The 111702-nt window shown below is 65.8% G+C and carries 109 protein-coding genes, 1 tRNA gene and 3 rRNA genes (2 of these 113 running past the window's edge); 57 read left to right on the top strand and 56 right to left on the bottom strand.

What is annotated here, in order from left to right; translation table 11 throughout:
• Positions 1 to 244, bottom strand: the 5' portion of a protein-coding gene (locus HTZ84_RS07065; protein ID WP_174680026.1) for a BolA family protein. The gene continues 11 nt to the left of window position 1, outside the view; the window shows 244 of its 255 coding nt (coding positions 1-244); the start codon lies at positions 242 to 244; the stop codon falls past the left edge of the window.
• A gap of 132 nt (positions 245 to 376) precedes the next feature.
• Between HTZ84_RS07065 and HTZ84_RS07060 the strand changes: the two genes are divergently transcribed.
• The 3 genes from HTZ84_RS07060 (at position 377) to HTZ84_RS07050 (ending at position 3397) form a co-directional block, all read left to right on the top strand.
• Positions 377 to 943 carry a DUF7523 family protein gene (locus HTZ84_RS07060; protein WP_174680025.1) on the top strand — a complete coding sequence of 189 codons (567 nt, stop codon included), beginning with the start codon at positions 377 to 379 and terminating at the stop codon, positions 941 to 943.
• Positions 944 to 1072: 129 nt separating this feature from the next.
• Entirely contained in the window at positions 1073 to 2566 is a 1494-nt protein-coding gene (gene cysS, locus HTZ84_RS07055) for a cysteine--tRNA ligase (protein WP_174680024.1), read from the top strand.
• A 129-nt stretch (positions 2567 to 2695) separates the two neighbouring features.
• The gene (locus HTZ84_RS07050) at positions 2696 to 3397 is read left to right on the top strand and encodes a DUF6517 family protein (protein WP_174680023.1); all 702 of its coding nucleotides are present in this window, start codon (positions 2696 to 2698) and stop codon (positions 3395 to 3397) included.
• Between the two features lie 99 nt (positions 3398 to 3496).
• Here HTZ84_RS07050 and HTZ84_RS07045 read toward each other — a convergent pair whose 3' ends face one another.
• The 4 genes from HTZ84_RS07045 to HTZ84_RS07030 all read right to left on the bottom strand — a co-directional run bounded on the left by HTZ84_RS07045 (position 3497) and on the right by HTZ84_RS07030 (position 6366).
• Positions 3497 to 4585: a presenilin family intramembrane aspartyl protease PSH gene (locus HTZ84_RS07045; RefSeq protein WP_174680022.1), complete on the bottom strand. Its 1089-nt coding sequence runs from the start codon at positions 4583 to 4585 to the stop codon at positions 3497 to 3499.
• A 94-nt stretch (positions 4586 to 4679) separates the two neighbouring features.
• Positions 4680 to 4934 carry an H/ACA ribonucleoprotein complex subunit GAR1 gene (locus HTZ84_RS07040; protein ID WP_174680021.1) on the bottom strand — a complete coding sequence of 85 codons (255 nt, stop codon included), beginning with the start codon at positions 4932 to 4934 and terminating at the stop codon, positions 4680 to 4682.
• A 1-nt stretch (position 4935) separates the two neighbouring features.
• A complete protein-coding gene (srp19, locus tag HTZ84_RS07035) occupies positions 4936 to 5217 on the bottom strand; it encodes a signal recognition particle subunit SRP19 (RefSeq protein WP_174680020.1) in 282 nt (93 codons plus the stop codon).
• A gap of 75 nt (positions 5218 to 5292) precedes the next feature.
• Positions 5293 to 6366: a PGF-CTERM-anchored ABC transporter substrate-binding protein gene (locus tag HTZ84_RS07030; RefSeq protein WP_174680019.1), complete on the bottom strand. Its 1074-nt coding sequence runs from the start codon at positions 6364 to 6366 to the stop codon at positions 5293 to 5295.
• A 60-nt stretch (positions 6367 to 6426) separates the two neighbouring features.
• On the opposite strand from HTZ84_RS07030, the gene btuC reads away from it, so the two are divergent.
• The gene (btuC, locus tag HTZ84_RS07025; RefSeq protein WP_174680018.1) at positions 6427 to 7557 is read left to right on the top strand and encodes a vitamin B12 ABC transporter permease BtuC; all 1131 of its coding nucleotides are present in this window, start codon (positions 6427 to 6429) and stop codon (positions 7555 to 7557) included.
• A complete protein-coding gene (locus HTZ84_RS07020; protein ID WP_174680017.1) occupies positions 7554 to 9020 on the top strand; it encodes a heme ABC transporter ATP-binding protein in 1467 nt (488 codons plus the stop codon). The genes btuC and HTZ84_RS07020 overlap by 4 nt, the downstream gene beginning before the upstream one ends.
• 36 nt (positions 9021 to 9056) lie before the next feature.
• Here HTZ84_RS07020 and HTZ84_RS07015 read toward each other — a convergent pair whose 3' ends face one another.
• On the bottom strand, positions 9057 to 10172 hold the full coding sequence (locus HTZ84_RS07015) for an acyltransferase (RefSeq protein ID WP_174680016.1): 1116 nt from the start codon (positions 10170 to 10172) through the stop codon (positions 9057 to 9059).
• Between the two features lie 454 nt (positions 10173 to 10626).
• On the opposite strand from HTZ84_RS07015, the gene HTZ84_RS07010 reads away from it, so the two are divergent.
• Positions 10627 to 11178 (top strand): plastocyanin/azurin family copper-binding protein, encoded by a 552-nt coding sequence (locus HTZ84_RS07010; RefSeq protein ID WP_174680015.1) that lies wholly within the window; start codon positions 10627 to 10629, stop codon positions 11176 to 11178.
• Between the two features lie 99 nt (positions 11179 to 11277).
• Here HTZ84_RS07010 and HTZ84_RS07005 read toward each other — a convergent pair whose 3' ends face one another.
• Together HTZ84_RS07005 and HTZ84_RS07000 are read right to left on the bottom strand one after the other, a co-directional pair.
• A complete protein-coding gene (locus HTZ84_RS07005) occupies positions 11278 to 11424 on the bottom strand; it encodes a hypothetical protein (RefSeq protein WP_174680014.1) in 147 nt (48 codons plus the stop codon).
• A gap of 63 nt (positions 11425 to 11487) precedes the next feature.
• The gene (locus HTZ84_RS07000; protein ID WP_174680013.1) at positions 11488 to 12300 is read right to left on the bottom strand and encodes a hypothetical protein; all 813 of its coding nucleotides are present in this window, start codon (positions 12298 to 12300) and stop codon (positions 11488 to 11490) included.
• Between the two features lie 172 nt (positions 12301 to 12472).
• On the opposite strand from HTZ84_RS07000, the gene gatE reads away from it, so the two are divergent.
• On the top strand, positions 12473 to 14341 hold the full coding sequence (gatE, locus tag HTZ84_RS06995; protein WP_174680012.1) for a Glu-tRNA(Gln) amidotransferase subunit GatE: 1869 nt from the start codon (positions 12473 to 12475) through the stop codon (positions 14339 to 14341).
• A gap of 43 nt (positions 14342 to 14384) precedes the next feature.
• On the opposite strand, the gene HTZ84_RS06990 is transcribed toward gatE, so the two are convergent.
• Positions 14385 to 14867: an Lrp/AsnC family transcriptional regulator gene (locus tag HTZ84_RS06990; protein WP_174682545.1), complete on the bottom strand. Its 483-nt coding sequence runs from the start codon at positions 14865 to 14867 to the stop codon at positions 14385 to 14387.
• 186 nt (positions 14868 to 15053) lie between these two features.
• Between HTZ84_RS06990 and HTZ84_RS06985 the strand changes: the two genes are divergently transcribed.
• Positions 15054 to 16007 carry a DMT family transporter gene (locus HTZ84_RS06985; protein WP_174680011.1) on the top strand — a complete coding sequence of 318 codons (954 nt, stop codon included), beginning with the start codon at positions 15054 to 15056 and terminating at the stop codon, positions 16005 to 16007.
• A 153-nt stretch (positions 16008 to 16160) separates the two neighbouring features.
• Positions 16161 to 16820 (top strand): HTH domain-containing protein, encoded by a 660-nt coding sequence (locus HTZ84_RS06980; RefSeq protein WP_174680010.1) that lies wholly within the window; start codon positions 16161 to 16163, stop codon positions 16818 to 16820.
• Between the two features lie 68 nt (positions 16821 to 16888).
• Here the strand turns inward: HTZ84_RS06980 and HTZ84_RS06975 are convergent, their stop codons facing one another.
• The gene (locus tag HTZ84_RS06975) at positions 16889 to 17668 is read right to left on the bottom strand and encodes an RNA methyltransferase (protein ID WP_174680009.1); all 780 of its coding nucleotides are present in this window, start codon (positions 17666 to 17668) and stop codon (positions 16889 to 16891) included.
• 1023 nt (positions 17669 to 18691) lie between these two features.
• Here HTZ84_RS06975 and HTZ84_RS06970 point away from each other — a divergent pair.
• The 3 genes from HTZ84_RS06970 (at position 18692) to HTZ84_RS06960 (ending at position 22116) form a co-directional block, all read left to right on the top strand.
• Entirely contained in the window at positions 18692 to 19933 is a 1242-nt protein-coding gene (locus tag HTZ84_RS06970; RefSeq protein WP_174680008.1) for a Cdc6/Cdc18 family protein, read from the top strand.
• Positions 19934 to 20021: 88 nt separating this feature from the next.
• Complete coding sequence (gene folP / locus HTZ84_RS06965) at positions 20022 to 21212, top strand: dihydropteroate synthase (RefSeq protein WP_174680007.1); 1191 nt, start codon at positions 20022 to 20024, stop codon at positions 21210 to 21212.
• 205 nt (positions 21213 to 21417) lie between these two features.
• Complete coding sequence (locus HTZ84_RS06960; protein WP_174680006.1) at positions 21418 to 22116, top strand: 6-hydroxymethylpterin diphosphokinase MptE-like protein; 699 nt, start codon at positions 21418 to 21420, stop codon at positions 22114 to 22116.
• 104 nt (positions 22117 to 22220) lie between these two features.
• On the opposite strand, the gene HTZ84_RS06955 is transcribed toward HTZ84_RS06960, so the two are convergent.
• Complete coding sequence (locus HTZ84_RS06955; RefSeq protein WP_254612588.1) at positions 22221 to 22376, bottom strand: hypothetical protein; 156 nt, start codon at positions 22374 to 22376, stop codon at positions 22221 to 22223.
• A 327-nt stretch (positions 22377 to 22703) separates the two neighbouring features.
• Between HTZ84_RS06955 and HTZ84_RS06950 the strand changes: the two genes are divergently transcribed.
• Complete coding sequence (locus HTZ84_RS06950; RefSeq protein ID WP_174680004.1) at positions 22704 to 23141, top strand: hypothetical protein; 438 nt, start codon at positions 22704 to 22706, stop codon at positions 23139 to 23141.
• 171 nt (positions 23142 to 23312) lie between these two features.
• Positions 23313 to 23615 carry a HalOD1 output domain-containing protein gene (locus HTZ84_RS06945; protein ID WP_174680003.1) on the top strand — a complete coding sequence of 101 codons (303 nt, stop codon included), beginning with the start codon at positions 23313 to 23315 and terminating at the stop codon, positions 23613 to 23615.
• A 30-nt stretch (positions 23616 to 23645) separates the two neighbouring features.
• Here HTZ84_RS06945 and HTZ84_RS06940 read toward each other — a convergent pair whose 3' ends face one another.
• The 8 genes from HTZ84_RS06940 to trmB form a co-directional block, all read right to left on the bottom strand.
• On the bottom strand, positions 23646 to 24614 hold the full coding sequence (locus tag HTZ84_RS06940) for a sugar phosphate isomerase/epimerase family protein (RefSeq protein WP_174680002.1): 969 nt from the start codon (positions 24612 to 24614) through the stop codon (positions 23646 to 23648).
• Between the two features lie 160 nt (positions 24615 to 24774).
• Entirely contained in the window at positions 24775 to 25092 is a 318-nt protein-coding gene (locus HTZ84_RS06935) for a carboxypeptidase regulatory-like domain-containing protein (protein ID WP_174680001.1), read from the bottom strand.
• A 71-nt stretch (positions 25093 to 25163) separates the two neighbouring features.
• Positions 25164 to 26243: a Gfo/Idh/MocA family protein gene (locus tag HTZ84_RS06930; protein ID WP_394353296.1), complete on the bottom strand. Its 1080-nt coding sequence runs from the start codon at positions 26241 to 26243 to the stop codon at positions 25164 to 25166.
• A 146-nt stretch (positions 26244 to 26389) separates the two neighbouring features.
• Complete coding sequence (locus HTZ84_RS06925; protein ID WP_174679999.1) at positions 26390 to 27577, bottom strand: ABC transporter ATP-binding protein; 1188 nt, start codon at positions 27575 to 27577, stop codon at positions 26390 to 26392.
• 4 nt (positions 27578 to 27581) lie between these two features.
• The gene (locus tag HTZ84_RS06920) at positions 27582 to 28619 is read right to left on the bottom strand and encodes a carbohydrate ABC transporter permease (RefSeq protein ID WP_174679998.1); all 1038 of its coding nucleotides are present in this window, start codon (positions 28617 to 28619) and stop codon (positions 27582 to 27584) included.
• Entirely contained in the window at positions 28619 to 29647 is a 1029-nt protein-coding gene (locus HTZ84_RS06915; RefSeq protein ID WP_174679997.1) for a carbohydrate ABC transporter permease, read from the bottom strand. The genes HTZ84_RS06920 and HTZ84_RS06915 overlap by 1 nt, the downstream gene beginning before the upstream one ends.
• Positions 29637 to 31109, bottom strand: coding sequence for an extracellular solute-binding protein (locus HTZ84_RS06910; protein WP_174679996.1), 1473 nt, complete (start codon positions 31107 to 31109; stop codon positions 29637 to 29639). The genes HTZ84_RS06915 and HTZ84_RS06910 overlap by 11 nt, the downstream gene beginning before the upstream one ends.
• 337 nt (positions 31110 to 31446) lie before the next feature.
• The gene (gene trmB / locus HTZ84_RS06905) at positions 31447 to 32511 is read right to left on the bottom strand and encodes an HTH-type sugar sensing transcriptional regulator TrmB (RefSeq protein WP_174679995.1); all 1065 of its coding nucleotides are present in this window, start codon (positions 32509 to 32511) and stop codon (positions 31447 to 31449) included.
• A 158-nt stretch (positions 32512 to 32669) separates the two neighbouring features.
• Here trmB and HTZ84_RS06900 point away from each other — a divergent pair, with 158 nt between their 5' ends.
• Positions 32670 to 33707 carry a mechanosensitive ion channel family protein gene (locus tag HTZ84_RS06900; protein WP_174679994.1) on the top strand — a complete coding sequence of 346 codons (1038 nt, stop codon included), beginning with the start codon at positions 32670 to 32672 and terminating at the stop codon, positions 33705 to 33707.
• Positions 33708 to 33819: 112 nt separating this feature from the next.
• Positions 33820 to 34263, top strand: a complete 444-nt coding sequence (locus HTZ84_RS06895) for a universal stress protein (RefSeq protein WP_174679993.1) — start codon at positions 33820 to 33822, stop codon at positions 34261 to 34263.
• Positions 34264 to 34334: 71 nt separating this feature from the next.
• On the opposite strand, the gene HTZ84_RS06890 is transcribed toward HTZ84_RS06895, so the two are convergent.
• On the bottom strand, positions 34335 to 34745 hold the full coding sequence (locus HTZ84_RS06890; RefSeq protein ID WP_008895261.1) for a universal stress protein: 411 nt from the start codon (positions 34743 to 34745) through the stop codon (positions 34335 to 34337).
• A 154-nt stretch (positions 34746 to 34899) separates the two neighbouring features.
• On the opposite strand from HTZ84_RS06890, the gene HTZ84_RS06885 reads away from it, so the two are divergent.
• Together HTZ84_RS06885 and HTZ84_RS06880 are read left to right on the top strand one after the other, a co-directional pair.
• The gene (locus HTZ84_RS06885) at positions 34900 to 35139 is read left to right on the top strand and encodes a DUF5816 domain-containing protein (RefSeq protein WP_174679992.1); all 240 of its coding nucleotides are present in this window, start codon (positions 34900 to 34902) and stop codon (positions 35137 to 35139) included.
• Between the two features lie 278 nt (positions 35140 to 35417).
• The gene (locus HTZ84_RS06880; protein ID WP_174682544.1) at positions 35418 to 35723 is read left to right on the top strand and encodes a DUF7116 family protein; all 306 of its coding nucleotides are present in this window, start codon (positions 35418 to 35420) and stop codon (positions 35721 to 35723) included.
• Between the two features lie 36 nt (positions 35724 to 35759).
• Here the strand turns inward: HTZ84_RS06880 and HTZ84_RS06875 are convergent, their stop codons facing one another.
• Positions 35760 to 36965, bottom strand: coding sequence for a pyridoxal-phosphate-dependent aminotransferase family protein (locus HTZ84_RS06875; protein WP_174679991.1), 1206 nt, complete (start codon positions 36963 to 36965; stop codon positions 35760 to 35762).
• A 193-nt stretch (positions 36966 to 37158) separates the two neighbouring features.
• Between HTZ84_RS06875 and HTZ84_RS06870 the strand changes: the two genes are divergently transcribed.
• The 4 genes from HTZ84_RS06870 (at position 37159) to HTZ84_RS06855 (ending at position 39787) form a co-directional block, all read left to right on the top strand.
• On the top strand, positions 37159 to 38151 hold the full coding sequence (locus HTZ84_RS06870; RefSeq protein ID WP_174679990.1) for a metal-dependent hydrolase: 993 nt from the start codon (positions 37159 to 37161) through the stop codon (positions 38149 to 38151).
• An 81-nt stretch (positions 38152 to 38232) separates the two neighbouring features.
• Complete coding sequence (locus HTZ84_RS06865; RefSeq protein WP_174679989.1) at positions 38233 to 38850, top strand: hypothetical protein; 618 nt, start codon at positions 38233 to 38235, stop codon at positions 38848 to 38850.
• Positions 38843 to 39502 (top strand): hypothetical protein, encoded by a 660-nt coding sequence (locus HTZ84_RS06860; RefSeq protein WP_174679988.1) that lies wholly within the window; start codon positions 38843 to 38845, stop codon positions 39500 to 39502. The genes HTZ84_RS06865 and HTZ84_RS06860 overlap by 8 nt, the downstream gene beginning before the upstream one ends.
• A gap of 84 nt (positions 39503 to 39586) precedes the next feature.
• On the top strand, positions 39587 to 39787 hold the full coding sequence (locus HTZ84_RS06855; RefSeq protein WP_174679987.1) for a dodecin: 201 nt from the start codon (positions 39587 to 39589) through the stop codon (positions 39785 to 39787).
• A 210-nt stretch (positions 39788 to 39997) separates the two neighbouring features.
• On the opposite strand, the gene HTZ84_RS06850 is transcribed toward HTZ84_RS06855, so the two are convergent.
• From HTZ84_RS06850 to HTZ84_RS06835, 4 genes are all read right to left on the bottom strand, one after another.
• Positions 39998 to 40372, bottom strand: coding sequence for a HesB/IscA family protein (locus HTZ84_RS06850; RefSeq protein WP_008895253.1), 375 nt, complete (start codon positions 40370 to 40372; stop codon positions 39998 to 40000).
• A 139-nt stretch (positions 40373 to 40511) separates the two neighbouring features.
• Positions 40512 to 40766: a hypothetical protein gene (locus tag HTZ84_RS06845; RefSeq protein WP_049914559.1), complete on the bottom strand. Its 255-nt coding sequence runs from the start codon at positions 40764 to 40766 to the stop codon at positions 40512 to 40514.
• Positions 40767 to 40847: 81 nt separating this feature from the next.
• Positions 40848 to 42146, bottom strand: a complete 1299-nt coding sequence (hisD, locus tag HTZ84_RS06840) for a histidinol dehydrogenase (RefSeq protein WP_174679986.1) — start codon at positions 42144 to 42146, stop codon at positions 40848 to 40850.
• 48 nt (positions 42147 to 42194) lie between these two features.
• A complete protein-coding gene (locus HTZ84_RS06835; protein WP_174679985.1) occupies positions 42195 to 42416 on the bottom strand; it encodes a hypothetical protein in 222 nt (73 codons plus the stop codon).
• 281 nt (positions 42417 to 42697) lie between these two features.
• Here HTZ84_RS06835 and HTZ84_RS06830 point away from each other — a divergent pair, with 281 nt between their 5' ends.
• The 6 genes from HTZ84_RS06830 (at position 42698) to HTZ84_RS06805 (ending at position 49654) form a co-directional block, all read left to right on the top strand.
• Complete coding sequence (locus tag HTZ84_RS06830) at positions 42698 to 43324, top strand: metal-dependent hydrolase (RefSeq protein WP_174679984.1); 627 nt, start codon at positions 42698 to 42700, stop codon at positions 43322 to 43324.
• A gap of 689 nt (positions 43325 to 44013) precedes the next feature.
• Positions 44014 to 45488: ribosomal RNA gene (locus tag HTZ84_RS06825) — 16S ribosomal RNA — on the top strand.
• Positions 45489 to 45622: 134 nt separating this feature from the next.
• Positions 45623 to 45694 (top strand) — tRNA-Ala (locus HTZ84_RS06820).
• A gap of 220 nt (positions 45695 to 45914) precedes the next feature.
• Positions 45915 to 48834, top strand: a 23S ribosomal RNA gene (locus HTZ84_RS06815).
• Positions 48835 to 48950: 116 nt separating this feature from the next.
• Positions 48951 to 49072: ribosomal RNA gene (rrf, locus tag HTZ84_RS06810) — 5S ribosomal RNA — on the top strand.
• Together the 16S, 23S and 5S rRNA genes with 1 tRNA gene alongside form the textbook arrangement of a ribosomal RNA operon.
• A 174-nt stretch (positions 49073 to 49246) precedes the next feature.
• Positions 49247 to 49654: a DUF7344 domain-containing protein gene (locus tag HTZ84_RS06805; RefSeq protein WP_174679983.1), complete on the top strand. Its 408-nt coding sequence runs from the start codon at positions 49247 to 49249 to the stop codon at positions 49652 to 49654.
• A gap of 436 nt (positions 49655 to 50090) precedes the next feature.
• Here HTZ84_RS06805 and coxB read toward each other — a convergent pair whose 3' ends face one another.
• A complete protein-coding gene (coxB, locus tag HTZ84_RS06800; protein ID WP_174679982.1) occupies positions 50091 to 50864 on the bottom strand; it encodes a cytochrome c oxidase subunit II in 774 nt (257 codons plus the stop codon).
• Positions 50865 to 51079: 215 nt separating this feature from the next.
• Here coxB and HTZ84_RS06795 point away from each other — a divergent pair, with 215 nt between their 5' ends.
• Complete coding sequence (locus tag HTZ84_RS06795) at positions 51080 to 53359, top strand: DUF6789 family protein (RefSeq protein WP_174679981.1); 2280 nt, start codon at positions 51080 to 51082, stop codon at positions 53357 to 53359.
• Positions 53356 to 53928 carry a hypothetical protein gene (locus tag HTZ84_RS06790; RefSeq protein ID WP_174679980.1) on the top strand — a complete coding sequence of 191 codons (573 nt, stop codon included), beginning with the start codon at positions 53356 to 53358 and terminating at the stop codon, positions 53926 to 53928. Before HTZ84_RS06795 ends, HTZ84_RS06790 begins: the two co-directional genes overlap by 4 nt.
• A gap of 81 nt (positions 53929 to 54009) precedes the next feature.
• Here the strand turns inward: HTZ84_RS06790 and HTZ84_RS06785 are convergent, their stop codons facing one another.
• Positions 54010 to 54921, bottom strand: a complete 912-nt coding sequence (locus tag HTZ84_RS06785; protein WP_174679979.1) for a manganese catalase family protein — start codon at positions 54919 to 54921, stop codon at positions 54010 to 54012.
• Between the two features lie 115 nt (positions 54922 to 55036).
• Here HTZ84_RS06785 and HTZ84_RS06780 point away from each other — a divergent pair, with 115 nt between their 5' ends.
• A complete protein-coding gene (locus HTZ84_RS06780; RefSeq protein WP_174679978.1) occupies positions 55037 to 55522 on the top strand; it encodes a hypothetical protein in 486 nt (161 codons plus the stop codon).
• A gap of 99 nt (positions 55523 to 55621) precedes the next feature.
• Complete coding sequence (locus HTZ84_RS06775; protein ID WP_174679977.1) at positions 55622 to 55807, top strand: hypothetical protein; 186 nt, start codon at positions 55622 to 55624, stop codon at positions 55805 to 55807.
• 81 nt (positions 55808 to 55888) lie between these two features.
• Here HTZ84_RS06775 and HTZ84_RS06770 read toward each other — a convergent pair whose 3' ends face one another.
• The 8 genes from HTZ84_RS06770 to HTZ84_RS06735 all read right to left on the bottom strand — a co-directional run bounded on the left by HTZ84_RS06770 (position 55889) and on the right by HTZ84_RS06735 (position 65957).
• Positions 55889 to 56842 carry a cytochrome c oxidase subunit 3 gene (locus tag HTZ84_RS06770; protein ID WP_174679976.1) on the bottom strand — a complete coding sequence of 318 codons (954 nt, stop codon included), beginning with the start codon at positions 56840 to 56842 and terminating at the stop codon, positions 55889 to 55891.
• 506 nt (positions 56843 to 57348) lie between these two features.
• Positions 57349 to 58737, bottom strand: coding sequence for an NAD(P)/FAD-dependent oxidoreductase (locus HTZ84_RS06765; protein WP_174679975.1), 1389 nt, complete (start codon positions 58735 to 58737; stop codon positions 57349 to 57351).
• Between the two features lie 95 nt (positions 58738 to 58832).
• Entirely contained in the window at positions 58833 to 60533 is a 1701-nt protein-coding gene (locus HTZ84_RS06760; RefSeq protein ID WP_174679974.1) for a type II/IV secretion system ATPase subunit, read from the bottom strand.
• 136 nt (positions 60534 to 60669) lie between these two features.
• Complete coding sequence (locus HTZ84_RS06755; RefSeq protein ID WP_174679973.1) at positions 60670 to 61455, bottom strand: chemotaxis protein CheD; 786 nt, start codon at positions 61453 to 61455, stop codon at positions 60670 to 60672.
• Entirely contained in the window at positions 61452 to 62561 is a 1110-nt protein-coding gene (locus HTZ84_RS06750) for a chemotaxis protein CheC (RefSeq protein ID WP_254611720.1), read from the bottom strand. The genes HTZ84_RS06755 and HTZ84_RS06750 overlap by 4 nt, the downstream gene beginning before the upstream one ends.
• A gap of 2 nt (positions 62562 to 62563) precedes the next feature.
• Positions 62564 to 64564, bottom strand: coding sequence for a chemotaxis protein CheA (gene cheA, locus HTZ84_RS06745; protein WP_174679972.1), 2001 nt, complete (start codon positions 64562 to 64564; stop codon positions 62564 to 62566).
• On the bottom strand, positions 64552 to 65598 hold the full coding sequence (gene cheB / locus HTZ84_RS06740; protein WP_174679971.1) for a chemotaxis-specific protein-glutamate methyltransferase CheB: 1047 nt from the start codon (positions 65596 to 65598) through the stop codon (positions 64552 to 64554). Before cheB ends, cheA begins: the two co-directional genes overlap by 13 nt.
• The gene (locus HTZ84_RS06735) at positions 65598 to 65957 is read right to left on the bottom strand and encodes a response regulator (RefSeq protein ID WP_174679970.1); all 360 of its coding nucleotides are present in this window, start codon (positions 65955 to 65957) and stop codon (positions 65598 to 65600) included. Before HTZ84_RS06735 ends, cheB begins: the two co-directional genes overlap by 1 nt.
• A gap of 202 nt (positions 65958 to 66159) precedes the next feature.
• Here HTZ84_RS06735 and HTZ84_RS06730 point away from each other — a divergent pair, with 202 nt between their 5' ends.
• The 6 genes from HTZ84_RS06730 to HTZ84_RS06705 all read left to right on the top strand — a co-directional run bounded on the left by HTZ84_RS06730 (position 66160) and on the right by HTZ84_RS06705 (position 71418).
• Positions 66160 to 66948 (top strand): ParA family protein, encoded by a 789-nt coding sequence (locus HTZ84_RS06730; RefSeq protein WP_174679969.1) that lies wholly within the window; start codon positions 66160 to 66162, stop codon positions 66946 to 66948.
• Positions 66945 to 68096, top strand: a complete 1152-nt coding sequence (locus tag HTZ84_RS06725; RefSeq protein WP_174679968.1) for a chemotaxis protein CheW — start codon at positions 66945 to 66947, stop codon at positions 68094 to 68096. Before HTZ84_RS06730 ends, HTZ84_RS06725 begins: the two co-directional genes overlap by 4 nt.
• 306 nt (positions 68097 to 68402) lie before the next feature.
• Positions 68403 to 68834: a chemotaxis protein CheW gene (locus HTZ84_RS06720; RefSeq protein WP_008895231.1), complete on the top strand. Its 432-nt coding sequence runs from the start codon at positions 68403 to 68405 to the stop codon at positions 68832 to 68834.
• A 49-nt stretch (positions 68835 to 68883) separates the two neighbouring features.
• Complete coding sequence (locus HTZ84_RS06715; RefSeq protein ID WP_174679967.1) at positions 68884 to 69714, top strand: CheR family methyltransferase; 831 nt, start codon at positions 68884 to 68886, stop codon at positions 69712 to 69714.
• Positions 69715 to 69811: 97 nt separating this feature from the next.
• Positions 69812 to 70777, top strand: coding sequence for a D-2-hydroxyacid dehydrogenase (locus HTZ84_RS06710; protein ID WP_254611719.1), 966 nt, complete (start codon positions 69812 to 69814; stop codon positions 70775 to 70777).
• 197 nt (positions 70778 to 70974) lie between these two features.
• The gene (locus tag HTZ84_RS06705; RefSeq protein ID WP_174679965.1) at positions 70975 to 71418 is read left to right on the top strand and encodes a universal stress protein; all 444 of its coding nucleotides are present in this window, start codon (positions 70975 to 70977) and stop codon (positions 71416 to 71418) included.
• 87 nt (positions 71419 to 71505) lie between these two features.
• Here the strand turns inward: HTZ84_RS06705 and HTZ84_RS06700 are convergent, their stop codons facing one another.
• Positions 71506 to 71970 (bottom strand): DUF7344 domain-containing protein, encoded by a 465-nt coding sequence (locus HTZ84_RS06700; RefSeq protein ID WP_174679964.1) that lies wholly within the window; start codon positions 71968 to 71970, stop codon positions 71506 to 71508.
• Positions 71971 to 72080: 110 nt separating this feature from the next.
• Complete coding sequence (gene asd / locus HTZ84_RS06695; protein ID WP_174679963.1) at positions 72081 to 73115, bottom strand: aspartate-semialdehyde dehydrogenase; 1035 nt, start codon at positions 73113 to 73115, stop codon at positions 72081 to 72083.
• A gap of 163 nt (positions 73116 to 73278) precedes the next feature.
• Here asd and HTZ84_RS06690 point away from each other — a divergent pair, with 163 nt between their 5' ends.
• Positions 73279 to 73536 (top strand): hypothetical protein, encoded by a 258-nt coding sequence (locus HTZ84_RS06690; RefSeq protein WP_174679962.1) that lies wholly within the window; start codon positions 73279 to 73281, stop codon positions 73534 to 73536.
• A gap of 145 nt (positions 73537 to 73681) precedes the next feature.
• On the opposite strand, the gene HTZ84_RS06685 is transcribed toward HTZ84_RS06690, so the two are convergent.
• Positions 73682 to 73876, bottom strand: a complete 195-nt coding sequence (locus tag HTZ84_RS06685; protein ID WP_008895224.1) for a 30S ribosomal protein S17e — start codon at positions 73874 to 73876, stop codon at positions 73682 to 73684.
• Between the two features lie 182 nt (positions 73877 to 74058).
• Between HTZ84_RS06685 and HTZ84_RS06680 the strand changes: the two genes are divergently transcribed.
• Entirely contained in the window at positions 74059 to 75060 is a 1002-nt protein-coding gene (locus tag HTZ84_RS06680; RefSeq protein WP_174679961.1) for a hypothetical protein, read from the top strand.
• Positions 75061 to 75099: 39 nt separating this feature from the next.
• On the opposite strand, the gene HTZ84_RS06675 is transcribed toward HTZ84_RS06680, so the two are convergent.
• Both HTZ84_RS06675 and HTZ84_RS06670 read right to left on the bottom strand, forming a co-directional pair.
• Complete coding sequence (locus HTZ84_RS06675) at positions 75100 to 75774, bottom strand: DUF447 domain-containing protein (RefSeq protein WP_174679960.1); 675 nt, start codon at positions 75772 to 75774, stop codon at positions 75100 to 75102.
• Entirely contained in the window at positions 75771 to 76628 is an 858-nt protein-coding gene (locus HTZ84_RS06670) for a triphosphoribosyl-dephospho-CoA synthase (RefSeq protein WP_174679959.1), read from the bottom strand. The genes HTZ84_RS06675 and HTZ84_RS06670 overlap by 4 nt, the downstream gene beginning before the upstream one ends.
• A 202-nt stretch (positions 76629 to 76830) precedes the next feature.
• On the opposite strand from HTZ84_RS06670, the gene HTZ84_RS06665 reads away from it, so the two are divergent.
• Positions 76831 to 77463 (top strand): DUF7344 domain-containing protein, encoded by a 633-nt coding sequence (locus HTZ84_RS06665; protein WP_174679958.1) that lies wholly within the window; start codon positions 76831 to 76833, stop codon positions 77461 to 77463.
• A 302-nt stretch (positions 77464 to 77765) separates the two neighbouring features.
• On the opposite strand, the gene HTZ84_RS23190 is transcribed toward HTZ84_RS06665, so the two are convergent.
• From HTZ84_RS23190 to HTZ84_RS06645, 4 genes are all read right to left on the bottom strand, one after another.
• On the bottom strand, positions 77766 to 78038 hold the full coding sequence (locus HTZ84_RS23190) for a UPF0058 family protein (RefSeq protein WP_394353295.1): 273 nt from the start codon (positions 78036 to 78038) through the stop codon (positions 77766 to 77768).
• A gap of 80 nt (positions 78039 to 78118) precedes the next feature.
• Positions 78119 to 80563 (bottom strand): MEDS domain-containing protein, encoded by a 2445-nt coding sequence (locus HTZ84_RS06655; RefSeq protein ID WP_174679956.1) that lies wholly within the window; start codon positions 80561 to 80563, stop codon positions 78119 to 78121.
• Positions 80564 to 80898: 335 nt separating this feature from the next.
• Positions 80899 to 81180: a HalOD1 output domain-containing protein gene (locus HTZ84_RS06650; protein WP_174679955.1), complete on the bottom strand. Its 282-nt coding sequence runs from the start codon at positions 81178 to 81180 to the stop codon at positions 80899 to 80901.
• Between the two features lie 313 nt (positions 81181 to 81493).
• Entirely contained in the window at positions 81494 to 82507 is a 1014-nt protein-coding gene (locus HTZ84_RS06645) for a transcription initiation factor IIB (RefSeq protein ID WP_174679954.1), read from the bottom strand.
• A gap of 906 nt (positions 82508 to 83413) precedes the next feature.
• Here HTZ84_RS06645 and HTZ84_RS06640 point away from each other — a divergent pair.
• Together HTZ84_RS06640 and HTZ84_RS06635 are read left to right on the top strand one after the other, a co-directional pair.
• Positions 83414 to 84550 carry an MEDS domain-containing protein gene (locus HTZ84_RS06640; protein WP_174679953.1) on the top strand — a complete coding sequence of 379 codons (1137 nt, stop codon included), beginning with the start codon at positions 83414 to 83416 and terminating at the stop codon, positions 84548 to 84550.
• The gene (locus tag HTZ84_RS06635) at positions 84543 to 84761 is read left to right on the top strand and encodes a helix-turn-helix domain-containing protein (protein ID WP_174679952.1); all 219 of its coding nucleotides are present in this window, start codon (positions 84543 to 84545) and stop codon (positions 84759 to 84761) included. The genes HTZ84_RS06640 and HTZ84_RS06635 overlap by 8 nt, the downstream gene beginning before the upstream one ends.
• 147 nt (positions 84762 to 84908) lie before the next feature.
• Here the strand turns inward: HTZ84_RS06635 and HTZ84_RS06630 are convergent, their stop codons facing one another.
• The 6 genes from HTZ84_RS06630 to HTZ84_RS06605 form a co-directional block, all read right to left on the bottom strand.
• A complete protein-coding gene (locus tag HTZ84_RS06630) occupies positions 84909 to 85130 on the bottom strand; it encodes a hypothetical protein (RefSeq protein ID WP_174679951.1) in 222 nt (73 codons plus the stop codon).
• Positions 85131 to 85241: 111 nt separating this feature from the next.
• Positions 85242 to 85994: a tRNA-dihydrouridine synthase gene (locus tag HTZ84_RS06625; RefSeq protein WP_174679950.1), complete on the bottom strand. Its 753-nt coding sequence runs from the start codon at positions 85992 to 85994 to the stop codon at positions 85242 to 85244.
• A 93-nt stretch (positions 85995 to 86087) separates the two neighbouring features.
• Positions 86088 to 87080, bottom strand: a complete 993-nt coding sequence (cofD, locus tag HTZ84_RS06620) for a 2-phospho-L-lactate transferase (protein ID WP_174679949.1) — start codon at positions 87078 to 87080, stop codon at positions 86088 to 86090.
• Positions 87081 to 87176: 96 nt separating this feature from the next.
• Positions 87177 to 88673 carry an MATE family efflux transporter gene (locus tag HTZ84_RS06615; RefSeq protein WP_174679948.1) on the bottom strand — a complete coding sequence of 499 codons (1497 nt, stop codon included), beginning with the start codon at positions 88671 to 88673 and terminating at the stop codon, positions 87177 to 87179.
• The gene (locus tag HTZ84_RS06610; RefSeq protein WP_174679947.1) at positions 88670 to 89284 is read right to left on the bottom strand and encodes a TetR/AcrR family transcriptional regulator; all 615 of its coding nucleotides are present in this window, start codon (positions 89282 to 89284) and stop codon (positions 88670 to 88672) included. Before HTZ84_RS06610 ends, HTZ84_RS06615 begins: the two co-directional genes overlap by 4 nt.
• 308 nt (positions 89285 to 89592) lie before the next feature.
• A complete protein-coding gene (locus tag HTZ84_RS06605; RefSeq protein ID WP_174679946.1) occupies positions 89593 to 91146 on the bottom strand; it encodes a hypothetical protein in 1554 nt (517 codons plus the stop codon).
• Positions 91147 to 91268: 122 nt separating this feature from the next.
• On the opposite strand from HTZ84_RS06605, the gene ligA reads away from it, so the two are divergent.
• The 9 genes from ligA to HTZ84_RS06560 all read left to right on the top strand — a co-directional run bounded on the left by ligA (position 91269) and on the right by HTZ84_RS06560 (position 99569).
• Entirely contained in the window at positions 91269 to 93032 is a 1764-nt protein-coding gene (gene ligA, locus HTZ84_RS06600) for an ATP-dependent DNA ligase LigA (protein ID WP_174679945.1), read from the top strand.
• A gap of 99 nt (positions 93033 to 93131) precedes the next feature.
• Positions 93132 to 94289, top strand: a complete 1158-nt coding sequence (locus HTZ84_RS06595) for an MFS transporter (protein ID WP_174679944.1) — start codon at positions 93132 to 93134, stop codon at positions 94287 to 94289.
• 98 nt (positions 94290 to 94387) lie between these two features.
• Positions 94388 to 95569, top strand: coding sequence for a histidinol-phosphate transaminase (gene hisC, locus HTZ84_RS06590; RefSeq protein WP_174679943.1), 1182 nt, complete (start codon positions 94388 to 94390; stop codon positions 95567 to 95569).
• Positions 95566 to 96102 carry an adenylate kinase family protein gene (locus HTZ84_RS06585; protein ID WP_174679942.1) on the top strand — a complete coding sequence of 179 codons (537 nt, stop codon included), beginning with the start codon at positions 95566 to 95568 and terminating at the stop codon, positions 96100 to 96102. Before hisC ends, HTZ84_RS06585 begins: the two co-directional genes overlap by 4 nt.
• A complete protein-coding gene (locus tag HTZ84_RS06580) occupies positions 96099 to 96713 on the top strand; it encodes a CDP-alcohol phosphatidyltransferase family protein (protein WP_008895209.1) in 615 nt (204 codons plus the stop codon). The genes HTZ84_RS06585 and HTZ84_RS06580 overlap by 4 nt, the downstream gene beginning before the upstream one ends.
• A gap of 270 nt (positions 96714 to 96983) precedes the next feature.
• Entirely contained in the window at positions 96984 to 97532 is a 549-nt protein-coding gene (locus tag HTZ84_RS06575; protein ID WP_174679941.1) for a multiprotein bridging factor aMBF1, read from the top strand.
• Between the two features lie 81 nt (positions 97533 to 97613).
• Positions 97614 to 98258, top strand: a complete 645-nt coding sequence (tpiA, locus tag HTZ84_RS06570) for a triose-phosphate isomerase (protein WP_174679940.1) — start codon at positions 97614 to 97616, stop codon at positions 98256 to 98258.
• 95 nt (positions 98259 to 98353) lie between these two features.
• Positions 98354 to 98791 (top strand): hypothetical protein, encoded by a 438-nt coding sequence (locus HTZ84_RS06565; protein WP_174679939.1) that lies wholly within the window; start codon positions 98354 to 98356, stop codon positions 98789 to 98791.
• Between the two features lie 166 nt (positions 98792 to 98957).
• Positions 98958 to 99569 carry a TIR domain-containing protein gene (locus tag HTZ84_RS06560; protein WP_174679938.1) on the top strand — a complete coding sequence of 204 codons (612 nt, stop codon included), beginning with the start codon at positions 98958 to 98960 and terminating at the stop codon, positions 99567 to 99569.
• 26 nt (positions 99570 to 99595) lie between these two features.
• Here the strand turns inward: HTZ84_RS06560 and HTZ84_RS06555 are convergent, their stop codons facing one another.
• Positions 99596 to 100495, bottom strand: a complete 900-nt coding sequence (locus tag HTZ84_RS06555) for a haloalkane dehalogenase (protein ID WP_174679937.1) — start codon at positions 100493 to 100495, stop codon at positions 99596 to 99598.
• 214 nt (positions 100496 to 100709) lie between these two features.
• On the opposite strand from HTZ84_RS06555, the gene bioB reads away from it, so the two are divergent.
• The 4 genes from bioB (at position 100710) to bioD (ending at position 104937) form a co-directional block, all read left to right on the top strand.
• The gene (gene bioB, locus HTZ84_RS06550) at positions 100710 to 101816 is read left to right on the top strand and encodes a biotin synthase BioB (RefSeq protein ID WP_174679936.1); all 1107 of its coding nucleotides are present in this window, start codon (positions 100710 to 100712) and stop codon (positions 101814 to 101816) included.
• 24 nt (positions 101817 to 101840) lie between these two features.
• Positions 101841 to 102902: a transcriptional regulator gene (locus tag HTZ84_RS06545; RefSeq protein WP_174679935.1), complete on the top strand. Its 1062-nt coding sequence runs from the start codon at positions 101841 to 101843 to the stop codon at positions 102900 to 102902.
• Between the two features lie 139 nt (positions 102903 to 103041).
• Entirely contained in the window at positions 103042 to 104250 is a 1209-nt protein-coding gene (locus HTZ84_RS06540) for an aminotransferase class I/II-fold pyridoxal phosphate-dependent enzyme (RefSeq protein ID WP_174679934.1), read from the top strand.
• Between the two features lie 3 nt (positions 104251 to 104253).
• Positions 104254 to 104937, top strand: coding sequence for a dethiobiotin synthase (gene bioD, locus HTZ84_RS06535; RefSeq protein ID WP_174679933.1), 684 nt, complete (start codon positions 104254 to 104256; stop codon positions 104935 to 104937).
• A 69-nt stretch (positions 104938 to 105006) separates the two neighbouring features.
• On the opposite strand, the gene HTZ84_RS06530 is transcribed toward bioD, so the two are convergent.
• The 5 genes from HTZ84_RS06530 to HTZ84_RS06510 all read right to left on the bottom strand — a co-directional run bounded on the left by HTZ84_RS06530 (position 105007) and on the right by HTZ84_RS06510 (position 110714).
• On the bottom strand, positions 105007 to 105207 hold the full coding sequence (locus tag HTZ84_RS06530) for a hypothetical protein (protein ID WP_174679932.1): 201 nt from the start codon (positions 105205 to 105207) through the stop codon (positions 105007 to 105009).
• Between the two features lie 125 nt (positions 105208 to 105332).
• On the bottom strand, positions 105333 to 106850 hold the full coding sequence (locus HTZ84_RS06525; protein ID WP_174679931.1) for a replication factor C large subunit: 1518 nt from the start codon (positions 106848 to 106850) through the stop codon (positions 105333 to 105335).
• Positions 106851 to 106892: 42 nt separating this feature from the next.
• The gene (locus HTZ84_RS06520; RefSeq protein ID WP_174679930.1) at positions 106893 to 107267 is read right to left on the bottom strand and encodes a type II toxin-antitoxin system VapC family toxin; all 375 of its coding nucleotides are present in this window, start codon (positions 107265 to 107267) and stop codon (positions 106893 to 106895) included.
• Positions 107268 to 107498, bottom strand: coding sequence for an AbrB/MazE/SpoVT family DNA-binding domain-containing protein (locus tag HTZ84_RS06515; RefSeq protein WP_174679929.1), 231 nt, complete (start codon positions 107496 to 107498; stop codon positions 107268 to 107270).
• A 294-nt stretch (positions 107499 to 107792) separates the two neighbouring features.
• The gene (locus tag HTZ84_RS06510) at positions 107793 to 110714 is read right to left on the bottom strand and encodes an MEDS domain-containing protein (protein WP_174679928.1); all 2922 of its coding nucleotides are present in this window, start codon (positions 110712 to 110714) and stop codon (positions 107793 to 107795) included.
• 315 nt (positions 110715 to 111029) lie between these two features.
• Between HTZ84_RS06510 and HTZ84_RS06505 the strand changes: the two genes are divergently transcribed.
• Positions 111030 to 111702, top strand: the 5' portion of a protein-coding gene (locus HTZ84_RS06505) for a hypothetical protein (RefSeq protein ID WP_254611718.1). Its footprint extends 101 nt past the window's final position; 673 of the gene's 774 nt are visible here — the first part of the coding sequence; the start codon lies at positions 111030 to 111032; its stop codon lies beyond the right edge, outside the window.

Here is a 111702-nt window from a genome sequence, read left to right as displayed (position 1 = left end):
ACTCCTCGTATTCCTCGGGTGTGTAGGTCGACAGCTCGAGGGCGTGGATGTCCGTCGTCATGTGGCCGTCGAGGGCGTCGTAGACCTGCTGGTGTTGCTGGACCAGCGGCTGGCCCTCGAACGCGGGCGAAACGACCGTCGCCGCGAGGTGGTCGTCGTCGTGTTCGTCTCGCGCGTGCGTGACCTCCGCCTCCGCGTCCTCGAGGTTCGATTCGATGAGTTCCTCGACGTCTGCCGGTTGCATGGTCGAAACGACGGGCGCTCGAGGCAAAAACACGGCGGTCCGCGCTCGTCCCCGACGGGAACGGACGCCCGCGGCGCTTCGAACGGGCGTGTGACCCCCTGTTTTATACCCGCTCCACCCGCTGTCGGTGGTATGTCACTGGCAGCCGAGACGCGCCGGGCGGTCGATCGACGGCCGTTCCTCCGGGCCGCGTTACGGGCAGGCGTCGTCAACTACACCGCCGCCGCCCGGTATCTGGACGTCGACGAGGGGACCGACGCGGTGGCGACGGCGCTGCGCCGCTACGCCGAGGAGTTGCCGGCGTACGACACGGGCTCAAGGGACGCCAGAGTTCGGATGCAGAGCGGAATCGCCGCTCTCGACGACGGGAGCGGGCGCGGCGAACGGGGCGACGGCGAAGCGACTGGGACGGACGACGGCGACTCCGAACCGGGGCTGCTGACGGTCGGCGGCACGACGTTCGGTCCGCGGAACGGAGACGGGAGTCTGACCGCAATCGTCGCGACGGGGGCCGTCGACTCGCGGGCCCTCGCGACGGCGCTCCAAGCGCTCTCGATCGATGACACCGAACCCGTCGCGGCCGCCGTCGGCGACGGCTCGCTGGTCGTCGTCGTCGACCGCCGTGACGGCGCGATGGCGCTGCGAACGATCGAGGACGCCCTCGAGCGCGTTCCGGCGGCGGCCTCGAGCGAACGGTAGTCCGGTGATCGATCGGCCGGGAGGGTAGTCGGCTTCGAGGGTGGACGCGAGGCAGACCCCGCGTCGCGGCCCTAGCTCCGCCGTGTGTAGATGACACGGTTTAACTTCCGGCCGGGGGAAGTGTCGCTAATGACCCTGCACGTGACGAACACGTTGACGGGCGAGAAGGAGCCGTTCGAGCCACGGGATCCCGAGAGCGTCCTGCTGTACTACTGTGGCCTGACGGTCTCCGACCCGCCCCACCTGGGCCACGCGCGGTCGTGGGTCCACGTCGACGTCATGCACCGCTGGCTCGAGTACCTCGGCTACGACGTGCGTCACGTCGAGAACTTCACCGACATCAACGAGAAGATCGTCGCCCGCGTCGGCGAGGACGAGCTGGGCGAGGACGAACTCGGCGTCGCCGAGACCTACATCGAGCGCACCCTCGCGGACATGCGATCGCTGAACCTCCTGCGGGCCGAGGTCTACCCCCGCGTCTCCGAGCACATTCCCGAGATCATCGACCTCGTCGAGACCTTGGTCGAGGAGGGCTACGCCTACGAGTCCAACGGCTCGGTCTACTTCGACGTGACGAGCTTCGAGGAGTACGGCAAGCTCTCGAACCAGGAACTCGACGAGATCGAGTCCCAGGGCGATCCGGACGAGCGCTCGGAGAAGCGCCACCCGGCGGACTTCGCGCTCTGGAAGGCCGGCGCCGTCGACGAGAGCGCGGTCGAAGAACACCGCCACGAGGGCGTCGAGCACGGCGCCGACCCGCCCGCGGGCGAGACCTGGGAGTCGCCGTGGGGCGAGGGCCGACCCGGCTGGCACATCGAGTGCTCGGCGATGAGCATGACCCACTTAGACGAGACGCTGGACATCCACGTCGGGGGACGGGACCTCGTCTTCCCCCACCACGAGAACGAGGTCGCCCAGTCCGAGGCCGCGACCGGCCAGGCGTTCGCGAACTACTGGCTCCACTGCGAGCTGTTCCAGATGGACGACGAGAAGATGTCCTCGAGTCTGGGGAACTTCGTCACCGTCGACGACGCGGTCGACCGGTGGGGAACGAACGTCCTGCGGACGTTCCTGACCGCGGGCTCGTACAACAGCAAACAGCTCTACTCCGACGAGACGATCGCCGAGGCCGAGGAACGCTGGGACCGCCTCGAGCGCGCCTACGAGGCCGCGGTCGAGGCGGTCGACTCCCCCGACGCGCGGACGAAAGTCGAGGACGCGTCGTTCCGCGAGGAGATCGAGACGGCCCGCGACGCGTTCGTCGCGGCGATGAACGACGACTTCAACACGCGCGAGGCCCAGTCCGCGTTGCTCGAGATCGCGACGGCGATCAACGCCCACCTCGAGGACCGCGCGGAGTACGACTATCGGGGCCTCCGGGACGCCGTCGACGCCCTCGAGGAACTCGGCGACGTGCTCGGGCTTTCCTTCGCCGGCGAGACGACCGGGACGGCCGACCTCGCGGGCGACGTCGTCGACCTCGTCCTCGAGGTCCGCGAGCGCGAACGCGAGGCGGGCAACTACGAGCGCGCCGACGACCTGCGCGACGAACTGCAGGCGCTTGGTATCGAGGTCCAGGACACCGACGACGGCGCGACCTATCGGCTCCCCTCCGGCGAGTAACGGTCGGCCGGACACCCTGCGAACCGTCGATGCCGACGCCGGCGTCCGTCGTTCCCGTTCCCGTTCCCGTTCCACGACGTGACGAAGACCACGAAATTTATGCTTCAGAGTACGGTCGACCAGAATAGTATGAATCGACGACGATTCGTTGCCGCGGCCGCCGCCGGCGCCGTCGGCGTCTCAGCGGGCTGTCTCAGCGATCTCATCGACGACGCCACGACGTTCGAAGCCTCGCCGATCCGCGTCAGCGAGGACGCGGCCGGGGAGGCCGGCTACGAGTACCAGGGAACCGAGGAACTCGTCGAAGAGCGCGAGTTCGCCGGCGAGTCGGTCGAAGTCACGAACTACATCACCGAGTACACGCGGACGATCGAACTGCCCCTTGACGCCTTCGGCTCCGACACGAAAGCGGGCGTCTTCGCGCTCGTCTCGACGCCGCAGGTCTCCGTCGCCGGCGAGGAGTTCAATCCCGTCGGGGAGATGTCCAAGGCCGAACTCGTCGACTACCTGCAGGGACAGTACGAGGGCCTCGAGGTCGGCGACAATATCGGCGGCCGGGCCATCACCAAAGACGAGATCGACGGCCTCGACGCGGCGGTGCGGTTCGACACGTGGGAGGGGGCGGCGACGCTGCAGGGCGAAACCGAAGTCGACGTCTACGTCGACGTCGCCCGGGCCGAACACGGCGGCGATCACGTCGTCGTCGTCGCCGTCTATCCCGACGACGAGAACGTTCCGATGGAGTCCGAGCAGGATCGCGCCGATACCATGACCGCCGGGATCCAGCACGGCGACGACGTGGACGTCGAACTCGAGGACGGCGACGAGTAACTCGAGCGGACCACGTAATCGATCCGCGACGATGCGATTCAGCGCGATTCGTTTTTCCGCGGAATAGAAGCCTCGTGACCGGCGCTCCCGTCGACGCGATCAGAGTCCCAGCGCCGCCGCCAGCGAGAGCCCGCTCGCGAGCGCGCCGACGAGGTAGCCGGCGATCGCACCGCCGTTGAGCAGCGGCAGTCCCGCGTGGGGTCGGCCCTTGAGGACCATGTACATGAGCACGAGCAGGCCGGCGATCGTGCCGAGCAGCGCGCCCAGCGCCGGAACGTTCAACGCGATTACGGGGACGTCGAGCGTCCCGACCTCGAGGAAGTACGCCGCGCTCGCGACGAGGACCGTCGGAATGACGGCGTCGCCGAGCCCGATGAAGAGGGCGTCGCGCTCGAGGGCGTCGTCCCCGTCGGCCGCCGGGTCGGCGTCGGTCTCGTCCGCCGCCGCTGTGTCGTCCGGACGCGGCCCGCCGTCGGTGCTCGAGGCGGCGGTCGGACTCGAGTCGTCGACGCTGCTCGGGTCGCCGGTATCACTTCCAGCGTCGGTCTCTTCGTGGCCGTCGACGACGCCCTCGGTGCTCTCGGGGTCGAGGTAGGAAAAGGAGAGCGTCGTCGGGACGACGAGGACGACGGGGATCTTGAGCGCCATCACGCCCTCGGCGAGGTCCAGCATGTGCTCGGTGCCGTAGACGCTGATCGCGTCGTAGACCGCGAGGACGGTCAGCAACAGCAGCGCGGGCAGGAGCCCGAAGCTGATGCCGAACAGGGCGGCCGCGCCGGCGCCCATCACGACGCCCGTGATGTCGATGACGTACCACTCGGGATAGAGCAGGAGGGCGCCGCCGACGGCCACGGCGGCGGCCGCGGCGACGACGTTGACCGAGCCCACGGTGACCACGGACGGGACGAGTTCGGCGAAGACGTACCACGAGATCATCACGCTGACGCCGATGATCATGGCCTTGATGAGCCACTCGACGTCGTACTTGATGGTGACGAGCATGAGCGCGGTCGCGACGAGAATGATACCGAAGTAGACGAGACTGTTGGTCGGATCGTCGGGGTTCTCGACGGACTGGTGGCCGCCCTCGTAGAAGGGTTCGACCAGCGCCAGCGCGCCGAGTTGGACGCTCAGAAAGAGCGCGACCGTCAATCCGACGGCGAGAAGGACTCGCGTCCGATCGTTCATAGCCCGCGGTTCGCACCCGCCTCCTATGGGTGTTTTCCTCTCCCCTCGAGGCGGCTCGAAGAATCGACGGCTCGGGGCCGAGACGGGGGTAGCGTTACCGCGCGTACAGCGTCGACCCGACGAGCGACGGCAGGTGGACGTCGTCGTCCGGCGTCACCGCGAGATACGGGCGGTCGACCGGACCGAAGACGTCGACGACGCGACCGACCGACTCGAGGGAGTCGTCGAGAACCGACGTTCCGATCTCGTCGCGGAAGCGATCGCCGTCGTTCGATCCGTCGTCGGTGTCCTCCGCCCGCAGGACGGCCAGTCCCTGTGCGGTGCGGACGACGGAGCCGATCCGGCGCACGTCAGTCGCGCATCGCGACGACGTACGCCGCGACGGCTTGAACGAGGTCGTTTTTCGTCGAGTCGTCGGCGCCGCGGACGACGACCCGGCCGCGGTCGGCCCAGTGCTCTCGAGAGTAGGCCTTGTCCCGCTCGATCGTGGCGTCGTAGCCGATCTGCTGGACGGCTTTCGCGATTTCGTCGACCGACGGCTCTTCGACCGCGAGGTCCTGCGAGACGCGCCGTCCCTCCGAGCGGGTTCGGTTCGCGTCGAGATAGGCGGGCCAGATGACGTTTTCGACCATACACTCATCTCGGCAGTCCGACGGGTAAATGCTTTTCAAAACGGGGCGCCGGGGACGGCGGTTGCGGTTCGGCGGTTATCGACGACGCGCGAGGATGCCGACGCCGGCGAGCGCCGCGGCGACCGCGACGGGAGCCCCGAAGCCGGGGATCGTGTCCTCCTCACCGTCAGCGCTCGTCTCGTCCTCCTCTTCTGCCGCCTGTTCTTCGGCGGCCTGCGCGAGGGTTTCGACCGTCTCGACGATCATCGGCCCGGGCTGGTTCATGAAGTTGTCGTTGACCGCGACGGTGTTCCCGTTCTGATACGCCGTCGTCGACTCGACGGCGTCGGGAACGGGCGGTTCGTCCTGGTAGTCCGGGTAGACGATTAGATCCGGATCCGCGTCGACGACCGACTCGGGATCGATCTCGCCCCAGCCCTCGACGCCGGCCTCCTCGGCGATGTTCTCGAGTCCGGCGGCTTCCAGCACGTCGTGGTTGAACGTTCCCGGACCGGCCGTGGTCCCGTCGTCGCCCATCGCGTAGTACGCGGTCGGCGACTCGTCGGCGTCCGGCTCGACATCGTCGAGGCGCTCCGCCATCTCCTCGATCGTGTCGTTCGCACCCTCACATTCGCCGGCGAGCTGTCCGGTCACGGCGACGTTGTCGTAGACGTCGTCGATCGACGTCGCCTCGTCGACGACGTAGACGGTCAGGCCCGCTTCGTCGCGGAGCTGCTCGATCAGACCCTCCTGATACAGCGCCGTGTTGGCCGCGATCACCACGTCCGGCTCGAGGTCGATCACTTGCTCGGTGTCGACGCTCGATCCGTCGTCTTCGCTGATATCGGTCGCGTGGTCCTCGACCTCGAGGTAGTCCGTGTACTGGCTGATCGGCATCCCGACGACCTTGTCTTCGGCGCCGATCGCGTAGGTCGTCTGGGCGTCGCTGGGCTGTAACGCGACGATCTCTTCGGGCGGTTCGTCTATCGTGACTGTTTCGCCGGTCGCGTCGGTGAGTTCGATCGGGTACTCACAGTCGAGGTCGGCGTCCTGTTGTGCCGACGTACCGTCCGTGCCGACGGCGGTGGCGCTGCTCCCGGCAACTGCGGCCGGGGCGAACGCTGCAGTAGCAACGAGCATCACAACGAAAACGGATAATACAGTTCGCATACCTCGAGTTCTGGGGGTACTTCAACAAATATTTGCCTAAACCAACCGTGGTTGAGACCCATGTACCAGCGAGGCCGCGTCGTCGCGTGGTCGACCGGCTTGATCGCGCTGCTGGCGACCGTCGTCGTCGCCAGCGCCGCGCTCGGTTCGGTCCGGATCGAGCCGACGACGGTCGCGATGGCCGTCCTCAACGCGATCGCCGTTCCCGTCGGACTCGCGGTCGAGAGCGCGACGATCCCCGGACTCGGCATCGGGGTTCCGGTCCCCGGCCTCGAGTACGCGCCGCTCTTCTCGTTCGACGTGCGGTCGTCCCACCAGATCATCGTCGCGGACATTCGGCTGCCTCGAATCGTCCTCGCCGCCACGGTCGGGATCTCGCTTTCGACCGCGGGAACGGTGATGCAGGGCTTTTTCAGAAATCCGCTGGCCGATCCGTCGATCATCGGCGTCTCGTCGGGGGCCGCGGCGGGCGCGGTCGCGGCGATCGCGTTCCCGGCGCTGGTCCCGTTCGGGAGCCTCCACCTCTCGGCGTTCGTCGGCGCGCTGGGGACGGCGTTTCTCGTCTACGCGATCGCGACCGAGGGCGGCCGGACGCCGGTCGCGACGCTCCTGTTGGCCGGCGTCGCCGTCCAGGCGTTTCTCGGCGCGATGATCTCGTACATGCTCGTCCACAGCGGCGACGACCTCCGCCAGGCCGTCGTCTGGATGATGGGACACCTCAGCAACAGCACGTGGGGCGACGTGAAGTTCGCGCTCCCGGTGACGGTCGTCGGCGTGACGATCTTGCTGGCCTACGCCCGGGACCTGAACGTCCTCCTGCTGGGCGAGGAGGACGCTCACCACCTCGGCGTCGACGTCGAGCGGACCAAACTCCTCCTGCTCGCGCTCGCGAGTCTCGTCACCGCGGCCGGCGTCGCCGTCGCCGGCGTCATCGGCTTCGTCGGCCTCGTCGTGCCCCACATCATGCGGCTGCTCGTCGGTCCCGACCACCGGATTCTGTTGCCCACCAGCGCCCTCGCCGGCGCGTCGTTTCTGGTCGCGACCGACACGATCGCGCGGCTCGGAACGCTTCCGCTGCCCGTCGGCCCCGCGATCGACACGCCGATCGTTCCCGTGGGCATCATCACGGCCGCGCTCGGCGCGCCCTTCTTCCTGTTCCTGCTGACCCGCCGGGAGGTGCATTCGGTGTGAGGGGCTTCGAAAACGGCGAGCGCGGCGACGGCACCAATCGGGACCCACCCGTCGATCCCGATCCCGATCCCGAACCCGAATCGTCCGTCGAGTCGGCGTCGATCGCCGTCGACGGCGTCTCGCGTTCCTTCGGCGACCTCACGGTGCTCGAGGACGTCTCGCTGACCGTCGATCCCGGCGAGTTCGTCGGCTTCGTCGGTCCCAACGGCGCCGGGAAGACGACCCTCCTGCGGCTACTCAGCGGCGCGCTCGAGCCGGATTCGGGAACGGTCACCGTCGACGGCGTCGACGTCCACGACGTCCCCTCGAAGCGCTCGAGTCAGTTGGTCTCGGTCGTCCCGCAGGACACGACGCTGTCGTTTTCCTTCCCCGTTCGCGACGTCGTCGAGATGGGGCGACACCCCCACCGCTCGCGGTTCTCGGGACCGACGCCCGAGGATCGCGCGGTAGTCGAACGGGCCCTCGAGCGCACCCGCACCGCCGAGTTGGCGGACCGACCGATCGACGAGGTCAGCGGGGGCCAGCGCCAGCGGGTCGTGCTCGCGCGGGCCATCGCGCAGGCGACGCCGGTCATGCTGCTCGACGAACCGACGGCGAGCCTCGACGTCAACCACCAGCTCGAGACCCTCGAGTTGGTCCGCGAGCTGGTCGCGGAGGGCCGGACCGTCTGCGCGGCGATCCACGACCTCGAGCTGGCCGCGCGCTACTGCGACCGGCTGGTGATGCTCGCCGACGGCGAGGTCTATCGGAACGGACTGCCGGCGGACGTCCTCACCGGCGAGTCGCTTTCGGACGTCTTCGACGCGACCGCAGCAGTGACGCGGAATCCGATCACGGGGACGGAGACGGTGACGGCGTTCCCGAACGACGCCGGAGTCGAGGTCCGCAGCGAGGACGGACCCGACCGTCGCGTTCGCGTCCACGTCCTCGGGACCGGACAGGCCGCCGCGGGCGTCGTCGCCCGACTCGCGACGGCGGGAGCGGAGTTCGACGTTTCCGTCGGCCCCGTCACGAGCGGCGATACGGCGGCCGAAACCGCTCGCTCGCTCGAGATCGATCGCCTCGAGGTGGCGCCGTTCGAGTCGCTCTCGCCGGCCGATCTGACGGCGTTCGAGGATCGCGTTCGGAACGCCGACGCGACGGTCGTGACCGAGAGCGTGTTCGAATCCGACGGCGCGGGGACGCGGCGGCTCCTCGAGTCGGTCGAGGCGGCGGCCGACGCGGTCGTCATCGCGACGCGGGCGGAAGACGATTCGTCTCGAGCGGGACCGACTGCGTCTCCGGAACGGAAGCGGGGGCTCGTGGCGACCCCGGAGACGATCCTCGAGGCGATCCGGAGCGCGCTCGAAAGCGGATCGGAATCGGCGCGCTCGGTCGTCGATTTCGACTCGTCGGAGACCGACTCGAGTTCGTCGGACGGCGACTCGAGTGCGGGCGTGTCGGCCGAGTCCTCGAACGACTGAACCGGCCGGTGAGGCCGACCGCGACGACGTCGACGCCTACTGGCGCTGCACGTACTTCCCGATCGATCGGACGCTCGGGAGGTGGGAGCCGCCGATCTCGATCGCGCCGACGCGGTGTGCTGTGACGTAGACGAGCAAGGCTCCGAAGAAGGTCGCCGGCGTCAACGCGAAGTGCCACAGGAGCGTGGTTTGAACCTCGTACCCCAGTCCCTCGAGCACCTCGGCCGCGGTCTCGAGCGCGAACAGAACGGCGGGATGTGCGACGTAAACGCCGACGGCGTACTTCCCCCACGCGGGGAGCGGCGTCCGCGCGCCGAGCGTCGGACGCGACAGGAGAAACAGGAACAGCGAGAGCGTGACCAGCGCCGTCGCGATCGTGTAACTCGACGTGTAGACGCCGTGACCCAACGTCTCGTCCGTCACGACGTATCCCAGAACGTATCGTTCGCCCAGGTGGAGCGCGCCGAAGAGGACGGTCGCGCCGAGAAAGAGCGCGCTTCGATCGGCACTCGGTCGCCACTCGCTCGAGTGGAGCGCGTACCCCAGGCTGGTGTAAAAGAATCCGAAGAACAGCGCGTCTCTGACTTCGAACGGAACGTCCACGAACATCGTGTAGCTCGATCCGAGGAGGCCGACGACGTGGAGGCCGAGCGAAATCGGAACCAGGTATTTCGTGGCGCCGAAGACGACGAACGAACAGATGATCGCGAGCGAGAAGAGCAGCGCCGGAAGGAACCAGAGGATCTCGCTCACCGAATTGCCGTAGTACAGGAGCGCGAGCGGCGAGACGAACTCGGTCAGTTTGAGCACGACGGTGCTCGCGATGTCTCGGTTCTCGAGACCGGCGCGGACGACCCACCCCGCGAGGAACACCGGCGCAGAGAGCAACAGTCCGAACGCGTAGATCGACGAAATCGTCGCCGCTCGCTCGGCGAAATACTCGACCGGATCGCGGCGAGCGATCTTGCGGGCGAACAAGTATCCGGACGTTACGAAAAAGAACGGCACCGCGAACCGCGCCGACGAATCTATAACGAAGTTGAGGATATTGCCGTGCGCACCGATCCCTCTGAACGGGTCTGTGTGTATTGTGATAATAAACGCCATCGCAATGATGCGCATTGCATCTATGCTGTAGATGCGATCGGACATTGTCCGGGCAAATTTCACCCTTATATATTGCTTTTGGGCCTCAATTAGAAGATATTCAGACTCGGGAACGTATTTAGTGGGACGGCCCTCCCTACTACCTAATTCACTTGACTAGAGTTCGGTGTGAAGCCGAACCGTTCGATACTCTCGCCAATATCGTCCATTATTTGATTTGGTGTTGACATTAGTTTCGGACGGAAGACCGAGCGATCGGTAACTCGCAGTCGGCCCGAAGGCGATCACGGGGAGACGCCGAACGATCCCGCAGTCGGCCGAGGGTGCCCTCGAGGCTTGAAACGCGCACGCGCTCGAGCGGAAATCGCGGCCGTTTCTCCGAGCTAGAGATAGTTTAGCACAGTTTCGCGCGCAAACCGCGCTCTAACCGGACGCAGAACGTCGTTTCTCGAGAGACGGGTGCGTGGCTTTTTCTCCGGCCGCGGGATCTCGCAACCACATGAGCGATTACGATCCGACCCGACGGACGGCGCTGCGGCTCATCGGTGCGACGGCCGCCGCGAGCGGACTGGCGACTGCGGCGACCGCCCAAGAGAACGAGAGTAACGAGAGCGACGGGGACGCTCACGAGGGCACGGGTGACGACGCCGACCGGAGACCGATCATCCTCGCCGGCCGGAGCGAGTACTGGTACGGCATCGCGCCCGAGGAGATCGAAGGCGAGGAGAACCCGACGCTGGACCTCGCGGCGGGGACGGAGTACGAATTGGTTTGGATCAACGTCGACGGCGCCGAACACGAACTGATCATCGAGACCGAGGACGGCGAGGAACTCGAGGAGTCCGATTCCTCGGAGGAAGCGGGCGAGGCGGTGTCGATGACGTTCGAAGCGAGCGAGGACGCCGCGGAGTACTACTGCGAGTACCATCCCGAGGCGATGCGCGGCGACGTCGAACTGGGCCAGGGATTCGACTTGGCGCCCCACGAACACGAGGGACACGAACACGGAACGGAGGGCAACGAGTCGGCGGACGAGAACTCAAGCGAGTGATCGAACGAGCGGAGTCGCGGTCTGGTCTCCGCTCGTTCGGCGTGATCACCCTCGAGTGTCGAGTGCGAACGTTTCAGCAGGATCCTCGAGCGACTGCGCTCAGTGTCCGAGGACGCGGAGGATGATTCCGATCACGATCCCCGAGATCCCGACGACGATGCCGACGCCGGGGATGACGGGGATCGGGATGAGACCGATACCGAGGACGATCGCGAGCAGGATCACGATCGTGGAGAGTCTGACCATACTCGAGTGAGCGGACAGCGGGGCGTAGCCGTTGGGCTTGCTCGTGCGACTGCACCGCGGCGGTCAGCCGACGATCTCCCCCTCGAGGCGGAGCGCTCGTTCCGTCCGTCTCGCTTCCGGCCCCGCTTCGACGAGCGTCGGCTCGTCGATCGGTTCCGAGAAGCGATCGGGATCGGGCTCGACGCGCTCGAGCATCGCGGAGAATTCCGATCCGCGCCGACCGCCCGCGGAGACGATACCGCCGTACTTGCGCTCCTCGAAGCCCGTTTCGTCGGGGTTGGGAAACGCTTCGCGGATGAGCGCCGCCGTTTCCCTGAGGTACTCCGCCGCGCACTGTTGCGTGTAGACGCTCTCCCTGTAGTAGGTCTCCGCGTGATCGTCGGTCAACGCTTCCGACGAGTGCTCCGGCGACTCGTAGCGGATCGATTTCGGCGTGGTGTAGCTGCCGGCGAATCGGATATTCGTCGTGAAGCTATCGGGGTAGCGAAGGATGAGCGGCGAGAACAACATGTCCGTCACGGTCGTCCGCTGTTGGATGCGCCACAGCCCCTCGACGTAATAGGCGGCGATCGCCCCGAGTCGATCGTCGCGCTCGCCGCGGTGGTACGCCCTGGCGACCGCTCGGTAGTCGTCGCCGACGATCCGGCGAAGCCGCCGCTCGAAACTCTCAGCGACGCGCTCGAGTTCCGCCTCATAGGCGTCCAGGAGCGGGACGTCGGGATCGGCGAGCAGGTCCGCCTTCCGCTCGCGGGCCGCCGCGACGGTCATCATGTTCTCGTGGAATACCCGCTCGGCCTTGAGGTTCGGCAACGGCGTTCTCACCGCGCGATGATACAGTACCTCCGCGTCCCCGTTGAATCGGTCCCGTTTCCCCATCGTACGGAAGCATACGTCGAAACGCGCTATTAAGTCGATCGGCACGCGCGAGCCTCCCGGGAGAACGAACACGCGACCGACGCCGCGAAACCGAATCCCGGCGGAACGGGGCCGCCGTCGGTCCGGCCGTAACTGGACGGTTTTTTACCCCTCCGCCTCCGAGTGGCCGCCAATGAGCGAGTACGATTACGACGAGCTCGGACTCGTCGCCGGGCTGGAGATCCACCAGCAACTCGACACGGCGACGAAGCTGTTCTGCCAGTGTCCGACCGAGCTCCGCGAACCGGAGGAGTCGACGCGCAGCTTCACGCGCTACCTCCACCCGACGCGGAGCGAACTGGGCGAGATCGACCAGGCCGCCTTGGAGGAGAGCAAGGTCGACCGCGAGTTCGAGTACCTCGCGTACGACACGACCTGTCTCGTCGAGGAGGACGACGAACCGCCCCACGAGTTGGACGCGGAGGCCCTCGAGACGGCCCTCGAGATCGCCCAGCTCATGGATATGAAACCGGTCGATCAGGCCCACGTGATGCGCAAGATCGTCGTCGACGGCTCGAACACGACGGGGTTCCAGCGCTCGACGCTGATCGCCACCGAGGGCGAGATCGAGACCAGCGAGGGTGCCGTTGGAATCGAGGACATGCTGCTCGAAGAGGAGAGCGCCCAGCGCGTCGAAGAGACCGATTCGGGCGTGCGCTACAGCCTCGACCGGCTCGGGATTCCGCTGGTCGAGATCGGCACCAGCCCGGACATCTCGACGCCTGAGCAGGCCCTCGAGGCCGCCGAGCGGATCGGGATGCTCCTGCGCTCGACGGGGAAGGTCAAGCGCGGGCTCGGGACGATCCGCCAGGACGTCAACGTCTCCATCGAGGAGGGCGCCCGCGTCGAGATCAAGGGCGTCCAGAGTCTCGACGACATCGACGACATCGTCCGCAACGAGGTCGGCCGGCAGGCCGAACTCGTCGACATCGCCGCGGAGTTAGCAGAGCGCGAGGCCTCCGTGGGCGAGGTACAGGACGTGACGGACGTCTTCGCGGAGACGGAAAGCGGCGTGATCGCGGGCGCGCTGAACTCCGGCGGGTCCGTGATGGCGGTGCCGCTCTACGGCTTCGACGGAATCGTCGGCCGCGAGATCGCCCCCGACCGTCGTCTGGGGACCGAACTCTCCGATCACGCCAAGCGCCACGGCACCGGCGGGATCTTCCACACGGACGAACTGCCGGCCTACGGCGTGACGGAAGGCGAGGTCGACGACCTGCGCGAGGCCGTCGGCGCCGGGTCCGAGGACGCCGTCGCCATCGTCGCCGCCGACACCGACGTCGCCGAGGCGGCCATCGACGCCGCCGCCGAGCGCGCCGCGACCGCCCTCGAGGGCGTCCCCGAGGAGACACGCGACGCGAACGACGACGGGACGACCCGCTACCTCCGTCCGCTCCCGGGTGCGGCGCGGATGTACCCCGAGACGGACGTGCCGCCGGTCGAACCCGATCCGAGCGAGGTTCCCGAGCCCGAACTGCTCACCGAGAAGGTCGAGCGCTACCGGGACGAGTACGGCCTCGGCGAGGGGCTGGCCGAGCAGGTCGCCTACGGCGAGTACATGCCGCTGTTCGAGGACGTCGTCGCCGACGGTGTCGATCCGACGCTCGCGGCGTCGACCCTCGAGTCGACGCTGACCGAACTCCGACGGGACGACGTCCCCGTCGAGAACCTCGAGCGGGAGCACCTCGAGGGCGTCTTCGCGATGGCCGAGAGCGGCGACCTCCCCAACGAGGGCGTGCCGGACCTGCTGACCGCGCTGGCCGAAGATCCGGACCGGACCGCCGAAGAGGCGGCCGAAGAAGCCGGCCTCGGGGGCGCCGACGAGGAAGAGGTCCGCGACGCCATCGCCGAGGTCGTCGAGCGCAACGAGGAACAGGTCGAAGAAGAAGGGATGCAGGCGTTCTCGGGCCTCATGGGCGAGTGCATGGGCGCCCTGCGCGGCAAGGCCGACGGCGACCTCGTGAGCGAACTGCTCCGCGAGGAGATCCAGAAGCGCGCGTAGGAACCACGCCTCGAGTCCGTCTCAATTCGAGTCCAGTCGATTCTCACTCGTCGGTTAGCTCCTCGAGCAGCGTCTCCAACTCGTAGCTCTGGAGCGCGTCCCGTTCCTCGATCGCCGAGATGACGAACGTCGAGTCGGTCCGCTCGACGCCCTCGAGCTGCTCGAACTCGGCGATCAACCGTTCGACCATCTCGCTGCCGCTCAGTCGAGCGACGACGATGAAGTCGGTCTCCCCCATCGTGAAGTAGACGTTCGTAACCCCCTCGACGGTCAGCAGTCGGTCCGCGAACTCCTCGTACGACCCCTGATAGTCGGCGTGAACTTCGACCAAGACGGTGACGCCGAGTCCGAGTTCCTCGAGGTCGATCTCGTAGCGATCGTTCGCGATGATCCCCTCCTCTCGGAGGTTGTTGAGCCGGTAGTGGATCGTCGAGACCGGAATGCCGGTCGCCTCGTGGAGCCGTTCCGGGCTCCCCGTCTCGAGTTCGGCGATCGCCTTCAGCAGGCGCACGTCGCGTTCGTCGATGGCCATGAACGAGGGTTGGTCGGGTAGCGGGATGTGTCTTCCGACCGAAGTAATTGGAGTTATCTACAACATTGGTGCCAGTCGTGGATGGGTACTCGGAAGACATCCATATGTGTGGTTTTCAATCCAGGAAAATCCGCTCGCTTGTAGAAGAGCCTAAATATAGCGACGATTTCCGAAGCGGATATGAAACTGTTCGATTCGGTGCCGAGCGGGTACCGCGAAGCGGTGCTCTTTTCGATGCTAGCGCTGTGCTGGGGAACGTCGTTCGTCGCGATCGAGGTCGGTCTCGAACACGTGCCGCCGCTGCTGTTCGCCGGGCTCCGCTACGCGGTCGCCGGCGCGATCGTCTTCGGGTACGCGACCGTCGTGACCGATCGCACGCGGCCGCGAAGCCGAGCGGAGTGGCTGGCGGTAAGCGTCGCCGGCGTCTTCGTCATCGCGCTCTATCACGGGCTGTTGTACCTCGGCGAACTGCACGTCTCGGGCGCGGTCGCGGCGACGCTCGTCAGTACGGCCCCGATCCTCACGGCGGCGTTCGCCGGCCTCGTCCTTCCGGAGGAACGGCTCTCGCTCGGCGGCGTCGTCGGCTTCGTGCTCGGGCTGGTCGGCGTCATCGCCGTAGTCCAGCCGTCCCCGGGATCGCTCGGCGACGACGTCACCGTCGGGGCCGCGCTGGTGTTCGCCTCGGCCGTCGCGTTCGCCCTCGGCAGCGTGTTCGTGCGACCGATCGACTCGGAGCTCCCGCTCGAGACGCTCCAGGCTTGGTCGATGCTCGTCGGCGGCGCGGTGCTGTTGGGCTGGGCGGCCCTCCGGGGCGAATCGGTCGCGACGATCGATCCGACCCTGTCGGCGCTGGTCTCCTACGGCTATCTGACGCTCGTCTCCGGCGTGTTCGCGTTCCTGCTCTACTTCGAACTGCTCGATCGAAGCGGAGCGACGCAGGTCAGTCTGGTCAGCTACGCGGAACCGGTCGTCGCGATGGGCGTCAGCTGGATCGCGCTCGGCTACGTCGTCGATTCGGTGATGCTCCTCGGGTTGGTGACGATCCTCGCGGGCTTCGCCATCATCAAGCGCGGCGCGCTCCGGGCGCTGCTGCGGTCGGCGCTCGAAACGCGCTCGACTGCGACCTCGAAGTAGGAACGTACGTCGGCGACGGAGGGTGGTCGTCCGATTCCGACGATCGCCGAATTTCGACAGAGACGAACAGTCTCGCTGGATGGCTAGTGTCGGATATCTGCGGCGTCGGTAATCTTTATCAGTTCACACGTTGGTCGGACGAACACCGAACCAATGACGCCAGCGACACACGAAACCGAGATCACCGCCGTCTGCCACGTTCGAGCGCCGCTGCTGCTCGAGCCGGTCGACAGGCAGGTCGAGACCCTCCGCGCCTGTGAGTCCGAGGGCGCTGTCGACGACCTGCTGTTGCGCAGTTGGCCCAAGGAGGTCACGCTGACCGACGACACGCCCTATCGGGAAGCCCTCGAGAGCGTCGAGCGCTTCGAGGGGTGGGCGGACCGCCGAGGCGTGAGCATCCGACCGCCGTTCCGGGAGCGCACCGCGACCAACCAGATCAGCGGCGAGACGACCGACGTGCTGATCATGCCGATGCTCTGTCTCGAACTCTACGCGGACGACGAACTGGTCGGCGTGTTCCCCCACACCGACGAGGACGCCGACGAGACGTACACGACCGACGAGGCCATCGCCGCGCTCCGAACCGGGGAGCTTCCCACGCCGCTCGGCGGCGAACCCGAAGAGACGGCGGCCGCGGATTCGGGGACCGACGACTGTCCGGACTGCGGCGCCTCGCTGATCGACGGTCAGGGGCTGTTCGCCTGCCCCGAGTGCGGCTGGGTCGGAACCGTCACCGAGACGGGTCAGTTAGTCGCCAGGGAAGAACCGTCTCGAACGACCGAACGCGAGACCGCGGCGGCCGAATCCCGGTAAGACGTCCGACTCGACGATCCGTCGGATTCGCGTCCGAATTGCTCTTCTCGAAGCTCGTCTCGAGGCCGTTACTCGCGGCCTCGGTTCTCGGCGGGTCGTTCGGTCGCCCGCCGAAGGATGCCGAGCAGCGTGTTCGCCTCGCGTTCGGTCAGATCCGCGCGGCCGAACACGCGCCGGAGCATCCGCATCGTCTTGTCGCGTTTCTCTTCGGGATGGTTGATCTCGCCGAGGAGGGCCGCCCACTGATCGTAGAGGCGATCGACCGTCGGTTCGGGGGCGCGGACGCGTTCGACGTCCGGTAGCTGGGTCTCGTCGTCGTCGAGGGCCAGCGAGCGCAGTTCGTACAGCGTGATCGTCGCGGCCTGGCCGAGGTTGAGGACGGGGTACTCGGCGCTGGCCGGGATCGAACAGATCTCGTCGATGCGGGCGAGTTCCTCGTTCGTCAGCCCGACGCGTTCGCGGCCGAAGACCAGCGCCGTCGGCGCCTCGACGGTCGGCAGTCGCTCCGCGAGGTCCGCGGGCGTCGAGAACGGGAACCGGACGTGACTCCGGTCGTCCTCGTTGGTGACCGCCGTACAGCCGATCGTGTGATACTCCGCGACGAGCCGGTCGAACGAGATCTCCGTCGCGTTCGGAAGCACGTCCTCCCGGGCGTGACCCGCGAATCCGTAGGCCTCCCCGTCGGGATCGAGTTCCGGCGGATCGACCAGCAGGAGGTCCTCGAATCCGAAGTTCTTCATCGCTCGAGCGATGGTACCGACGTTGCCCGGGAACTGGGCGTCGACGACGGCGACCGCTGGCGGGGTCCGATCGGACGGCGGTTCGGCGGCGGGCGGTTCGGGAGTCATCGTTCGATGGCGGATATCGGCTCGAGGAGTCGTGTATCCGTTTCGGTTCCGTCCGTTCGCACACGTCGGTACGGGAGTCCACGGCTCGGGTCGACGGACTGAGAGGGCGGCGACTCGAGGGACGCGTCGATCATACCTCGACTATCCGCTACGGTGGCAAAAGGGACGCGTTCGGGAGGTCCAGCGGTTACGTTCGGAACGACGGTTACTCCGCCTTGGGGGATCACGCTGATAACGAACTCTATCCTACCTGTTATCAAATAACCTTTAGTATTACTAGACCACGTTACTAGACTAGCTAGAACTAGATCTAGAACTATTCTAGATCTTAGTCTAGACGGCGTCTAAGACGGTCTGGAGATCTGTTCGATCCGTATTTTTTGGAGTTGGTTGGCTCGCTGGCGTTCGCTGAATCCGCGTTTTCCGATGGTGTGGACTCTCTGAGCGGTTCTGAACCAGTTCGTCCTCGAGCGATCGTGTCTCATCCGAGTCGTTGAGGGGACACACACCCCCATCGCGTTTGTAACGCCGTCTAGGTGTGGGGGTCTCTTCGTGGAACACACCTGTGTCGCGGATGTAAATTCGGCGGGTCAGTGCCTCGAATCTCGTCGAAATCCGGAATAATTCTGCAACCCCCTCCCCACCTTTCCCGTTACAAACGCGACGGGGGTGTGTGTCCCCTCCGCGTCAGACGTGCGTCGCACAGGGGGCAAGATCACCCGCTTTCCCGGCTCTCGGACGGATTCTTCTCACTCTCGTGATGTCTGTCCTCGGTTCTCCCGACTTCGGCGGCGGATCGAAGTTCGGCGGTTGACCGATGTCAGCGTTACATCCGCGACGGGGGTGTCGGTGTTTGACACGCTCGAGTCGCCGCCGCCGTTAGAAGCGCGAGGCCGCCGTCTCCTGTCAGTTCCGACGATACGGGTACTCGCGGCCGTCATAGGCCTATTCAGTCGGTATTTACATCCGCGAGCGATCTCCATACCTTTATTTCAATCCAGCGGGAAGGCACGGGGTACCGCAATGTCCGCAAACGACGATCGAGACCCGCTCTTTCGGTACGACGATCCGGTCTTCGCCGACGAGCGCCTGCTCGAGATTACGCACCTGCCCGGTCCGGATCGGATCGTCGGGCGCGACGAGCAGATGCAACGGGTTGCGGACGCCCTGAACCCGGCTATTTTCGGGAGCGAACCCAACCACCTGTTCATCTTCGGCAAGACCGGAACCGGCAAGTCGCTCATCTCCCGTTCGATCACCCAGCGGGTGATTTCCGAAGCACAGCGCGACGACATCACCGTCAAGTACGCCTTCATCGACTGCGGCGAGCAAAACACCGAGGCGTCGATCGTGAAGACGATCGCCCAGATCGTCAACGAACCCGATCGGAGCGGCGTCTCCGTCCCCGATCGCGGCCTCGGCACCGGCGACTACTACAAGCGACTCTGGCAGGCGATCGACCACTGCACCGACGTCACCATCGTCATCTTAGACGAGATCGATATGCTCGAGGACGACGAAGTCCTCCGGAAGCTCTCCCGTGCGGGAGAAAACCGGCGCATCTCGGACTCGAGTATCGGCATCATCGGCATCTCCAACAAGATCGACTTTCCCGACCACCTCTCGGAACGCGTCAAATCCAGTCTCTCTCGCGACGAACTCGTCTTCTCGCCGTACGACGCCAACCAACTCGTCGAAATCTTGGAGAAGCGGCGCGACGCCTTCCACGACGGCGTGCTCTCGGACGACGTCATTCCCCTCACGGCGGCGCTGGCGGCCCAGGAACACGGCGACGCCCGCAAGGCGATCGACATCCTCCGCAACGCCGGTCGCATCGCGAAGAAACAGAACGCGACGCGGGTCACCGCCGACCACGTCCGCGACGCCAAGGAGAAGACCGAGGCCGACCGCTTCAACGAACTCATCGAGGGCTCGCCCCAGCAGGCCAAGGCCATTCTCTACTCGCTGACGCTGCTGACCGAGAACAGCACGGAGAAGGAGTTCCCGACGAAGATCATCTACAACCAGTACAAGGAGGTCGCCCTCCAACTCGACTTCGACGTGCTCTCCGAGCGGCGCGTTCAGGAAATCCTTCAGGAACAGAACTTTCTCAACGTGATCCAGTCCGAACGCGAGGGTCGCGGACGCGGCCGCGGCGCCCACGCCAAACACCGACTGCTCGAGAACCCCTCGATCGTCAAGAAGGTGCTCTTGCGGGACTCGCGGCTCGCCGTCCTCGAGGACGACGGCGACGACGCTGCGTAGTTGCACACCGAGAACGATTTCTGCATCGCCCGGTCGCCGAATACGCCGGAACCGGGGGTCATTTCCGTTTCCTCTCCTCAGATCGGGTATGCACAACGTCGACGCTGCGGGGCTGGGGATCGGTGACGACCACCCGCCCCGCATTATGGGCGTGTTGAACGTCAGCGAGGAGTCCCCCTACGATCCCAGCGTCTACGACGACCCCGGCGAGGCGGCCCGATACGTCGACGAGGAACTCATCGGCGCCGGCGCCGATATCGTCGACATCGGTCTCGAGTCGGCGAACAAACGGTTCGACGTGCTCTCCGCGGACGAGGAACTCGATCGCCTCCACGTCGCCCTCGAGACGATCGAGAGCGTCTCCGGGGACGCCGTCTTCTCGATCGAGACCCGCTACGCCGAAGTGGCCGACGCGGCCCTCTCGAAGGGGTTCGACATGGTCAACGACATCGCCGGCTTCGCGGATCCGGAGATGCCGACCGTCTGCGAGGAGCACGACGTCGCCGTCGCGAAGATGGCCAGTCCGCCGAACCTCGAGCGGCCGGGGGCCGTGGAGGAAACGGACTGGGCCGCGCGCAAGTCGGCGGACTGGGCCGAGCGGGCCGACTACGTCGATCAGGTCTACGAGGCCCTCAAGCAGAACGGCCTGACCGACAAGACGATCGTCGACCCCGCCTTCGGCGGCTGGAGCGAGGCCCAGACCCTCGAGGACGACCGCGAGACCTTCCGCCGACTGCGCGAGTTCCGCGCGCTCGACCGGCCGATGCTGGTCTCGATCAACCGGAAGAACTTCCTCGGCGAGATCGCCGGCCGCGAGACCGACGAGCGGCTCCCGGTCAGCCTCGCGGCCACGTCGATGGCCGTCGAGCGCGGCGCGCACGTGATCAGGACCCACGACGTCGCCGAGACGCGGGACGCGGCCCTGATCGGCGACGCGTTCAGCGAACGCTCGCGGACCGTCGACGACCTCTCGGTGACCCGACTCGACGTGCACTCGAGTCGAGAACTGCGCGCGTACCTCGACGAACGCGGCGTCGATCCCGCCGTCGCCGACGACTGGTACGCGCTCGCGATCGAGATTGAGGGACTCCGGAGCGAGGATCGGGACCGCATTCGGTCGATCGTCGACGACGCCGACGCGTCCGTGTATCGTGGTACCAATAACCAGGTATTGATCGTCGGTTCGGTAACCGGAATTTCCGCCGTCAAAACGTGTCTTCGCGACGAAGACGGAGACCTGTCTTCGGTCGGGGAGTCGCTCGCACAAATGCTTGAGTAAGAGAAAGCTTATACCGCATGCTTCAAAAAGAGGGAGTGGACGCCGGGCGGCCTCCCGGGTAGGGGTACTTTGGAGGCGACTCCCGGCCCACAACACGGAATTATTGTGGCCTTACGTCGACCAGTGACGACTCGACCGGGCCGACGGTCCGTATCGGCCAGCGACGAGTCCGAACACCGATAGGACTCCGGCCGCCAGTACGACTATGGAGTTCGACGAGTGGGAGCCCGTCTACGAGGCCATCTGTCGCGACTTCGGCTACGATCGAACCGGCGACGAACGAGCCCGCGACGTCCTGGCTTCGCTGACCGACGACTTCGATCTCGACCGCCTCTCGAGCCTTCGGGACGCCACGGTGGCGGTCGCCGGCGCCGGCCCGTCCCTCGAGTCGGCGTCGGCCCTCGAGCGGGCGCGGGCGGCCGACGCCGTCGTCGCGGCTTCGACGGCGGTCGACACGCTTGCGGCGAACGGGATCGACGCCGACTGCATGGTGACGGATCTGGACAAGAACCCCGAGACCGTCCGTCGGTTGACCGGCGCGGAGACGACGGTCGCGGTCCACGCCCACGGCGACAACGTTCCTCTCGTTCGCGACGTCGTCCCCGACTGCGCGGGCGAGTTCGTCCTCCCGACGACGCAGGCCGCGCCGCGCGGCCCGGTCCGGAACTTCGGGGGGTTCACCGACGGCGACCGCGCGGCCTTCCTCGCCGACCACCTCGGCGCCGCGGAACTCGCCTTCGTCGGGTGGGACCTCGAGGACCCCGCCGTCGACTCGCCCAAAGCGCGCAAACTCGAGTGGGCCGAGCGACTGCTCTACTGGCTCGAGTCGCGGCGCGACGAGCGCTTCTCGGTGCTGGACGGCCGGCGGGACGCGATCGAGACGAGCGCCCTGCCCGTCGAGTGACGGCCCGTTCGAACGACGGCGGATGGCGGACCGTCTGGACAGCGCTCGGCGGCGGTCGTTCAGTCGTCGACGGCCGGACTAGTGAGTACAGTCGAGCGCGTTCGTCACTCGATGCGGTACCGCGCGACGCCGTCGCAGCCACAGGTCGGACAGGACACGCCGTCTAGCTCGCGGGTCGTCCCGCAGCGCCGACACTCCTCGACGATCGTCCCACCGTCGTCGCGGCCGAAGACAGTCTCGAGGACGATTCGCAGTCCCACCGATACCGACTCCCGGTTCGGTCTCCCCTGACCTCGCATACGCAGCGGTCCCACCGTATTCGGTTTCGTTATGATCTTGTTACCGTGAATGACACGAGATATGATAGGAATGCGGTCCCAATACCCACGGTCAGCCGCGACGTAATGCGGCGCTTACCGCCGTCGGACACCGGCGAACGACGGCGAACCGTCTCGAATTACACCGTTCGGTCGACGGATCGTTCGGGAGGAGACGGAACTCCCAACTGCGTCTCGTCACAGGCCGCCGCCGAACCTATCGGAACGATGGTAATAACGGTTAAGACGAACAGGTCGCCATCGTAGTACGTGGATCCCCGACTCATCGTCACGGTCCCGGTACTGACGTACTACGTCATCATGGGGTTGTTCGCCCTCGCCCAGTCATCAGTGGGCGCGACGTTTACGCAGGGCCAGCCCGCCTTTCTGCTGGTCGTCGGCGTCGTCGGCCCCCTGGTTGCACTCGGATTGATCTGGCTGCGAAACTACATCTACGGAGCCCCGTTGCTCGTGGGCGCGTTGTTGCCGACCGCGTGGTTCGTCTGCTACTTCTTCTTCGTTCACGAGAACCCGGCGAACGTGTTCGCGGTCGGCGGCGAGGGCTCGACGGCCTATCTGGTGGCGACGTTCGGGATCGTCGCCACGTCGCTGATCGCCGCGGGCGTCAGCTGCTGGCTCTGGTATCAGGTGAGCCCGCAGTTCCGGACCGCGGTCGATCGGTTCATTCGTCCGGAGGCCGCCGAGTAGTCGCCCGGCGTCGCCCGGCGACGTCCGTTCGGACCGCCGATTTCGTCAGACGATATCCGACGGCGGATTTCAGAACCGCAAAATACCGTCGTTTGACGGGTTGTGCGGGTACTTTGTCACGAGGGTTTGAGAGCCGCTACGCTTATCGGGCCGTTCGGTGTAGCGACGGCTATGTCCGCTTCGTCCGACCCGTCGTCCGATGCGGTGGCACCCAGCCAGGCCGTCATCGAGGCGATCGCCGCCCACGAGGGCGTCGACGTCACCGACGTCGAACCGCCGGCATACGAGCCGCTGTACGCCGTGGTCAACCCCGAGGCGCTAGACCGACTGTTCCAGCCCGCAGCCGGGTCGACGACCGCACGGGTCGTCCTCGAGTACGAGGGGTACGAGATCACGGTCTCCAGCGACGGTCGCGTCGACGTCAACGATCGATCGGTCGCCGACGGCTCCATCGAGTTCTCGCTGGAGGACTAGGCACGCACTCGAGGCGCGAGGACCGCCCTCCTAGTCGGCCCAGTAGGCTTCGCCCGGCTCCGTCTCGAAGACCGCTCGCTCGAGCAGGTCGACCGCCTTCTCGAGGCCCTCCCGAGAGCTGGTCAGCGAGTCCTCGTGTTCGATGCTCAGCGCGCCGTCGTAGCCGACCATCCGCAGCGTCGAGACGATGTCCTTCCAGTGACCCTCGCCGTGGCCGTAGCCGACCGAGCGGAAGAGCCACGAGCGGTTCGGCTCGTCGTCGTAGGCGGTCGTATCGAGGACCCCCTTCTCGCGGGCCTGGGCGTCGTAGATCTTGGTGTCCTTGGCGTGGACGTGGTGGATCGCGTCGCGCTCGCCGAGATAGCGGATCGCGTCGGTGATCGTGATCCCCTGCCAGTAGAGGTGGGACGGATCGAAGTTCGCCCCGATGCGCTCGCCCGTCTCCTCGCGCAGTCGGGCCATCCCGTGGGGCTCGTAGACCAGCATGTTCGGGTGCATCTCGATCGCGATATCGACGCCGTGCTCGTCGGCGTACTCGTTGAGGTCGCTCCAGTAGGCCACCGCTTGCTCCCACTGGTACTCGAGCGCCTCATCGTGTTCCGGCGGCCAAGGGGCCGTGATCCAGTTGGGGACTTCGTCGTTCGGCCCCCCGGCGGGGAGGCCGGAGAAACAGGTGACGGCGTCGACGTCGAGCTGAGCGGCCAGCTCGATCGCCTCGCGCAGTTCCGTGTCCGCCCGCTCGGCCCGTTCGTCGTCCGGATGCAGCGGGTTGTTGTGCGTCGCGAGCGCGCTGATCCGCATGTCGCGCTCGTCGAGGAGGTTTCGCACCTCCTGTTGTTCGGCGTCGTTGTCGAGGTATTCGGCCCGCGGGAGGTGGTCCTGTCCCGGATGGCCGCCGACGCCCGGTTCGATCGCGCTCACGCCGAGTTCGTCGAGATACGAGAGTGCCCCCTCGAGCGATTCGTCCGCCAGCGGCGGGGTGTGTACGCCGATGTCCATATCGACCACCAACCACGGCGGGAGAAATAAAACGCGGGCCGGCAACGCGGGGTCTCGACTCCCGCGATCTCCGGCGGGGGTTCGGTTCGATACGTCTCCGGCGGAGCGAGCCTCGCGGCTCGGTTCCGCTCGCCGTTCAGCGACGCTACCGGGTTGCGCGCTATCTCGTCGGCGGACCGACCCGCCGCGGCCGCCGGTCCGTCGTCGACCGAGGGAGCGCTCGAACCAACGTCGACGTCGACCGGTAGCGGACCCGTTCGGTCGGCGACTTGGTCGCGACGAGTTTCCAGAAGCCGGGCGAGCGAAACGCGATCTCACACCGGCCGCGGCCGTCCGTTCGCTTTCGCTTCGAGCCGGCCTCGACGAGCGCCCCCTCGATCGGGTTGTTCCCCTTGTCGCGGACCCGGACGGTGATCGGCCGTCCGACGGGCACCTCGTGGCGGCTGATCTCGAGCACGAGGGATCGTTCGATCTGCATGCGAGCAACTACCACAACTGCGGAGAAAACGACGTATCTGCAATCGCAGGCACCGGCGTCGGAGTCCCGGCTTACTCCTCGATCGTGATCGTGTGGCCGTCGTCGCTGGACCGGTAGATCGCGTCGATGATCCGCTGGACGGAGAGCCCGTGCTCGACGCTCCTGTCGTCGGGGTCGTCGCGGAGGATCCGATCGTAGAACTCCTCCTGTTCCGCCGAGTGCGTGTCGTTCTGGCGCGTCTCGACGGACGTGTTCTCGAGGTGGTCGGGACCGGCGGTGCTCGCCGAGTGGATGGTCAGATCCCCCTCGAGCAGGTCGAACCGCGCGGCCGCCTCGGTGCCTCGAACGACGAACTCGTGGTTGGCCGGCCGGTTGGTCGCCCACGCGACTTCCAGCGAGATGGTCCGGTCGCCCCCACACCGGATGAACGCGCTGGCGGAGTCGTCGACGTCGAAGCCGGCCGGGCCGGCGTCCTCGCCCCACATGTCGAGATAGGCGTACTCCTCGTCCGCTCCGAACTCGCCGCGGGCGACCCCGCTTACCTCCGAAACGGGCGGATAGTCCAGCAGGTAGAGGGCCAGATCGATGGCGTGGACGCCGAGATCGATGAGCGACCCGCCCCCGGCGATCTGCCGGCGGGTGAACCACGAACCCCGCCCCGGTATGCCTCGGCGGCGAACGTAGTTGGCTTCGACGTGGGTCACCTCGCCCAGATCGCCGCGTTCGATCCGGTTGCGGACGATCTGGACCGTGTTCGAAAACCGGTTGTTGAATCCGACCATCGCGTGGCCGTCCGAGTCCGCGGCGGCGTCGGCGATCCGTTGGGCGCTCTCGAGGGAGTGCGCGAGGGGTTTCTCGAGCAGGACGTGCAGATCGCGCTCGAAGGCGTCGACGGCGTACTCCTCGTGGTACTTGTTCGGCGTCGTGATGACGACGGCGTCGACGGTGTCGTACAGTTCGTGGTGGTCCTCGTAGACGTCGACGTCGTAGCGGCGGGCGAACCGCGAGCGCGCCTCGGCGGCGACGTCCATCCCTCCCACGAGCGGAACGCCCAGTTCGATGAGGCGTTCCGCGTGGTACTGGCCGATGTTCCCCAAGCCGACGATTCCCGTTCTGATGTCGCTTCGATCTGTTGTCATCGGAGTGTCGATAGCTGCAGTCTGTTCTCGTACTGATACACCCAGTACCGCGATATCGAACCTTCGTACTCGAACGTCTTCTGTCCGTTGCCAAACGGCAGCGGCTGATAAGCCGATCGGCGGGTCGGCGGTCGCTCGCCGCCGGTGGTCGAGACGTGTCAGCTATCGGCTTCCGTCGGCGTCGTTCCGGGCTCTCGCTCCGAGCGGTCGGTCAGGCCGTGGAGCAAGGCGTCGCCGGTCGCCGTGTCGAAGAGGTGAATTTTCGATCGATCGAGCACGACGTCGACGTCCTCGTTCGCCTCGATCTCCGTATCGGGGGTGACGCTCATCAGCAACTGGTTCGGCGACGTGGCGGGGTCCTGATCCATCGACCCCTCCGCCGCTTCGGAGAGCAGGAGGTAGACGAAGACCTCGTCGCCCATCGGCTCCAAGACGTCGGTTCGGGCGTCGATCGGATCCGTCGGCGCGGCCAGCGAGTCCGCGTACTGGGACAGGTGGACGTCCTCCGGCCTGACCCCAAGTGTGACGTCGTCGCCGATCGAGACGCCAGAGAGTCGGCCCGGATCGAGATCGACGGTGAAGTTGTTCGTCTCGAGGCCGCCCTCGACGAGCGTCCCTTCGATGAAGTTCATCGACGGCGAGCCGATGAAGCCCGCGACGAAGAGGTTCGTGGGCTCGTTGTAACAGACCAGCGGCGGGGCGATCTGCTGGAGTTTCCCGTCGTTCAAGACGGCGATCCGGTTGGACATCGTCATCGCCTCGGCCTGGTCGTGAGTGACGTAGATGACCGTCGCGTCTAACTCCCGGTGGAGCCGCTGGAGTTCCGTCCGCATGTGCACCCGGAGCTTCGCGTCTAAGTTCGCCAGCGGCTCGTCCATCAGGAAGACGTCCGGGTTCCGAACGATCGCGCGGGCGATGCCGACCCGCTGTTGCTGGCCGCCGGACATCTCCGCCGGCATCCGGTCTAACATCCCCTCCAGTTGGACGATATCGGCGGCCTCTTCGACGCGGCGCCGGACCTCCTCGTCGTCGTACTTCCGGAGGCGCAACCCGAACGAGATGTTCTCGTAGACGTCCATGTGCGGGAACAGCGCGATGTTCTGGAAGACCATCGCGACCCCGCGGTCCTTGGGAGCCAGGTCGGTGACGTCGTCGTCGCCGATGTAGACCCGTCCCTCCGTGGGCGTCGTCAGCCCCGCGACCGTCTCCATCGTCGTCGACTTGCCACAGCCCGAGGGGCCGACGAAGGTGACGAACTCGCCGTCCTCGACCTCGAGGCTGATGTCGTCGACCGCCGTTTCCTCTCCGTACCGTTTCGTGATGTTCTCGAGTCGTACTCGTGCCATTGTGTTACTCCTTGAGTGCTCCTGCGGTGAGTCCGCTGACGATCTTTTCCTGTGCGATGACCACAAGAATCGCGACGGGGATCACCCCGATGATACTCGCGGCGGCCATCAGATGGTACAGCACCTCGTACTGCCCCTGATAGGCGAGCATGCCCTCGAGGATCGGCGCCCAGTTCTCGGGCTGGCCGTCGGTCATCAGGAACGAGAAGAAGAACTCGTTGTAGACCGCGATGAACGTCAGCACGCCGGCGGTCGCGACGCCGGGGGCCGACAGCGGAATGATGACTCTGAACAGCGCGCCCAGTCGGGTCGTCCCCTCGACGCGGGCCGCGTCCTCTAACCCGTCCGGGATCTGCGAGTAGAAGGTCGTCAGGATGAAGATCGCCAAGGGCATGAAGATCGCCGACAGCGGCGTCACCATCGCGAAGGGCGTGTTGTAGAGGGTGCCGTCGCCCGTGATCGGTTCGAGGAAGAAGAACGACGTGTTGAACAGGTCGTTCAGCGGGATGAAGAACGCCGCCGGCGGGAAGAACGAAATCACCAGCACCAGCAGCATCAGCGGCGTCCGACCGGGGAACTCGAGGCGGCCGAACGCGTAGCCGGCGAGGCTGCCGACGAGGAGGACGACGGCGGTCGACCCCAGCGCGATCACGAAGCTGTTGAACATGTACCAGTGGAACGGGATGACCTCGAACACCTCGACGAAGGCGCCGGGGTTGAACCCGTTCGGCGTGAAGACGATGTCCTGGAGCTGTCCTTCCGGCGTCAGCGCGACCATGAGCAGCCAGTAGAACGGGAACAGCGTCGTAAAGAGGAAGAAGATCGCCGCGACGTAGAACAGCGCCCGGTAGACTCGCTCCGGGTTCTGGATCGAGTCGGCGGCCCACCGCTGAAGCGGCCCGCGGTCGAGTTCCGCCTCGCGGCCGTTTTTGAGGACGTCCGTGCCCCCGTCGGGGCGGCGGAGCGTCGGATCCCGCGGTCGGTCGTCCGCGTCGGTACCCCCGGTGTCGGTCGGATCGGTGGAGCTATTCGGATCGGACATCAGTACATCCCTCCTTCGGTGTCGCGGAACAGGACCACGTAACCGCCGATGATGAGGCCGATAACGAGCGCGGTCGTGAACGCGACGGTCGCCGCGGTCGCGAAGATGCGGGTGCCGCCGAACATCGCCTCCACGACGAGGCAGGTCAGCGACGGCACCGTGGTACAGCCGGCGGTCGACTCGATCAGCCCGAAGACCCGCATCGCGTCCATCGTCCGGAACAGCATCGCGACCAGCAGGGCCGGCATCACCAGCGGCAGCGTGATCAGCTTGAACCGCTGCCACGGCGAGGCGCCGGCGACCTTCGCGACGTCGTAGAGGCTCCGGTCGACGCTCTGGAGCCCCGCGAGGATCAGCAGGGCCATAAAGGCCGAGGACTTCCAGATGTCGGCCACGAGGATGATGATAAAGGAGTCCCGGCTGTTGGCCAGCGGGGCGTCGCTGAAGAGGCCGAACCACTGCATGACGTCGGTTCCGAACCCGACTTCCGGCTGGAACATCAGGAAGAAGATCATCCCCTGGATGACGATCGGCACCGCCCACGGCAGGATGATCGCCACGCGGACCCAGCGTCGACCCCGGAAGTCTTGGTCGAGCACGTACGCCTGTCCGAACCCGATGAGCGTCTCGAGGAGGACGCTGATGATCGCGAACGCGAGCGTGACGAACAGCGCCTGCTGGAAGAACGGAACGCCGAGTTCGATAAAGGGGAACGAGGCGGTCAGCGAGACGTCGAGGAACTGCCGCGCGAGGCGGGCGTTGCCCGTGAGGATGTCGACGTAGTTATCGACGCCGACGAACCCGCCCAGCGGATCGAAGCCGCGGGTCTGATCCGCTCGCAAGGACATGACGAACGTCCGGAGCAGCGGGTAGAACGCCACCAGCGTCAACAGTGCGAACGCCGGCAACAGGAGCAGGTAGGCGTAGGCCGCCTCGCTCAGGTTCTCCATCCAGTTGACGACGACGTTCCCGGTGCGGTCGCGTTCGGTCGTCTCGCCTCCGGTCACCGTATCGGTATCAGTCGACATTTTGTTCGGCCACCTCCGTTTCGCTCGACTCCAGTCGCTCCGCGAGGTCGCTCATCGCTCCCGCCGGCGATTTCGTGCCCCGGTAGGCGGCGTTGACCTCCTGGTAGATCAGCGCCGACTGCTCCGGCCAGACGTCGGTCACCGGCCGCGGAATCGCGTTCTCGCTGGCCTGCAGGAGAACGTCCGTGTACCGGGCCGACGGCCCGATCTCCTCGGGATCGGCCTCTTCGATCAGGTTCACGTTCGGGGGCAGGAACCCGCCCAGTTCGTAGACCGTGAGCTGTACCTCCGGATCGGTGAAGGCCTCGAGGACTTGCAGGGCCTCCTCCCGGCGCTCCGAGAACGGGCTCACGACGAGGTTCCAGCCGCCGAGCGCCGAAGCGGAGCCGCCGACCCCCTCGTACTCGGCCTCTTCGGGAGAGACCGCGTACGGCCGCGTCATGACGCCCAGGTCCTCGCCGAACCCGTCCTCGCCGCCGGTCTCGGCGATCGCGAACGGCCAGTTGCGGTTGGCGACGGCGTCGCCGGCCGCGAAGGGGTTGAGCGACTCCTGTTCGGTCCACTGGACGACGGCGGACGGACAGATCTCCGGAAACCCGTCGAGGCCGTTCGGATCGTCGCCGTTGATGAACGCGCGCATCATGCGGATCGCGTCGATCGTCGGCTCCGCGTCGACCGTGACCGGACGGTCGCCGGCCGTGAACAGGTTCTCGACGCCGCCGAAGTACGCGCCGCCCCAGGAGGTCATCACCTCGTTGAACGTACAGCAGGCCAGTCCCTCGTAGGCGGCCCCCTGGGTCGTAAAGCCGTACTGGACGTCGGACTGACTCATCGCGTCGTCGACGGCCGTCGCGAACTCCTCCCAGGAGGGCGGCTCGGTCGCCCAGTTGCTCGTATCGTGGCCCGCGTCCTCGATGAGATCCTGTCGGTACAGCATCAGGCCGAAGTCCGGAAACAGCGGCACGGCGTGTAGATCGTCTGTTTCCGGGTGACGAGCCGTCTCGACGATCGCTTGGCTGTAGTCCTCATCGACGCGCGAGAGGGCCTCGTCCCCGAGGTGTTCGCTCAGGTTGGTCGTCTGCTCCCGGAGGATGAAGGGGATCGTCCACCCGCTGTCCATCATGTGGATGTCCGGCGGGGCGCGACCCGCCTGAAGCGCCGCCTGGGCCTCCTGCATCCGCTGGACGGAGTCGCTGACGACGGTCTGGACCTCGACGCGGATGTCGGCGTCCAGCCCGGCGTCCCACAGGGCCTGCTGGATCGACGGCTCGTCTCCGTCGCTGTGCATGATCCCCGCGACGTCCTGGGCGGCGGTCATCACCACGGTTCCCGGAGCGCTGCCGCTACCGAGACAGCCGGTAACGGCCACTGCACCGCCCGCAGCGGCCACTGATGCGGTCTGCAGGAACGACCGCCGTCGGAGCCGCGGGCGATCGCTGCAACCGCCGGTATCACGTCCCATGACCTGTGGGCCGTCCACGTTATGTGCCTTAGCTGTTGGCAATAAATGGTATGATAAGATCTGACAGTCACGATGGCGGCCTCGTTACGGCCTCTTTGTCGGCAATCACGGGATTATGGGGGGAACTATGGATGTAGGTGGGTAAGCTGAGAAACAGTTTCGCAGCGCGCCTAATCGGCCATTGCTATCGGCGGTCGGCAGATGCCGGCCGACGACCGATGTTCCGGGGAGTGATATCGATCGGAACTTCGTCCGTCTCGAGCGGTAAGTGGTGGACTTCCACCCTGTCCAGGCGGGACCGTCGCGTCGACGGGGTCGTCCGTCGGCGGTCGACCGCTCAGTCCTCGAGCGTCGGCGGCTCGTTGCGGCCGATGTGGATCTCGTGGGCTTCGACGTCTTCGAGGGCGGCGACGCGGCCGCCGACGGTGATCTCCTCGCCCTCCTCGGTCTCCATAGTGAGGCTGGCGACTTCCTCGCTGACCTCGAAGGAGACGTCGAGGATGCGCCCGCGGACGACGCGCGGCCCGCCGACGTCGACGTCTCGACCCTCGATCGTCGCGTAGAACTCGCCGCCCTCCTCCATGATGTCCTTCACGCAGCGGCGGATCGTGGCGTACTTGCGCGGATACGTCCGCGTGCTACCGTCCTCGCCCAGCGTCCGTTCGGCGGTCGTCCAGAGGACGGTCCCGAAGAAGCCGGAGACGAGAAAGCCGAGCGCCGAGCGGTTGAAGATGACGCCGTAGCGGTCCTGATCGTCGCGCAGGGCGTCCTGGGTCGCGTAGATCGAGTAGTTGCCGTCGGCGACGGCGACGACCGGCGTCGTGATCCCGCGTCGCGCGCGGGCGGTCGTCGCGATCTCGAGGTAGTCGAACTCGGACGGATCGGGCGCCTCGCCGGCCGGCGTCACGATCAGGTCGACGCTGACGCCGGCGTCGACGGCGGCCTTCAGCTCGTCCTCGAAGCGGGTCAACAGGTCCGGCGTCAGCGACAGGGAGAGCTCGTAGTCGGCGGCGTCGATGACCTCCTCGAGGTAGCGCAGGATCGTCGAGCGCGATTTGACCAGCGAGACGGCCTCCGTGTCGCGGGCGGGCGCGGTGTACCGGGCCTCGAGTTCGTTGATCATCTCCTCCAAGGACTGCTGGACGTTCTCGAAGGCCTCCTCGGGATCGATCGCGACGACTTTCATCGGGCGGGACTCGCGGAGTTCGACGAGCCCGCGGTCGCTGAGACTGCGGACGGTGTCGTAGACCCGCGGCTGCGGGATGTCGGTCCGATCCGCGATTTCGCTCGCGGTGAGCTGTCCTTGCTCGAGAACGGTGAGATAGGCGTCGATCTCGTACTCGCCGAGATTGAATCGCTCGCCGACCCCTTCGACGGTCGTGCGGAGCTCGTCTGGTGCCATACGAGCCCCTACGCTCCCGACGGATATATGATTTATTATAACCCGAGTAGCACCTGTTTTCGAAATCGGGTAGTTCCGTCCAGTGAGAGTGGTTCCCAGTTAGCACGACAGCCGTGACAGTCAGAACTCTTAACCACAGCGGCCCAGAGTGTGCTGCTATGCGCGGGGTGTTACAGGGAAACGAGAGCGAGGCCAGCGAAGCGGCAAAGGGCGTGCGAAGCGTGTTGCCGTTCGACGTCTCGCAGTCCACGGTCGACATCACCCTCTCGCTTCTCGTGGTCATCGCCGGCTGGTACCTCTCGAAGTACGTCGTTCGGATCGCCGGGCGGACGGTCGCTCGCCGGATCGAACGCCCCAGCGTCACTCGGACCGTCCTCCGCGGCGTCAGGTTCTCCGTGCTGTTGTTCTCCCTGTTCGTCGCCGCGGGTATCCTCGGCGTCGGGAACACGCAGATCCTCCTCTCGGTGACCGTCATCTCGGCGGTCATCGCCGTCGTCCTCGCGCCCCTGGTCGGCAGCCTGATCAACGGCTTCTTCGTGCTCGCCGACCGGCCCTACGAGATCGGCGACATGATCGAGATTCCCGATCAGGGCCACCGCGGGTTCGTCGAGGACATCACGATCCGGTACACCAAGATCTTCACCCTCCAGAACACGTTCATCGTGATCCCGAACTCCGCGATTCAGGAACGGGACGTGGTCAACTACTCCGCCGAGGACGAACGGACCCGGATCTCGCTCTCCTTTGCGGTCACCTACGGGAGCGACGTCGAGGCCGCGCGCCGGCAGGCCGAACGGGCCGCCAGAGCCGTCGGCACGGTAATCTCCGGCGGTCCGGACATCCGGATCGGCAGCGCGCGGTACGGCGCGGCGCCCCTCTGTAACATCGCCGAATTCGCCGACCACGGCGTCGCCCTCGAGCTCTTCTTCTGGGTGAAAAACCCCTACAAGCTGAACGTCGCCCGTTCGGAGGTGCAAACGGAGTTGCGCGACCGGTTCGCCGAGATCGATGTCGAGTTCGCCTACCCGCGACGCCACCACGTCTTCGACGAGACGAGCGGCGTCGCCCGCATGTCCATCGAGGAGCGGGGCGCCGAGCGGCCGGCGCCCGAGTCGTCGGTCGAGCGGGACCCGCGGTCCGAGGGCGAGGGCGAAGAGGGCGACGGGACCGACATCGGCGAACCGGCCGATCAGTGACGCCGGGCCGACCGGGCACGTCGTCGCCGCTCCGTCGGACGGACACTACCGCCGCGAGAGAACTGTGACCGTCTTTTATCCGGGTTCCCGTCCAAGTCTGCGGTAGCCGACGATGTACGACGACATCCTCATTCCGACCGACGGGAGCGAGACGATCGCCGAGACGCTGGCCCACGGCCTGCCGATCGCCGAGCACAACGACGCGACGGTCCACTCGCTGTACGTGGTCGACAGCCGCGTCACCGCCGCGGCGACCGACGAGACGGGTCCCGAGCTCGAGGCCTCCCTCGAGGACGAGGGCCGCGAGGCCGTCGCGGACGTCGCCGATCGGGCCGACCGACGGGGGCTCGAGACCGTCACCGACGTCCGGAAGGGGACGCCGTCGAAGGCGATCCTCGAGTACGCCGACGAGCACGGTATCGACCTCATCGTCATCGGGACGCGGGGGAAAAGTCCGCGGGAGAAGATCGCCTCGCTGGGCAGCGTCTCGGAGCGGGTCGTCGACAACGCCGAGATTCCGGTGTTCGTCGTCCGCGATGCGGGCGGCACCGACTAGCGGCGCGTCCGGACGCCGGCAGTAACGCGAGCGCCGCCGGCGAAGAATCGCGATGCGGTCGAGTCGCCGTTTTACGCGCGGGCGCCTTCGACCGTAATGACCTCGCACTCGAGGTGGCTCCGCAGATACTGGTCGATATCCGGGTTGTCGGTAAAGCGCCGGAAGAGCCGGCGCAGTCGGCTCGCCTGCTGGCTGCCGATGACGACCGCGTCGGCCTCCTCCGCCGCCACCTCGTCGAGGATGCTCTCCTCGACGAGAAAGCCCGTCCGCACGACGTACCGCGCGTTCTCGAGGTGGCCGAACGTCCGCTCGACGGCGGTTTTCAGGTCGACCCGCGTCACTTTCCGCCCGTTCTGATAGAGGTCGACGTGGAGGACCGTCAGCGCCGCCTCCCGCTCGCGAGCGATCTCGATGGCTCGCTCGAGCGTGCGTTTGGAGCGTTTCGACAGGGGATACCGAACGGGGACGACGACCAGCGACATTACCCAAGCGAACGACTCCCGCCCGGGTAAACCTTTCAGTTAGGACAATCACGATTGTGAACGTGTATCACGGTCTGCTCGCGGCCGCTCCCGGTGCTCCGTGCGGGGACGACGGAAGGACAGTCATTTATCCCGAGCGACGATAGCAGGTGGTATGCAATCACGGTCCACTACGGACGGGACGACCGTCTACGTGACGGAGACCGAGGGCGACCGCGGCTCGAAGGGACCGTTCCTCGTCGCCTACGAGTCTCGCGACGCCGACCGGCGGTACGGCTGGTTCTGTACCAACTGCGAGAGTTTCGACAACGCGATGGATTCGATGGGCCGCATCAAGTGCAACCAGTGTGGCAACTTCCGGAAGCCGACCGAGTGGGACGCCGCACACGAGTAACCGTCGTCTCGCGCCCGCAGCCGTGCGGGCACCGCTTGGACGCGAACGACGCGGACGACGGCGAGCGACGGGTACCGACCCTGGTGCCCCGCGAACCGTCGATCAGTCACGTTTCTGAGGAGACGGTCGACTTCCCGCCACTAACCGAGACGATAGGTTCCGAACTGTCTCTAAACGGGCGCACGGAGTGCGTTCGTCGGAGAATCTCGACCCCCTTGTTACGGACTAACATTTATGGTGGAGGCCGTCGTAGGGAGTGGTGAATGGGTCCTGTTAACATGCGACTCGTCGAGCAGGCCAGGTCGATCTTCGCAGAGCTCGGTTACACCGTCGAAGGAACCGGCCCGACGTTCCGCGCCGAACGCGAGTGGAAAGTCGTCCACGTAAACGCCGTCCTCGAGACGGGAGAGCTCCCCTCCGAGTCGGGGCAGTTCCACTGTTTCGTCGCCGAACCCGAGGACGCGGACGACCTCGAGAACAAGCTCCGGAGCCGGAATCCGGACTACGAGTGGGCCATCATCGTCGTCGACGGGGAAGACTATCAGGTGGAACGAGCCCCGCCAGGACCGCGCGTCTCCGCGTAACGACGCAGACGAGAATCCGAACCGCTTTTTTCGCCGCTACAGTGCGTCTCGAGTCGCCGACACGCCGGTCCCGGGATCGACGTCCGCGCCCATCGACTCGAGGACGTCGCCCAGCGCCGTCACGACGTAGATGACGTTCTCCGGGCGCGCCGAGTGACCCATACAGCCGATCCGGAAGATCTCGCCGTCCAGATCGCCCAGCCCGCTGGCGATCTCGAGATCGTACTGCTCGAGCAAGGCGTCACAGACCGCGCCGTCGTCGACGCCGTCGGGGACGCGGACGGCGTTTAAGCTGGGCAGCCAGTACTCGTCCGGGGCGTTCATCTCCAGGCCCATCCCCTCGACGCCGGCTTTCAGCGCGCCGGCCAGTCGCTCGTGGCGCGCCCAGCGCTCCTCGATTCCCTCCTCGGCGACCAGCCGGAGCGCCTCCCGGAGCGCGTAGACGTTCGTGACCGGCGCCGTGTGGTGGTAGGATCGCTCGTCGCCCCAGTAGCCCTCGAGCAGGGAGAGATCGAGGTACCACGAGCGGGGCTCTTCGTCACGCGCGAGGACCTTCTCCATGGCCTCGTCCGAGAGCGTGAGTGGGCTGGCACCGGGCGGACAGGAGAGACACTTCTGTGGCCCCGAGTAGGCGACGTCGATATCCCACTCGTCGACCCGTAGCTCCACTCCGCCGAGGGAGGTGACGGTGTCGGCGATGACGAGCGCGTCGCGGTCGTGGGCCGCCGCCGTCAGTTCGGGAACGTCGGGCTGGAGGACGCCCGTGCTCGTCTCCGCGTGGACGAACCCGAAGACGTCGGGATCGTGCTCGGCCAGCGCGTCCGCGACGTCGTCGGTATCGAGGGGCTCTCCCCACGGCGCGTCGACTTCGACGACCTCGCCGCCGGCCCGGCGGGCCATCGAGGCCATGCGGCCGCCGAAGTAGCCGTTCGTGGGCACCAGCATGGTGTCCCCCGGCTCGACGACGTTGCCGATCGCGGCCTCCATGGCCGCGGACCCGGTCCCCGAGACCGGGATCGTCCACTGGTTGTCGGTGCGGAACGTGTAGCGCAACAGTTCCTGGACCTCGTCCATGATCTCGACGAACGACGGATCGAGGTGGCCCACCAGCGGCGTGCTCATCGCCCGGAGCACGCGCGGGTTCACGTCGCTCGGTCCGGGACCCATCAGCGTGCGATCCGGTGGGGTGAGTTCGCCGACCGACGGCGCGCGAGCCGACTCGTTCAACGGAGTCTGAGCCATATGAACGTGTGCTCGAGTGCCACTCGCAAAGGCCTACCGGCATCGGAAGTACTGGACGCCGGACGGCGGATCACGTCCGCACCCGGCTGTACTCCCGATCGAGCGGGCGCTGAGCGACTCGAGTTCTGCGGGTTGCTATCGTTTCTCGCGGCTGCGATCCGTTTAAGCCTACCCGACACATAGCCGAGCTATCGTGTTCGTCGGTCACGCCCTCCTCGCGTTCGCCGTCGCGGCGCTGATCGCCGACTGGCGAGGCTGGGAGCGCCGCCCGGCGCTGATCGTCGGGACCGTCGCCGGCGCGTTCGCCGCGATTCCCGACATCGACGTCGCGTACGCCCTCGTTGGGCTCCTCCGGTGGCAGGTCGCCGACGGCGTCCTCGGCGCGTCGACGGCCTTCTGGGACGCGAGCCGGGTCGTCCACCGCTCGGCCACCCACTCGCTGGTCGTCGGCGCCGTCGCCGCGCCGGCGTTCGGACTGCTCGCCGTTCGCGGCCGTTCCGATCGCGCTCGAGTCGCGCGCACGGGCGCGCTCGCGACACTCGCTGCGCTCGTCGCGGTCGCGTTTCTCGCCGACGGGCCCCTGACTGCGGTCGTCGTGGTCCTGTTCGCGGCGAGCGGCGTTCTCGTCGCCCGCGGCGTCGCTCGACGGACCACGCTCTCGCCGTCGACGGTCGCCGTCGCCGCGCTCTGGGGCCTCTGGTCGCACCCGTGGGGAGACCTCGTCACCGGCTCGCCGCCCGACTGGTTCTTCCCCTTCGACCTCCCCGTCCTCGAGTCGCGGGTGGTCCTCCACCCGGACCCGACGCTGCACCTGCTCGGCGCGTTCGCGATCGAACTCGCGGCGATCTGGCTCGCCGTCGCGGTCGTCTGTCGGCTCACCGACCGAGCGATCCTCGCGTCCGTCGACCGCCGTGCCGGCGTCGGCGTCGCCTACGGGCTCGCCGCGCTCGCGGTCGCGCCGCCGACCCTCGACGTTTCGTACCACTTCGTCTTCTCGATTCTCGGCGTCGGCCTCTGCTGCGGCGTCGTTCGAGGGGGGCACTCGATGCCCGTCCGCCGGCTGTGGGGCCGACAACTCCCCCGCACGGAGCCGACCCTCGAGGTCGCGCTCACGGCTCTGGCCGCCGTGACCGTCGCGCTCGCGGCGTACGCCGCAGTGTACCTCTTCGTCGCTCCGGCCGGGTAGCGACGGACGTCCCCCGCGCCGTCCGCTCCTTTCAGTACAAGACGAAATACGCTTTTGTGAGAACGGTCAGTACCAGTCACTGTGTCTCAAACTTCACTCGAGGAACTGCTCGCTGACGGCCGCACCAACGCGGTGATCGCGTGGGCGTTGGTCGTCGCGATCGCGGTCGTCGGCATCAGCGAACTGGTGACCGGCGGGTTCCTGTGGGCGACGTTCGCTGCGGTGCTCGTCGCGCTCGCGGTGCTCCCCTCGATCGCCTACCGATCGGCGGTCGTGATGGTCCCCTGGGAGGTGTTGCTGATGGCGGCGCTGCCGGTACTCGGGATGGCCGTCGGCGCGGAGCGGTTAACGGGGCACTTCGCGTCCTATCTCTCGGTCGCGGCCATCGCGCTCGTTCTCGCCGTCGAACTGCAGTCGTTTACGACCGTCCGGATGACCTCTAGTTTCGCCGTCGTCTTCGTCGTCGTGACGACGATGGCCGCGGCGGGACTGTGGGCGCTGCTCCGGTGGAGCGCCGCCCAGACGCTCGGCATCCCGTTCACGGCCGACCACGACGCGGTCATGTGGGAGTTCGTCTACTCCGCCGTCGCCGGACTCGGCGCCGGCGTCGTCTTCGAACTGTACTTCAGGCGGTACGCCCGTCCGGAACGGCGCGTTCCGGCGACGGTCCAGCCGGCCGCGGAGGTCGACGATGCGTAATCTCGTCCGCGGACTGCGATCGCAGCGCCGGCAGCGACAGCTCACCTACCTCATGGAGATCGGGCTGATCGGCATGCTGTTCGTCGGTATCGAGCGCGGCAACGGCGGCATCGTGATCAACACCGGCGTGGCGCTGATCGTCACCCAACTTCCGCCGCTGCTCGAGCGCGACTACGAGATCCCGATGGATCCGCGACTCACGCTGTGGATCACCGCCGCCGTCTTCCTCCACGCCTTCGGGACCGTCGGGCTGCCGGGCGCTACCGTCACGCTCTACAGCCAGATCTGGTGGTGGGATCACATGACCCACGCGCTGTCGGCCTCGCTGGTCGCCGGCGCGGGCTACGCCACCGTCCGCGCGCTCCACGAACACGCCGACGGCATTCACTTTCCCCAGCGATTCGTCGCCGTGTTCATCCTGCTGTTCGTCCTCGCGTTCGGCGTCCTCTGGGAAATCCTCGAGTTCGCCATCGCGCTGGCGGCTCAGGCGCTTGGGACCAGGGCCGTGCTCACCCAGTACGGCCTCGAGGACACGATGCTCGACTTCGTCTTCAATTCGATCGGCGCGCTCATCGTCGCGCTGTGGGGCGGTGCGTACCTCACCGACGTCTCCGGTGCGATCCGCGACCGACTCGAAGCGCGGGCCGACTGACGGCGGGCCGACATCCCAGTACCGATTCACGAGGCGAAACTGACGACCAGCTTTACGTCCGCGTACGGTGTAGCGATCCGGGCCATGGTCTTCAAGAAGATCACCCTGATCGGCACGAGTACGGAGAGCTTCGACGACGCCGCCGACAACGCGATCGACCGCGCGGAGGACACCCTGCAGAACCTCTACTGGATCGAAGTCGACGAGCTCGGCGTCGAACTCGCCAGCGTCGAGGAGCGACAGTACCAGGCGGAAGTGACCGTCGCCTTCGAACTCGAGGAATAGTCGACTCGCCGGGGCTTACGCGGATATCGCACCCGGTCGGTAGCACACCGGAACGCCGGCCAGCAGAACCCGTCCGAGCGTCGGCCGCTGTCGACGGAGGGCCGCTATCGACGGAGGGCCGCTGTCGACCGACGGCCTCCCGCGACGGTCCCGCCGCTGGTCGGCATCGCGAGACCGCAGCGAACGGACGGCGAGAAGCGTCGACCGACGTTACGTTCGGAACGATTCGCCGCAGCCGCACTCGCTGACGACGTTGGGGTTGTCCACGTGGAACCCCTCGGCCTGCAGCCCGTCTTCGTAATCGAGGACGCTGCCCTCGATGTACTTCAGGCTGGCCGGATCGACGAACACCCGGAGGTCGTGGTGTTCGTAGATCGTGTCGTCCTCGTCGGGCGCGTCGTCGAAGCGCATCCCGTAGGACAGTCCCGCACAGCCGCCCTGTTGGACGAACAGGCGCAGACCGGCTTCGCCGTCGTCGAGTCCTTCTCCCTCGAGCAGCGACAGTGCCTGCTCGGCCGCGTCTTCGGTTACTTCGATCTCGGGACGCGTCTCCGCCTCCCCGCCATCCATGCTGTCCGTGCTCATGTGTATTCCGTACCGGCGCTACGATGTTAACTGTGACGCCACCGGCACCGCTCCTCGACCTGTGATCGTCCGGAGACACGTTCGATAGCAAGCCCGCCTCGAGTGCCGTTCGCCGGGGTCGGTGACGGACGCCGCGGGGCTACTCGCCGTAGCTGTTCACGTGTTGTTGCACCGTGCGATAGTACGTCCCGAACTGCCGCTCGTCGTTGCGCGACAGTTCGATGTCGTGTTCCGCCAGTAGTTCGAGCATTCGCTTGGGCTCGCAGTCGTACCACATCGACAGGAGCCGGACGTTCTTCTGGGCGTAGTCGTAATTTCGCTCGAGTACGCGTCCGTCGGTCGGATCGACCACCGACTCGCGATCGGGCTCACGGTCGCATTCACGCCGTGACATCTTAATTCGTACTTGCGGATCCAGCACCGTAAAAACTCGGTTGGCCGTGTTCGGAACTCGACCGACCGCCGTAACTACTGCTTACACCCCGTCGTTCTCCCGGTCTTCGAGTCGACGTCGAACGCTTTCGGCGTGGGCCTCGAGCCCTTCGGCGTCGGCCAGCGTCGTGATCGTGTCCCCGATGCCGGCCAGCCCCTCGGCGGACAGACGCTGAACCGTCGTCGACCGGAGGAACGTCTCGATCGAGAGCCCCCCGGCCACGCGCGCGCCGCCGTTCGTCGGCAGCACGTGGTTCGTTCCGCTGGCGTAATCGCCCGCGGCGACCGGCGTGTTCGGCCCGAGGAAGACGCTGCCCGCGCTGTCGATCCGCTCGAGGATCGACTCCTCGTCGTCGGCGATAATCGAGAGGTGTTCGGGGGCGTACTCCTCGGTGAACAGGATCGCCTCGCTCATCGAGCGGGCGAGCAAGACGCCGCTCGCGTCGTTCTCGAGCGCACCGCGTATCACGTCCTCGCGCTCGCGCGCCTCGGTCTGTTCGTCGACGGCCGCGGCGACGGCGTCTGCGGTGTCCGCGTCGTCCGTGACGGCGACCACGGACGCGTTCGGGTCGTGCTCGGCCTGCGCGACCAGTTCCGCGGCGACGAGGTCCGGATCGGCGGTCTCGTCGGCGACGACGACCACTTCGCTGGGCCCCGCGAGGAAGTCGATCTCGACGTCGCCCCGGACGGCCGCTTTCGCTGCCGTCACCCACTTGTTGCCCGGCCCGACGATCTTCTGGACCCGCGTGATCGTCTCGGTGCCGTAGGCCAGTCCGGCGATCGCCTGCGCGCCGCCGACGCTGTAGACCGCGTCCGCGCCCGCGACGTGGATCGCCGCCAGCGTCACGGGATTCAGCTCGTCGGCCGGGGGCGTGACGACCGCGACGTGGTCGACGCCCGCGACGACCGCCGGGACGACGCCCATGATCGCACTCGAGGGGTAGGCCGCGGAGCCGCCGGGCACGTAGACGCCGACCCGCTCTATCGGGCGAAACCGCCGGCCGAGTTCCCGTCCGGGACCGAACTCGCGGCGCCAGTCCTCGGGGAGTTGGGCCTCGTGGAACTCCCTGACGTTCTCCGCGGCCGTCTCGATCGCCTCCCGAACGTCGTCCTCGAGATCATCGTACGCGCGCTCGCACGCGTCGGTGATTTCGATGTTTCCCAGCTCGACGTCGTCGAACTCGCTCGTGAACTCGCGAACGGCGACGTCGCCCTCCTCGTGTACGCGGTCGACGATCTCCCGCACGTCGTCGCTGATCGCGTCGATACCGGCGTCGCGGTCGAAGAACGCGGTCCGATCGGCCGGTCCGAGGTCGGCGAGTTCCCGTACGTCCACAGTCATACCATCCGATTCGTGGGGTGGCGGAAAAACGGTTTCCTTAGTCCCGCCTCAGGCCTCGTCGTTCTCGACCGTCCAGACGCCGACCGCGTCCAGCGTCGCCCGGACGAACAGGTAGACGACGATGAGAAAACCGACGACCGCGAACGGCGCCTGGAGCACCTCCGCGACGTCGCGGCCGAGGGCCAGCTGGCCGAACCCGCGGACGAAGAAACTCAGCACGACCAGCCCGATCCCGACGACCGCGAGCTTGACGAATCCCGATCGATCCATACGCGAGCATACGACGCCGATCGGTAAATCGTATCGATTAGCCGGAGTCCGACCCGACCCGACCCGACTGCCCGCGTTCGACCTCCCATCCGTAACGCGTTCAGCCGCTCCGTACAGTTTCGTTCCACCGGGCGCGGTAAATCGACCGTTTCGAACGGCAGTTCGGTACCGTGGCCGTCCCGATCAGCGATACGTGCCTTCCGGCCGGCGCCGCGCGGACCGTCACCCGCGCGGTCAACAGGCGCTGCATAACTATCCACTCCCCACCGCACCGCCCTCGTATGTGGCCGTGGGAACACGCGATCGTCGCCTACCTCGCCTACTCGACGTTTTGTCACGCGATCTATCGGGACTCCCCGTCCGGACTCGAGGCGATCACCGTCGTCTTCGCGTCGGTCTTCCCGGATCTCGTCGATAAACTGCTGGCCTGGGAGTTCGGCGTCTTCGACGCCGGTTACGCGCTCGGCCACTCCGTTTTCGCCGCCGTTCCGATCTCGATCGGTATCGGCCTCGCGGCTCGCTCGACGGGTCGCCCTCGAGCCGGGATCGCGTTCGCGCTCGGCTACCTCCTACACCTACCCGCGGACGTCTTCGACTCCTACGTCCGCGAGGGGATTTTTCAGCCGGAACTGATGCTCTGGCCCGTCGTCGTCGTTCAGGATCACAGTGCGACTCAGGGGTTCGTCGACCAGTTCCTGCTGTTTTTCTCCCGGTATCGGGACGAACTGCTCGCGGGGGACCTCACGACGTACCGCTGGCTCCAGATCGGACTCGCCGTCTTTACCGCCCTCCTGTGGCTCTACGACGGTGCACCCGTGCTTCGGGACCTCCTCCGTGGCTTTCGCCGGCTGCTCCTCGGCGTGGTCGGATCGAATCACCGATTCGACGAGTCCACCGGCCGCCGCTAGCGATCCCGGACTTCGATTTGTTCCCAACAGTTTCGTCTTCCTGACAGACTCTCGGTACTGATCAACGTACGGCAGACGCCTCTCGAGACGACGGCCTTATATATGTCCCCGGCTTCCGTCACTAATGCGAACGACGTGGCCCACGCCGCCACGTCCCCTCCGGCCGCATTCCGGCGCGGAGGTAGGCACAATATCCCGCCTCTCGTTGCGAGCCGTCGATTCGATCGACCGGTTCGCTCGAGGGCACGCGGATCACCTCGCGACCGACGCCGACCGGCGTCGTGAGACGACGGCCTTATATGGGCTGGCGTCGTACATTGAAGTACGCGAAACCCGATGCCGGATGTGGTTTCCGGATGTCAGGTTGATCCGATGCCCTTAACTGTATGAGGGCGTTGGGATATGAACGCAAACGCGTGATCGACGGGACGTTCAACTCGTCCCGTCATCCCGGACCACTCGAGTCCGAAGGGGTTAAGTACCCTTCGTGGCTTACGAGTAGGTCCGAAGGAGATGAGGATTCCACCCCTGCGGTCCGCCGTACAGATGGGATCTGATGTTAGCCTTGGTAGTTCGGTGACGCCCGATCGGTCGACGATCATTGTGGTCACCGAACGTGGACCCATGTGTGAGTGTGTATCTTAACATTCACCGCCAACAAACCCTCCCCAACTGGGGAGACAGATAGCATTCCGGTTGATCCTGCCGGAGGTCATTGCTATTGGAGTCCGATTTAGCCATGCTAGTTGCACGGGTTGAGACCCGTAGCAGATAGCTCAGTAACACGTGGCCAAACTACCCTATGGATCCGGACAACCTCGGGAAACTGAGGCTAATCCGGAATACGATTCCCACGCTGGAACTGCGGGGAATCCGAAACGTTACGGCGCCATAGGATGTGGCTGCGGCCGATTAGGTAGACGGTGGGGTAACGGCCCACCGTGCCAATAATCGGTACGGGTTGTGAGAGCAAGAGCCCGGAGACGGTATCTGAGACAAGATACCGGGCCCTACGGGGCGCAGCAGGCGCGAAACCTTTACACTGCACGCGAGTGCGATAAGGGGACTCCAAGTGCGAGGGCATATCGTCCTCGCTTTTCGCGACCGTAAGGTGGTCGCAGAATAAGTGCTGGGCAAGACCGGTGCCAGCCGCCGCGGTAATACCGGCAGCACGAGTGATGACCGCTATTATTGGGCCTAAAGCGTCCGTAGCTGGCCACTCAAGTCCATCGGGAAATCCGCGCGCTTAACGCGCGGGCGTCCGGTGGAAACTGAGTGGCTTGGGACCGGAAGACCTGAGGGGTACGTCCGGGGTAGGAGTGAAATCCCGTAATCCTGGACGGACCACCGGTGGCGAAAGCGCCTCAGGAAGACGGATCCGACGGTGAGGGACGAAAGCTCGGGTCACGAACCGGATTAGATACCCGGGTAGTCCGAGCTGTAAACGATGTCTGCTAGGTGTGACACAGGCTACGAGCCTGTGTTGTGCCGTAGGGAAGCCGTGAAGCAGACCGCCTGGGAAGTACGTCCGCAAGGATGAAACTTAAAGGAATTGGCGGGGGAGCACTACAACCGGAGGAGCCTGCGGTTTAATTGGACTCAACGCCGGACATCTCACCAGCATCGACAACGTGCTGTGAAGGTCAGTGTGATGAGCTTACTGGAGCCGTTGAGAGGAGGTGCATGGCCGCCGTCAGCTCGTACCGTGAGGCGTCCTGTTAAGTCAGGCAACGAGCGAGACCCGCACTCCTAATTGCCAGCAATACCCTTGTGGTAGTTGGGTACATTAGGAGGACTGCCAGTGCCAAACTGGAGGAAGGAACGGGCAACGGTAGGTCAGTATGCCCCGAATGTGCTGGGCGACACGCGGGCTACAATGGCCAAGACAGTGGGATGCAACCCCGAAAGGGGGCGCTAATCTCCGAAACTTGGTCGTAGTTCGGATTGAGGGCTGAAACTCGCCCTCATGAAGCTGGATTCGGTAGTAATCGCGCCTCAGAAGGGCGCGGTGAATACGTCCCTGCTCCTTGCACACACCGCCCGTCAAAGCACCCGAGTGGGGTCCGGATGAGGCCACTGCAACAGTGGTCGAATCTGGGCTCCGCAAGGGGGCTTAAGTCGTAACAAGGTAGCCGTAGGGGAATCTGCGGCTGGATCACCTCCACAGACCGAGACCAGGCCGACGGCCTGGCTCACTAGCGGTTTCCACGTTCGATCGACCAGCGTTTGGCCGATCGGGCACCTTAGAACTACCAAGGCTAACACTTTCGCGCTCTGTCCACCCCTCTGGGTGGACGTGGGCCCATAGCTCAGTGGTAGAGTGCCTCCTTTGCAAGGAGGATGCCCAGGGTTCGAATCCCTGTGGGTCCATGGCTCGGAGCGGATCGAATCGTGCCCCTTAAGTGGGGCAGGCGATTTCGATCTAATCCGAACGAACCGATGCACCAGCCCGTGTAAACGTGGCTGGGAAGGGTTAATGCATGCCGCGTCTACGGCGTGCAGATGAGACCGTGTGTACGTGTAGTCCAGGCGTCCACTGGACCCGTTCCCGGGTCACATACCATTGCACTTCTGTGCAATGCCGATCCGATGAACGTGGCTACTGTGCCAGCTGGTGGATCGCTCGGCTTGAGAGCTGAAGAAGGACGTGCCAAGCTGCGATAAGCCTATGGGAGCCGCACGGAGGCAAAGAACATAGGATCTCCGAATGGGAATCCCCACCGCAATTGCTTCGCGCAATGGGGAACGTCGAGAATTGAAACATCTTAGTATCGACAGGAAAAGAAAGCAAACGCGATGTCGTTAGTATTGGCGAAAGAACGCGACACAGTCCAAACCGAAGCCCTCACGGGCAATGTGGTGTTCGGACTGACGATCACTTCCCGAACCGCGACACGAAGTCTCCTGGAACGGAGCACGAGACAGGGTGACAGTCCCGTACTGTCGGGTAGTAAGGAACGAGTCAGCTCCAGAGTATCGGGGGTTGGATATCCCTCGTGAAGATCGCGGGCATCGACCGCGAAGACTAAACACTCCTCAAGACCGATAGCGAACAAGTAGCGTGAGCGAACGCTGAAAAGCACCCCACGAAGGGAGGTGCAATAGGGCGTGAAATCAGTTGGCGATGGAGCGACAGGGCATACAAGGTCCCGGACACAATGACTCAGGTGCAAACCTGTAGTAAGCCGTCCGGGAAGCCGGTGTTCTGTCGTACGTTTTGAAAAACGAACCAGGGAGTGTGCCTGTTTGACGAGTCTAACCTGATCATCAGGGAAGGCGTAGGGAAACCGACATGGCCGCAGTCTTACGACGAGGGCCGCCGTGTTCAAGCGCGGGGAGTCAAACGGGCACGACCCGAAACCGGATGATCTAGGCGTGGGCAGGGTGAAGCGTGCCGAAAGGCACGTGGAGGCCCGATAGCGTTGGTGTCCTACAATACCCTCGCGTGACCTACGTCTAGGGGTGAAAGGCCCATCGAATCCGGAAACAGCTGGTTCCAACCGAAAGATGTCGAAGCATCACCTCTGCCGAGGTAGTTCATGGGGTAGAGCGACGGATTGGGGGACCGCACTCCGAGAGGAGTGCGCCCCCCTGTCCAACTCCGAACCTATGAACGCCGTTCGACGCAGGGAGTCCGGTGCACGGGGTAAGCCTGTGTACCGTGAGGGAGACAACCCAGAGCTGGGTTAAGGTCCCCAAGTGTAGACTAAGTGCGATCGAAGGTGGTCGCAAGCCCTAGACAGCCGGGAGGTGAGCTTAGAAGCAGCTACCCTCTAAGAAAAGCGTAACAGCTTACCGGCCGAGGTTTGCGGCGCCCAAAATGATCGGGGCTCAAGTCTACCACCGAGACCTAGCGGCACTCTTGATCGAGTGATCCCGTAGGTTGGCGTTCTGTTCGGGTGGAAGCACGGCTGAGAAGTCGTGTGGACCGTTCAGTAACGAAAATCCTGGTCATAGTAGCAGCGTTAGTCGGGTGAGAACCCCGACGGCCGAACGAGTAAGGGTTCCTCAGCAATGCTGATCAGCTGAGGGTTAGCCGGTCCTAAGTCAGCCCGTAAGTCGAAGCTGACAACAGGGAAATAGGTTAATATTCCTATGCCAGTGTGCACTCAAAGCCGACGCTTTGGGGCCGCCTCTCCCGAGTTTTCGCTCGGGCGAACAGTCGAAGTTCGTGGAAGCCGTAATGGCAGGAAGCGAACGAATGGCTGGATAGCGCAAGAGAGGTCAACCTAGAGCCCGTGAAAAGGTGAGCACACTGTCCGTACCGAGATCCGACACAGGTACTCGTGGCGGCGAAAGCCAAGGTCTGTCGGGATCAACCGACGTTAGGGAATTCGGCAAGTTAGTCCCGTACGTTCGCAATAAGGGATGCCTGCCTCGCAACGAGGCAGGTCGCAGTGACTCGGGCGCTCCAACTGTCTAGTAACAACATAGGTGACCGCAAATCCGTAAGGACTCGTACGGTCACTGAATCCTGCCCAGTGCAGGTATCTGAACACCCCGTACAAGGGGACGAAGGACCTGTTAACGGCGGGGGTAACTATGACCCTCTTAAGGTAGCGTAGTACCTTGCCGCTTCAGTAGCGGCTTGCATGAATGGATCAATGAGAGCGCCACTGTCCCAACGTTGGGCCCGGTGAACTGTACGTTCCAGTGCGGAGTCTGGAGACCCCCAAGGGGAAGCGAAGACCCTATAGAGCTTTACTGCAGGCTGTCACTGAGACGTGGTCGCCATTGTGCAGCATAGGTAGGAGGCGCTACACAGGTACCCGCGCTAGCGGGCCACCGAGCCAACATTGAAATACTACCCGATGGTGACTGCGACTCTCACTCCTGGCGGAGGACACTGGTAGCCGGGCAGTTTGACTGGGGCGGTACGCGCTTGAAAAGATATCGAGCGCGCCCCAAGATTTCCTCACCCGCGTCGGAGACGCGGGAAAGAGCGCAAGAGCATAAGGAAGTCTGACAGTGTCCGGCACAACGACGGACGCTGACGCGAAAGCGTGGTCTAGCGAACCAATGCGGCTGCTTGATGCGGCCCATTGCTGACAGAAAAGCTACCTTAGGGATAACAGAGTCGTCACCCGCAAGAGCACATATCGACCGGGTGGCTTGCTACCTCGATGTCGGTTCCCTCCATCCTGCCTGTGCAGAAGCAGGCAAGGGTGAGGTTGTTCGCCTATTAAAGGAGGTCGTGAGCTGGGTTTAGACCGTCGTGAGACAGGTCGGCTGCTATCTATTGGGGGTGTTACGGTATCTGACAAGAACGTTCGTATAGTACGAGAGGAACTACGAATGGGTGCCACTCGTGTACCGGCTGTCCGAGAGGGCACGTGCCGGGCAGCGACGCACCACGGGGTAAGAGCTGAACGCATCTAAGCTCGAAACCCACTTGGAAAAGAGATACCACTGAGATCACTCGTAGAAGACGAGTTCGATAGACTCGGGATGTACGCACCAAGGCAACGAGGTGTTGAGTCCGCGAGCACTAACCGATCGAGCCACACACTCATATCGCATCTGGATCAGACCCGGAAACGGGTCCAGGCGCTAACTGGACTACACGTACTAACACGGTCGCACCACCGATATTGGTATTGCGGCGGTTCGATTCCGCTGATCGGCGTTCGGCGGCCACAGCGGCGGGGTTCCACCCGTACCCATCCCGAACACGGACGTTAAGCCCGCCTGCGTTTCGGCGAGTACTGGAGTGGGCGACCCTCTGGGAGACCCGATTCGCCGCCACCACTCATACTCTCATCATCACGCCCCGCACAGCACCGGCTGTGCGGGGCTACTCGTATTTATTCCGTAGTGACATCGCTATCAGTCGTATTAACCCTCGGCACAACGATTCCCGTTCCAACCGGACCAAATATTTTTGGAGCGGGGCTTATTCGGGTGTGTGGAAAACCGTGTAATATGGAATCAGAACGTCTCTCCTTGGACGTCGTATACGGACTTCTTTCCGAGTCGCGCTGTCGATACCTCCTCTACTACTTTTTAGAGAACGACCACGCGAACATTGAGAGCGTTTCATTACAGATCGCCGCTTGGGAACAAGGCGAATCGATCGAGGCCGTCACCGAGGCACAAAAACAACGTGTCACGACATCGCTGATCCACAGCCACCTTCCGAAGCTCGAGGACCACGGTCTCATCGAACACGACAATCGGACGGGGGACGTGATCGGTAGCGACGGATTCGACGAGATCAGCGAAACGGTTCGTCAGGCGCGGGCGAGCGAAGACGAAGTCACGATAACAGGGTCATCGATGGAGTCGTTCCTGTACAGCGAACCGGTGCCCTCATCGAACAGGGAGCAGTAGTAGAGCACAAGCGACTTGGCTCTCGTTCGGTAACCACGAGTCGACGCGACGGAGATGTTAGTCCAAGGGGGAATGGAGCGTGTGGGTGTGATACCCACGGTGATGAATGCTAACGCACAGGGTATTACACGTTTGCTCGGCTTGCAGCGGATGAAAGCGGAGCTACCGGGTGGAAATCGGTATCGCCCGGAACACTAACGTCCAGCCTCATCCCGTGGCGGCGTGCCGCGTCGGCTGGCTAACCCTCGTGCCGGGCGGAGGAGCGGTCGTGCTCCTCGAACGGGTGGGCAAGGCCCACCGGATATCGCGTGCCCGGGTTCGCCGTGCTGTCATCGCACCCGGATGGGTAGACTCGGACGGGGACTAAAGGCACGCACTCCCCTTAGGAGGTCGTCCGGTTTAACTCTTCCATCGTGCGATCGGTATCGGGTCCCTCTCAATCGGGGTTCGGCGCTTCGGCGACGGTCCCCTCGTTTTCCGAAAGCCACTGGTCGTAGGTTTCGGAGTCGACGACCACGATCTCACCTTGCATCCGCGAGTGGCCGGCGCCGCAGAACTCCGCACAGACCACGTCGTAGCGGCCGGGTTCGTCGACGACGGTCCGTGCGCGAGTGTAGTCGCCGGGGAACGCGTCCTGCTTGACGCCCAGATCCGGAATGAAAAGTGAGTGGATCACGTCGTCACTGGTCAGCCAGAACGTCACGTCCTCGCCGGCGGGAATCACGATCTGGTTTTCAGTCGTGACGTTGGCGTCCGGATAGGTTGCCTGCCACTCCCACTGATAGCCGCGGACGTGAACCTCTTCGTCGCCGGTATCGGGGAGGTCCTCGAAGGAGTCGAACCCCTCTTGGCTTCGATCGTCGGTATCGATCGCCTGCGACGGTGAGATATAGGGGTTGACGAGGACAGAGTAGCCGGAGAGGCCGACGAACAGCAGGATAATCGCCGTCGCGGCGGTCCAAGTGATCTCGAGCGCGGGGTCCTCGGTCGTCGGCTGCGGATCGTCGTTGTCGTGGAACTTGACGGCCGCGTAGATCAGAATCATCAGGACGAACAGCGTTAGCGGCAGAGCCGCGTAGAGCAACTGATACTCGAGGCCATCGATGAGTTCGCGATTAGGTGACTGTGCCGCGACCGTGCCGGTCAGCGCGAGGAGCGTCGAGAGCGCCGCGGCGGTGGACGCGACGATCGTACGACGGCGACTACTCATTGACGGCGATTCAACGACCGGCGTGATATACGTCGTCCATCGTTTGGTGAACAATCACGGTTCTGGACAGTTTTAGATGAATGCTGGAATTCGAAGGAATATCAAAATAAACGACAGTCACTGTCACGTCAGTTCATATTTATTGGGGTCGGTGGTGAGCCTACCGCTATGTACGACGACGAGCGGTGCGGTCGGACCGGCGGTGGTGAGCGCCGATGAATCGCGCGCTCACAGAAGTCTCGTTGTTTGCCGTCGTCGTTATCGGCTGTCTCCTGACGATCGTTTTGGCGCGGCGTGCTCGAGACGAGCCGTCGCCGGACGGGGGATACGCGACGGGACACCGTCGCGAACTGAGCCTGGCCGAGGCGAAGGCGGCCGCGATTCGCTGGGCGACGACGACGAATCACCGCGAAATCGGACTGCTCTACATCGCGTTCGGCACCGTCGCGGCGATCTGGGGCGGGATCGACGCGATGATGATTCGGACGCATCTGCTGACGCCGGAGGCGAACCTCTGGACGGAGCAGACGTACAACGAACTGTTTACGATGCACGGGCTGACGATGCTGATCTTCTTCGTTACGCCGGTGTTCTTCGGGATCGGGAACTACTTCCTGCCGCTGCTGATCGGCGCCGACGACATGGCGTTTCCGCGGCTCAACGCCATCGGGTTCTGGCTCCTCCCGCCGTCGCTGTTGCTCGCCCGCCTGGGAATCGTCGCCGAAGTGACGGGGGCGGTGCTCGCGGTCGTCGTTCCGGGCGAGTGGCTGTCGGTTCTGCTGGCGTTTCAGGAGCCGGCGATCGGATGGACGATGTATCCGCCCCTATCGTTGGCGCCGAATCCCCAGACGAACTTCCTCCTGTTGGGCCTCCACTTGAGCGGCATCGCGACCACGATCGGCGGGATCAACTTCATCGCGACGGTCGTCTACGAGCGCGACGAGTCGATCGGGTGGGCGAACCTCGACATCTTCTCGTGGAACATGCTCATCACGAGCGCGATCGTCATCTTCGCGTTCCCGTTGCTCGGCACCGCGTTGCTCATGTTGCTGCTCGACCGCAATTTCGGAACGACGTTCTTCGCGGTCGAGGGCGGCGGCCCCATCCTCTGGCAGCACCTGCTGTGGTTCTGGGGCCATCCCGAGGTGTATATCATCTTCCTCCCGGCGACCGGCCTGATGAGCCTCATACTCCCGAAGTTCGTCGGCAGGAAGCTGTTCGGGTTCAAGTTCATCGTCTACTCGACGATCGCGATCGGCGTCCTCTCCTTCGGCGTCTGGGCCCACCACATGTTCGTGACCGGCGTCGATCCCCGCATCCGGGCGAGTTTCATGGCGACGTCGATCGCGATCGCCGTTCCCAGCGCGATCAAGGTGTTCAACTGGATCACGACGATGTGGAACGGCGACGTCCGGCTGGCCGCGCCGACGATTCTCTGTGTCGGCTCGGTTGGACTGTTCATCGTCGGCGGCGTGACCGGCATCTTCCTCGCGGTCATCCCCGTCGACATTATCTACCACGGCACCTACTACGTCGTCGGCCACTTCCACCTCATCATCATGGGGATCATCCCGTTCATGATGTTCGCGGCCAGTTACTACTGGTACCCCCTGATTACCGGGCGGATGTACGACCGTCGGCTCGCGATCTTCCAGTCGTCGCTGCTGGTCATCGGCTCCGGCCTCACGTTCATGACGCTGATGGCGCTCGGCTTCCTCGAGCACCCCCGTCGGTACGCGACCTATCCGGCGGAGTACTCGGGGCTGCACGTCGTCGCGACCGTCGGCTCGTTCATCATCGGGATCAGCGTGCTCATGTGGCTCTACAACATGCTCTGGTCGTACTTCCAGGGGTCGCGGGTCGAGACCGCGGACCCGTGGGAGCTGAAGGCGACCCAGCAGTTCACGCCCGAGTGGCAGTGGTTCGAGGACCGCCTCGAGCGCAAGCACGGGATTCCGCCGAGCGAACCCGAGGAAGTTCGGCCGTCGTACGTGCCCGCCCAGGAGGAGCGGCCGCCGTCGCTGTACGGTCGCATCGTGCCGGTCGCCCGACGCGCTCTGAGCGACGCGGGCGCGGGCGCGGCCGGCGGTTTCGTCGGGACGGTACTGATGACCGGCGCCCTCCTCGTCGCGGTCGCACTGGGCGTCTTCGACCTCGAGTCCTTCGCGAACCTCGCGACGCTGGTGGGGCTGCCGGCGAACCTCGCGCTCGGCTACGGGCTCTTCCTCTTCGCGGGCATGACGGTCTGGCCCCTGCTGTTCCTCTCGCTCGGAGAGTACCTACCGGGCGAACTCACGTTCATCACGGGCCTGTGGTACGCGACGGTCATCGCCTCGGGATTCGTCATCGCCTTCTACACCGGGCAGACCGGCCTCGAGCTGGTGACGTACCTCGTCTTCGCACTGCTCGCCCACTGGATCTACGGGCTGGGGCTTGCCGGGATGATCACGTACCTCGGCGGTCGCCGCCCGACGTCGCCGGAGGGGCCCCGATGAGCGACGACGACGCCACGCCGTCCGACGCGGACGAACCGCCCGCCACGGACAGCACCGGCCCCGTCGAGCCGACCGCGTCGTCGGAGTCGCTCATGTTGACCTACGCCGCCCCCTTTCTCGGCGTTCTGCTGATCGCCGTCGGCCTTCCCCTCTCGATCGTCGGCGGCTACGTGGTCGTCCAGGACGGCCTCGGGCTGTGCGGCGAGCCGACGCTCACGGCGACGCCCGCCGACGAGTACGACGAATCGCTGGCGACCATCGACGAAATTCCCGCCGAGCAGCTCTCGTCGGCCGAACGGGAGGCCCTCGAGGAGGCGATCGACAGCCCCCTGCGAGAGGGAGTGGTTTCGGGCGAGCTCGAGAACCGGGCGGCGTTGCTCGAGGGGGTCGTCGTCGAGTACGAGGGGACGCGCTATTACGTGCAGATCGCGTCCCAGAACTCCTGTCTCGAGGTGCAGCCGTTGCTGTTCCCGATCGGCGCGGTGGCGATCCTCATGGGGATCGGCGGCGTGTTGACCCCGCCGATCTACCGGAAACTGGCGGGCTTCGAGGAACGGATGCGGCGATGAGGCGGCCGGTCGACGGTTCTCGCGGCCGCGATCACGGAGCCGTCTCCTCCGAGACCGCGCGACGGGCGCCGAGCGCTCGGCTTACTGGTTCGAGTCGGTCGCGTTCCCGTCGGAGGACTTCGAGTCGCTCGTCTCCGAGATGCCGGTCGCGTTCGAATCGCTGGCGGCGGACTCGTCGGGCCGGCTCGGCGTGTCGTTCGTCATCGGACTCGGTTGGGGGGCGATGACTTCCCCGTCGCCCGGCTGCTCGGGGAGATAGGAGAACTGCCCCTTGCCGTCCGGCGACTCGCCCTGCGTCCAGGGGTAGCCGGGGTCGGGCTGCTGTTCGCGCCGGGTCGACATGAACGCGTAGTTGTACTCCTGGTTTTCCTGTTCCTGCGGGAAGCTCGCGGGCACCGGCACCGGGTCGTCGAGCGACTCGAGGGCCTCGAGCCACTGGTTCTGGTGCATGGTGTCTCGGGCGATGAGATAGGCGAGCATGTCCTTCATGCCGGGATCGTCGGTGTACTCGTAGAGCCGGGTCGCGAGCGTGCGCCCGGTCGCCTCGGACATCACGTTCGCGTAGAGGTCGCCCGCGAGGTTGCCCGACGCGACGATGTAGTTGCCGGTGAAGGGGACGCCGTTGCTGTCGACGGGCATCGCCGACTCGCCCGCCGAGAGGAACTGGCGGGGGTTTTGCCCGGTCATCGCCGCGGCCGTCGCCGCGGTCTCCTCGGCGTCGTCGCTCATCTGCTTCGCCGAGCCGCGGAGGTTCTTGGTGACCGCGGTGGCGAGCATCTCGATGTGACCGAGTTCCTCCGCTGCGGTCTCCATCAGTAGGTTCCGATACTCCTCGTAGCCTTCGGGGAGCGCCCACGCCTGGAACATGTACTGCATCGCGACGCGCATCTCCCCTTCCTGTCCCCCGATCGCCTGCTGGAGAAGTTTCGCGAAGTGCGGATCCGGTTCTTCGACGGTGACCTCGTACTGGAGCTCCGGTTCTTGGAAGAACATCCAGATATCACTGGCCAGAGCCACTGAAATAACGCTGTTACTTGCCAATGCGCCGTTGTGTCAGCATGGGAAATCATTATCCCATCGTCGATGGTCGAGAACACGGAGCGTACTCATGCGCCAGGATACGTCAGGATCGACGACGCGACGAACGTTCGTCAAGTGCGGCCTCCTGTCGACCGGAGCGCTCGTCGGCACCTCGAGTACTGGGGTAGCCGACGGGTCGCTGACCGAGTCGACCGAGAGCGCGGAGCAACCGATCGAGCAGGGCGTGATGCGTTCCTACCAGCACATGCCCGACAGCGCGATCACGGTCGGGGAGCCCGTCGACTGGCAGCCCCGAGGACTCGACGAGGCGACCGGCCACGTGGTCTCGTACGACGCTGCGCCCTCCTTCCGCGCGCTCCTGTTTACGACCGCCGGCGGTACCGGCGACGGCGGCGACGGCAATACAGACAACGGCGGATCCGGCTCCGATCCCCTGCAGCCGGGCGATTCGCTCTCGCTGGGTACCGTTCGCGGATCGCCGGCGGCGGCGAATTCGCAGTACGTCACCGTCGACCTCGGGGTCGACGAGACGGCCGGTCCGAGCGCCGACTAGTCGACGACCACCGATTCGGCTCCACACCCGCCCCGCGGCGGCCGGTCCACCGGGGTTTTTCCCCGCTGGCTCTCGTACCCCGGACTCGAGGTGATATCAGTGGCCGAACACGAGAAGCGACGGCGTGCCGCGGCGAAGTGCGTCGGCTGTGGCCGGATCGGCATCGTTCACGTCTGGCCCGACGGTACGCGCAAACCGCTCGGGCAGACGAACTTCTGTGAGTGTTCCGATCCGACGCTCCGACTCCTCGAGGAAGAGCGCGAGGCGGGCGACGATCTCCCGTAGCGACGGAGACGCCGTTAGGGCCACGACGTAGCGCGACGGCGGGAGAAGGTGTATCGTCGCGCGACCGAGTTCGCGGGCCGTTCAGACGGTCGCGCCCACGTAGAGGACGAGCACGAGGAACACCCAGACGAAGTCGACGAAGTGCCAGTACAGCGAGACGGTCGCGACGGAGGTGTCCCGATCGGGGCCGTAGTGGCCGCGGAGCGCGCGCCAGCACAGCACGGCGATCCCGCCGACGCCGAGCGCGACGTGAAAGCCGTGGAGCCCGGTCAGCCCGTAGAAGGCGGTCCCGAAGACGCCGCTGGAGATCGAGAACCCCTCGTGGACGACGAACTCGTAGTACTCGTAGACCTGGCCGCCGAGGAAGACGATCCCGAGGACCAGCGTCGTCCCGAGCAGGCCGAGGAAGCGGCGCCGGTTCCCCTCCTCGAGCGCTTCGTGCGCGTAGTGGAACGTGACGCTGCTGGCGAGCAGGATCGCGGTGTTGACGATCACGAGCGATCCCAGCAGCGGCGGCAGCTCTTCGGGCGGCCACGCGCCGACTCTGACGAAGAAGTAGTAGATGAACAGCGCGCCGAACGTCGAGACGTCGGTCGTCAGAAAGAGCAGCGTCGTCCAGACGTACGACTCTCGAGACGACCCGCCGACGGCTCCCTCTCGCGCGGGTGCGAGAAAAACCTCGTCGACCCAGCCGGCGATGCCGGCCAGCAGGACAATCGTCCCGACGACGGCGAGGGCGACGCCCACGAGCGGCGGCAGCAGGCCCGTTTCGTTCCCGAGAATCGCGATCGCGGCGCCGCCGTAGAGACCGCCGGCGCCGACGGCGGCGACGAGCGGCCAGCGACTGCGGTGTTCGTGTTCGTCGTGATCGACGTCGGGTTCGTGAGGGCTATCGGGGCCGACGGGGCCGTCCGGATCGTGCCCGACCGTCGCGCCGTCGCTCGAGACGCCGTGGCCGCCGCCGTCGGTTCGAACCGGAGCCGTCTCGAACGCCGTGTCGTCGCCCGAACCGCTCGCGTCGGTACGTCGAGCCATATCCGCAGTCCAACGTCGAGCCGGAAAAAGGATCGCCGCTTACGCGCCGGGAGGGTGTTCGTACGATCATCCGCGGGTCCGTCGCCGTCGGGGCCTCGAGTATCGGTATCGATACCGTCCGTCCTGCGACTGTCATCCGGCGCCGGGTTGCGATTCCCGGTCCGTCGCTTCGCGTTCGTCCGCCGCGGCGTCGGCGCTCGGTCCCGCGGCGTCCGCGGGCGCGCCTCGCGTGACTACCGGATCGCGAGAATCGCGCTTCGGTTCTCGAGCAGGTCCTGAGCAGCCCCACGAGAAGTACTGGAGGTCGTCCCAGACGTCGTAGCGGGGACGCCAGAATGAGGTACCCGAGTCAGGCGACGCACGCGTCGGTGAGAGACCGACGGGTGCGGTCGCTGTCGATAGCTGGCGCGTGTCCCCGTCCGATCCGCCTCTCCCTAAGTGCTGGTTCCCCCTAACTGGCCGGGAAACGCAGTCGCGGGCGAACCGAGGCGAGCGGAACGCGAGACTCAGTAGAAGTACTCGTCCTCGCGCAACTGGACGTAGCCGCCGTCGCGGTAGGCGAACTTCCGGCGCTTGTACTCGAGGAGGACCTTCGAGGCGCCGATCCCGGCGGAGTAGCCGCGGCTGACCAGGCCCTCGCCGTCGTCGCCCTGCATCCGGTTGACGATCTCGAACGTGCGGTCCCAGTCGGCGGGTTCGTACTCCTCGACGATGTCGGCGAAGGAGACGTTGCGCAGGATCTCGTCGCCGATGGCCTGCTTCCAGACGTCGTTGTAGTTCGCGAGCGAATCGGTCCCGACGAGTCGGCCGGCGATCTTCCCGGTGCGGACGGCGACGTGGTAGCCGCCTTCGTGGAAGGCCGAGGTGGTGCCCATCGCGCCGCCGGCGACGGCGATGTTGGCGCCGACGGGCGACTCGATCGGTCGCGTCGAGGAGATGGGGTACGTCTCGGTCCCCTTCGACTTCCCGCGGTCCTCGACGCGCGGGATGTCCTCCTCGATGTCGTACTCGTCGCCGTACTCGCGCTCGAGCAGGCGCCGGATGTACTCCGCGCCCGAGGGGAGCTTGTCGTCGTCGTGCTCGAGCAGGGCGTAGGCGGCGGGGTTTTCGACGTCCTCGAGTTCCATTCCGATGGGCATGGTCAGTCCGACGCGGGCGACCGTGCCGTCGTTGGGGAAGACCCACGGGTAGGCGGTCTCGCCGGGCATGTACCCCCACCAGAACTTGAGGGTGTCCTCGAACTCCTCGAACAGCTCGGAGGGGAAGTCCCGATACTCCTGGTAGGCGATGTGGTTTGCCTCCGGCGGCGAGAGGTAGTCGGAGACGCTGCGACCGGGCGCGGTGAACTGGTCGAGCGCGTCCAGCGTGACGCGGCGCTGGGGGCCGTCCGCGAGGACGACGTACTGGGCCTCGAGCTCGTCCCCGTTCGAGAGGGTCAGCGTGTGGGTCGGCCCCTTCGGGCTCGAGGCGCGGAGGTCGGTCTCGAGGTCCTTGACGCCCGTCCCGACGCGGAGGTCGGCGCCGGCGTCCTCGGCGCGCTCGTAGAGCCAGTCGTCCATGCGCGCGCGATGGAAGGTGTAGCCGAAGTTGGGGTAGCTGGCGTCCATCCCCGTACTCGTCAGTTCGACCGACGTCGAGGGGCCGACGAACTCGGTCGCCTCGAGCTCCCGTAAGATGACGTCGTCGGGAATCTCCCGGTAGTCGAACTCCATGATATCGATCCAGTAGTCGAGCATCCCGGCGGCGTCGGTCGAGTCGGGACCGAGGCCGTCGCGGTCCTCCCGCGGGACGCCCTGTTCGAAGAGAACGGTCTCGGCGCCGTGGGCGGCGGCCCGCTCGGCCGCGGACGCCCCCGCGGGTCCGCCACCGACGATCGCGACATCTACGCGTTCCATACTCCGTAGAGGTCTCAGCCTCCCGTATTAAAATGCTTGAAACCGACGGCGACTGAACCGAACGGAAACGAGCGGTAGCCGCGCCGAATCGGAGATCACGCGATCGATTCCGGTTTCTCGACGTGGAAGGGGAGACTGGCGTGGCCGTCCTGTTGAAACTCGGAGATGATCCGGTTGAACTCCTCGTAGTCGACGACGTTCTTGTAGACCATCTTCTCGATGATCCGGCGCCGATACTCGAGGTCGTCGTAGATGTCTCGCGTGTCCTCGTAGCCGTGCAGCGTCGCGATCTTGTCCTCTAAGAGCACCGAGTTGTTCATGCCGGTAAACTCCAGTTGGTCGTCGACGGGATCCCACTCGAAGACCTTGTTCGTGACCAGTCCGCCGAGTTCGCTCGAGAACTTGTCGATTTCGTAAATGCTCGTACAGCGCCGGTAGTCGTCGCTCTGGATGAAGTTCTGAAAGATGACGAGGTCGAGGTTGTCCAGATGGGAGTAGGGGACGTTGATCGGATTGCCCTTCAGCCGCTGGACTAAGCTCTTGATGTTGCCGGCGTGGAAGGTCATCATCACGGGGTGGCCCGTCTGGATCGCCTGGAAGGCCATCCGGACCTCCTCGCCGCGGGCCTCGCCGATGATGATGCAGTCGGGCCGCGAGCGGAGCGCGGCGGCGACGAGGTCGAAGAGGTCGACCTCGTTGCTGGTTCCCTCCCGCGTGAGGAGCTGTTGCCAGGTGTCGTGGGGCGGGATGACCTCGGCGGTGTCCTCGGCCGTGAAAATCTTCGCGTCGTCCGGGATGAACGACGTCAACGCGTTGAGCGTCGTCGTCTTCCCCGACGCGGTCTCCCCGGCGACGATGGCGCTGGTCTCGTTTTCCATCGCCAGCCAGAGGTACGCCGCGGCCGTCGGCGAGAAGGTTCCGCCGCGGGTGATCGCCGTCATCGTCAGCGGGATTTCGTCCTGCTGGCGGATCGTCATCGACGGCCCCTTCACCGAGACGTCGTTGCTGAACACGACGTTGAATCGGGAGCCGTCGGGGAGGGTTCCGTCCGTGATCGGGTCGGCGTCGGAGAGCGGGTCGCCGATCCGTTCGCCCATCGACCGCAGGAAGTGCTCGTACTCGTACTCCGATCCGAAGTCGATGTCCGTCCGAACCAGGCCGAAGACGTCGTTGTAGACGTGGAGGTTGTCGTGGGCGAGCACGTGGATGTCCTCGTTACTGTCGTCGAGCAAGACCGGCTCGAGCGGCCCCAGACCGAGCACGTCCCGCCGGAACTGATACCGCAGTCGCTCGTAGGTCCGCTGGTCGACCGAGATCGGCCGCCGGGAGAGCGCGCCGCGGAGCCGACCGAGGAGGCCGTCGACGGCCGACCGCTCCTCCGGCGGCGCCTCCGTCGTCACCGAAACCACCGGCTCGAGGACCTCGTCGATGTCCTCGCGGTCCACGTCGCCGGGATCGGTCACGTTCTCGTTTAGCACCCGGTTTTTCACCTCTCGGAACAGCGTGACCTCGTCGTAACTCAGGGAGGGTTCGATCGCGTAGTAGATCGGGTCCTGATCGGTCGATCCGTACACGTGGGCGAAGACGAGATCGTCGATCTGCCAGCAGTAGTTGGGGTGGTCGACCGTCGTGTTGTGGTGGTCCTCCGGTTCGTCGATGTACCGCGGGTAGACGTTCGCTCGGTCGTGGAACGCGGTGACGTGTTCCTCGAGGTGCGGATGGCGATCCATCTGCTCCTCGAGGTCGCTCGAGAGACTCGTTTCGTCGAAGTCGCCGGGATCGATTTGCCAGGCCATCGATGCTAGGTGTCGTTCGTCTGCCGTCCGGTTCGAGAGACGCCCCGCGTCGAACTGCGAGTCGGCCCTCGAGGCCGCGGACGGAGGTGCCGACGGGACGCCGGCCGGCGGTCCGCGGTGATCGGGTCGGGTGGCGTCACAGTGTTCGCTCGGTGCCGTTCGCGCCGGTCACGCGGAGTTCGTCGGTCTGCGGATCGTACCGCAGCGATCGTCCCGCGTCGCCGCCGGTATCCTCGGCGACGATCTCGACGCCGTTGTCGGACAGTTCGCGCCGGGCCGCCTCAACGTTTCGGCTGCCGATCGGGGTGTCGACCCGATCGAAGTCGACCATCGTCGCGCCGCCGGCGAGCTTGGCCGAGGCCGACGAGAGGTCGCCGCCGGTCGCGACGAACGCCGAGAGCATCGCGGCGATCCCCGTGTCGGCGAACTTCGCGTCGCTGTGGTTCTGCCCGTTCGATTCCGCGGCCCGCGGGAGCATGAAGTGTAAGAGGCCGCTGACGCCCCGAACGTCGTCGTGGACGACGAGACCGAGACAGGAGCCGAGCCCGCTCGTCCGCAGCGGTCGCCCCTCGTCGGTGATCGCGTACTCCGCGACGCCGACAGAGATGGGGTCGGCCGTCGGCTCCGGGTCGTCGGACTCGCCGAAGACCGGAATTTCGAAGTCGTCGTCATCACCGTCGCCGTCGTCGCCATCGGCGTCGCCGTCCCCGTCCGCGCTCGAGTCGTCCGCCGACTCGCCGTAGACCGGGACCTCGACCTCGTCGTCGTCATCGCCGTCGTCCTCGTCGCCGTCGGTCGCCGGCGTGTAGACGCTGATCCCGAGGTCGTCGGTGTCGTCGCCCTCGTCGTCGGCCCCGTCGTCGGCGCCGTAGATTGTGATCCCGCCGTCCTCGCCGCCCGCGTCGTTCGCGTCGTCGCTCATCGCTGGGCCCAGTAGTCCGCGATTTCCTTCGGGCTGAGCAGCAGGTAGACGTCGCAGCTGAGATCGCCCGCCGTCGATTCGAGCAGCCCCTCGAGGCTGAGGACGAACCGTTCGCCCGGCCCGAGGTTCGCGACCACGTCGTTGACGATCGACGACCGCATGTCGTCGACGATCGTCGGCTCGCCGGCCCGAACCGCTACCTCGAGCCGGTCGGCGATCTCGTCGACGAGGCTCGTCGTCACCGCGGCGCCGACCTCGTCGGTCGATCCGTCGCGGTCGTCGAAGAAGGTGATCGCGGAGCCGATCGGCGGATCGACGAGTTCGACCACCGCGCCGAGGCTCTCCTCGTCGGAAACCGTCTCCGACAGTCGCTCGGCCGGAACGATATCCAGCGTGTCGATCGCGACGTCGGCGTCGAACTCGGTCGTCTCGAGGAGGTGATCGCCGATCGACCGCGGTTCCATCCCGTCCAGCGCCGTCAGCACCTCGAGGAGTTCGTAATCGATCGCGCTGGCGTCGGGGTCCGCGCCGAACTGGGTTCGGGACGTCGCCTCGTCGAGGAAGAGGAACATCTGGAACTCGATCTCGTCGTCGGGCGTCACGATCGAACTGCGCTGGGAGAGCACGTGCTCGGTCTCCTCGAGGAGTTCGGATCGAACGCCCTCCTCGGCGTCGAACGCGCTCGAGACGACCGACGGCGGCGACATGACGATCGACTCGCCCTGGACGTTCGCCCAGCCGTCGACGTAGCCGCTGACCATCACGTTACAGATCTCCTCGACGGCCGACTCGTGTTTCGACGTGTAGCCGTCGTCCGAGGGAAGCATCGGCATGAACGCCTCGGCGAGTTCGCGGGCGCTGGCGCTGTCGAGGACGGTGACGACCTCCCCCTCGAGATAGCCCTCGAGGGAGATGGAGATGGCGAGCACGTCGTCGCGCTCGAACTCGTCGATCACCGCCGTCGCGGCGACGACGTGTAAGCGACTGCAGTCGACCGAGGTGTCGACCCCGGTGAGTCCGGAGAGGCGGTCGCTCGCCCCGTCGGCGCCGTCGATGGCCATCTGGTCGAATTCTTCTAGCTTTCGTAAGTCGAGTTTCATACTCATGGTTACAGTGTCTCCACGTCGAGGATCATCACGACCTCGCCCTCGCCGAGGACGGACGCCCCGCTGATGCCGGGCGCGCCGCTCAGGATCCCCTCGAACGGTTTGATGACGACCTCCTCCTGTCCGACGACGTCCGAACAGCGGATGCAGACCTGACGGACGTCCGTCTTGATCCGGATCACCATGTCGTCGTCGGAGCGCTCGGCGTCGCCGACGTCGAGGGTGTCGTCGAGCGCGATGAGGGGGTACACGCGGTCGTCGTGCGTGATGATCTCCTGGCCCTCGATCGTCTCGATGGCGAGGTCCTCGAGTTCGGAGATCTCGTCGATGTTCTTGATCGGAATGCCGTACGTTTCGTCCCCGATCGTCACGAAGAGCACTCGGACGATCGCCACGCTAACGGGGAGCGTGAGCGTGACGCTCGTGCCCTCGTCGGGCTCGCTCTCGACGTTGATCGTCCCGTCGACGCCGCGAACGACCTCGTTGACGACGTCCATCCCGACGCCGCGACCGCTGACTTCGGTCACCTCGTCGCGCGTCGAGAACCCCGGGTGGAAGATCAGGTCGTAGACTTCGGACTCGTCGAGGACGTCGATCTCCTCCTGGGTCATGATTCCCTTCTCGACGGCCTTCTCCTTGATCCGCTCGACGTCGAGGCCGGCGCCGTCGTCCTCGACGGTGATCGACACGCGGTCGCGTTCGCGCTCACCGGTGAGGCGGATCGTCCCCTCGCGGGGCTTGCCCTTCTCCTCGCGGACCGCCGGCGGCTCGATCCCGTGGTCGACCGCGTTCCGAATGATGTGCATCAGCGGGTCGCTCAGTTCGTTGAGGATCGACCGGTCCATCTCGTTGTCGACGCCCTCCATCTCGAAGTCGATCTCCTTGCCCTGATCGCGCGCGAGGTCGCGGACGACCCGCGGGAAGTTGCCGACGATCTTCTCTAGGGGAACGAGGCGGATCTCGAGGACCGTATCCTGCAGGCTCGAGGTGATCTTACCGTGTTCCTCGAGTTCCTCCTCGGCGGAGACGAGTCCGCTCCCCTTGATGATCTTGCGGAGCTTGATCCGACTCGTGACCATCTCCTCGACCTGGTTGTAGAGGCGGTCGACCTGTTCGACGTCGACGCGGATCGATTCGACTTCCTTGTTGCGTCGCGAGGCGATCGATGCCCCCTCGGAGTTCGATTCGTCGGAGTCGTCGTCGCCGTCCTCGCTTGACGCGTCGGGAGCGGTCTCGACTCCGCTATCGTCCGTCTGCGCGGGCGTCTCGTCGGCCGTCTCCGTCTCGGTCGCGTCGGCGACCGAATCGACGGACACCGATTCGACGTAGCGACTCTCCTCGTAGAACGACGCGATCTCGTCGCCGGCTGCGTCGTCGTCGACCGCCAGTTCGACGTCGAACGTGCCGTCGAACTCGCCGTCCTCGATCGCGTCCCGATCGGGAACGGTGCGGACCAGCTCGAACGCGTCGGCGTCGCCCGTCGCGTCGAGGACGAACATCGCGTCGACGCGTTTGGCGTCGGTCTCGCCCACGTCGACGGTCGCGCGGTAGCGAGATCGGTCGTCGCCGCCCGCGTTGGCGGCGTTTTCAGCGGACTGTCCGGTCGCCGCCCGAGCGCTCTCGCCGTCGATCGAAGCGCGAATCGATTCGATCGTCTCCGCGGGATCGGTCGTCGGCTCGCCGTTCTCGGCGATCTCGTCGACCATCAGCTCGATCTGGTCGACCGCTTCGAAGACGAGATCCATCCGCTCGGAGGTCACCTCGAGCCGGCCGTCCCGGATCTGATCGAGGAGGTCTTCGACGGCGTGTGAGAGCTCGCTGGCCGTGGCGAAGCCCATGATGCCGAAGTTCCCCTTGAGGTTGTGGGCGACCCGGAAGACGGTCTCGATCGCCTCGTTGCCGTCGGGATCGTTCTCGAGGTCGAGCAGGGCGTTGTTCAGCTTCCGGATGTCTTCCTCGCTCTCGTGGACGAAGGTGGTGATGGCGTCGCTCACCCGGACCACCCGTCGAGCGCGTTAACGATTCCTTCGGCGAGCCGTTCCTCCGGCAACACCATGTCGACGTCGCCGGTTTCGACCGCGCGGCCGGGCATGCCGAAGACTCTGGAGGTCTCCTCGTCCTGCGCGATGGTCTTCCCGCCGGCGGCCTTGATCGCGGAGAGTCCGGCCGCGCCGTCGGCGCCCATGCCGGTGAACACCGCCCCCACGAGGGGGCCGGAGACCGCCTCGGCGGCCGACTGCATCGTGACGTCGATCGCGGGTTTGACGTTGTGGATCTTGGGCCCGTCGTCGTGGGCGACCGCGAGCTCGCCGTCGCGATCGGCCGTCACCTCGAGGTGGCGACCGCCCTTTGCGACGACCGCGTCGCCCGCCCCGACCGTGTCGCCGTCCGATGCTTCTCGACACTCGTATGCTGTTCGCTCGTTCAGACGCATTGCAAAACGTCCGGTGTAGTGGTCTGTCATGTGTTGTACGATGAGAACCCGTAACTTCGCTTCTCGCGGCAGTTCTGCGAGCACCCGTTCGAGGACCTGCGGACCGCCGGTCGACGACCCGATGACGACCGTCGATCCGTCCGGGACCCGATCGGCCGGAACCGTCGACTGAACCGGCTCCGCGCCGGCGTCCTGGGTAAGCGTCGTCGGATCGACCGCGGCCGCGGCCCGAACCTTCTCGACGATCTCGTCACGCTGGGACCAGATGTCGACCGAGAGCTGCCCGCTCGGCTTCGCGATGAAGTCGACGGCTCCCCGGTCGAGGGCCTCGAACGTCTCCGACGCCCCGTCGTTCGCTCGAGCGCTGATCACCAGCATCGGCGTCGGTCGCTCGGCCATGACCTCTTCGATCACTTCCAGGCCGTTCTTGTCCGGCATGCTGATGTCGATCGTCGCGACGTCGGGATCCCGCTCTAAGATCGCGCGGACGGCGCTCGTTCCGTCCTCGACCGCCTCGACGACCTCGATTCCGGCCGCCGTGAGAATCTCGGAGAGAATCTCGCGCATGACGCCGGAATCGTCCGCGATAACGGCGCGAACCATCAGGAGACGACATCGTGAATCGCTTCTCGGATCGTGCTGTTCTCGAACGGCTTCATGATGTAGCCGTCGGCTCCGGCCTCGATCGCCGGCTTCATCCGCTCCTGTTGGGTCACGCTCGTACAGAAGATGACCTTGATATCGGGAGCTTTCTCCTTGATCGTGGCCGTCGCCTCGACGCCGTCGATGCCCGGCATCACCATGTCCATCATGATGACGTCGACGTCGTAGGTCTCGACCGCTTCGATCGCTTCCGCTCCGTTTTCGGCCTCCGCGACGACGGAAAACTCCTCCTTGATCGCTTCTTCCAACACTTCCCGCATCACTTCGGAGTTATCGACGATCAGTACCTTCACTGTCATAGTGGTGGCCTTCTAACGACACCCGTATAAAGAATACGGCTAACTAATATGATTTCTTACCATATAGGTTTGGACTCAAATCTCGATACGAGGTTTGAGTTGATATCGTCCCCATATTCGATTACTTAGAACGCGTTTGTCCAGTTATCGGCCTTTCAACAGCCATCGGAGTTATGTAGTATGCGGCAGAACCGTTGACCGAATGGCGCGACTCGCGCGGCTCTGTGTAACCAATCAGAAAGGGGGCGTCGGAAAGACGACAGTGGCGATCACTCTCGCCGGCGCGCTCAGTCAGCGAAACAGGAACGTCCTCTTCGTCGATCTCGATCCCCAAGGCAACGGTACCGAGGGGCTCGGCCTCACCGACGCGTACGACGCGGCTCCGCCGACGTTGTTCGACGCGCTCGTCGACGACTCGTCGGTCTCGTTCGACGAGCTCGTCTGGCACCACGACGAGATGGACGTGCTCCCGAGCAACATCGACATGACGGCCGCCGAAGCGTCGCTGTTGCAACTGGACGACGGCGAACGGCGACTCGCAAAGCTGCTCGACGCCGCGGATTACGGCTACGACTACGTGATCGTCGACTGCCCGCCCCACCTCGGGATGCTCACCGATAACGCGCTGTACGCCGCGCCCAACCTCGTCATTCCGGCGCTGGCCGAATCGACGAGCAAGCGCTCCCTCGAGTTGCTGTTCGACTACACGCGGGCGTTCGAGATGGAACACGACGTGCAGATCGACGCCAAATCGCTGGTCGTCAACCGGATCGAAAACACCGGCGAGGCGACCGAGATGCTCGAGTGGTTCGAGGAGGCCGTCCCCGACGTCCCCACGTTCGAGGTCCGGAAACGCGTCGCCCTCCAGCGGGCGTTCTCGAGCGGCCGGTCGATCTTCGCGGCCGACGAGGAGATCGACATGTGCGAGCGGTTCCGAGCGGTCGCGGCGTCGCTCGACGAGGAGTTTTCCACCACGGAGATGACAGTATGACTGACGAACGAGCAGAACGAATCAAACGGATCCGGAACCGATCCCGATCGCAGGCGACTGCGAACGCGAACAACGGCGACGAAGACGAATCGGCGGCGGACGACGCCGCCGACGCGGACGCCGCGCCCGAGACGGACGATTCCGGGACGAACGACCCCGACTCGAGCGACCCCGAACCGACCGCGACCGACGCCGCCGCCAGCGCCGATCGGTCCGACGACGGCGTCGAAACGGCCGCCGCCGAGTCCGGTTCCGGTGACGTCTCCGAACCGGCTTCCCGCGACGTCCCCGAGCACTCAGGCGATTCGGCCGAGCGAGCGACCGAGTCGACCGGACAGGCGACGCAGCCTCGAGACCGGGCCGCCGAACCGGCCGCACGGACGGGTACTCGCGCGGCGTCCGCCCCGGGACGGGGCGCCGAACCAGAAGCGTACGCCGGCGGGCCGGCCGCCCGCGCCGATCCGGCGACCCGCGCGAACCACTCTCTCACTCCGGCCGCGGAATCGGCAGCCGCGGGCGACGGAGCTGCGGCCGGTCGCGTCCAGCAGTTCGACGCGGCCGACGGAATGGAACCGATCGTGGACGCGACGGCGCTGGAGACCGACACGGCGTCCGGGGACGGGTCGGTCCTCCGGGGTGCGGTCGACGCCGAAGACGGGATGTTCGCCGACGACACCGCGTTGAACCACTCGGCCCGCAGCGACGAGAGCACCGTTCAGGTCCTCGAGTTCTCGCTCAACGACGACCGGTACGCGATCGCGATCGATCGCATCAGCGCGATCGTGGAGATGAAAGAGATCACCCGGTTCCCGCGCGGTCCGGAAGCGATCGACGGCGTCACGGACCTCCGCGGCGAGATCACGGCGGTCGTCGATCCGACGGCCCTGTTGAACGTCGAGCGGAGCGAACCCTCGGACGAGCAGTACATCGTCGTGCTCAACCGCGGCGACGACAAGCAGAAACTCGGCATCAGGGTGACCGACGTCCGTCAGGCCGCGACGTATCACGAGGACCAGATCGACGAGTCTCGAGGCGCCGACGACAACGGCCACGAGTTCGTCGACTCGGTCATCAAGAAACCCAACGGCGATCACACGAGCCTGATCTCGTGGCTGGATATCGACAGCATCATCGAGCGGATCAAGTAACGTCCGCGACCCCGCCGTATCGGCTCGAATATCTACACGCTTTCAGACTTTTAGTCATATTCTTATCATAGATGGATGTCTCCCACATCTGGGTATCACGGGCGTATATTAGCGTTTCGGCCGCTTCTCGGCTATTGATATCCGTATAGCAAAAATATTTAACTTGTTGTATATCAGCCTAGCTACTATGATACGAGAGTGCGGACTACCGACCGGCGCCGCCAGCGTAGTGCCCGACCGACGGCCGTCGACGGGCGACGAGACTCCGACCGACCGACGGCGACCCGCCGGCGGCGAACAGTGACCATGGCGACGAAGTCGCTCCAGTCCGACGCCGACGGAACGCACGTCCTCGAGTTCGATCTCGGTGAGAACCGCTACTGCGTCGAGATCGGCTACATCGCCGAGATCGTCAACTCCGACGAACTGACCGCGATCCCGAACACGCCGGCCCACGTCGAGGGCGTCATGGACCTCCGCGGCGAGACCACCAGGATCGTGAACCTCAAGACGCTTCTCGGGCTCGAGGACGACGGGTTCGGGGATCGGATCATCGTCTTCAAACGCAAACGGGGGGCGCCCGAACGGATCGGCTGGTTCGCCGACGAAGTCCACCAGGTGCAGGCGCTGGCGTCCGACGTCGTCAACACGGCGGTCGACGGGGACGGGATCGCCGGCGTCATCCGACGAGAAGACGAGTTCGTCGTCTGGGTCGATCCGACCGCGATCAGGATCTGACGCGGACCCGAGCGCATTCGAGACCGACTCCCGTGACGGAGCTGACTCCATGACACACACCGACGATTTCGACCGCCTCCTTTCGCACATCGAATCCCGGTACGGATTCGCGACGAGTTACTACGCCGATCGGTATCTCCGCCGCCGGATCCGATCCCGGCTGTCGAGAAACGGTCTCGAGCGAGACGCCTACAGCAGCTACCTCTCGTTGCTCGAGGCCGACGACGGCGCCGAGCGGACGGCGTTGCTCGATACGCTGAGCGTCAACGTCACGTCGTTCTTCCGCGACACCTCCGTCTGGGACGAGCTTCGAGGCGTCCTCGAGACGCTCCAGGAACGGCGGGACCGACCGCTTTCGGCGTGGAGCGTTCCCTGCTCCGACGGTCGCGAGCCGTACTCGCTGGCGATGCTCGCTCGGGAAAGTGCCGGGATTTCGTCCCACCGCCTCTCCATTCGCGCCAGCGACATCGACGAAAACGCGCTCGAACGGGCGCGAAACGGCGTCTACGAACAGCAACGAACGTCCAACCTCGAGACGGAGTTGTCGTATCTCGACGCGTACCGCTCCTACCTCGACTGTCCGGGCGACCGGGACGACGGGGAGGCCTACCGAGTGGGCTCCTCGATCAAGCGGATGGTCGACTTCGACCGGTTCGATCTGATCACCGATTCGATCGGATCGACCTACGATCTGGTGCTCTGTCGGAACTTCTTCATCTACGTCGACGACCGCCACCACCGAACCGTGCTCGAGAAGCTCGCCGACGCGATCCGTCCGGGCGGCTATCTGGTTATCGGCAAGTCGGAATCGCTGACGCGGAACATCGAGAACGCGTTCGAGCCGGCCGATAGGGCGTCGCGGATCTACCGGCGGCAGTGATCGCCGGCGGAGACGACCGCCGAACGGAGCGCGACGTCGTCCGTTCGCTCGCTATCGATCGGGATGATTGATGTGTCTCGCACGCGTCGACAGCGATATGTCCACGCCGACCGACGTTCTGGTGCTCCGGAAGGGAACTCACGGCATGCCGATCGAACGGTACGCGGACGCGCTCCGCGACCGGCTGCCCGACGGCACCGTCGACCTCGCCCGCACGCCGACGGCGGAGCGCGACCGGATTCGAGACGCCCGCTTCGTCACCGGGATGACCCTCGAGGACGAACTGCTCGAGGCCGCCGAGAACCTCGAGGTCTTCGCCTGCGCCTACGCGGGGACCGGCCACCTTCCCCTCGAGGAACTCGAGGAGCGCGGCGTCGCCGTGACGAACGCCTCGGGCGTCCACGGACCCAACATCGGCGAACACGTGCTGGGCGCGATTCTCCGCTTTACCCGCCGGTTCCACGTCGGCGCGCGCCAGCAGCGCCGTCGGAAGTGGCGCCACTACCAGGCCGAGGAACTGCAGGGGTCGACGGTGACGATCGTCGGACTGGGCGCGATCGGCGAGTCGGTCGCCGACCGCCTCAAGCCCTTCGGCGTCGAGACGATCGGCGTCCGGTACACGCCCGAGAAGGGCGGCCCGACCGACGAGGTGGTCGGCTTCGAGGGCGAGGGCTTCGAGGACGCACTGGCGCGGACCGACTATCTGGTGCTCGCGTGTCCGCTCACGGAGACCACGCGCGGGCTGATCGACCGCGAGGCGTTCGTGACGATGGATCCCGGCGCGGTCCTCGTCAACGTCGCCCGCGGGCCGGTCGTCGACACCGACGCGCTCGTCGAGGCGCTGCGTTCGAACTGGATCCGCGGCGCGTCGCTCGACGTCACCGATCCCGAACCGCTGCCGGAGGACCACCCGCTGTGGACCTTCGAGAACGTCCAGATCACGCCCCACAACGCCGGACACACCCCCGAGTACTACGAGCGACTCGCCGATATCGTGGCCGAGAACGCTCGCCGGTTCGCCGACGATCCCGACGCGGACCTCGAGAATCAGGTCCGTCCCTGAACGCCGTCCGGTCCCGTTAACCGGAGGATTCGACTGCAGTTTTTTCACGGCACCGCACCAACTTCCGGTATGGAACCAGCAGTCGCCCGTCGATCCCGCGGTCGGAGCGCTCGCGATCGAACGGAACCGCTGTCCCGAGCGGGTTGGGGCCGAACGAACCGAAACCGAACGGACCGAACTCGAGCGGAGGGTGACCGATGACGCTCTCGTTCGACGGACCGATCCTCGTCCCCGTCGCGACCCCCGAAGACGGCGAGCGAACGGCCGCGGCGCTCGCCCCGTACCTCGCCGACTCGAGTCGGGCGATCGTCGTCAACGTGATCGAGAAGGCCGGCGGCGCGCCCGACAAGGCCGGCATGGAACAGCGCGAGGAGTACGCCGAGGAGATCTTCGGCCGCGCGCGCGGGCCGCTCGAGGCGACCGACGCGACCGTCGAGACGGCGGTCCTCTACGGCACCGACGTCGTCGAGCGGATCTTCGCCGAAGCGGAGGACCGCGAGGTCGACGCCGTCGTCTTCGCGGCTCGAAAGGGGAACCGGCTTGCGGAGCTACTGACCGGCGACGTGGCGCGACGGCTGGTCAAGGAGGCGTCAGTTCCGGTGGTCGCGCTACCGCTCGAGTCGTCTTCGGAGAAGTCGTGAGTCGTGTGGCTCGATCGTTAGCGTCCTGAACGCGCGGTACTCGACGGTTCGTCGCCGCGTAGCGCGTTTTTCTCGAGCCTTCCGAGATTACGACGTCGACGTTCCGGCGGCACGACCGCGGGCTGCGCCGTTCGCGTTCCGCTCGGCTTCGCTTTCGGCGTCCGGCTCCGCGTCGATATCGTCCGCTCGAGCGAGCAACTGCTCGCCGCGCTCGGTCAGCGCGACGGTGTTCGAATCGATATCGAACGCGACGGCTCCGACGTCCGCCAGCTTCGGCACGTGGCTGTGTCGGAGCGTGATCGCGACGCGTCGCCGCGTCCCGAACAGGGCGTCGCCGCAACTGGCCAGCGCGCCGCCGTCGTCCGCGTCGTCCTCGAGCACGAGGTGGTCCGCGAGGTCGGGCAGCGAGACGGACTCCGCGTCGCGGTCGTCCAGATATCGGAGGACGGCCCGGCGACGCCGATCCGCGAGCGCGTCGAACTGCGAGCCGTCGCCGGCGGGCTCGCCGGTAACGGGGGTCAGCGACTCGGGATCGGAGATGACTGGGAGCATATCCGTCGTAAGGGTCGTCCCTACTTGTGCCCCCCGCCAAATCAGTCAGGTATGCTCGCGAACGGACTGATCGAAAATCGGTGGCCGACGGCGGCGAGCGCCCTCAGCAGTTAGATATAGCCCTGCTCGAGCAGGAGTTCGCCGTTCAGCACGCTGGCGCCCGCGGCGCCGCGGATGGTGTTGTGCGCGAGGCAGTTGTACTGGAGCCCGAAGGGCGTCTCCTGGAGGCCGCCCGCGGCGATGGCCATCCCGTCGCCGAGCGTGCGGTCCATCCGGGGCTGGGGCCGGTCGGGTTCCTCGAAGACGTGGATGAGCGGGTCGGGCGAGGAGCGCAGGTCCAGCGAGGGGTACTCGCGCATGGCCTCGGCGGCCGCGTCGACGGTCAGTTCCTCTTCGGTCTCGACCCAGACGTTCTCGAGGTGGCCGTCGATGGTCGGGATGCGGTTACAGGAGGCCGAGACCGCCATGCCGTTGTGGCTCAGTTCGGCGCCGTCGAACTCGCCGAGGAGCTTGCGGGACTCGGTCTCGAGTTTGTCCTCCTCGCTGCCGATGTAGGGGATGGCGTTGTCGATGATCTCCATCGAACTGACGCCGTCGTAGCCCGCGCCGGAGACGGCCTGCAGCGTCGAGACGTGGACCTTCTCGAGGCCGAACTCCGCGAGGGCGGCCAGCGTGGGGACGAAGGTGATCGTCGAGCAGTTGGGGTTCTTGACCATCGCGCCGTCCCAGCCGCGCTCGTCGCGCTGGACCTCGAGCAGGTCGATGTGTTCGGGGTTGACCTCCGGGATCACGAGCGGGATGTCGTCGTCCATTCGGCCGTTCGAGGAGTTCGAGGAGACGACGTAGCCCGCCTCGCAGAACGGCGGCTCGACCTCCGCGCCGACGCTCGAGGGGAGCGACGAGAAGATCAGGTCGACGTCGTCGGGGACTTCGTCGGGATCGGTCGCCGTGACGGTCATGTCGGCGACGTCGTCGGGGATGGGGCTGTTAACGCGCCACTTCGCGGCCTGCCGGTAGCTCTTGCCGGCGCTGGAGTCGCTGGCGGTCAGTGCTGCGATCTCGAACTCCGGGTGAGGGTCGAGAAGCTGGATTAGTCGCTGTCCGACGGCACCGGTCGCGCCGAGGACGCCTACTCGTACTGCCATTTTCCCGCACTCAGTTGCGTGTCCGCAAAACCGTTTGGGTTTTCGTCGCACGAGCGGCGCCCGCTCGACGCGGCGCATAGAAGACGTTAAGAAAACGGAGTGAAATTGATTCACCGATGCACACGCAACACGTTCGATTCGACTCGGACGCGGGGTGGTCCCGATGACGAGTTCGACCGCGAACTCGAGCGGCATCGGCCCGTTCGACGGCCTGTTCCAGACCGGGGCCGCAGTCGTCTCGGTGATCCTGTTTCTCGTCGCCGTCGTCTTCGCCTGGACGGGATTTCAGGGGATGGAACTGTTCGTCGTCGGCACGGAGATGAACATCGTCACCGGCGCGGTCGGCTTCATGCTGACCATGTTCTTCGCCATCGGCGCGCTCATCGTCGCCCTCTTCATGGACTCCGGCTTCGACCACTGACCGTTCTGCCGACTCGAACTCGACCCCGACCCCGACGCGCCGTCCGTTCGTCGACGGCTCTCCCGCTCACCTCTGACGCTACCCGTCACTATCAGTCGCGATACCGGTGGCTCACGGCCGCGAAACCCGAGAGAAAACGCTCTGATTACGCTGCGGCCGCCTGCGAACTCTTCTTGCGGGTGACGTAGCCCGCGATGCGGTTGCGAACGCCCTTGGATTCGACGTTCGTGAGCTTCTCGACGCTTTCCTTGTTCTGCTCGAAGTCGGTCGTGAACGCGTCCGGGTACCGTTCCAGGAGGATGGTCCCCGTCTTCTTGACGTAGGCCGGTTTGATTGCCATATTGGCCCTTCCGTCTAGAGGCTCTTATAACGCACCATTTTCGCTAGTGGGTGATCACGTGGATTGTCACGCGTAGCCGGCGGTCTCGCGACCCCGAAGCGGTTCGGCGGTCGCTCGAGGGACTCGCTTCCCGAGACGATCCGACGGTGGGTTTAAAAGAAAAGGGGCGGCAAACGGCGGCGATGGGACTGCACTTCAAGGAAGCGACGAGCGTATACCGGAAAACGCTCCCGTACGTTCTCCTCCAGTTCGGAATCGGCGTCTTGTTCGCGCTCTTCGGCGTGATATATCTCGGCCTCGTCGGCTGGTTGGCGCTCAGAGTCGTCGCCGGCGACGGCGGCCTGAGTCTGCTCGCCGTCGCGGGCGTGATGATCGTCGGACTCGTCACGTTCGCGGCGGTCTGGCGGCTGATACAGCGGTACCTGCTGTACATGGTCAAGGCCGGTCACGTCGCCGTGATCGCACACGTCGTCGAGGAGGGCGAAGCGCCGGACAACCAGATCAGATACGGCGTGAATCAGGTTCGGGAGTACTTCCTCTCCGCGACGGGGCTGTTCGGGGTCAGCACGCTGGTCGATGCGGTGCTCAAGCAGTTCACCCGCGCGACGGCGCGGCTCAAGGAACTGATTCCCGTTCCGATCCCGCAGCAACTCGAGACGCTGCTCGCGATCGTCCAGAAGTCGATCGTGCTGGCGGTCCGGTACCTCGATAACGCGATCATCGCTTACATGTTCGTCGACGGGAACGAGAACCGCTGGCAGTCGGCTCGAGAGGGGCTCGTCCTCTACGCCCAGGCCTGGAAGACGGTGCTCGGCTCGACGCTGGTTATCGTCGGCGGAATGTACGCCCTGTCGTTCGTGCTGTTGACGCTGCTGGCACCGGTCTCGGCGGCGCTGGACGTCCTGCCGACGGCGCTCGAGGCGATCTCGTGGCTGATCGTCGCCGGACTGGTCGCGATCGTCCACACCGGGTTGGTCAAGCCGTGGGTGAAGACGGTCGTGATCACGACGTTCCTCGTCGAGCAGCGCGAGCGGACGCCCGACGAAGAAACGGAACACGCACTCACGGACCGCTCCGAAAAGTTCCGCGAGATCGTCGTGAAAGCCGAGAACGACGAACCGATCGACGAGGACCGTCAAGGGAGCAACGGTACGGCCGAGACTCCGGGTGATACTACGGCGTAGGGTCGCTCTCGATCGCGACCGCTCGTCGCACCGTCGGCATCACCACGACGAATGCTCGCGTACGCGCTCGAGCGCCTCGCGCTCGCGCGGACCGCCCGCGCGGTCGACGACCGAAGCGTAGTACTCGAGGCGCTCCCGGAGGTCCTCGTCGTCGTAGCCGGCGACGCCCAGCCGCGAGGCGGCGACGGTGGCCTCGACGACGGCGCCGAACCCGCGGTCGATCGTCGGCACCGCCGTCGATTCGACGGCGGCCTCGACGGGCCGAAGGGTCCACCGTTCCCACTCGGTCCCCTCGTCGACGCCCGTCTCGAGCGACTCGACGGCGACGCGGGCCCACGCGCTCGCAGCGTCGGGAACCGGCGCTTCGCGCTCCACGATCGAGAGCGCGGCGTCGGCGAAGAGGACGGGATCGTCGACGAACAGCACGTACCCCTCGCCCTGTCGGCGGAAGTTCCCGCGGGTGCGGGTGGACCCCCACGTGCGCGCGGTGACGAGATTGGAGCCCTCGCTCGAGTCGCCCTCGGGATCCTCGTTCGCGACGTCGCTCCGCTCCGGCGCGAACAGGCCGAGCGCGGCGAGGTTCCACAGCCCGTTCGGCCCGCGCGTGGCGACGACGGTCTCGGTGACCCCCGACAGCGAGACGGGCCACGCGACGGAGTCGACGTCCTCGCCGCTCGTCTCGAGCGCGTCCGACCCCGACTCGTCGCCGGTCATACGTCGACCGCCTCGCGCTCGAGGGCGACGAACAGCCCCGCGGCCGCGATGTCGGCGGTCGTCCCCGGGTTGACGCCGCGGGCGACGAGCTCCTCTGCGAAGGCCTCCACCGCGTCGGGGTCGGTCTCGAGTGCCTCGCGCTCGAGTAACTCGGCCGCGCGGTCGGTGACCTCCCGCGCGACGGCCTCGCCGCTGCGGTTCGCGACGAGCGTGTCCGGCCGTTCGGCGAGCAGCGAGAGAAAGACGGCCGCGGTGCGGTCACCCAGCGGGCCCTCGGCCGCGGCGAGGCGTTCGGCGGCCCGGAAGGAGCGTTCGAAGCCCTCGACCCACTCGCGCGCGACGTCGTCGCCCGGGACGCTCCGGCTCATGACGTCCAGTAGCGTCAGCCCTCGGTCCTCGACGGCCGGGACGGCGTCGCTCCCGCGGCGGACGTCCAGGGGCTCCATGTCCGCGGGCGGATCGCCGACGAAGACGTCGACGTGGTCGAACGCCCGGTAGAAGTTCGCCGCGTCGGCGACGGTGGTGTCCTCGCAGACGGCCTCGACGACGGGCGCGGAGAGGTCCTCGCGGGCCGCGCGGACGAGCGGAACGAGCAACAGCAGCGAGCCGAACTGGGTGTTGCCGCCGCGCTGGCCGGCCATCCCCGCCACGGCGCGTTCGAAGGCAGCGCCGACCGCGCCGCCGTTCGCCGCTATCTCGAGGCCGTCGCGGGCGCCGACGGCCCCCGCGAGGAAGTGTTCGAATCGCAGGTCCTCGAGGTCGCGGCGCCGGTCGACGTTGCCCGGTTTGGGCGTGCCGGCGACCTCGAGGAGGAGCGCCAGTTGTGCGTTCGCCGCTGGCGTTCTGGCTGTCATGGCTTCAGGTACGGTCCGGTCGGGTTTAGGCGTGTGTTTCTTCGAACGGCGGTTCGATTCGGATCGCGGCCCGCGGCCGGAGCGGAGCCGTCTCGGTTTGCGGCCTTACCGGATACGGTCGATCCTTGAAACGGAATTCAGACACCCGCATCAGTCACCCGTCCTGCGAACGGAACGCCGCGACACTTCTCGGCTCTCAGCGGTGGTGACTCTCCTCTGTTGTCACGCCGCGAACAGGATCTTTAAACAGTTGAGTACCCAAGCAGCGGAAGTATTGACCACACATCATTTACGTAATGACACGATGGACACGTCCTGCACGACCGACCCCGAGTCGCTTACCGTTCTCTTCGAACTGTTGGCTGATCGCCGCCGTCGATACGCGCTGTACTACCTGCAGACGGCGTCCGACGATGTTGTGGGGTTCGATGCGGTCGTGACACAACTCGCTAACTGGGAGACGCGACTCGAGACCGAGCCCACGAACGATCACAGGGAGGAAATCGAAATCGCACTTCACCACGAGCATCTTCCGAAGCTGGAAGATCACGATATTATCGACTACGACTCGGAGAGCGAGACGATCCGGTACCGGGACGGGTTCCCGAAGCGGACGTGGCTCGAGCAGGCGAGAACTGAAGAGTTCGAGACGGGAGAGCGGCGTGAGTCGAGAACGGACGAAGAGACCGTAACTACCGCACTGACATCGACACTGAAAGACGCCTACGACGCCGATGTCGAACTCGCGCGTTCATTCAGCTGCGACACCGGGCCATCCTATCCGGACTGGGACGTGACGATTGCCGAAGTGAATCGACCGGCGGAAGACACGTGAAAGGAGAACGTAGGCGCGAACTGAGAAACGCCGTCCGGAACGGAATGGAGATGAGGTGACCGGTAACGGGTCCCTCATCGTACCACGGTGGGTGCCTGTAGGGTAGATGGTGTGGTCTTTCTCGCTGGGTCGGACGGATCATCCCGACCCGTTCGTTGCTCCGTTACGGACGGCCGTAGCTATTATACCGTCTGAATCCGGTGGAGACGCGACTGGTCGTATTCGCTCTCGAGAATCGTCTGTTCCCGCAGTAGTTCCTATCTGAGACTTCGATCCGATTGCTGATCCCGGTTCGGTCTCCGTCAGTGGGTTATCGAGTCCGCGTTCGCCGTCGGCGCCGACATCGGCGGCTCAGTCACGGTCTGCTCTCTGACTTCGATCGTCCGCTGAACACCGCTTCGAAGGCGGCTCACCGCTTCGTGATGCTGCGCCTTCCGCCGATGGATCTCCGTCGGGCCGACGTTATACTCGTCGTATGCGGTAAACGCTCCGACGGGGACGGGTCCCGACTCGCCGAGATACCACCGCAACTCGACGAACAGTGCGTGCAGATGGATAAACTCGCTTTTCCGCATGATACCAATGCCTGACGCCGTCACAGGCCGTAAGTCGACTACCTCAGCACTCCGGTGGGACGGGACCCGGAAACCGAGCGTCACCCGTCGTTCCCGTCGTCGAACGCCGCGGTGAGAAGCTTCCGAAGCCCGACCTGCAGATGTTGGTGAAACGTCGACGATGAGATGTCGAGCGTGTCTGCGATCTCGTTCCCCGTCGATCGCCGCGGGTGCTCGAAGTACCCCGCAAAATAGGCCGCCTGCAGCACCTCTCGCTGTTTCTCGGTGAGCTGATCGGCGACGGCGTGTCGGAACCCCCGCTCGGTCGTGAGCGGCCGATCGCGGTGCCGTTTGGTCACGACCTCCGAGTCGGGAAACGTCGTTTGAAACGCGTCGACGGCAGCTCGCACATCCGCAGTCTGCGGTAACTCCACGGTTACGGTTCCAGTACCGTCCGCGATACGCGCGGCCGTGACCGTCGCTCCGTACTCCGCGAACGTTTCCGCGACCGTCGGCCCCGCGAATACGAACTCCACGAGTGCGTCCCCCTCACGTTCCTCCACGACGCGCACGTGATCGATGTTCGGAGACCGTTCGGCACGCTCGACTACCGCCTCCGGCGGGACGCCGATCGCCGTGACGTAGACGAGATAATCCCCGTCGGACTGCGTGATCACCTGTTCGAGCGCGAACGTGACGTCGATATCGGCCGTCACGGCGAAGAAAAAGTGCTCGGGATCGCGGACTCGAACCTCCAGTTCGACGACTTCGTCGGTAACGAGCGCCTCCTTGCGCTCCGTTGCCGCGATCACGAACCCGATCCGTCTTCCGGCCTCCGCGAGCATCGTCTGGTGCCGGTCGGTAACCGCAGCCGACCCGTCGGCGTACGCCACGAGTACGCCGTAACACGTGTCCTCGTACTCGAGCGGAACCGCCAGCGCCGAGTCGAGCCCTCGGTCCCGTAGCTGCCGGTGGAAACGGTCGACGACCGACGCGTCGTCTCCGAACTGACACGCCGCCGGCTGTCCGGTATCGACCGCGCGACTCGGGAACTCCGGCCGTATCGACGCAGTCTGACCCGGATCGGTATCGGTCGCCAGCCGGATCGTCTCGTCGCTGATACCGGCCCACACCGTCGGCGTCGGTCGCTGATCCGTTACCGGTCGGTTGCTGATCCAGGCCGCGTCGTAGAACGCGGACCCGGCGACCCGGTCACAGACCGTTTGCTCGATCCGAGAACGGGTCGGTTCCGCTATCACTGCTCCGAGAAGGTCGGAAACGAAGTCCTTGTACTGGTTCTCCCGCTCGAGCGTCGTGATCTGCCGGCGCTGTTCGAGCCGGACTTTCAGCCAGCGGCCCAGCAGCGCGTGGAACCGTTTTTCTTCCCTCGAGACCGGTCGTTCCCGGAATTGCGAGTTGACGAAGAAGAGGATCCGATTACGGTCTCCGTCGACCTCGACGTAGGTGCCGATCGGGGCCTGCAACCCGAACTCCGTGAGGACGGTGACGTCCTCGGACCCGTTCTCATCGAGCAGGTCATCGGCGACGGTTCCGCTGTCGATAGCAGTTTCGCAGTAGGTCTCCGAGAGCGGGAGTTCGGCACCGGGCTCGAAGTACTCGTGGTCGCCGTTCGTCCGGTCGATTTCGAATCGTCCGGTTTCGCGATCGGCGTGTGCAACCACTCCGAGGTCGCGATCGAACTGGTCGCAACCGAGATCGAACAGCAGCTGTAGGCGTTCCTCGAACGATTCGTCCGACTCGTCCGATCCGGCCGTGATGGTGTTCAGATCGCGGAGGAACCGAACCTGCTCTCGAAGCGCGCGCTTCGCCTCGGTGGCCTCGACTAACCCCTCGAGCAGCCGGTCCGTATCCGGTCTCTGATCGCGATCGCGCTCCGAAACCTCCGCCGGCGACGCGGAGTAGAAGACGTTCCGGCTGATCGTCTCCTCGTAGATGACGTGGGGATGGGTCTCGAGAACGTCACGGATCACTGCGTCGGAGAATCGGTCGTGGTCGTACTGGCACAGCGTGATCGCCTCCTGTCCGTGAAGCAGGTCGTTCACCCGCGTCTCGTACTCCATAACGTCATCGACCGCCGTATCGCTCCGTCCGATCCAGTTCATTTCGGCGGTTACACGGAGCGCGTCGTGATCGGAGACGCCCTTCTCGAGGGCGTCGGCGAAAAACGCGAGCGTCTCGTCGGGGTCAAACGTCCCATCCGGAAGATAGATCTCTTCGAGGGAGCGAACGACCAGTTGGCCCCTATCGATCGCGTCGGCCGCGTCCAGCCCGGCCGCGTCGAGTTCGTCTACCACGTCGGTTCGCTCGTTCTCACTGGCGATGTAGAGGCAGCGTTCGCCCCGCTCGAGCCCCTGTTCGAGGAACGGAATCACGGCGGCGAACTGCTGTTCACGAGACTCGTAGATCAGGGAGAGATGTTCGGTCGAGGCGTGCTCGCCGAGCGGTTCGACGGGCCCCTGAAATTCGGGCCGCGACGATAACGCACCGAGTCTGCTCGCTCGGGCGGCTCTAGTACGATGGTCCACGGTTCGAAACCGGGCTTTTGCGCGGTAACATGTTCTCTCTCCTACTCGCTCTCGCGCTCGTACTTCGACGGAGAGGCCTAAAAGCATAGGCATTAGATGGACTGGCGACTATCAAATCCGGCCGCGATTGTATGTTCCGAAGCCGAGGGCTCGGAACGCGGTCGCGGGTCAGCCGAACTCGTCGGTGACGTCCGTTCCGAACCCGTCGAACGGACGAACGTCTTCCCGCCGCGTGCCGAGATCGATCACGCTACGTCACCGAACACGGATCCGTACCCGTTCCCACAGCGGTCGTGATAGAACACCGGATCGGATGACGCCGAGTACGAATCCGATCAGCCGGCTTTCGTAACGATAAGCCGCTCGGAGTCACGGATCTGTACAGTATAGTGGGACTCGTCGTGAAGACCGAGTTCGATCGTGACGACGACATCAGAAGCGTCAGTCGTGAGCCGATCGAGCGCTTCCGGATCGATGTGATCGGAGAGCTGCACCCCACATTCGGCCGGCAACGCGGTGGGGTCGGTGTTCTCGAGGGCCGCGATGGCGCGCACGATCGCGAGGCTGGGTGGTGTCCCAGCCTCGTATGCACACGTGATCTTGGCGTCGTCGGACATTAGGGAACCGTCCACACGAATCGGTGTGAAACCGGTCGACCATAGTTCCGGTACTGTAGGCACGGCTCGCAGTACGGAGGACACACTGCCATCGACCAGATACGATGGCTGCTGTCGGAGGACAGTGAAATCCCACCCGCGTATACCGGATTAATCCGGTAGGGAAGTGATAACCTGTCGGGTATCCGGTGTCTCTGCGCACGTGCCGCCTTGGTCGACGAACGGACTGACACCGAACCGCGACCCGATCACCGATATGAGCGGCTTCGTACTCTCCCGCCGAGCGTGGTGACGACCGATAGAGGGCACCGATTCAACCGTCCGCCGTCAGTTCTCGGTCAGAGACGACCTCGGCCTGCTCCTGATATCGGTGACGGACCGTCGGGACCGTTACCTGTGCCACGTCCGCAACCTCCTCTTGAGAACGGTCCCGACCACAGCGGCGGGCGGCGAGATAGACTGCTGCGGCCGCAATGCTAACGGGTGACCTGCCGGAGTGAAGGCCCTCCTCGGCCGTGACGTCGACGATCAGCTGCGCTTCCCGACGAGTCTCCTCGCCGAGCTCGAGCGCCGAACAGAACCGGGGCAGGAACAGTTCCGGATCGATCGGTTCGATCGCGAGCTCGAGTTCCTGGGCGATGTACCGGTACGCGCGTCCGATCCGCCGCCGGTCCACGCGGGAGACCCGTGCGAGTTCATCGAGACTTCGCGGGACATCCTCTTGCCGACACGCCGCGTACAGAGCCGCCGTCGCGATCCCCTCGATCGACCGCCCGCGAAGGAGGTCGGCGTCCAGCGCCTCCTGATACAGCGTGCTCGCGATTTCCTGGACTGATCGAGGCACGCCGAGCGCGCTGGCCATCCGGGAGAGTTCGCCGAGTGCTTGCCGGAGGTTACGCTCGCGAGCGTCGCCGACCTGCGCCCGTTGCTGCCACATCCGTAAGCGCCGGGCCCGGTCCCGCTGTCCGGCCTCGATCATCCGCCCGGCAGCGTCCCGGTCGCGCCAATCGATAGTCGTGGTGAGACCTTTGTCGTGAAGCAATTCCGTCGTCGGAGCACCCGCGCGCGACCGGTCCTCTCGCTCGGCCTCCGTGAACGCCCGCCACTCGGGTCCGTAGTCGATCGTCTCATCGACCACAACCAGTCCACACTCACCGCAGACGACCTCGTGCTGGTCGCCATCGCGGAGAAGACTCGCTGACTCGCACTCCGGACAGACGGTCCGCTCGCTGGCATCGGGCGCCTCCTCGACTCGTCGCCGCTCCGATCGGGCGCTCGTATCGTTCGGCGACGTCTTCTCTGCGGTTTGATTCGGTCTCTGAACCATGATCACGACGTTCGCGTTACCCATCGACGCTACGCTCGAACGCGGCCCCGTCAACCGATCGATTCGAAAGCGGATGCCGAGCGAGTATCACTGCTCATCACCCCAGTCACCGACGAGCATCTGCGGTTCCTCCTCTAACTCGAGGGACAGATCGTCCGCTTCCGGGTCGTAAACGTACGTCGCGATTCGGGTCCCATCGTACATCGCCGTACGGGTGAGCCGGACGGCGACCGGGCTCTCGTTCGGAACGCTACACGACGCCGTAACGATGAGTTCTCCCCCGCAGTCGGGGCAGGTATCAGGTACCGCTGTCGACCGCGACTCGACGAACGTCGCGACGTCAGCGAACGGCCGGCCATCGCCCTCGGCTGCGAGCCCAGCGGTCCCGCTTCGGAGCCCGAGTGACGCCGCAGAACCACTGCCCGTCACGGAACCACGTTCGGTACGGAGCGGTTAAATACGGATACCACATCGGTCCGTGGGACGGACTCGCCGTCGCGTTCGATAGCTCATCGTCGCCCTTCCGTCACCCCCTCCGGCCGGCTCTCCGGAAACTCCCGACCGCGGCTCCGAACTCGGAGCGCGTAATCGAACCCGTGTGGTTCCTCTCTCACTTGGCCGACCGGATTCCAGCGAAAGCAGGCCGAAAGCCAGCGATAAGAGGCCGTCTTTTCACCGGTTGCTAACTCTAAATAGCGGGGCGCCGTAATAGCGATAGAGTGATCAACGATAGTCGGGGAGTGACACCCAGTCCCACGGAGACCTATTGGTTCCAATGAGAAACAATTCGATAAGAGATCGTTCTGACGGGGGATCGAACGCTTCAAACGACTATCCGAGAGGTCTCGAATCACCGGACGTAGAGGAGAACGGAAACGAAGAACGCACTTCGACCCCGGAACCGTTATGAGCCCCTCTCACACCGAGACGCCCGACCGATTCGGCCTCGAGGGTGCACTGGAAACGAACCCTCACCGACGGGACGAGAGCGGCGGGGGCGATCATCACGACGGGGAGGCGGAAACGGCCGGACACCTCGCGTTGATCTACGACACTCGAGACGAGCGGCTCGAGACGGTCGTTCCCTTCCTCCAGCAGGGGCTCGAACGGGGAGAACGCTGTCTGTACGTTGCGGACGGCGACACGCCGGAGGAGGTCCGAGCCCTGTTGCGCGAGGGCGGGATCGACGTCGCGGCTGCCCTCGACGCCGGGACGCTCGTAATCTGCACGGAATCCGATACGTACCTGCAGACGGGCGAATTCGATCCCGACGAGATGATCGAACGCTCCGGCGAGATCGTCGAAGAGGCGACCGCCGAATATCCGGGGCTTCGCGTGACCGCCGAAGCGACCTGGGTCCTCGATGAGTGGACGAGGGTCGGGAACTTCATGGAGTACGAGAGCCGGGCGAACGACCTCTTTCGCGGGGAGGACTGCCTCGTTCTGTGCCAATACGATCGGACGCGATTTCCGGAGTCCGTGCTTGCGGACGTCATTCGAACCCATCCGCTGGTCGTCTCCGACGGCATAGTGGCTCGAAACGAGTATTATTCCCCGCCGACGGAATTCCTCGGGACGACCCTTCCGTCACTTGACGTCGAACGAACGCTGGAGGAGGCGACCGGTCACGCCCGGGCGCAATACGTTCTGGACGAGAGCAATCCCTGCGACGAGACCGTGGACGCGATTACCGACGAAGAGACGTTTAGCAGAGTGCTGAGTGCAGTGCTTCGCGCCGGCTACGAAAACGATATCGCGCTCGAACGCAGCTACGTCTGCCGGAACGGACCGCCGTATCCCGATTGGGACGTCACAATTCACGCCGTCGGAAAACCACCGAGCGAGACGCCCGATACGGAGACGGCCCCCGATACGCTCACTGACGAGGAGACGTTCAGGGAGACGCTGAACGCGATACTTCGCGCCGGCTACGAGAGCGATCTCGACCTCGCATCCGACAGTTTCACCTGCCGGAACGAACCGCCGTATCCCGACTGGGACGTCACGGTTCACACCGTATACGACCCTCCTACCGATGGGTGACGCATCGAATCCCTCGATCGATGACGAACACGAGGTGGTACTGGAAGCGGCGTACGAGGCGGGCTATTTCGAGCATCCCCGCCGTACCGCCGGCGAGGAAATTGCCGCGTCGCTCGACCTTTCCCCGGCCGCGTTTCAGATCCGCCTGCAAGAAGCGATAGCCGCCTGCGTCGAGCGCTACCTCGCCGAACGCGACGAGGCGGACGACTGATACGAGATGGTATGTCAACTGCCGATTGGATATCCAGTCGACCGTGTTCCAGCCAGTGCTGTACTCATCCTCTGTAGTCACCTGCACGATAGATCCGGATACTGACGGGAGCCGCCGTTCCGAAAGTCGTGAATTCGACGGCTTCGATCAGCGGTAGATGTTCTGGTAGGCCTCGCGGTACTCGCGAAGGGCGAGGCGCGCCCGCCGCCGGGAGGCGAAGCCGAATCCGACCGACGGACAGTCCTCGGTGGGGCACACCCAGTGAAACGTCTCCGACCCGGGGTCTCTGGCGACCGATACGTCCGCGTCGCAGCGGGGACACTCCCATCCCCAGCGCATATCGCCGGCGTACTCGTTGGGACGGCCCATGCTGGTTCTACGTCGGGGTTGTACGTCGCACTGAAAAGTCTCCGTCCGAACATAGTGGCCCTTTATTACAGTCAGTAGGGCTCGAGGCGACCTCCCGGTATCGCGGCCACGTTATCGCGACGGGGGTCCCTCGAGAACGAGGTGGTGATCGACGGCCTCGCGGACGCGCTCGAGGACGACCGGGTTGTCGCTGGGGCGACCGACGCTGACCGCGTCGGCGCCGTAGTCGACGTACTCGCGGACGGTCGCGTCGTCGCGGACGCCGTTGTTGGCGACGACGAACAGGTCGGTGGCGTCGGCGATATCGCGGACGACCGACTCGGTGTCCATCGCGTCGACGTGGACGTAGTCGGCGCCCGCGGTCTCGAGCGCGGCCGCGAGCGCGGGGAGGTCGACGTCGGGGACCTCGGCGCGGACCTTCACGCCGACGGTGGCGCCGGTGTCGGCGGCCCGCCGGACGTAGTCGCGGAGGCGCTCGCGGTCCCGCAGGAGCGTCTCGCCGCAGCCGGCCGCGCAGAGTTCGTCCTGTCGGCAGTGGGCGTTGATCTCGAGGAACGCGCCCCGGTCCCGGCAGACGCGGGCGGCGTCGGGGATCGGATCGGGCGTCGCGCTCCGAACGTTGAACGCCGGCTGGATCGGCGCGTCCTCGAGAGCGGCGAGCTGCCGGTCGATGAAGGCGATGGGATCGTCGGGGAGGAACTCGGTTCGGTCGCGTTCGACGAGTTCCCGCGCCGCTGCGCGGGACTCCGCGTCGATGGCGATGCCGCCGAGCACGGCGGCGCCCGCGTAGTCGGCGCCCGCTCGAGCCCACTCGGCGTCGGCTTCCCCGCTGAGGCTGGCCAGGGCGAGCGGCGGCGTGAACATACTCGAGCGTCGGCGCCGAGGGGCCTTGAACGTAGTCGTTCGCGGCCGGCGGTCGACTGCCCTCGGTCGAGAATTTGCGACGGGGGGCGACGCTCAGTCGACGATATCGATCGCTTCCTCGACCGTCCGGGCGACGCGCGCGGCGTCGTCCGAGGAGCCGATCTCGATGTCGGTCTGGAGCGTCGGCCGGTCGAACTCGGCGTCGTCGCCCTCGTCGATGACGAAGGCGTCGGCGAACGGATAGGCCGTCGCGAGCCCCTCGGTGCTGGGGTCGGCGTTGACCGCCGACATGAGATCGCCCGCGGGCCCCGAGAAGGCGTCGTCACCGAGGAACGGCGAGACCGCGACGACCGTCGACTGACTGAGCGTATCGGCCACGCCAGGCAGCGTCAGCATCGGCCCGATGCTCGTGACGGGGTTCGAGGGGCCGATGACGACGGTGTCCTCGAGCGCGTCGATGACGCCCGGCGCGGGCTCGGCGTTCGAAGAGCCGCGGAACTCGACGGTCTCGACGGTCGGTTCGCCGCGGTGGGCCACCCAGTACTCCTGGAAGTGCATCATTCCCTGCTCGGTGTGGACGAGGCTCGCGACGGGGTCGTCGCTCATCGGCAGGAGGTCGATCGTCAGCCCGAAGGCGTCCGCGAGCCGCTGGGTCGCTTCGCTCAACGAGAGTCCCTGATCGAGGAGGCTCGTCCGCGTGATGTGGACGGCCCGGTCGCGGTCGCCGATCGTCATGAACTCGGCGACCCCCGAGAAGCGCCGCCAGTTCGCGAGGTCGCGCCCCTCGGTCTGTCGCTCCTCCGGGAGGTACTGCGGGCCGTCGGGCAGCCCCGCGGCCGACGCGATATCCGACAGCGCGGCGTTGGTCCGGTGCGTGTCCCCGTCGATCCCCCACCACGTTTCGCGGTCGAGTACGCCGCCACCCTGAAACAGCAGCGTATCGACGTCCGGCGAGACGAACAGACCACCGATTTCGATGTCGTCGCCCGTGTTGGCGACGACGGTGGTCTCCTCCGGCGAGAACGCGGCGGCGGCACCGTCTAACAGCTTCGGCGTTCCGGTGCCTCCGGAGAGGAAAGTTACCATACGCAACACTCTCGAGCGTGAATACTTAATCACTTGTGGCTGGTTCCGAGGCGAGGCGATCCGACGTCAGGCTGGGGCGGTTCCGCCGAAATCGCGTCAGTCGTCGCCGACGCTCCCGCTGCTCTCGGCGCCGACCGCGGCGCCGGTTTGGACCGACGTCGAATCGAGCCAGTCGCCCCAGTTGAACCAGGCGTAGGCGATCCCGCCACCGACGACGGTCGAGACGGCGAAGGCGGCCCAGACGCCGTTCGAGCCGACGCTTTGGGCGCCGAACCACGCGAGCGGAAAACGGATCACGCCGAGGGTGAGCACGGAGATCGCCGCGGCGATCATCGTTTTCCCGGCCCCGCGAAAGCCGCCGCTGTAGGCCCGCATTACACCCATGGACCCGAACGTCAGGGCCGTGTAGCGGAGGAAGGTCGCGCCCTCGGCGACGACCGCGGCGTCGGTCGTGAACACCGAGACGATCGGCGCGGCGGCCAGGAAGACCACCGCGCCGAGGCCGGTGAGCGTGACCAGCATGACCTTCGCGCCGAAGTGGTTCGTCCGCTCGGCGCGCCCGCGCTTCCCGGCGCCGATGTTCTGGCCGGTCATCGTCTCGATCCCCTGGGAGAAGGCGATCGCCGGGAGGAAGATCACCGAGAACACGCGGGTTCCGATCCCGAAGGCGGCGACGACCGTCTCGGGGAACATCGCGATGATGACCAACAGCAGGTTGATCGAGAGGGCCCGCGCGGTCCCCTCGACCGACGCCGGCGTCCCGATCTCGACGAGTTTCCGCGCGTACTCGAGGTCGGGTTTCATCTGCGAGAGGCGGATCCGGACGCCGTGCGTACCCCGGAACATGATCGCGAGGCCGACGGCAAAGGCCAGCGCCCGCGAGAAGACGGTCGCGATCGCGGCGCCCTCGATCCCCGACCCGGCGTAGCCGGTGGCGGCGAGCAGCTCGGCCTCGAGGCCGCCCAATCCGAGGTAGCCGAACAGCGGGTTGCCCTCGAATCCGAAGATGAGGAACGGGTCGAGGACGATGTTGAGCACGACCGAGCCGAACATGACGAGCATCGGCGTGACGGTGTCGCCGTACCCCCGCATGAGCGCGAGGAAGACGAGGAAGCCGAAGACGGCCACCAGCCCGACGGAGTAGACCTCCATGTAGGCGGTGACCAGCGGCTCGATGTCGGCCTCGGCGCCGAACAACGCGAGGATGTCGCCGGCGAAGACGTAGCCGACGGCGCCGAGCGCGAGCGACGCGAGAATCGCGTACATGATCGTCTGCGAGGCGGCGTACTCCGCCCGTTCGGGGTTATCCGCGCCGGTGTGCTGGGCGACGAGGACGCTCCCGGCGACGGAGACGCCGAGCGCCAGCGCGATGAGGAAGAAGACCATCGGGAACGCGAAACTGATCGCCGCCAGTGACGTCGTGCTGTGCTGGCCGAGCCAGAACGTGTCCGCGAGGTTGTAGGTGACCTGCAACACGTTCGTGATGATCAATGGAATCGAGAGGTAGATCAGCGGCCGCGCGATCCCGCCCTCGGTCAGGTCGAGCTCGTCGGCCGATTTGAAGATCGCCTCGAGGTGATCGCGCACCGTCACTCGAATCGCTCCTCCGTCTCGTCGGCGTCGGCTGCGAGCAGTTCGCGGCGGACGTAGGTCTCGAGTGCGCTCCGGGTCCGCTCGAGCGGGTGATCGACGGCCACGTGGCGCGTCTGGGCGCCGTTCAACGCGGTGACGATGAACTCGGCGGTCTCGTCGGGGTCGACGTCCGGCCGGAAGACGTCCTCGTCCTGTCCGTCCTCGATCAGCGATCGGATCCGTCCGCGAAGCATTCGGTCGAACTCGGCGAGTTCCGCCCGGAACCGGTCGTCGTACGGCCCCTGGGCTTTGATCTCGAGCAGCGCGGTCCGGAATTCGGGCAGCGAGTCGTCCGCGGCGGGCTCGAGGTAGATATCGACGAGCGCCAGAATCCGTTCGGCCGGCGTCTCGCCCTCGAGGGTCTCGACTCGTTCCGCGAAGGAGTCGGTGAGATAGTCCAGCAGCGCGTAGAGGAGGTTCTGCTTGCTCTCGTAGTGGTAGTGGAGCGTGGCCTTGCTCTTTGACGATTCGGCGGCGATATCTCGCATCCGGAGCGACGCGTAGCCGTGCTTGCAGAGCGCGGCGTAGGTCGCCTCCATGAGTTCGTCGGTAGTTGCTGTCGTCTCAGTCATTAGGATCCCGGGGTCCGAAGGCGGTCGTTCTCGTCGTAACTGACCGGCCAGTTAGGGAAGTATCTTGGGATTCAATTCGGCCACCGAGCGGGCTGCGAGCCCTTCTCACGGCTAATTCGCCGACCAAAAGGAGAGCCGGTGAACGGTCGGCGTCGCCGGATCGCTCGAGCCGAGTCGCGCGACCGAATCAACGAATCGCCCGCCGCGAGACGGGTCGAAGAACTGCCGGACGCGAGACGGTTCCGAGAAACCGCGGAAACGAGCTGTGCTCGAGGAACCGCCGAACGAGGACCGATCCCGAGACCCGACTAGTCGCCGATCCAGTCGGCGAAACTCCCGTCGAGGAGCGTCTCCGACTGTCGGTGGATGTACGCCTGCTGCATCGCCTCGATCGCCGCGTCGAGGTCGGCGCCGTCCGCGAGCGCCGACCGGACCTGCTCGCGTTTCCAGCTGGCGGGCGTCACCTCCTGGCGGACCCGCCGCCGGAGCGGATAGAGGTACTTCGCGGCCTCTTCCTCGCTCAGGCCGCGGTTCGTCAGCCCGTCCTCGGCGTGGGCCAGCAGGTCCTCGTAGAGCGCGAGCTTGTCGGCGGTCTCCTTGCCGTCGTTGGTGACCCAGTTCAACTCGGCCTCGAGGCCGTCGACCATCGCCGCGTAGAAGTTCTCCCGAGCGAGCTGCCAGTCGAGCTCGAGGACGGGGTGCTCGAGGCGGGTCAGACTCTCCATCAGCCCGGCGAAGGCGGCGAGGAAGGCCGTGGAGTCGCGGACGGTCGGCTGGGCGGGGATGGGGCGGAACTCGATGCGGGCGTTGGCGGCCGAGCGCGTCGGTCCGCCGAACACCGGGCGGATCCACCGCCAGTAGGTACCGTGTTTGCGGCTGAAGTGGGGGAACCGGTCGTCGAAGCGCTCGCCGGCTTCGACGGGCATCGGAACGATGGTGTCGTCGTCGGCGATCCGGTCGATCGCCTCCTCGACGTTTTCCAGATCGCGAGGGAAGCGGACCTTCCCCTCGCCGGTCGTGGGATCGTTGAGCACGGTCTCGAAGACGCTGATACGGTGTTCCATCCAGCCGTCCCGGAGGATCTCCTCGGGGGTCGCCTCGTCGTCGTAGAGGTCGGCCGGGAAGAACGGCGAGTTGACGCCGAGCGCGAGCAGCGGCCCCGCGATGCGCAGCGCGTAGTTGAAGTAGTCGGGGAGGTCCGGCGCGTGGGCCACCTGATAGTGGGGTTGGATCGAGGTGATGAGGCTCTCGGGCATGACGGTGTCGGCCTGGAGCGACACGTGGGGGGCCTGGATGCACATGCCGGCGGACTCGGCCTGGTCCGTGTTGGCCATCGCGTGGTAGCGCGCGGAGTCGCTCATGTTGGTGGCGATCCGGAACGACCGCTCGGTGCCGTCGTCGTCGGTCGTCGTCCGCTCGACGCTGTCGGTGAGGTACGTCGTCGCGTCCTCGCCTTCAGGCGGCAGCGTCCAGAGCGCGTCGCTGACCAGCCGCATCTGTTCGGACTGGGTGACGTCAAGCGCCGTCTGGAGCCGGGCCTTGACCTCAGACTCCTGGGCCGCCAGCCCGTGGGCGTTCAACGGCTGCGGGCTGGTCGTCATCTCCGCGTTGTGCAGCCCGAGTTCCTTCTCGAACCCGATCAGTTCGAGCAACCGGCGGGGAACCCGCCGCAGCGCGCAGTCGTCGTTCTTGACCGCGTAGAACTCGTACTCGAGGCCGACGATCGCCTGCGGATTGTCGAAAACGCCCTCGTCGACGGCGTCTTTGATCACCTCGGCGTCCGCCTGCGCCTGCTCGCGAAACCCCGCGGCGTCGACGGTCAGCACGTCGGCGACTCGCTCGGCGAGCTCCTCCTCTGGCATACCTCCGAGTGCGAGCGCGATTGTCTTTAAAGCACAGCCTCGCGCCCGCGCCGCGGCGCTCGGGACCCCTCACTCGAGCGGTCTCAGAACCGTTTTACTCCCGCCGCCGGTACACTCCGGCGATGGAGTTCGCCACGTTCGCCGACCGCGCCGCCGCGATCGAAGCCGAGCCGGCCGACCTCGAGATCGTCGCCCGAACCAGCGAGTTGCTCGCGGACGCCGGCGACGATAGCGAGGAACGACGTTCCGCTGACTCTGCGGTGGACCCGCAGACCGTCGAGATCGTCGCTCGGTTCGTCCAGGGACGCGTCTTCCCGGCCTGGGACTCGACGAAACTCGACATCGGCCCGACGACGTGCTACGAGGCGATCGCCCGCGCGGCGGGGACGAACGTGGGAAGCGACGACGTCGAGGAGCGACTGGCCGAGGTCGGCGAGATCGGCGAGGTGGCCGCCGGCTACGAGTTCGGCGGCCAGCAGGGCCTGGGCGCGTTCACCGGCGGGGGCGGAAACGGTGGCGGCGCCGGCGGGAACGATCTCACCGTTCGCGAGGTCTACGAGACGCTCGCCGACCTCGCCGCCGCGGAGGGCTCGGGGAGCCAGGACCGCAAGATCGATCTCCTTTTCGGGCTCTTCAATCGCTGCTCGAGCGAGGAGGCCCGCTATCTCGCCCGCCTCGTCCTCTCGGAGATGCGCATCGGCGTCGGCGAGGGCACGGTCCGGGACGCGATCGCCGAGGCGTTCGACGTCCCCGAGGAGCGGGTCGAACGCGCCCTGCAGGTCTCGAACGACTACGGCGAGGTCGCCCGCGTCGCCCGGGACGAAGGCCTCGAGGGCCTGGACCGACTGGACCTCGAAGTCGGCCGCCCCGTCCAGGCGATGCTCGCACAGGCGGGGACGGTCACCGACGCCCTCGAGGAGTGGGACGAGGCCGCCGTCGAGTGGAAGTACGACGGGGCGCGCATCCAGTTGCACTACGATCCCGAGGCCGCCGAGGCGGGCACCGAGACCCGCGTCTTCTCGAGAAACATGGAGTCGGTCACCGACGCCCTCCCCGAAGTCGTCGAGTTCGCCGAGGCGACCCTCGAGGAACCCGCGATTCTGGACGGCGAGGTCGTCGCGATCGACGAGAACGACGATCCGCTCCCGTTCCAGGAGGTGCTCAAGCGCTTCCGCCGGAAACACGACGTCGCGAAGGCCCGCGAGGACGTGACGGTTCGGCCGGTCTTCTTCGACTGCCTGCACGCCGACGGCGAGGACTTACTCGAGGAGCCGCTGACGACGCGCCACGAGCGGCTGCGGGCGGTGCTGGCGGACGGCGAGGCGCCGGAGCGGGACGAGGACGAGATCGAGGGGCTCTCGCTGCTCTGGACGACCGACGATCCCGACGCGATCGAGGCGATCGACGCCGAGGCCCTCGAGGCGGGCCACGAGGGGATCATGCTCAAGGATCCCGACTCGACGTACTCGCCGGGCCGACGGGGCAAACACTGGCGCAAGCGCAAACCAGACGTGGAGACGCTGGACTGCGTGGTGACCGGCGCGGAGTGGGGCGAGGGTCGGCGCGCGACGTTCTTGGGCACCTTCGAACTCTCCGTGCGCGCGGGCGACGACTTGGAGACCGTCGGCAAGGTCGCGACGGGCATCACCGACGAGAAACTCGAGGAACTCACGGAACTCCTCGAGCCCCACGTCGCCGCCGAGGAGGGTCAGGCGGTGGACATAGAGCCTGCAGTCGTCTTCGAGGTCGGCTACGAGGAGATCCAGACCTCGCCGACCTACTCGTCGGGCTACGCGCTTCGCTTCCCGCGGTTTCTGGGCGTTCGCTCCGACAAGGACCCCGAGGACGCGGACACGCTCGAGCGCGTCGAACGGCTGCAGGCGTAGCGAGCGACAACGGCGATATCGTCGGGGATGACTTAGAGAATCGTGTACTGACAGTTCCGCTTTCGGAACGCTTGAGAGCGACTGTCGGAAAGCGTGACCGTGTCCCGAACCCGACTCTTCGCGTCTCTCTGCGGCCTCGTCTTCCTCCTCAACCTCGCCAGAATCATCTTCGCGCCGCTGCTTGACGTCTTCATCGCCGAGTTCGCGATCGGCGAGGCGACGGCGGGGCTCATCGTGACCCTCGTGTGGGTCGGGAGCGCCTCCCCGCGGCTGCCGACGGGGTGGCTGCTCACGAGAGTTCCGAGACACCGCGTCGTGATCGGCTCCGGGACGATTCTCGCGATCTCCGCGGCGCTCGCTGCGAACGCGACGACCGTTCGACACCTGCTGATCGGCGCCTTCCTCATGGGCATCGCCTCCGGCGTCTACTTCGTCGCGGCGAACCCGCTGCTGAGCGAACTCTTCCCGTCGCGGGTCGGCCGCGCGATGGGGATCCACGGCGCCGCCGCCCAGATCGGCGCGGTGGCCGCCGCCCCGTTCGTCGCGCTCACGCTGCTCGTCGACTGGCGGCTCTCGCTGTGGACGATCGCCGCCGGCGCGGCGCTGCTGACGGCCGTCACGTGGGTCACCGCGCGACGGACCGAGATGCCGGCGGCGGGCGAGGCCGACCGCGACTTCGTCGCCGGCGCGCTCTCGGAGTGGAAGCTCATCGCGACGGCGCTGGCGATCGTCGGCGCGACCTCGTTCGTCTGGCAGGGGCTGTTCAACTTCTACGAACTCTATATGCAGTCGAAGGGGCTCTCGGACGGCGCGGCGGGCACGCTGCTCACGATCGTCTTCGCGGCCGGCGTCCCCGCGTTCTTCTTCAGCGGGGATCTGGCCGATCGGTTCCCCTACGTTCCGTACCTGCTCGGCGTCGTCGGAACGTTCGCCGCGACGCTACTCCTGTTGACGGCGGTCGAGGGCTTCCTCGCGCTGGCCGTCCTCAGCGCGGTTGTCGGACTCGTCATCCACGCGCTGTTCCCGGCCACGGACGCGTACCTCCTCGATACGCTCCCGGACTCGACGCGGAGCAGCGCCTACGCCGTGTTCAGCTCCGCCTGGATGCTCGCGCAGGCGCTGGGCTCGTCCGCCCTGGGGTGGGTCCTCGAGCGCGGCCACACCTACGACGGCGTGTTCGCCGGCGCCGCGCTCCTCCTCGGAGCCTCGGCCGTCGTCCTCCTGGGTCTCGAGCGAATCGGGCGGCTCCCGAACTGAACCGGCGCCGTTCGGGAGCGTCGACCGTCGGGACGGGAAACTCCCCGCGTCGAAGACAGGTAAGCACCCTTAAGACCCACGCCCGACAGGATGCTCGTATGCAACCGCGCGACCTGTCCGACCACGTCGCCTACGAGGCGGGTCGAGGCATCGAGGAAGTCGCCCGCGAACTCGGGCGCGACCCCTCGGAATTCGTCAAACTCGCCTCCAACGAGAACCCGCACGGCCCCTCCCCCGCGGCCGCCGTGGCGCTTCGCGACGCCGCCTCGAGCGTCAGTTCCTACCCGAAAGCCGCCCACGCCGACCTGACCGCCGCCGTCGCCGACCGCTGGAACGTCGGCGACGAGCAGGTCTGGCTTGCCAACGGCGGCGACGGGGCGATCGACTACCTCCACCGGGCGACCCTCGAGCCCGGTGACACCGTCTGCGTCCCGACGCCGGGCTTCGCCTACTACGGGATGAGCGCCCGCTACCACCACGGCGAGGTCCGGGAGTACGCCATCGAGCGCGAGGACGACTTCGCACAGACCGCCGAGACGGTCCTCGACTCCTACGACGGCGACCGCGTCGTCTGGGTCACCAGCCCGCACAATCCGACGGGGTCGACGATGCCGCTGGCCGAAATCGAGCGACTCGCCGACGAGACCGACGACGAGACGCTGATCGTCGTCGACGAGGCCTACGGCGAGTTCGCCGACCGCGACAGCGCCGTCGCCCTGATCGAGGGTCGGGACGGCTACGACGCTCGCGACGATATCGCCGTCCTGCGGACGTTCTCGAAGGCCTACGGGCTGGCCGGCGTCCGCCTCGGCTACGCCGTCGTCCCCGCGGAGTGGGGCGCGGCCTACGCTCGGGTGAACACCCCCTTCGCGGCCAGCGAACTCGCCTGCCGGGCCGGCCTCGCGGCGATCGACGACGAGGAACACGTCGAGAGAACCGCCGAGACGGCCCGCGAATCACGCGAGCACATGCGCGACGCGATCGACGCGCACGTCTGGGAGAGCGAGGGGAACTTCGTGCTCGTCGACGTCGGCGACGCCAGCGCGGTCGCCGAGGAGATGCAGCGGCGGGGCGTCATCGTCCGCGACTGCTCGAGTTTCGGCCTCCCGGCCTGCATCCGCATCACCTGCGGCACCGACGAGGAGACCGAGCGCGCGGTCGAGACGCTCAACGACGTGCTCGCGGACCTCGATCTCGAGTCCGAACCCGACAGCGACGCGGACCCCGACGGCGAACCCGCGATGGATCCGGACCCGGAAGCGGAGGTGTCCGACACGTGAGAGTCGCCGTCACCGGGACCCCGGGAACCGGGAAGACCACCGCGACCGAACTGCTCGAGTCGCGGTTCGCGGATGACGACGCGGCGCCCGACTTCGACGTCGTCCACCTCAACCGCGTCCTCGAGGACGAGGGCCTCTACACCGAGGTCGACGCCGACCGCGAGAGCCTGGTTGCCGACCTCGAGGCCATGAGCGAGTGGCTCGAGGGCCGGGACGACGTCGTGATCGAGTCCCACCTCGCCCACCACTTCGCGGCCGACCGGGTCGCCGTCCTGCGGTGTGCGCCGGAACGGCTCGAGGCGCGACTCCGCGAGCGCGGCGAGACCGAGGCGAAGGCGACGGAAAACGCCGAGAGCGAGGCGCTGGACGTCATCCTCTCGGAGGCGGTCGACGAACACGGCCTCGAGTCGGTCTACGAGATCGATACCACCGACCGCGATCCCGAGGCCGTCGCGGACGCCCTCGAGGCGGTCGCGACGGGCGAACGAGAGCCGAGCGCCGGCGAGGTCGACTACGTGGGGTACCTGGCATGACGCTGGACAAACTCAGACCGTACGTCTCCCGATTCTTGGATCCGTTCGTCAGAGGCTTCGACCGCGTCGGGTTGACCCCCGACGGCGTGAGCGTGCTGGCCTTCGGCATGGCCGTCCTCGCGGCGGCCGCGTTCGCGCTGGGCGGTCGCGCCGATCCGATCTGGTACGTCGCGGCCGCGACGCTGGTCTTCCTCAACGGCTGGCTGGACATCATCGACGGCGCGCTCGCCCGCGAACAACAGGTCGCCTCCGCGGGCGGCGACCTCCTCGATCACGTCCTCGACCGCTACGCCGACATCGTCGTCATCGCCGGCCTCGCTGCGGGCATCGACGACTATCTGCTGGGCTTCCTGGCCGTGACGGGCGTCGTGATGACCTCCTACCTCGGCACGCAGGCCCAGGCCGTCGGCCTCGACCGCGTCTACGGCGGCCTCGTCGGCCGCGCGGACCGACTGGCGATCATCGGGATCGTCGGCTTCGTCGCCTACCCGCTGGCCGACCTCGAGCCGGGCGGAGTCACGGTGATCGGCTGGCTGCTCGTCTTCCTCGCGGTCGTCGGTCACCTGACCGCGCTCCAGCGGTTCGCCTACTCCTGGGCGGCGCTTGACTGAGTCTCGCGCTCTCGAGGTCGCGTTTCTCTTTCGTCCCGATTCACTCGAGAACACTACGTAAGCCCTGTCCCGTTCGTTCCCACCTGTGCCGGCTGATCTATCAGGCCATCGCGGGCGGAAATGAAAGGGGACGGGGCTTTCGTGGAGTTTCCAGCCGTCGCGGCATCCAACGTCGACGCTACGAAGATCGACACAAAGACGCCAACGGAAACATCGAATCATCGAGACCGCGCCGCATGGTTTATGGCTCGCCGCGATATACGTACCCCCATGGTCCAGTGCGAGATGTGTGGCGCCGAGACGTCGTCTCCGAAGACAATCAAGGTCGAGGGCGCGAAGCTCGACGTGTGTTCGAACTGTACCGATTTCGGTACCGAGGTCAAGCAGACCTCCAGCTCGAGCTCCTCGACGAAGTACTCGACCGGCTCGAGTTCGTCGTCCAGCTCCGGGGGTAGTTCGGGTGGCTCTGCATCGAGTTCGTCGTCCCGTTCGGGCGGCTCGAGTTCCCAGCGTCGGTCGGACATGTTCGACGACATGGACGAACTCGCGACCGACTACGACGACCGCGTCCGCAACGCCCGCGAGCAGAAGGGGCTCAGCCAGTCGGACCTGGCCAACGAACTCAACGAGAAGGCGAGCCTGATCCGCAAGATCGAACGCGGGGACACGCTCCCCAGCGACCGCGTCCAGTCGGAACTCGAGAGCTTCCTCGAGATCGACCTGAGCGCCGAGGGGAGCTCCGGCGACGATTCGGAGTGGTCTGGCGGGTCGGCCTCGGGCAGTTACACGCTCGGCGACGTCGTCAAGCGAAAGGACTGACGGGCGACCGATCCGGGCGCCGACGCCGATTCGCGCCGGCGACTCGCAAGCTATTTCTTCCGTGCGGATGGCTGTGCTCGTATGTTCGTTCTCGTTAACCTGAAGACGTATCCCTGCGACCCCGTCGCAGTCGCCGAAGCCGTCCGCGACGTCGACGAATCGACCGACGCGCGCCTCGCGGTCGCACCGCAGGCGGCCGACCTCGCCCGCGTCGCCGAGACGGGCGTCGAGACGTGGGCCCAGCACGTCGACCCGATCGAACACGGGAGCAACACCGGCCACACGCTCGCCGAATCGGTCGCCGACGCGGGCGCGGTCGGGACGCTGATCAACCACTCCGAGAAGCGGCTGAAACTGGCCGATATCGACGGCTCCGTCCGCGCCGCTGAGCGCGCGGGCCTCGAGACGGTCGTCTGCGCGAACAACCCCGAACAGATCGGCGCGGCGGCGGCGCTGGGTCCGGACGCGGTCGCCGTCGAGCCGCCGGAACTGATCGGCACCGGAACGCCGGTCAGTCAGGCCGATCCAGATATCGTCGAGGACGCCGTCGAGGCGGCCGACAACGTCGATAGCGAGGTGTCGGTCCTCTGCGGTGCCGGCATCAGCACCGGCGACGACGTCGTCGCGGCCGGCGACCTCGGCGCCGAGGGCGTCCTGCTGGCCAGCGGCGTCGCGAAGGCCGACGACCCGCAGGCGGCTCTTGAAGATCTCGTCGACCCGCTCTGATCGGGAGTTGATAGGTCACGGAGAATCGATCACATCGCGAGGTGCGGCAGGGCCGCGCCACTGGACTTTTCCCCTCGGTCACGGTAGCGTATCGCATGACTAACGACTACCCCATCCCGGTGACGCTCGAGAACCGCCTGATGGGACAGGGGATCTACGTCACGGGCTGTGAGTTGCGACCGCCGGACGACGAGCGCGACGGCTCGGACTCGACCGCGGATGATGTCACTGACGGCGAGACTGCAACTGCGGTTCCGGACGGGGCTGGCATCGTCCTCGAGTACGAGACCGTCGCCGAGACACCCGCCGTCGACAGCAATGAAGTCGGGACCGTCGTCCGAACGGTACTCGATATCGCCGCCGAGCGCGAGTGGTCGCCGGGCCGCCTCGAGGCGACGTCGCTGACGACCGACGGGCAGCGGCGCGGCGAGTGGCACGTGAAACGAGAGTGGTTCGAGGGACTGGGACTGGAGATCGACGACCTCGAGTTCTCGCAGCGGGTCCTCGGGACGGTGCAGTCGGCCGACGGGTAGGATCCGTACCGGCCTGCGGTTGGCCGAACGACGGACGGGCAGATAGGAAGACGGACAGTCAGGGAATCGTTCGCTGAATCAGTCAGTAGGTTTTTCAGGCGATCGTGACGGTCTGAAAGTAGGTAGATTAATAATCTCTCACACACCAGTCGTCGTAGATTCGCAGATGACCGGAGAACAGATCTACGTCTCGCACGCCCCCGGCGACCTCGAGCTCGTCCAGGAACTGTTCTCGACGGTCAAGAACTTCCCCTTCGGCGTCCACATCGCCCTCGAGGAGGTCGAGTCCGGCCGCTCGCGGAAGCGACTCGAGGGACGACTCGCGAACAGCGACGTCGTCGTCGCGGTGGTAACCGACGACGCGGCGACCGACCGGTGGATCAACCAGGAGATCGGCTACGCGCGGGCCAAGGGGATTCCGGTGCTCCCGCTCCACGAGGACGAACGCCAGCGGGACGGGTACGTAAGCGACGTCGACGGCGTGGCGATCGATCGGGAGAACCCGTCGTTTACGATCTTCAATCTGCTCAGTCGCCTCCGGAGCGAACTCGCGCCCCTCGGGGCGCTCTCGGTGCCTAACTGGTACATCCGGTTTCCCTGTACGATTCCCGACTGCGGCCACCCGGTCACGCTGGATATCGAACGGGACCAGACGAAGCTGTGGAAACAGTACAAACACGGGAAGCTGTTGACGGCCTCGTGTGCGGACTGCCGCTCGACGTACTACTTCGATCCGGCGACGATCGGCTTCGTTCGCCGAGAGGAGCGACCCGGATAGCGGTCGTTGGGGTCGCCCGGATCGAGTCAGGTCCGATCGACGAACTCGACGATGCGTTCGGCGATCTCCTCGCCGGCGTCCTCCTGTAGGAAATGTGCCGCCTCGTCGATCCAGACGTCGGGCTGCTCGGTCGCGGTCGGGATGTGTTGTCGGAGCGGATCCCGGTCGTGAGACGTGATCGGATCCTCCCTGCCGAACAGCACGAACGCCGGTTTCTCCCACTCGCCGAGGCGCTCCTGCGTTTCGGCCATCAGCTCCGCCCCGGGGTCGTCGGGCGATGTCGGGACGAGGCCGGGGAACGTCCGCGCGGCGGCCATGTGTCGCTCGTCGGGGAACGGCGCGCGATAGGCGTCGACGACCGCCTCAGAGAGGTCGCGGTAACAGCCGTTCCGGACGAGTCTGCCGATGTCGAGGTCGTCGGCGGTCGCCACCATCTCGGCGAACTCGTGCCATCGGTCGCTCATCTCCTGGGTCCCGTCCGGGACGCCGGTGTTCATCGGAACGAGTCGCGCGAACCGCTCCGGCCGGTGGACCGCGAGCGGGAGCCCGAGGACGCCGCCCCAGTCCTGGCAGACGAGCGTGACGTTCGTCAGATCGAGTGCCTCGACGAACGTCTCGAGCGCGTCGTAGTGCATCTCGACGGAGTAGGCGTCGCGGTCCTCGTACCTGTCGGAGCGCCCGCAGCCGATCAGATCGGGGACCACGACGCGGCCGCGCTCGGCCAGGATCGGCATCATCTTTCGGTAGAGGAACGACCACGTCGGCTCGCCGTGGAGACAGAGGAACGTCTCCTCGTCTCTGCCGCCGTCCCCGCTCCCGCCGGTTTCGACGTAGGCCATTCGCAACTCGCCGACGTCGACGTACTCCGGCTCGTAGTCGAAATCGGGCACGTCGGCGAACCGTTCCTCCGAGATGCGTACTACCATGAGCCGTGTGACCACACAGTAATATTAAACGGTTGGGGAACCGACGTGAACGGGCCGCGCGTTGTCAGCGCTCGAGCCCCCGAATCTCGAACCGGAGCGCGTTCGCAGGGCGCTCTATGGGACGCAACCGGCGTTTTCAGACGCTCGCTCCGTCCGTTTTCTCTCGAAGCGAACATCCAAAAACGTTATATTTTCGTTAACCTCCTCTAGAGACGTGGTTTACGAGACGGACAACCGGACGGTCGACGACGCGCTCGAGCGGGTGCTGGCCGGCGAGCGACTGGATCGGACCGACGGGCTAGCGCTGATGGCGCAACCGGTCGAACCGCTCGCAGAGGCCGGTGCCGTCGTGCGCGACCGCTTCGGCGACGGCACGGTCGACGCCTGTTCGATCGTCAACGCGAAGGCCGGCAACTGCGCCGAGGACTGCGGCTTCTGCGCCCAGTCGGTCCACTTCGACACCGGAATCGACACCTACGGCTTCCTCGGTCCCGAGAAGATCCTCGAGGCCGCCAAGCGAGCCGAGGCCGACGGCGCCCAGCGCTTCGGCATCGTCGTCGCCGAGAAGGGCGTCTCGAAGGAACGCCGCCCCGAGGAGTGGCAGGAGGTCATCGAGTCGATCCGGCTCGTCCGCGACGAGTGCGATCTCGAGGTCGACGCCTCGCTGGGCATTCTGACCGAGGAGGAGGCCGCGATCCTCGCCGACGAGGGGATCAACCACTACAATCACAACATCGAGACCTCGCCGCGGTACTTCCCCGAGATCGTCGACACCCACAGCTTCGAGGATCGCGTCGAGACCCTCGAGGTGGCCAAGGAAGCGGGGATGGACCTCTGTGCCGGCGTCATCCTCGGGATGGGCGAGACGCCGGCCGACCGCGTCGAGGCCGCGATCGCCCTCCAGGACATCGGCATCTCCTCGCTGCCGGTGAACGTGTTGAACCCGGTCGAGGGGACGCCGCTGTACGAGCAGGGTGCCGACATCACCACCGAGGAGATCGTGAAGACGGTCGCGGTCTACAAACTGCTCCACCCCGAATCGCGGGTGCGCCTGACCGGCGGTCGGGAGGCGAACCTGGCGCCCGAGGAGCAGCACCTGCCACTCGAGGCCGGCGCCGACGGGCTGCTCACGGGCGATTACCTGACCACGGAGGGCCAGTCGCCCGGCGACGACCTCGCGATCGTCGAGCGGGCCGGACTCGAGCCAAACATGGAGGCCAACGAGTTCGACCCCGAGACGGTCAAGGCCCGCCACGACGACGCCGCGGAATCGTCGACCGAGACGTCGGCGAGTACGGGCGCGGAACCGAGCGACGACTGACGAACGAGAGACGCGAGTACACTCATGGACGAAGTCACGTTTGCAGTACTTGGAACGGGAGGTATCGGCCGACGAGCGCTCGAGGTCAGCCAGCACAAGGACGATCTGACGCCTGTCGCGGCTTGCGATCGTCACGGCACGGCGATCGATTTCGACGGGCTGGACGTCGACGAACTGCTGGCGGCGACGGAGGGCAATATCGACAACGAAGTCGCTGCCGACGGCGGGGGAGCGACTGCCGTCGACAGCGAGGGCGGCGTCAAACGACACGGCGAGGACAGGGGCGTCGTCGCCTCCGAGCAGGCTCGCCCCAGCGAGGACCCCATTCGGGACGTCATCGATCGCGGCGACGGGATCGACGCCGTCCTGCTCGCGCTGCCGAACTACGAACACGACTTCATCCCGCGGGTCGCCGACCGCTTCCTCGAGGGCGGCTACTCGGGTGTACTGATCGACGTGCTCAAGCGCTCGCGCGTGATCGACATGCTGGACGAGCGCAGCGCGGCCTTCGAGGACGCGGGCATCACCTTCATCTGCGGCGCCGGGGCGACGCCCGGTCTCCTGACGGGCGCCGCGGCGCTCGCCGCCCAGTCGTTCGTCGAGGTCACCGACGTCGACATCTGGTGGGGCGTCGGCCTCAAATCGGGCTACGAGGACAACCGCGGCACCGTCCGCGAGGACGTCGCCCACCTCCCCGACTACGACCTCGAGACCGCGCGCGACCTCTCCGACGAGGAGATCGAGGCGATCATCGACGACCGCGACGGCGTCATCGAGTTCGAGGACATGGAACACGCCGACGACGTTCTGCTCGAGCGCGCGGGGGTCTGCGACGCCGAGGACGTCACGGTGGGCGGCATCCTCGACGTGCGCAGCGACGAGAAGCCGACGACCACGACCGTCCGCGTGACTGGCCGAACGTTCGACGGCGAGACGGCGACGAACACGTTCCGACTCGGCGACGAGACGAGCATGGAAGCCAACGTCAACGGACCGGCGCTCGGCTACCTGAAAGCCGGCGCTCGCCGAAACCGTGCGGGCGAGTACGGCGTTTTCGGCCCGGCCGAACTGATGCCCGGGTTCTGAACCGCTCGAGCCGTCCCGTCCGCACCGCCGATGCAGCTACGGCAGCGCTTGAGTCGTTCTCCCGGACGGTATCGCGGGAAACGGCCGCTCCGAACGGAACCGTGAGAGTGAAACCATGGCGATGTCACCCTTTACCCGAATGGAAGATCGCGGGTTCGACCTCGAGGACCGGCTCCGATCGCTCGAGGACGCCGATCTGAAACGATCGCTCTCGCCCGTCGACCGAGTCGCCGAGCGGGGTTACTTCGCCCCGCCGTCGGGCGGCGAGCTACCGGTCCTCGACTCGACCGAGGCGCTGGTTTTCGCCTCGAACAATTACCTGGGGCTGACCGACGACCAGCGCGTCGAGAACGCCGCCCGGCAGGCCGCCGCGACCGTCGGCACGGGCGCCGGCGCGAGCCGGCTGGTGACCGGCGATACGATGGTCCACCGGGACTTAGAGCGCCAGCTCGCCGAGACGAAAGACGCCGAGCGCGCGCTCGTCTTCTCCTCGGGGTACGCCGCCAACGTCGGGACGATCGCGGCCTTAGCGCCGGACGTCATCTTCTCCGACGAGCTCAATCACGCGAGCATCATCGACGGCTGTCGTCTCGCCGACGCCGAGACGGTCGTCTACGACCACTGCGACGCCGCGGACCTGCGGTCGAAACTCGAGGACCGGGCCGACCGCGCCGGCGCGAGCGAGGAGTCCTGGCTGGTCGTCACCGACTCGGTGTTCAGCATGGACGGCACCGTCGCGCCCCTCGAGGCGATCTGCGACGCCGCCGAAGCCCACGGCGCGTGGGTGATGGTCGACGAGGCCCACGCGACCGGGCTCTACGCCGACGGCGGCGGCGTCGTCCAGGCCGAGGGCATCGCGGACCGCGTCCACGTCCAGCTGGGAACGCTCTCGAAGGCGCTGGCGAGTCAGGGCGGCTACGTCGCGGGCAGCGAGGATCTGATCGAGTGTCTCGTGAACGACGCCCGCTCGTTCGTCTTCTCGACCGGCCTCGCCCCGCCCGCCGCCGCCGCCGCCAGCGAGGCGCTGCACGTCGCCCGTCACAGCGACGTCCGCGAGCGCCTCTGGGAGAACGTCTCGCACCTCCGAGACGGCCTCGAGTCGATGGGCCTGGAGGTGCTCGGTGACTCGCAGATCCTCCCGGTCATCGTCGGCGATCGAACCGACGCGCTCGCGCTCGCGGAGGGCGTGCGAGAACGAAACGTCGTCGCGCCCGCGATCAGACCCCCCACGGTTCCCGAGGGGACCAGTCGCATCCGGGTCGTTCCGATGGCGACCCACGATCGCGACGACATCGTCGCCTGCCTCGAGGCGTTCCGGGCGACCGGCGACGAGCTCGGACTGCTGTAACCCATGACCGAACCCATCGCAGTCGTCGGCACCGGAACCGGAATCGGAAAGACCGTCGTCACCGCCGGGATCACTCGTTGGTTCCGCGAACGGGGCGTCGACGCCCGGGCGATCAAACCCGCCCAAACGGGATCGCCGCCGGACGACGACGCCGGCTTCGTCGCCGACGCCTGCGGCGACCCCGACGCGGCGACCTGTCCCCGCTATCTCGAGCCCGCGCTGGCGCCGCGAGTCGCGGCCGAGGTGGCCGACGAGGAACTCTCCTACGAGGAACTTCGGACGGCCTGCGAGGACGCCGTCGCCGAGACGCCCGTGCCGATCGTCGAGGGGATCGGCGGCCTCCGCGTCCCGCTGGCCGGCGACCGCGAGGTGATCGATCTCGTCGCCGATCTCGAGGCGACGGCCGTCGTCGTCACCCGGTCGGGGCTGGGCACGCTGAACCACACCGCGCTCTCGATCGAGGCCTTAGAGCGCCGCGGCGTCGCTATCGCGGGGATCGTCTGCAACGAGTACGCCGGGGCGACGGTCGCCGAACGGACGAACCCCGACGAACTCGAGCGCATGACCGGCCACGGCGTCGAGACGGTGCCGCCGCTCGACGGCGAATCGCCGGCGGCGCTGGCCGCCGGTGTCAGCGACGCGCTCTCGGTTTCGTTTCTCGAGCGACTCTCGACTGCGGACGACTGAAGTCCGTTCGGGGTCAGCCGACGCTCGACGTGGACGAAAAGCGAGTAGAACAGAGCGAGGACGGGAACCTCAGTCGGCCGACGGCGCCTGTCGGTCCTCTCCGACGACCGTCGGATCGCCGTCGACCCGGCCCCCGGCGCCGGCGTCGTGCAGGTCGACGAACTCGGCGACGATCTCCGACTTCCGGTGTTCGACCTCGAGGTGAACCCGGAGGCTCGTTCGATCGTCGTACGCGTCCGCACAGAGGGGACAGGTGTGTTGGCCAGTCATTCGGTCGGTCACCGGGAGTAACTGTCGTCGTTCTCCGAAGTAATAGTGCCGGTAGTACTACACAGTGGTATATCAGTACTCGTAGACTCTCTCGAAGGTAGACTGGTTCGCATCGTTACGGTCGACTAGAGGAAGTCGGAGAGTCCCGACTGGTCGTCGTCGGTGTCGGGGTCCTCGTCGCCGTCCGCGTCGGTCGCGTCGGCGACCGGCTCCGTCGCTTCGTTCGCCTCGTCCGCCGAGCCGGCCGCCGCGAGGGTCTCCTGCCCGTCGGCCTCGTCGCTCGAGTCCGCGGCGTCGGGGTCGCCCTCGCCGTCGGCGTCGCCGGCGTCCTCTGGTTCGAAGAACGCCGAGCCGGAGTGTTCGACGGTCTCCTCGGCTCGTCGCTCCTCGGCCTCTTCGACGATGGACTCGACCTTGTTGGTGTCCTTCCCGCTGCCGGTGACGAACGAGACTTCCTTCTCGTCGAGTTCGTACACCGCGGCCATCCGGACCGTCAGATCCCGGTTCTTGCAGTGGTGGGTCATCGCCGAGAGGAACGGGAGGATCTCCCGCCGGGCGGTCCCGACGCTGGTGCCCTCGCGTTCGGCGATGCGTTCCGCGATGGCGTCGCGGGTGTTCCGGGTCCCCTTGGTGCGGCCGAGTTTCGACCAGTAGCTCGGCGGTCCGTAGCGGGTCCAACCGCCCTTGGGCTCGCGGCGCGAGGCGGCGACCCCGGCGGTCATGTTGTCCGTCGCGTAGCGCCAGTAGGAGTAGTTCTGGGTCGCCCGCACCCGGCCCAGCCAGCGGTCGGCGTTCGCGAGGAACTCGTAGGCGTCGGCCAGCTCCGCGCCCGCGTAGTCCTTGGGGACGTTGTCCTCGATCCAGTTCAGCATCTCGTCGGGGTTCTCGTCGACGTCGTACGACGCGCGAAGGGCGCCCTCGGCGTCTTCCTCCTTGATGAGCGCGTCGAGGAAGTCGAAGATCCCCTCCGTGGTGTCGCGCTGGCCGGTGACGACGTCCTCGACGGTCAGCCGCTCGGCCTCCTCGGCGACCGCCTGCAGGTCGTTGACCGCCGAGCGCAGGTCGCCGCTGGTGTCCTCGGCGATCTTCTCTAGGGCCTCCTCCTCGAACTCGATGTCCTCGCGCCGGCAGATGTCGCGCAGCACGGGGACGATCGAGCGCTTCGAGACGTCGCGGAACTCGATGGTCTCGCAGCTGTTGCGCAGCGACTGGCTCATATCGTAGAACTCGTTGGCCACGAGGACGATCGGCTGGTTGGCGTCCTTGACCACCCGCGTGACCTCGGCCGAGCCGCCGTAGTCGGCGTTGCCGTGGAAGTTGTCCGCCTCGTCCAAGATCACGAGCCGCCGGCCGGCCTCGCCGCCCGTGAGCGTGCCGCTCTTCGAGGCCTCGCCAGCGACGCGCTCGATGACGTCGGCCCCTCGGCTGTCGCTGGCGTTGAGCTCCATCACCGGCCACCCCATGTCGCCGGCCAGCGCGTGGGCCGCGGAGGTCTTCCCCACGCCCGGGCTCCCGTGGACGATCACCGCGTCCCGGTGGTCGTCCCAGCTCTCGGCCCACTCCTCGAGTTTGTCGCGGGCCTTGTTGTTTCCGCGTACCTCCGACAGCGTCGTCGGACGGTACTTCTCGGTCCAGTCGGTCATTGCCACCCGATTGGTGCGAGTCGCGTTTAGTGGTTGCGGACGCTATTCTCCGGAGACCGTCTTCAGGTCGAGCCGAGGCGTAACGTCCTCGTATGTGTCATCGCTCGAGACGATGGTCTCTCCGTTCGATTCGACGAGATGAAGTGCGTCAAACGGCGTGAACCCGTGGTCTTCCACGTACGTCGCCGCCGTAACGACCGTTTCCACGTCACCGCGCACCTCGACGAGGTTGGCGGCGTTCGAAACGACGCGCTCGGTATCACGTTCCTCGCGGTAGGCGACCATCAGGAGTTCGATGAGCGTGAACTGCGACGTCCACAACTCGTCGCGGTGCTCTCGGTATACCGACTCGGCGGCGTCTCCGAGCCAGTCGTCGTCCTTAATCAGCGCGAGAAGGAAATCGGTTTCCGCATACATCTATCGTCCGGCCTCGTCGAGCGCTGCTTCACGTGCTTCTTCACGAAGTTTGTCGGCCGACTTCTCGACACCTGCGAATTCGTCCCTGAGTGCCTCGAGCGGGTCGTCGGCGACCGGAACCAATTTGATCCCGTCGGGAAGCTGAACGACGTGATATCGGTCTCCGTATCGCTCTCGGACCTCCTTCGGGAGCGTGAGACGGCCGCGGTCGTCAAGCGCTACGTCTGACATACCTCTGTGTATGGTGGGCAAAAATAAAAACGTTCCCCGATATATGGAGATACCCATTCCGTCTCCTCTGGTCGGCATTTGTCTTCACATCTACGAGCGAACGACGATGCGTATTCGACGTTCTCAGTACATCGGATCTACATCGCATTTTCCCGACTTCTCGGTCCAGTCGGTCATTGTGACGTCGTTGGGTCGTTCGGCGTTTAGTGGTTGCGGAGCGCGCGTTCGAAAGCGCCGGCTCGTCGCCGTAGTCGACGGTCGTTCAGGGCCACAGAGGACCGTACGGCCGCGGACTCACTGCGTCGGATTCCGCGTCGCGGGAAGCGTAAACGAGAACGTCGACCCCGCGCCGGGTTCGGACTCGACCCAGATTTCGCCGCCGTGATTGTTGACGATCTTCTGGCAGAGCGAGAGTCCGACTCCCGTCCCCGAGTACTCGTCGTCGTGGTGGAGCCGCTTGAAAACGTCGAATATCTTGTCCGCTTCGTCCGGCGCGATCCCGATTCCGTTATCGGTAACCGAGAATTCCCAGCCGTTAGACCGCTGTTCGGCCGAGATTTCGACGCGCGGCCGATCACTTTCGTTGTACTTGATAGCGTTCGAGACGAGATTACTGAACAGGTGCTCGAGTTGCTCGTGGTCGCCGCTCACGGTCGGCAGTGACTCGCTGCTGATCTCCGCGTCGTTCTCCTCGATCTGCATCCGGAGATCGTCGGTGACGTGGTCGAGGACCGAGTCACAGTCGACCGGATCGAACTCGTCGTCGGCGTGTTCGACCCGCGAGAACGCGAGCAGATCGTCGACCATCTCCCGCATCCGGTCGGCTCCGTTGACCGCGAAATCGATGAATTCCTGCGCGTCCCCGTCGAGCTCCTCCTTGTACCGGTTTTCCAGCAGCTGTAGATACGTCGAAACCATCCGGAGCGGTTCCTGCAGGTCGTGCGAGGCGGCGTACGCGAACTGCCGCAGCCGGTCGTTGGATCGTTCTAGTTGATCGATCGTGTCCTTGAGGTCGGCCTCGTGTTGTTGGCGTTCGATTTCGTAGCTCACACACTGGCCGAGGATATCGAGAAACACCTGCTCCGCCTCGGTGAATTCTGCTCGAGTCCCCATATCCGTGAAACAGACGGTGCCGAAGTTCTCGTCGCGGACGAACACCTGCGTCCCGGCGTAACACTCGAGATCGAATTCGTGGTAGAGCGCGTCGCCGTCCCACCCGGCCGCCCCGGCGTCGCCGACGCTAATCGAGTCCCCGGTGTTGACGACGCGACGGCAGTAGTTGTCCGTCAACGGCGGGGTGAGCGTCCCTTCGTCGAGTTCGGGATGCGTCCCGTGCATGTGCTCGATCTCGAACGCCCGCTCGCGTTTACGAGTGAGCATCCCGATGGGGAGGTTCAGCCGCTTGCAGCCGACTGCTAGCAATCGATCGATCTTCTCGTCCGGATCGAGATCGGGATCGGCGGTGATTTCGTAGAGTTTCCGCTGGGAGTCGTTGTTTTCGCGGCGCTCGATTTCGTAGCTGACCCACTGCCCCATCAACTCGATAAACGAGCGTTCGGTCTCCGAAAACGGTCGCTCCCGCGGTTCGGTGCTCCCGAACCAGAGCGTGCCGTACGGCGCGGCTCCGGTCGACACTTTCGTCCCGAGGTAGCTCGTTAGTCCGAACTCCTGGTAGATCGCGTCCTCGGCCCAATGAGTGCCGCGCACGTCGAGCATCTCGACCGGACTATCCTCGGTCACGGTCTGACGGCAGTAACAGCCGTTGTCCGGGTCGGTCCACAGCTCCTCGTCGGAATCTAAGCCGAGTCCGATCCCCTTCTCGAGTCGGAATTTGCCGTCCCACGACGGCAAGTGATTCAGGCCGGCGATCTCGAGGTCGAACCGGTCGCACCCGAGTTCGAGTAACTGCTCGAGTTTCTCCTCGAAGCCGAGGGCGGGATCGGACGTGATCTCGTAGCACTCGTGGAGGAACCGTTCGCGCTGCTGGCGTTCGAGTTCGTACTTGACCCACTGCCCCAGCAACCGCTGGAACGTGCGCTCGTTGGCCGAGAAGGCCTCGTCGCGCGGCTTCTCGGACACGAAGAAGAACGTTCGGTTGTCGTCGCCCTCGACCTCGATATAGGTGCCGAGATACGTCTTGATGCCGAACTCGTTGTGAACGTAGATATCGTCGTACCCGGCCGCAACGGGATCGGCCACGCTCCCGATCCCGCCGGTGTCGGTCGCCGCGGTGCAGTACGTTTCCGACAGCGGGAGTTCGAGACCCGCCTCGAAGTACTCGTGATCGTCACTCACGAACTCGACCTCGAACTGATCGGCATCGGGATCGACCGTGGCCATCGCCCCGAGTTCGAGGTCGAACTGCTCGCATCCGAGATCGAACAGCGCCTGTAATTTCTCTTCGAACGAGAGCGTGGGATCGGACGAGACCTCGTACAGATGCTGCAGGAATCGTTCGCGGCGGTGGAGTTGGACCTTCGCCGTGGTCCGGTCCCGGAGCGTCCGGAGCATGCGCTCGTTTTCGCGGGCCGGTGCGTCGGCGCCGAAGAACTCCTCCGGCGGCGTGTAGTAGACGTTGTGGCACGCGGCGCCGTCGTAGATGAGATGCGGGTGCGTCTGGACGACGTTCCGGATGACCTCCGGTGCGAACAGGTCGCGGTCGTACTGGCAGATCGCGAGCGAATCCGTCTGGTCGAAGAGATCGTTGATTTTCTGCTCGTACTCGATGAACTGCTCGATCGGCGTCTCGTCGTCGTCGTCGAGCCACGTCATCTCGGCGACGATCCGGAGCGCCTCGTAGTCCGCCGTAGCCTCGGCGACCATCTCATCGTAGAAGTCGATCATCTCGTCGGGGTCGAACGATCCGTTTCGGAGATAGGTCTCCTGTACGGTGTGGAACGTCAGTGCGCCCGTAGTGAGCGCGGTATCGACGTCGAGTCCGGCGTCGCACATTGCGTCCCGCACCTCGGCTTCGGTACTCTCGTCGATGACATACATGACGCGCTCGCCGCGCTCGAGCCCGTGCCGAATAAACGGGATGGCGGCCTCGAACTTCTCCGCAGGAGTCTCGTAGATGTGTGCGAAGTGATCGTTGCAGGTGTGCTCGTCGAGCGGTTCAACCGGGCCACGGAACTCGGAACTGGACTGAAACGCCTCGAGACCGTTCTCGAGGCCCAGTACCGTTGGCTGGTCATAGCGTCCGGCGGCTTGATTCATTAGACCGAGATATTCGATTCAGACGGTTAAAGATCGGCATTCCCGAGATAGTGATAATTACCCGCAAGGCCTGTGGCTGAGGGATGTAACGCTGCCGAATGGAGTTCTCTACGAGCGGACATTCAGTAGTCCAAACACGCACGAATACATCCGTGTAGTGCGGGTAGAAATACCGAAAGTGCACCCCGAAATAGAAGATCTATCCAGCACTGGGCTCGTCGTCGGGGTGCGGAAACGGACACGGAACGGTTCCGACCGTCGCCGTAACGAACCCCGACGCCAAGCGGTATGCCTCTCGAGAGCGAACCGCTCGGTATGGGAGAGCACTCGAGTCACGGCGACGGATCGACCGACGCGGATCGGGGGCACGCACCCGGGGGACACGCCGCACCGGGCGGCCTGTCGCTCGCGGCGAACGGACTCCGCCTCGAGCCGTCGGAGACGCGGTTCGAGCCCGAGGCGCCCGTCCACTGGACGTTCCGAATCGTCGACGAGGACGGGGCGGTCGTGACCGACTTCGAGGAGGCACACGGCCGACCGAGCCACCTCGTCGTCGTGCGGCGGGATCTGACCCGATTCCAGCACCGCCACCCGGAACTGCAGGCGGACGGGACGTGGCTCGTCGAGGATCTCGCGGTGCCGGATCCGGGCGTCTACCGCGCGTTCGTGGACGTCGTCGTCGACGGGCACCCGACCACGTTGGGCTTCGATCTGCTCGCACCCGGGACGGCGACCCACGACGAGCGCCCGGACGCCTCGCGCCGCGCGACGGCGGGGAACTACGAGCTCGAACTGCTCACCGACGACGTCGCCGCCGGCGAACGCACGCGACTGTCGTTCGCGGTTCGCCGAGGCGGAGAGCCGGTCTCGGAACTCGAGCCGTACCTCGGCGCGCTCGGGCATCTCGTCGCGCTCCGCGAGGGCGACCTCGCGTACCTGCACGTCCATCCCGAAGCGACGGCCCCCGACAGCGGCCGCGTCGAGTTCG

The organism is Haloterrigena gelatinilytica (assembly GCF_013342145.1).
GTDB lineage: Archaea > Halobacteriota > Halobacteria > Halobacteriales > Natrialbaceae > Haloterrigena > Haloterrigena gelatinilytica.
This window is presented reverse-complemented; position numbering and strand designations above follow the sequence as displayed.

Bases quoted from the DNA above. Each gene is read 5' to 3' on its own strand.
- HTZ84_RS07060 (WP_174680025.1), top strand. From the start codon at position 377: ATGTCACTGGCAGCCGAGACGCGCCGGGCGGTCGATCGACGGCCGTTC.
- cysS (WP_174680024.1), top strand. From the start codon at position 1,073: ATGACCCTGCACGTGACGAACACGTTGACGGGCGAGAAGGAGCCGTTC.
- HTZ84_RS07050 (WP_174680023.1), top strand. From the start codon at position 2,696: ATGAATCGACGACGATTCGTTGCCGCGGCCGCCGCCGGCGCCGTCGGC.
- HTZ84_RS07045 (WP_174680022.1), bottom strand. From the start codon at position 4,585: ATGAACGATCGGACGCGAGTCCTTCTCGCCGTCGGATTGACGGTCGCG.
- srp19 (WP_174680020.1), bottom strand. From the start codon at position 5,217: ATGGTCGAAAACGTCATCTGGCCCGCCTATCTCGACGCGAACCGAACC.
- HTZ84_RS07030 (WP_174680019.1), bottom strand. From the start codon at position 6,366: ATGCGAACTGTATTATCCGTTTTCGTTGTGATGCTCGTTGCTACTGCA.
- btuC (WP_174680018.1), top strand. From the start codon at position 6,427: ATGTACCAGCGAGGCCGCGTCGTCGCGTGGTCGACCGGCTTGATCGCG.
- HTZ84_RS07015 (WP_174680016.1), bottom strand. From the start codon at position 10,172: ATGTCCGATCGCATCTACAGCATAGATGCAATGCGCATCATTGCGATG.
- HTZ84_RS07010 (WP_174680015.1), top strand. From the start codon at position 10,627: ATGAGCGATTACGATCCGACCCGACGGACGGCGCTGCGGCTCATCGGT.
- HTZ84_RS07005 (WP_174680014.1), bottom strand. From the start codon at position 11,424: ATGGTCAGACTCTCCACGATCGTGATCCTGCTCGCGATCGTCCTCGGT.
- HTZ84_RS07000 (WP_174680013.1), bottom strand. From the start codon at position 12,300: ATGGGGAAACGGGACCGATTCAACGGGGACGCGGAGGTACTGTATCAT.
- gatE (WP_174680012.1), top strand. From the start codon at position 12,473: ATGAGCGAGTACGATTACGACGAGCTCGGACTCGTCGCCGGGCTGGAG.
- HTZ84_RS06985 (WP_174680011.1), top strand. From the start codon at position 15,054: ATGAAACTGTTCGATTCGGTGCCGAGCGGGTACCGCGAAGCGGTGCTC.
- HTZ84_RS06980 (WP_174680010.1), top strand. From the start codon at position 16,161: ATGACGCCAGCGACACACGAAACCGAGATCACCGCCGTCTGCCACGTT.
- HTZ84_RS06975 (WP_174680009.1), bottom strand. From the start codon at position 17,668: ATGACTCCCGAACCGCCCGCCGCCGAACCGCCGTCCGATCGGACCCCG.
- HTZ84_RS06970 (WP_174680008.1), top strand. From the start codon at position 18,692: ATGTCCGCAAACGACGATCGAGACCCGCTCTTTCGGTACGACGATCCG.
- folP (WP_174680007.1), top strand. From the start codon at position 20,022: ATGCACAACGTCGACGCTGCGGGGCTGGGGATCGGTGACGACCACCCG.
- HTZ84_RS06960 (WP_174680006.1), top strand. From the start codon at position 21,418: ATGGAGTTCGACGAGTGGGAGCCCGTCTACGAGGCCATCTGTCGCGAC.
- HTZ84_RS06945 (WP_174680003.1), top strand. From the start codon at position 23,313: ATGTCCGCTTCGTCCGACCCGTCGTCCGATGCGGTGGCACCCAGCCAG.
- HTZ84_RS06940 (WP_174680002.1), bottom strand. From the start codon at position 24,614: ATGGACATCGGCGTACACACCCCGCCGCTGGCGGACGAATCGCTCGAG.
- HTZ84_RS06935 (WP_174680001.1), bottom strand. From the start codon at position 25,092: ATGCAGATCGAACGATCCCTCGTGCTCGAGATCAGCCGCCACGAGGTG.
- HTZ84_RS06925 (WP_174679999.1), bottom strand. From the start codon at position 27,577: ATGGCACGAGTACGACTCGAGAACATCACGAAACGGTACGGAGAGGAA.
- HTZ84_RS06920 (WP_174679998.1), bottom strand. From the start codon at position 28,619: ATGTCCGATCCGAATAGCTCCACCGATCCGACCGACACCGGGGGTACC.
- HTZ84_RS06915 (WP_174679997.1), bottom strand. From the start codon at position 29,647: ATGTCGACTGATACCGATACGGTGACCGGAGGCGAGACGACCGAACGC.
- HTZ84_RS06910 (WP_174679996.1), bottom strand. From the start codon at position 31,109: ATGGGACGTGATACCGGCGGTTGCAGCGATCGCCCGCGGCTCCGACGG.
- trmB (WP_174679995.1), bottom strand. From the start codon at position 32,511: ATGGCACCAGACGAGCTCCGCACGACCGTCGAAGGGGTCGGCGAGCGA.
- HTZ84_RS06900 (WP_174679994.1), top strand. From the start codon at position 32,670: ATGCGCGGGGTGTTACAGGGAAACGAGAGCGAGGCCAGCGAAGCGGCA.
- HTZ84_RS06895 (WP_174679993.1), top strand. From the start codon at position 33,820: ATGTACGACGACATCCTCATTCCGACCGACGGGAGCGAGACGATCGCC.
- HTZ84_RS06890 (WP_008895261.1), bottom strand. From the start codon at position 34,745: ATGTCGCTGGTCGTCGTCCCCGTTCGGTATCCCCTGTCGAAACGCTCC.
- HTZ84_RS06885 (WP_174679992.1), top strand. From the start codon at position 34,900: ATGCAATCACGGTCCACTACGGACGGGACGACCGTCTACGTGACGGAG.
- HTZ84_RS06880 (WP_174682544.1), top strand. From the start codon at position 35,418: ATGCGACTCGTCGAGCAGGCCAGGTCGATCTTCGCAGAGCTCGGTTAC.
- HTZ84_RS06875 (WP_174679991.1), bottom strand. From the start codon at position 36,965: ATGGCTCAGACTCCGTTGAACGAGTCGGCTCGCGCGCCGTCGGTCGGC.
- HTZ84_RS06860 (WP_174679988.1), top strand. From the start codon at position 38,843: ATGCGTAATCTCGTCCGCGGACTGCGATCGCAGCGCCGGCAGCGACAG.
- HTZ84_RS06855 (WP_174679987.1), top strand. From the start codon at position 39,587: ATGGTCTTCAAGAAGATCACCCTGATCGGCACGAGTACGGAGAGCTTC.
- HTZ84_RS06850 (WP_008895253.1), bottom strand. From the start codon at position 40,372: ATGAGCACGGACAGCATGGATGGCGGGGAGGCGGAGACGCGTCCCGAG.
- HTZ84_RS06845 (WP_049914559.1), bottom strand. From the start codon at position 40,766: ATGTCACGGCGTGAATGCGACCGTGAGCCCGATCGCGAGTCGGTGGTC.
- hisD (WP_174679986.1), bottom strand. From the start codon at position 42,146: ATGACTGTGGACGTACGGGAACTCGCCGACCTCGGACCGGCCGATCGG.
- HTZ84_RS06835 (WP_174679985.1), bottom strand. From the start codon at position 42,416: ATGGATCGATCGGGATTCGTCAAGCTCGCGGTCGTCGGGATCGGGCTG.
- HTZ84_RS06830 (WP_174679984.1), top strand. From the start codon at position 42,698: ATGTGGCCGTGGGAACACGCGATCGTCGCCTACCTCGCCTACTCGACG.
- HTZ84_RS06805 (WP_174679983.1), top strand. From the start codon at position 49,247: ATGGAATCAGAACGTCTCTCCTTGGACGTCGTATACGGACTTCTTTCC.
- coxB (WP_174679982.1), bottom strand. From the start codon at position 50,864: ATGAGTAGTCGCCGTCGTACGATCGTCGCGTCCACCGCCGCGGCGCTC.
- HTZ84_RS06795 (WP_174679981.1), top strand. From the start codon at position 51,080: ATGAATCGCGCGCTCACAGAAGTCTCGTTGTTTGCCGTCGTCGTTATC.
- HTZ84_RS06790 (WP_174679980.1), top strand. From the start codon at position 53,356: ATGAGCGACGACGACGCCACGCCGTCCGACGCGGACGAACCGCCCGCC.
- HTZ84_RS06785 (WP_174679979.1), bottom strand. From the start codon at position 54,921: ATGTTCTTCCAAGAACCGGAGCTCCAGTACGAGGTCACCGTCGAAGAA.
- HTZ84_RS06780 (WP_174679978.1), top strand. From the start codon at position 55,037: ATGCGCCAGGATACGTCAGGATCGACGACGCGACGAACGTTCGTCAAG.
- HTZ84_RS06770 (WP_174679976.1), bottom strand. From the start codon at position 56,842: ATGGCTCGACGTACCGACGCGAGCGGTTCGGGCGACGACACGGCGTTC.
- HTZ84_RS06765 (WP_174679975.1), bottom strand. From the start codon at position 58,737: ATGGAACGCGTAGATGTCGCGATCGTCGGTGGCGGACCCGCGGGGGCG.
- HTZ84_RS06760 (WP_174679974.1), bottom strand. From the start codon at position 60,533: ATGGCCTGGCAAATCGATCCCGGCGACTTCGACGAAACGAGTCTCTCG.
- HTZ84_RS06755 (WP_174679973.1), bottom strand. From the start codon at position 61,455: ATGAGCGACGACGCGAACGACGCGGGCGGCGAGGACGGCGGGATCACA.
- HTZ84_RS06750 (WP_254611720.1), bottom strand. From the start codon at position 62,561: ATGAGTATGAAACTCGACTTACGAAAGCTAGAAGAATTCGACCAGATG.
- cheB (WP_174679971.1), bottom strand. From the start codon at position 65,598: ATGGTTCGCGCCGTTATCGCGGACGATTCCGGCGTCATGCGCGAGATT.
- HTZ84_RS06735 (WP_174679970.1), bottom strand. From the start codon at position 65,957: ATGACAGTGAAGGTACTGATCGTCGATAACTCCGAAGTGATGCGGGAA.
- HTZ84_RS06730 (WP_174679969.1), top strand. From the start codon at position 66,160: ATGGCGCGACTCGCGCGGCTCTGTGTAACCAATCAGAAAGGGGGCGTC.
- HTZ84_RS06725 (WP_174679968.1), top strand. From the start codon at position 66,945: ATGACTGACGAACGAGCAGAACGAATCAAACGGATCCGGAACCGATCC.
- HTZ84_RS06720 (WP_008895231.1), top strand. From the start codon at position 68,403: ATGGCGACGAAGTCGCTCCAGTCCGACGCCGACGGAACGCACGTCCTC.
- HTZ84_RS06715 (WP_174679967.1), top strand. From the start codon at position 68,884: ATGACACACACCGACGATTTCGACCGCCTCCTTTCGCACATCGAATCC.
- HTZ84_RS06710 (WP_254611719.1), top strand. From the start codon at position 69,812: ATGTCCACGCCGACCGACGTTCTGGTGCTCCGGAAGGGAACTCACGGC.
- HTZ84_RS06705 (WP_174679965.1), top strand. From the start codon at position 70,975: ATGACGCTCTCGTTCGACGGACCGATCCTCGTCCCCGTCGCGACCCCC.
- HTZ84_RS06700 (WP_174679964.1), bottom strand. From the start codon at position 71,970: ATGCTCCCAGTCATCTCCGATCCCGAGTCGCTGACCCCCGTTACCGGC.
- asd (WP_174679963.1), bottom strand. From the start codon at position 73,115: ATGGCAGTACGAGTAGGCGTCCTCGGCGCGACCGGTGCCGTCGGACAG.
- HTZ84_RS06690 (WP_174679962.1), top strand. From the start codon at position 73,279: ATGACGAGTTCGACCGCGAACTCGAGCGGCATCGGCCCGTTCGACGGC.
- HTZ84_RS06685 (WP_008895224.1), bottom strand. From the start codon at position 73,876: ATGGCAATCAAACCGGCCTACGTCAAGAAGACGGGGACCATCCTCCTG.
- HTZ84_RS06680 (WP_174679961.1), top strand. From the start codon at position 74,059: ATGGGACTGCACTTCAAGGAAGCGACGAGCGTATACCGGAAAACGCTC.
- HTZ84_RS06675 (WP_174679960.1), bottom strand. From the start codon at position 75,774: ATGACCGGCGACGAGTCGGGGTCGGACGCGCTCGAGACGAGCGGCGAG.
- HTZ84_RS06670 (WP_174679959.1), bottom strand. From the start codon at position 76,628: ATGACAGCCAGAACGCCAGCGGCGAACGCACAACTGGCGCTCCTCCTC.
- HTZ84_RS23190 (WP_394353295.1), bottom strand. From the start codon at position 78,038: ATGCGGAAAAGCGAGTTTATCCATCTGCACGCACTGTTCGTCGAGTTG.
- HTZ84_RS06650 (WP_174679955.1), bottom strand. From the start codon at position 81,180: ATGTCCGACGACGCCAAGATCACGTGTGCATACGAGGCTGGGACACCA.
- HTZ84_RS06645 (WP_174679954.1), bottom strand. From the start codon at position 82,507: ATGGTTCAGAGACCGAATCAAACCGCAGAGAAGACGTCGCCGAACGAT.
- HTZ84_RS06640 (WP_174679953.1), top strand. From the start codon at position 83,414: ATGAGCCCCTCTCACACCGAGACGCCCGACCGATTCGGCCTCGAGGGT.
- HTZ84_RS06635 (WP_174679952.1), top strand. From the start codon at position 84,543: ATGGGTGACGCATCGAATCCCTCGATCGATGACGAACACGAGGTGGTA.
- HTZ84_RS06630 (WP_174679951.1), bottom strand. From the start codon at position 85,130: ATGGGCCGTCCCAACGAGTACGCCGGCGATATGCGCTGGGGATGGGAG.
- HTZ84_RS06625 (WP_174679950.1), bottom strand. From the start codon at position 85,994: ATGTTCACGCCGCCGCTCGCCCTGGCCAGCCTCAGCGGGGAAGCCGAC.
- cofD (WP_174679949.1), bottom strand. From the start codon at position 87,080: ATGGTAACTTTCCTCTCCGGAGGCACCGGAACGCCGAAGCTGTTAGAC.
- HTZ84_RS06610 (WP_174679947.1), bottom strand. From the start codon at position 89,284: ATGACTGAGACGACAGCAACTACCGACGAACTCATGGAGGCGACCTAC.
- HTZ84_RS06605 (WP_174679946.1), bottom strand. From the start codon at position 91,146: ATGCCAGAGGAGGAGCTCGCCGAGCGAGTCGCCGACGTGCTGACCGTC.
- ligA (WP_174679945.1), top strand. From the start codon at position 91,269: ATGGAGTTCGCCACGTTCGCCGACCGCGCCGCCGCGATCGAAGCCGAG.
- hisC (WP_174679943.1), top strand. From the start codon at position 94,388: ATGCAACCGCGCGACCTGTCCGACCACGTCGCCTACGAGGCGGGTCGA.
- HTZ84_RS06580 (WP_008895209.1), top strand. From the start codon at position 96,099: ATGACGCTGGACAAACTCAGACCGTACGTCTCCCGATTCTTGGATCCG.
- HTZ84_RS06575 (WP_174679941.1), top strand. From the start codon at position 96,984: ATGGTCCAGTGCGAGATGTGTGGCGCCGAGACGTCGTCTCCGAAGACA.
- tpiA (WP_174679940.1), top strand. From the start codon at position 97,614: ATGTTCGTTCTCGTTAACCTGAAGACGTATCCCTGCGACCCCGTCGCA.
- HTZ84_RS06565 (WP_174679939.1), top strand. From the start codon at position 98,354: ATGACTAACGACTACCCCATCCCGGTGACGCTCGAGAACCGCCTGATG.
- HTZ84_RS06560 (WP_174679938.1), top strand. From the start codon at position 98,958: ATGACCGGAGAACAGATCTACGTCTCGCACGCCCCCGGCGACCTCGAG.
- HTZ84_RS06555 (WP_174679937.1), bottom strand. From the start codon at position 100,495: ATGGTAGTACGCATCTCGGAGGAACGGTTCGCCGACGTGCCCGATTTC.
- HTZ84_RS06545 (WP_174679935.1), top strand. From the start codon at position 101,841: ATGGACGAAGTCACGTTTGCAGTACTTGGAACGGGAGGTATCGGCCGA.
- HTZ84_RS06540 (WP_174679934.1), top strand. From the start codon at position 103,042: ATGGAAGATCGCGGGTTCGACCTCGAGGACCGGCTCCGATCGCTCGAG.
- bioD (WP_174679933.1), top strand. From the start codon at position 104,254: ATGACCGAACCCATCGCAGTCGTCGGCACCGGAACCGGAATCGGAAAG.
- HTZ84_RS06530 (WP_174679932.1), bottom strand. From the start codon at position 105,207: ATGACTGGCCAACACACCTGTCCCCTCTGTGCGGACGCGTACGACGAT.
- HTZ84_RS06525 (WP_174679931.1), bottom strand. From the start codon at position 106,850: ATGACCGACTGGACCGAGAAGTACCGTCCGACGACGCTGTCGGAGGTA.
- HTZ84_RS06520 (WP_174679930.1), bottom strand. From the start codon at position 107,267: ATGTATGCGGAAACCGATTTCCTTCTCGCGCTGATTAAGGACGACGAC.
- HTZ84_RS06515 (WP_174679929.1), bottom strand. From the start codon at position 107,498: ATGTCAGACGTAGCGCTTGACGACCGCGGCCGTCTCACGCTCCCGAAG.
- HTZ84_RS06510 (WP_174679928.1), bottom strand. From the start codon at position 110,714: ATGAATCAAGCCGCCGGACGCTATGACCAGCCAACGGTACTGGGCCTC.